Annotated in this window: 98 protein-coding genes, 1 tRNA gene and 2 pseudogenes (2 of these 101 only partly in view); 37 read left to right on the plus strand and 64 right to left on the minus strand. The window is 61.3% G+C overall.

Going from position 1 to position 115,343, the window contains the following annotated elements; translation table 11 throughout:
• Positions 1 to 53 carry the 3' end of a hypothetical protein gene (locus tag LB532_RS12800; protein ID WP_140638759.1) on the plus strand. 979 nt of this gene lie to the left of the window's left edge, so the window shows 53 of its 1,032 coding nt (coding positions 980-1,032); the start codon falls outside the window, past its left edge; it ends in the stop codon at positions 51 to 53.
• Here LB532_RS12800 and LB532_RS12805 read toward each other — a convergent pair.
• From LB532_RS12805 to LB532_RS12815, 3 genes are all read right to left on the minus strand, one after another.
• Positions 31 to 378, minus strand: coding sequence for a DUF1491 family protein (locus LB532_RS12805; RefSeq protein WP_140638758.1), 348 nt, complete (start codon positions 376 to 378; stop codon positions 31 to 33). The two genes, LB532_RS12800 and LB532_RS12805, sit on opposite strands and share 23 nt — an antisense overlap.
• Positions 379 to 446: 68 nt before the next feature.
• Positions 447 to 1,214, minus strand: a complete 768-nt coding sequence (locus tag LB532_RS12810; RefSeq protein WP_140638757.1) for a peptidoglycan-binding protein — start codon at positions 1,212 to 1,214, stop codon at positions 447 to 449.
• Positions 1,189 to 2,931, minus strand: a complete 1,743-nt coding sequence (locus LB532_RS12815; RefSeq protein WP_140638756.1) for a PAS domain-containing sensor histidine kinase — start codon at positions 2,929 to 2,931, stop codon at positions 1,189 to 1,191. Before LB532_RS12815 ends, LB532_RS12810 begins: the two co-directional genes overlap by 26 nt.
• Positions 2,932 to 3,464: 533 nt before the next feature.
• On the opposite strand from LB532_RS12815, the gene LB532_RS12820 reads away from it, so the two are divergent.
• Together LB532_RS12820 and LB532_RS12825 are read left to right on the plus strand one after the other, a co-directional pair.
• Positions 3,465 to 3,815 carry a DUF5330 domain-containing protein gene (locus LB532_RS12820; protein WP_224556860.1) on the plus strand — a complete coding sequence of 117 codons (351 nt, stop codon included), beginning with the start codon at positions 3,465 to 3,467 and terminating at the stop codon, positions 3,813 to 3,815.
• A 98-nt stretch (positions 3,816 to 3,913) separates the two neighbouring features.
• Positions 3,914 to 4,342, plus strand: a complete 429-nt coding sequence (locus LB532_RS12825; RefSeq protein ID WP_140495047.1) for a SufE family protein — start codon at positions 3,914 to 3,916, stop codon at positions 4,340 to 4,342.
• Positions 4,343 to 4,529: 187 nt separating this feature from the next.
• Here the strand turns inward: LB532_RS12825 and LB532_RS12830 are convergent, their stop codons facing one another.
• Entirely contained in the window at positions 4,530 to 4,955 is a 426-nt protein-coding gene (locus LB532_RS12830) for a MucR family transcriptional regulator (protein WP_095089970.1), read from the minus strand.
• A gap of 429 nt (positions 4,956 to 5,384) precedes the next feature.
• Positions 5,385 to 5,756 carry an SH3 domain-containing protein gene (locus tag LB532_RS12835; RefSeq protein WP_411908878.1) on the minus strand — a complete coding sequence of 124 codons (372 nt, stop codon included), beginning with the start codon at positions 5,754 to 5,756 and terminating at the stop codon, positions 5,385 to 5,387.
• A 110-nt stretch (positions 5,757 to 5,866) separates the two neighbouring features.
• On the opposite strand from LB532_RS12835, the gene LB532_RS12840 reads away from it, so the two are divergent.
• The 3 genes from LB532_RS12840 to LB532_RS12850 all read left to right on the plus strand — a co-directional run bounded on the left by LB532_RS12840 (position 5,867) and on the right by LB532_RS12850 (position 9,224).
• Positions 5,867 to 7,981 (plus strand): S9 family peptidase, encoded by a 2,115-nt coding sequence (locus LB532_RS12840; RefSeq protein ID WP_140638754.1) that lies wholly within the window; start codon positions 5,867 to 5,869, stop codon positions 7,979 to 7,981.
• A gap of 66 nt (positions 7,982 to 8,047) precedes the next feature.
• On the plus strand, positions 8,048 to 8,674 hold the full coding sequence (locus LB532_RS12845; RefSeq protein WP_140638753.1) for a LysE family translocator: 627 nt from the start codon (positions 8,048 to 8,050) through the stop codon (positions 8,672 to 8,674).
• A gap of 160 nt (positions 8,675 to 8,834) precedes the next feature.
• Positions 8,835 to 9,224, plus strand: a complete 390-nt coding sequence (locus tag LB532_RS12850) for an SET domain-containing protein (RefSeq protein ID WP_140638752.1) — start codon at positions 8,835 to 8,837, stop codon at positions 9,222 to 9,224.
• Here the strand turns inward: LB532_RS12850 and LB532_RS12855 are convergent, their stop codons facing one another.
• The 4 genes from LB532_RS12855 to LB532_RS12870 form a co-directional block, all read right to left on the minus strand.
• Positions 9,225 to 10,175 (minus strand): cytochrome c, encoded by a 951-nt coding sequence (locus tag LB532_RS12855; protein ID WP_140638751.1) that lies wholly within the window; start codon positions 10,173 to 10,175, stop codon positions 9,225 to 9,227.
• Between the two features lie 9 nt (positions 10,176 to 10,184).
• Positions 10,185 to 10,622 carry a c-type cytochrome gene (locus tag LB532_RS12860; protein ID WP_140638750.1) on the minus strand — a complete coding sequence of 146 codons (438 nt, stop codon included), beginning with the start codon at positions 10,620 to 10,622 and terminating at the stop codon, positions 10,185 to 10,187.
• Between the two features lie 154 nt (positions 10,623 to 10,776).
• Positions 10,777 to 11,379 (minus strand): superoxide dismutase, encoded by a 603-nt coding sequence (locus tag LB532_RS12865; protein ID WP_140638749.1) that lies wholly within the window; start codon positions 11,377 to 11,379, stop codon positions 10,777 to 10,779.
• 173 nt (positions 11,380 to 11,552) lie between these two features.
• Complete coding sequence (locus tag LB532_RS12870; RefSeq protein WP_140494756.1) at positions 11,553 to 12,431, minus strand: branched-chain amino acid aminotransferase; 879 nt, start codon at positions 12,429 to 12,431, stop codon at positions 11,553 to 11,555.
• A 154-nt stretch (positions 12,432 to 12,585) separates the two neighbouring features.
• On the opposite strand from LB532_RS12870, the gene LB532_RS12875 reads away from it, so the two are divergent.
• Both LB532_RS12875 and LB532_RS12880 read left to right on the plus strand, forming a co-directional pair.
• Positions 12,586 to 13,248 (plus strand): haloacid dehalogenase type II, encoded by a 663-nt coding sequence (locus LB532_RS12875; protein WP_140494758.1) that lies wholly within the window; start codon positions 12,586 to 12,588, stop codon positions 13,246 to 13,248.
• A 215-nt stretch (positions 13,249 to 13,463) separates the two neighbouring features.
• Positions 13,464 to 14,288, plus strand: a complete 825-nt coding sequence (locus LB532_RS12880) for a L,D-transpeptidase (RefSeq protein ID WP_140553967.1) — start codon at positions 13,464 to 13,466, stop codon at positions 14,286 to 14,288.
• A gap of 85 nt (positions 14,289 to 14,373) precedes the next feature.
• Here LB532_RS12880 and LB532_RS12885 read toward each other — a convergent pair whose 3' ends face one another.
• Positions 14,374 to 15,912, minus strand: a complete 1,539-nt coding sequence (locus LB532_RS12885; protein ID WP_140638748.1) for a helicase HerA-like C-terminal domain-containing protein — start codon at positions 15,910 to 15,912, stop codon at positions 14,374 to 14,376.
• 283 nt (positions 15,913 to 16,195) lie between these two features.
• On the opposite strand from LB532_RS12885, the gene LB532_RS12890 reads away from it, so the two are divergent.
• The 4 genes from LB532_RS12890 (at position 16,196) to LB532_RS12905 (ending at position 20,473) form a co-directional block, all read left to right on the plus strand.
• Positions 16,196 to 17,638 (plus strand): methylmalonyl-CoA mutase subunit beta, encoded by a 1,443-nt coding sequence (locus LB532_RS12890; RefSeq protein ID WP_140638747.1) that lies wholly within the window; start codon positions 16,196 to 16,198, stop codon positions 17,636 to 17,638.
• Positions 17,635 to 19,755 carry a methylmalonyl-CoA mutase gene (scpA, locus tag LB532_RS12895; RefSeq protein ID WP_140638746.1) on the plus strand — a complete coding sequence of 707 codons (2,121 nt, stop codon included), beginning with the start codon at positions 17,635 to 17,637 and terminating at the stop codon, positions 19,753 to 19,755. Before LB532_RS12890 ends, scpA begins: the two co-directional genes overlap by 4 nt.
• A gap of 110 nt (positions 19,756 to 19,865) precedes the next feature.
• A complete protein-coding gene (locus LB532_RS12900) occupies positions 19,866 to 20,087 on the plus strand; it encodes an AbrB/MazE/SpoVT family DNA-binding domain-containing protein (protein ID WP_140494768.1) in 222 nt (73 codons plus the stop codon).
• Positions 20,084 to 20,473 carry a type II toxin-antitoxin system death-on-curing family toxin gene (locus tag LB532_RS12905; protein WP_140638745.1) on the plus strand — a complete coding sequence of 130 codons (390 nt, stop codon included), beginning with the start codon at positions 20,084 to 20,086 and terminating at the stop codon, positions 20,471 to 20,473. The genes LB532_RS12900 and LB532_RS12905 overlap by 4 nt, the downstream gene beginning before the upstream one ends.
• Before the next feature lie 9 nt (positions 20,474 to 20,482).
• Here the strand turns inward: LB532_RS12905 and greA are convergent, their stop codons facing one another.
• A complete protein-coding gene (greA, locus tag LB532_RS12910) occupies positions 20,483 to 20,959 on the minus strand; it encodes a transcription elongation factor GreA (RefSeq protein ID WP_140638744.1) in 477 nt (158 codons plus the stop codon).
• Between the two features lie 118 nt (positions 20,960 to 21,077).
• On the opposite strand from greA, the gene LB532_RS12915 reads away from it, so the two are divergent.
• Positions 21,078 to 22,454, plus strand: a complete 1,377-nt coding sequence (locus LB532_RS12915; protein WP_140638743.1) for a TIGR03808 family TAT-translocated repetitive protein — start codon at positions 21,078 to 21,080, stop codon at positions 22,452 to 22,454.
• A gap of 11 nt (positions 22,455 to 22,465) precedes the next feature.
• Here LB532_RS12915 and LB532_RS12920 read toward each other — a convergent pair whose 3' ends face one another.
• On the minus strand, positions 22,466 to 23,470 hold the full coding sequence (locus tag LB532_RS12920; protein ID WP_140638742.1) for an asparaginase: 1,005 nt from the start codon (positions 23,468 to 23,470) through the stop codon (positions 22,466 to 22,468).
• 26 nt (positions 23,471 to 23,496) lie between these two features.
• Entirely contained in the window at positions 23,497 to 24,663 is a 1,167-nt protein-coding gene (locus LB532_RS12925) for an acetyl-CoA acetyltransferase (RefSeq protein ID WP_140638741.1), read from the minus strand.
• 187 nt (positions 24,664 to 24,850) lie between these two features.
• On the opposite strand from LB532_RS12925, the gene betI reads away from it, so the two are divergent.
• From betI to betB, 5 genes are read left to right on the plus strand one after another with little or no spacing between them, the layout of a single operon-like run.
• Positions 24,851 to 25,441 carry a choline-responsive transcriptional repressor BetI gene (gene betI / locus LB532_RS12930; protein ID WP_140638740.1) on the plus strand — a complete coding sequence of 197 codons (591 nt, stop codon included), beginning with the start codon at positions 24,851 to 24,853 and terminating at the stop codon, positions 25,439 to 25,441.
• Positions 25,438 to 26,967, plus strand: a complete 1,530-nt coding sequence (gene betC / locus LB532_RS12935) for a choline-sulfatase (RefSeq protein ID WP_140638739.1) — start codon at positions 25,438 to 25,440, stop codon at positions 26,965 to 26,967. Before betI ends, betC begins: the two co-directional genes overlap by 4 nt.
• Positions 26,964 to 27,971 carry a threonine/serine dehydratase gene (locus LB532_RS12940; RefSeq protein WP_140520747.1) on the plus strand — a complete coding sequence of 336 codons (1,008 nt, stop codon included), beginning with the start codon at positions 26,964 to 26,966 and terminating at the stop codon, positions 27,969 to 27,971. The genes betC and LB532_RS12940 overlap by 4 nt, the downstream gene beginning before the upstream one ends.
• A 3-nt stretch (positions 27,972 to 27,974) precedes the next feature.
• Positions 27,975 to 29,627: a choline dehydrogenase gene (gene betA / locus LB532_RS12945; RefSeq protein ID WP_140638738.1), complete on the plus strand. Its 1,653-nt coding sequence runs from the start codon at positions 27,975 to 27,977 to the stop codon at positions 29,625 to 29,627.
• A gap of 57 nt (positions 29,628 to 29,684) precedes the next feature.
• Entirely contained in the window at positions 29,685 to 31,148 is a 1,464-nt protein-coding gene (gene betB, locus LB532_RS12950) for a betaine-aldehyde dehydrogenase (RefSeq protein WP_140638737.1), read from the plus strand.
• Positions 31,149 to 31,228: 80 nt separating this feature from the next.
• Here the strand turns inward: betB and LB532_RS12955 are convergent.
• A pseudogene (locus LB532_RS12955) lies at positions 31,229 to 31,426 on the minus strand (AGE family epimerase/isomerase); the annotation flags it as partial.
• Positions 31,427 to 31,539: 113 nt separating this feature from the next.
• Between LB532_RS12955 and LB532_RS12960 the strand changes: the two are divergent.
• Positions 31,540 to 31,616, plus strand: a tRNA-Pro gene (locus LB532_RS12960).
• Between the two features lie 130 nt (positions 31,617 to 31,746).
• Here the strand turns inward: LB532_RS12960 and LB532_RS12965 are convergent.
• On the minus strand, positions 31,747 to 32,865 hold the full coding sequence (locus tag LB532_RS12965; RefSeq protein ID WP_140638736.1) for a glycosyltransferase family 9 protein: 1,119 nt from the start codon (positions 32,863 to 32,865) through the stop codon (positions 31,747 to 31,749).
• Between the two features lie 305 nt (positions 32,866 to 33,170).
• Between LB532_RS12965 and LB532_RS12970 the strand changes: the two genes are divergently transcribed.
• Entirely contained in the window at positions 33,171 to 33,515 is a 345-nt protein-coding gene (locus LB532_RS12970) for a hypothetical protein (RefSeq protein ID WP_140638836.1), read from the plus strand.
• Between the two features lie 26 nt (positions 33,516 to 33,541).
• Here LB532_RS12970 and LB532_RS12975 read toward each other — a convergent pair whose 3' ends face one another.
• The 4 genes from LB532_RS12975 to LB532_RS12990 all read right to left on the minus strand — a co-directional run bounded on the left by LB532_RS12975 (position 33,542) and on the right by LB532_RS12990 (position 38,961).
• Positions 33,542 to 35,161, minus strand: coding sequence for an ABC transporter ATP-binding protein (locus LB532_RS12975; protein ID WP_140638735.1), 1,620 nt, complete (start codon positions 35,159 to 35,161; stop codon positions 33,542 to 33,544).
• A 1-nt stretch (position 35,162) separates the two neighbouring features.
• Positions 35,163 to 36,281, minus strand: a complete 1,119-nt coding sequence (locus tag LB532_RS12980) for an ABC transporter permease (protein ID WP_140638734.1) — start codon at positions 36,279 to 36,281, stop codon at positions 35,163 to 35,165.
• Positions 36,274 to 37,197 (minus strand): ABC transporter permease subunit, encoded by a 924-nt coding sequence (locus LB532_RS12985; protein ID WP_140638733.1) that lies wholly within the window; start codon positions 37,195 to 37,197, stop codon positions 36,274 to 36,276. Before LB532_RS12985 ends, LB532_RS12980 begins: the two co-directional genes overlap by 8 nt.
• Positions 37,198 to 37,368: 171 nt before the next feature.
• On the minus strand, positions 37,369 to 38,961 hold the full coding sequence (locus LB532_RS12990; protein WP_140494803.1) for a peptide ABC transporter substrate-binding protein: 1,593 nt from the start codon (positions 38,959 to 38,961) through the stop codon (positions 37,369 to 37,371).
• Positions 38,962 to 39,268: 307 nt separating this feature from the next.
• Here LB532_RS12990 and LB532_RS12995 point away from each other — a divergent pair, with 307 nt between their 5' ends.
• A complete protein-coding gene (locus LB532_RS12995; RefSeq protein WP_181169320.1) occupies positions 39,269 to 39,415 on the plus strand; it encodes a hypothetical protein in 147 nt (48 codons plus the stop codon).
• Between the two features lie 21 nt (positions 39,416 to 39,436).
• Here the strand turns inward: LB532_RS12995 and LB532_RS13000 are convergent, their stop codons facing one another.
• The 10 genes from LB532_RS13000 to LB532_RS13045 form a co-directional block, all read right to left on the minus strand.
• Positions 39,437 to 41,071 (minus strand): alpha-glucosidase family protein, encoded by a 1,635-nt coding sequence (locus tag LB532_RS13000; protein ID WP_140638731.1) that lies wholly within the window; start codon positions 41,069 to 41,071, stop codon positions 39,437 to 39,439.
• Positions 41,064 to 43,067, minus strand: a complete 2,004-nt coding sequence (gene glgX / locus LB532_RS13005; RefSeq protein ID WP_140638730.1) for a glycogen debranching protein GlgX — start codon at positions 43,065 to 43,067, stop codon at positions 41,064 to 41,066. Before glgX ends, LB532_RS13000 begins: the two co-directional genes overlap by 8 nt.
• Positions 43,068 to 43,275: 208 nt before the next feature.
• Complete coding sequence (locus LB532_RS13010; protein WP_140638729.1) at positions 43,276 to 44,904, minus strand: alpha-D-glucose phosphate-specific phosphoglucomutase; 1,629 nt, start codon at positions 44,902 to 44,904, stop codon at positions 43,276 to 43,278.
• Between the two features lie 3 nt (positions 44,905 to 44,907).
• The gene (gene glgA / locus LB532_RS13015; protein ID WP_140638728.1) at positions 44,908 to 46,353 is read right to left on the minus strand and encodes a glycogen synthase GlgA; all 1,446 of its coding nucleotides are present in this window, start codon (positions 46,351 to 46,353) and stop codon (positions 44,908 to 44,910) included.
• A 135-nt stretch (positions 46,354 to 46,488) separates the two neighbouring features.
• A complete protein-coding gene (gene glgC, locus LB532_RS13020; RefSeq protein ID WP_140494816.1) occupies positions 46,489 to 47,754 on the minus strand; it encodes a glucose-1-phosphate adenylyltransferase in 1,266 nt (421 codons plus the stop codon).
• 2 nt (positions 47,755 to 47,756) lie between these two features.
• A complete protein-coding gene (gene glgB / locus LB532_RS13025) occupies positions 47,757 to 50,003 on the minus strand; it encodes a 1,4-alpha-glucan branching protein GlgB (protein WP_140638727.1) in 2,247 nt (748 codons plus the stop codon).
• A gap of 104 nt (positions 50,004 to 50,107) precedes the next feature.
• A complete protein-coding gene (locus LB532_RS13030; protein ID WP_140638726.1) occupies positions 50,108 to 52,576 on the minus strand; it encodes a glycogen/starch/alpha-glucan phosphorylase in 2,469 nt (822 codons plus the stop codon).
• Positions 52,577 to 52,708: 132 nt separating this feature from the next.
• Positions 52,709 to 53,491 carry an ATP-binding cassette domain-containing protein gene (locus LB532_RS13035; protein WP_140638835.1) on the minus strand — a complete coding sequence of 261 codons (783 nt, stop codon included), beginning with the start codon at positions 53,489 to 53,491 and terminating at the stop codon, positions 52,709 to 52,711.
• The gene (locus LB532_RS13040; RefSeq protein WP_140494823.1) at positions 53,488 to 54,549 is read right to left on the minus strand and encodes an ABC transporter permease; all 1,062 of its coding nucleotides are present in this window, start codon (positions 54,547 to 54,549) and stop codon (positions 53,488 to 53,490) included. Before LB532_RS13040 ends, LB532_RS13035 begins: the two co-directional genes overlap by 4 nt.
• A gap of 155 nt (positions 54,550 to 54,704) precedes the next feature.
• Positions 54,705 to 55,760 (minus strand): sugar ABC transporter substrate-binding protein, encoded by a 1,056-nt coding sequence (locus LB532_RS13045; protein ID WP_411908876.1) that lies wholly within the window; start codon positions 55,758 to 55,760, stop codon positions 54,705 to 54,707.
• A gap of 189 nt (positions 55,761 to 55,949) precedes the next feature.
• On the opposite strand from LB532_RS13045, the gene LB532_RS13050 reads away from it, so the two are divergent.
• The 4 genes from LB532_RS13050 (at position 55,950) to LB532_RS13065 (ending at position 60,181) form a co-directional block, all read left to right on the plus strand.
• On the plus strand, positions 55,950 to 57,176 hold the full coding sequence (locus LB532_RS13050; RefSeq protein ID WP_140638724.1) for an ROK family protein: 1,227 nt from the start codon (positions 55,950 to 55,952) through the stop codon (positions 57,174 to 57,176).
• Positions 57,177 to 57,623, plus strand: a complete 447-nt coding sequence (locus LB532_RS13055) for an RbsD/FucU family protein (RefSeq protein WP_140638723.1) — start codon at positions 57,177 to 57,179, stop codon at positions 57,621 to 57,623. It begins immediately after the preceding gene.
• Positions 57,620 to 58,543: a carbohydrate kinase family protein gene (locus LB532_RS13060; RefSeq protein ID WP_140638722.1), complete on the plus strand. Its 924-nt coding sequence runs from the start codon at positions 57,620 to 57,622 to the stop codon at positions 58,541 to 58,543. The genes LB532_RS13055 and LB532_RS13060 overlap by 4 nt, the downstream gene beginning before the upstream one ends.
• 495 nt (positions 58,544 to 59,038) lie before the next feature.
• Positions 59,039 to 60,181, plus strand: coding sequence for a DegT/DnrJ/EryC1/StrS family aminotransferase (locus LB532_RS13065; protein WP_140638721.1), 1,143 nt, complete (start codon positions 59,039 to 59,041; stop codon positions 60,179 to 60,181).
• Between the two features lie 13 nt (positions 60,182 to 60,194).
• Here LB532_RS13065 and cysQ read toward each other — a convergent pair whose 3' ends face one another.
• From cysQ to cysD, 3 genes are read right to left on the minus strand one after another with little or no spacing between them, the layout of a single operon-like run.
• On the minus strand, positions 60,195 to 60,986 hold the full coding sequence (cysQ, locus tag LB532_RS13070) for a 3'(2'),5'-bisphosphate nucleotidase CysQ (protein WP_181169314.1): 792 nt from the start codon (positions 60,984 to 60,986) through the stop codon (positions 60,195 to 60,197).
• A 10-nt stretch (positions 60,987 to 60,996) separates the two neighbouring features.
• Positions 60,997 to 62,934, minus strand: a complete 1,938-nt coding sequence (gene cysN, locus LB532_RS13075; protein WP_181169313.1) for a sulfate adenylyltransferase subunit CysN — start codon at positions 62,932 to 62,934, stop codon at positions 60,997 to 60,999.
• 2 nt (positions 62,935 to 62,936) lie between these two features.
• Positions 62,937 to 63,842, minus strand: coding sequence for a sulfate adenylyltransferase subunit CysD (gene cysD / locus LB532_RS13080; RefSeq protein ID WP_140638718.1), 906 nt, complete (start codon positions 63,840 to 63,842; stop codon positions 62,937 to 62,939).
• A gap of 581 nt (positions 63,843 to 64,423) precedes the next feature.
• Between cysD and LB532_RS13085 the strand changes: the two genes are divergently transcribed.
• Together LB532_RS13085 and LB532_RS13090 are read left to right on the plus strand one after the other, a co-directional pair.
• Entirely contained in the window at positions 64,424 to 65,602 is a 1,179-nt protein-coding gene (locus LB532_RS13085; protein WP_224556927.1) for an O-antigen ligase family protein, read from the plus strand.
• A 17-nt stretch (positions 65,603 to 65,619) separates the two neighbouring features.
• Positions 65,620 to 66,567: an NAD-dependent epimerase/dehydratase family protein gene (locus tag LB532_RS13090; RefSeq protein WP_140638716.1), complete on the plus strand. Its 948-nt coding sequence runs from the start codon at positions 65,620 to 65,622 to the stop codon at positions 66,565 to 66,567.
• Here the strand turns inward: LB532_RS13090 and LB532_RS13095 are convergent.
• The 3 genes from LB532_RS13095 to gmd form a co-directional block, all read right to left on the minus strand.
• Positions 66,555 to 67,094 carry a sugar transferase gene (locus LB532_RS13095; RefSeq protein WP_140494844.1) on the minus strand — a complete coding sequence of 180 codons (540 nt, stop codon included), beginning with the start codon at positions 67,092 to 67,094 and terminating at the stop codon, positions 66,555 to 66,557. The genes LB532_RS13090 and LB532_RS13095 overlap by 13 nt on opposite strands.
• Before the next feature lie 219 nt (positions 67,095 to 67,313).
• Positions 67,314 to 69,302 carry a nucleoside-diphosphate sugar epimerase/dehydratase gene (locus LB532_RS13100; RefSeq protein ID WP_181169312.1) on the minus strand — a complete coding sequence of 663 codons (1,989 nt, stop codon included), beginning with the start codon at positions 69,300 to 69,302 and terminating at the stop codon, positions 67,314 to 67,316.
• Between the two features lie 519 nt (positions 69,303 to 69,821).
• Positions 69,822 to 70,799, minus strand: a complete 978-nt coding sequence (gene gmd / locus LB532_RS13105; RefSeq protein ID WP_140638714.1) for a GDP-mannose 4,6-dehydratase — start codon at positions 70,797 to 70,799, stop codon at positions 69,822 to 69,824.
• A gap of 250 nt (positions 70,800 to 71,049) precedes the next feature.
• Here gmd and LB532_RS13110 point away from each other — a divergent pair, with 250 nt between their 5' ends.
• From LB532_RS13110 to LB532_RS13125, 4 genes are all read left to right on the plus strand, one after another.
• Positions 71,050 to 72,177, plus strand: coding sequence for a glycosyltransferase family 4 protein (locus tag LB532_RS13110; protein WP_140638713.1), 1,128 nt, complete (start codon positions 71,050 to 71,052; stop codon positions 72,175 to 72,177).
• A complete protein-coding gene (locus LB532_RS13115; protein WP_210239871.1) occupies positions 72,177 to 73,274 on the plus strand; it encodes a glycosyltransferase in 1,098 nt (365 codons plus the stop codon). Before LB532_RS13110 ends, LB532_RS13115 begins: the two co-directional genes overlap by 1 nt.
• Positions 73,275 to 73,552: 278 nt before the next feature.
• Entirely contained in the window at positions 73,553 to 74,995 is a 1,443-nt protein-coding gene (locus LB532_RS13120; RefSeq protein ID WP_140638711.1) for a phosphomannomutase, read from the plus strand.
• Positions 74,996 to 75,102: 107 nt separating this feature from the next.
• The gene (locus LB532_RS13125) at positions 75,103 to 76,527 is read left to right on the plus strand and encodes a mannose-1-phosphate guanylyltransferase/mannose-6-phosphate isomerase (protein ID WP_140638710.1); all 1,425 of its coding nucleotides are present in this window, start codon (positions 75,103 to 75,105) and stop codon (positions 76,525 to 76,527) included.
• 121 nt (positions 76,528 to 76,648) lie between these two features.
• Here the strand turns inward: LB532_RS13125 and LB532_RS13130 are convergent, their stop codons facing one another.
• Positions 76,649 to 77,689: an NAD-dependent epimerase/dehydratase family protein gene (locus LB532_RS13130; protein WP_140638709.1), complete on the minus strand. Its 1,041-nt coding sequence runs from the start codon at positions 77,687 to 77,689 to the stop codon at positions 76,649 to 76,651.
• Positions 77,690 to 77,840: 151 nt separating this feature from the next.
• On the opposite strand from LB532_RS13130, the gene LB532_RS13135 reads away from it, so the two are divergent.
• Entirely contained in the window at positions 77,841 to 79,406 is a 1,566-nt protein-coding gene (locus tag LB532_RS13135; RefSeq protein WP_140638708.1) for a hypothetical protein, read from the plus strand.
• 18 nt (positions 79,407 to 79,424) lie between these two features.
• Here the strand turns inward: LB532_RS13135 and LB532_RS13140 are convergent, their stop codons facing one another.
• From LB532_RS13140 to LB532_RS13150, 3 genes are all read right to left on the minus strand, one after another.
• Complete coding sequence (locus tag LB532_RS13140) at positions 79,425 to 82,466, minus strand: glycosyltransferase (RefSeq protein WP_140638707.1); 3,042 nt, start codon at positions 82,464 to 82,466, stop codon at positions 79,425 to 79,427.
• A gap of 304 nt (positions 82,467 to 82,770) precedes the next feature.
• Complete coding sequence (locus LB532_RS13145) at positions 82,771 to 83,868, minus strand: acyltransferase family protein (protein ID WP_140638706.1); 1,098 nt, start codon at positions 83,866 to 83,868, stop codon at positions 82,771 to 82,773.
• A 404-nt stretch (positions 83,869 to 84,272) separates the two neighbouring features.
• Positions 84,273 to 84,464 carry a hypothetical protein gene (locus LB532_RS13150; protein ID WP_140638705.1) on the minus strand — a complete coding sequence of 64 codons (192 nt, stop codon included), beginning with the start codon at positions 84,462 to 84,464 and terminating at the stop codon, positions 84,273 to 84,275.
• A 137-nt stretch (positions 84,465 to 84,601) separates the two neighbouring features.
• Here LB532_RS13150 and LB532_RS13155 point away from each other — a divergent pair, with 137 nt between their 5' ends.
• Both LB532_RS13155 and LB532_RS13160 read left to right on the plus strand, forming a co-directional pair.
• Positions 84,602 to 85,417: an ABC transporter permease gene (locus tag LB532_RS13155; protein ID WP_140638704.1), complete on the plus strand. Its 816-nt coding sequence runs from the start codon at positions 84,602 to 84,604 to the stop codon at positions 85,415 to 85,417.
• 36 nt (positions 85,418 to 85,453) lie between these two features.
• The gene (locus tag LB532_RS13160; RefSeq protein ID WP_224556866.1) at positions 85,454 to 86,221 is read left to right on the plus strand and encodes an ABC transporter ATP-binding protein; all 768 of its coding nucleotides are present in this window, start codon (positions 85,454 to 85,456) and stop codon (positions 86,219 to 86,221) included.
• Between the two features lie 80 nt (positions 86,222 to 86,301).
• Here the strand turns inward: LB532_RS13160 and rfbD are convergent, their stop codons facing one another.
• The 22 genes and pseudogenes from rfbD to LB532_RS13270 all read right to left on the minus strand — a co-directional run bounded on the left by rfbD (position 86,302) and on the right by LB532_RS13270 (position 109,887).
• A complete protein-coding gene (gene rfbD / locus LB532_RS13165) occupies positions 86,302 to 87,177 on the minus strand; it encodes a dTDP-4-dehydrorhamnose reductase (protein WP_140638702.1) in 876 nt (291 codons plus the stop codon).
• Positions 87,174 to 88,244, minus strand: coding sequence for a dTDP-glucose 4,6-dehydratase (rfbB, locus tag LB532_RS13170; RefSeq protein WP_140638701.1), 1,071 nt, complete (start codon positions 88,242 to 88,244; stop codon positions 87,174 to 87,176). Before rfbB ends, rfbD begins: the two co-directional genes overlap by 4 nt.
• A 31-nt stretch (positions 88,245 to 88,275) precedes the next feature.
• Positions 88,276 to 88,830 carry a dTDP-4-dehydrorhamnose 3,5-epimerase gene (gene rfbC, locus LB532_RS13175; protein ID WP_140550994.1) on the minus strand — a complete coding sequence of 185 codons (555 nt, stop codon included), beginning with the start codon at positions 88,828 to 88,830 and terminating at the stop codon, positions 88,276 to 88,278.
• On the minus strand, positions 88,831 to 89,712 hold the full coding sequence (rfbA, locus tag LB532_RS13180; protein ID WP_140638700.1) for a glucose-1-phosphate thymidylyltransferase RfbA: 882 nt from the start codon (positions 89,710 to 89,712) through the stop codon (positions 88,831 to 88,833).
• 19 nt (positions 89,713 to 89,731) lie between these two features.
• Positions 89,732 to 91,186, minus strand: coding sequence for an O-antigen ligase family protein (locus LB532_RS13185; protein ID WP_140638699.1), 1,455 nt, complete (start codon positions 91,184 to 91,186; stop codon positions 89,732 to 89,734).
• Complete coding sequence (locus LB532_RS13190) at positions 91,183 to 92,313, minus strand: tetratricopeptide repeat protein (RefSeq protein WP_224556870.1); 1,131 nt, start codon at positions 92,311 to 92,313, stop codon at positions 91,183 to 91,185. The genes LB532_RS13185 and LB532_RS13190 overlap by 4 nt, the downstream gene beginning before the upstream one ends.
• Before the next feature lie 16 nt (positions 92,314 to 92,329).
• The gene (locus tag LB532_RS13195; protein WP_140638698.1) at positions 92,330 to 94,708 is read right to left on the minus strand and encodes a GumC family protein; all 2,379 of its coding nucleotides are present in this window, start codon (positions 94,706 to 94,708) and stop codon (positions 92,330 to 92,332) included.
• A 48-nt stretch (positions 94,709 to 94,756) separates the two neighbouring features.
• The gene (locus LB532_RS13200; RefSeq protein WP_224556872.1) at positions 94,757 to 95,653 is read right to left on the minus strand and encodes a polysaccharide biosynthesis/export family protein; all 897 of its coding nucleotides are present in this window, start codon (positions 95,651 to 95,653) and stop codon (positions 94,757 to 94,759) included.
• A gap of 21 nt (positions 95,654 to 95,674) precedes the next feature.
• Positions 95,675 to 96,187: a hypothetical protein gene (locus LB532_RS13205; protein WP_140638697.1), complete on the minus strand. Its 513-nt coding sequence runs from the start codon at positions 96,185 to 96,187 to the stop codon at positions 95,675 to 95,677.
• 105 nt (positions 96,188 to 96,292) lie between these two features.
• Positions 96,293 to 96,847, minus strand: a complete 555-nt coding sequence (locus LB532_RS13210) for a hypothetical protein (protein WP_224556874.1) — start codon at positions 96,845 to 96,847, stop codon at positions 96,293 to 96,295.
• A 245-nt stretch (positions 96,848 to 97,092) separates the two neighbouring features.
• Entirely contained in the window at positions 97,093 to 98,262 is a 1,170-nt protein-coding gene (locus LB532_RS13215; RefSeq protein WP_224556876.1) for a glycosyltransferase family 4 protein, read from the minus strand.
• A 24-nt stretch (positions 98,263 to 98,286) separates the two neighbouring features.
• Complete coding sequence (locus tag LB532_RS13220; RefSeq protein WP_318011221.1) at positions 98,287 to 99,267, minus strand: glycosyltransferase family 4 protein; 981 nt, start codon at positions 99,265 to 99,267, stop codon at positions 98,287 to 98,289.
• A gap of 148 nt (positions 99,268 to 99,415) precedes the next feature.
• Positions 99,416 to 100,753, minus strand: a complete 1,338-nt coding sequence (locus tag LB532_RS13225; RefSeq protein WP_140638694.1) for a lipopolysaccharide biosynthesis protein — start codon at positions 100,751 to 100,753, stop codon at positions 99,416 to 99,418.
• Positions 100,746 to 101,990, minus strand: a complete 1,245-nt coding sequence (locus tag LB532_RS13230; RefSeq protein WP_140638693.1) for an O-antigen polymerase — start codon at positions 101,988 to 101,990, stop codon at positions 100,746 to 100,748. The genes LB532_RS13225 and LB532_RS13230 overlap by 8 nt, the downstream gene beginning before the upstream one ends.
• Before the next feature lie 43 nt (positions 101,991 to 102,033).
• Positions 102,034 to 102,651, minus strand: a complete 618-nt coding sequence (locus LB532_RS13235; RefSeq protein WP_224556933.1) for a glycosyltransferase — start codon at positions 102,649 to 102,651, stop codon at positions 102,034 to 102,036.
• Positions 102,652 to 102,663: 12 nt separating this feature from the next.
• A pseudogene (locus LB532_RS30325) lies at positions 102,664 to 103,248 on the minus strand (glycosyltransferase); the annotation flags it as partial.
• Positions 103,166 to 104,347: a glycosyltransferase gene (locus LB532_RS13245; RefSeq protein ID WP_318011218.1), complete on the minus strand. Its 1,182-nt coding sequence runs from the start codon at positions 104,345 to 104,347 to the stop codon at positions 103,166 to 103,168. The gene LB532_RS13245 and the pseudogene LB532_RS30325, both read right to left, overlap by 83 nt.
• 132 nt (positions 104,348 to 104,479) lie before the next feature.
• A complete protein-coding gene (locus LB532_RS13250) occupies positions 104,480 to 105,232 on the minus strand; it encodes a class I SAM-dependent methyltransferase (protein ID WP_181169308.1) in 753 nt (250 codons plus the stop codon).
• Between the two features lie 46 nt (positions 105,233 to 105,278).
• On the minus strand, positions 105,279 to 106,304 hold the full coding sequence (locus LB532_RS13255) for an NAD-dependent epimerase (RefSeq protein WP_140638689.1): 1,026 nt from the start codon (positions 106,302 to 106,304) through the stop codon (positions 105,279 to 105,281).
• Positions 106,304 to 107,578: a nucleotide sugar dehydrogenase gene (locus tag LB532_RS13260; protein WP_140551007.1), complete on the minus strand. Its 1,275-nt coding sequence runs from the start codon at positions 107,576 to 107,578 to the stop codon at positions 106,304 to 106,306. Before LB532_RS13260 ends, LB532_RS13255 begins: the two co-directional genes overlap by 1 nt.
• 41 nt (positions 107,579 to 107,619) lie before the next feature.
• A complete protein-coding gene (locus LB532_RS13265; protein WP_140638688.1) occupies positions 107,620 to 108,942 on the minus strand; it encodes a sugar transferase in 1,323 nt (440 codons plus the stop codon).
• Between the two features lie 354 nt (positions 108,943 to 109,296).
• Positions 109,297 to 109,887, minus strand: a complete 591-nt coding sequence (locus LB532_RS13270; RefSeq protein WP_140638687.1) for a biotin transporter BioY — start codon at positions 109,885 to 109,887, stop codon at positions 109,297 to 109,299.
• Positions 109,888 to 110,004: 117 nt separating this feature from the next.
• Here LB532_RS13270 and LB532_RS13275 point away from each other — a divergent pair, with 117 nt between their 5' ends.
• Positions 110,005 to 110,913, plus strand: coding sequence for an MBL fold metallo-hydrolase (locus tag LB532_RS13275; protein WP_140638686.1), 909 nt, complete (start codon positions 110,005 to 110,007; stop codon positions 110,911 to 110,913).
• Positions 110,914 to 110,928: 15 nt separating this feature from the next.
• On the opposite strand, the gene LB532_RS13280 is transcribed toward LB532_RS13275, so the two are convergent.
• Together LB532_RS13280 and LB532_RS13285 are read right to left on the minus strand one after the other, a co-directional pair.
• Complete coding sequence (locus LB532_RS13280; protein ID WP_140638685.1) at positions 110,929 to 111,714, minus strand: DUF1499 domain-containing protein; 786 nt, start codon at positions 111,712 to 111,714, stop codon at positions 110,929 to 110,931.
• A 178-nt stretch (positions 111,715 to 111,892) separates the two neighbouring features.
• Positions 111,893 to 113,521 carry a fatty-acid--CoA ligase gene (locus LB532_RS13285; protein WP_140638684.1) on the minus strand — a complete coding sequence of 543 codons (1,629 nt, stop codon included), beginning with the start codon at positions 113,519 to 113,521 and terminating at the stop codon, positions 111,893 to 111,895.
• 304 nt (positions 113,522 to 113,825) lie between these two features.
• Here LB532_RS13285 and LB532_RS13290 point away from each other — a divergent pair, with 304 nt between their 5' ends.
• Both LB532_RS13290 and LB532_RS13295 read left to right on the plus strand, forming a co-directional pair.
• Entirely contained in the window at positions 113,826 to 114,182 is a 357-nt protein-coding gene (locus tag LB532_RS13290; protein WP_140551013.1) for a hypothetical protein, read from the plus strand.
• Between the two features lie 140 nt (positions 114,183 to 114,322).
• Positions 114,323 to 114,712: a DUF427 domain-containing protein gene (locus LB532_RS13295; RefSeq protein WP_140551014.1), complete on the plus strand. Its 390-nt coding sequence runs from the start codon at positions 114,323 to 114,325 to the stop codon at positions 114,710 to 114,712.
• 34 nt (positions 114,713 to 114,746) lie between these two features.
• Here LB532_RS13295 and LB532_RS13300 read toward each other — a convergent pair whose 3' ends face one another.
• Positions 114,747 to 115,343 carry the 3' portion of a polysaccharide deacetylase family protein gene (locus LB532_RS13300; RefSeq protein WP_140638683.1) on the minus strand. The gene runs 144 nt beyond the window's last position, so 597 of the gene's 741 nt are visible here — the last part of the coding sequence; its start codon lies off the right edge, out of view; it ends in the stop codon at positions 114,747 to 114,749.

The following is a 115,343-nucleotide window of genomic DNA, read 5'->3' on the forward strand; positions in this document are numbered from 1 at the left end:
ACAGTGACGATGCAGCGGCCTTCCCTGGCCTCACGGCATCTTCACGGAAATAAGCTCCTCGAGAGGAACAGCGCCGGCCTCGATCTCAACCACCCAGATGTCGGGATCGAATTTCTTCTCGCGTTCCAGCCTGGCGTCCAGCGCCGAAGCATCGGGGGCGGTGGCGAGAAGGCTGAAGAAACGGTCATCGGGCTTGGCCGAATCGTAGCTCGTCTGTGGCGCCGGCCCATAGAGAGCGATTTCACCAAGCCGGCTCCGCGTCAGGACGAACACGGCGCCGGCTTCGGTCGCGCCGCGCTTGACCACGGCGGCAAATCCGCCCGCGCCGAAAACCCGACGCAACAGGGCCGATACCCACAGATCCGTGGTCACGCGCATGGGGAAATTCCGGACAGCATGCGGGCTATCTATCGGTATTTAAACCGCTGGGCGAGCCGTTTTCAGCGTCAATTGGTGAGGCCGATCTCGCGCATCTTGACGTAGACCACTTCGTCGGGCTCGCCGGTCTGCGGCAGGCCGAACAGCGACTGGAACTCCTTGATCGCGGCCTTGGTGCGCGCGCCGACGACGCCGTCGAGCTGCATGTCGTCATTGCCGAAGGCCTTGAGCCCGGCCTGTATCTTGACAATGCGAGGATCCGGCGCTTGGGAAGCCGTATCGGTCTGCAGCGACACTGGAACCGCCTGCGACACTTCGGGACGCGGTTGCGGTTTCGGCACGGCGGCGGTTTTCGGGGTCGCGCCCAACTGATCGAGCAGCAGCGCGTCGATCTCGCCGGACGTGCTGAGTCCGACCTTCTGCTGGTAGGCTTGGATCGCCTTGCGCGTGTTGGGTCCGGAAATGCCATCGACCGTGCCGGCGTAAAAATCGAGATCCTTCAAAATGCCCTGCACCTGCTCGACCACCGGATCGCCCTTGACCGGCGCCGGCGCGGTACCTGGCCGCACGATGTTGAAGGTGGTCTCCGGCTCATCAGCAGCCGCATGCGGAACGCCCTGCATGCTGCGGGTCGCGAAGAAGGCGCCGGCATGCGGAAAAGGCTGGTACCATAGCGCATTCGCCGAAACGTAGAATAGCGTCACCAGGAATGCCGTCGACCCTCCCACCAGGACGGGGTTGCGCGAAATCATACCGCCGATGGCGACGGCGCCGTCCTGGAAGGCGTTGCTGCGGCGCTTGGCCGCCACCTTAGGCTGTTTTGCGGAGCGCGCCATTTCCGTCCCCTTTCGCCCTGGCCAGCGGCATCGTCAGCACTCCGGCCTTGTCCGCCGGGCGCCCTTTCGGGCCGTTCACCGGCAGGCTGATGGTGACCGTGGTGCCCTCGCCCGGCATGCTTTCGATCGACATGGTGCCTTCGTGCAGCGCCACCAGTCCCTTGACCAGCGAAAGGCCAAGGCCGGTCCCCTCGAAACGGCGGGTATAGTCGTTCTGGATCTGCATGAACGGCTTGCCGAGATTGGCGAAATCTTCCTCGGCGATGCCGATGCCGGTGTCCCGCACCCAGAAATGCAGGCGCGAGCCGATCCGCTTGGCGCCGACGACGACATCGCCGCCGTCGGGCGTGAACTTGATCGCATTGGAGACGAGATTGATGAGGATCTGCTGCACCGCGCGTCGGTCGGCATTGATTTCGCCGGCGTCCGGCGCGATCTGCGCCTTGAGATCGATGTTCTTGGCCTGCGCCTGCAGCCGCATCATCGATTGGCACATGTCGACGGCTTCCATGAAGCGGAATGGCTCCGGTTCGGTCGCATAGACACCGGATTCGATCCGCGACACGTCGAGGATGGAGGTTACGACGGCAAGCAGATGCTGGCCGGAATCGCGCACCAGACCGACATATTCCTTCTGCCGCGGGTCCTTGAAGGCGCCGAACATCTCGTGCAGCAGCATGTCCGAGAATCCGATGATGGCATTGAGCGGCGTGCGCAGTTCGTGGCTCACCACCGCCAGGAAGCGCCCTTTCGCCACTTCGGCGGCTGCCGCGGCGTCATTGGCGGCGCCGAGGTCTTCGCGCAAGCGGGCGACCTCTTCGTTCTCGCGCAGCACAAGCGTGAAAACGTCGCCCTGCTCCTGCGCGCGCATCAGTTCGAGCGAAAACGGCCGATAGTTGTCCGCTGGGCCACCATTCTGTCCATTGCCGTCCTGCGGCAGCCTGACGCGCAACTCCAGCCTGCGCGACAGCGCCCCGTCGCGCATGTCCGCCAAGGCACTGAGATAGGAGACGCGATCCGACAGATGCACGCGATCGAAAAGCCCGGTTCCGCAAAGCAGTTCCGGGGGCAGCTTCAACAGCGTACGTGCCTTTGCCGAGGCATCGAGAACCTCGCCATGGCGGGCGACGCGCAGGACCACCGCGTCGATCATGTCTTCGAGACGATCGCCGGTGTCCCTTACGTCGGCCGCAGCCGCCGCGTTGCGAACCGCCGATATACGCGGCACCAGCGTCAGCGCCCAGGCCAATGGCAGCAGCCAGTGCCACGCGGCGATCGGCACCCCGGCGTGGGGGAGGACGGTTGCCGCCACAGGCTGCAACAAAATGGCGACGACGGCGCAGACGGCTCCCCACAGCGCCGCGCGGCGCGAGGCGCCGATCCACCAGGCTTCGAACGGCAGCGCCACGACAAGCATCGCGACCGGCGAGCTCAGCCCGCCGGCAGCGGCAACAAGACCGGCGAGCGCAAGTCCCGCGATCGCCAGCGCGGCCCGGCCGGCCACATCCATCCTGCCGGTCGCGGCCACCAGCAAGGCGATGAACCAGCAAAGACCAAAGGCCGCGAAGATGGCGGCCACGGTGACGGCCGCGCCCATGCCTGACGTGACGAGCGTGACCGCGGCACCGGCGGCAAAGAACGGAGCGGCCAGCATGGCGCCGATAAAGCGCCGCTGACGCTCGCGGTCGTCCAGCCCAAGAATGGAGGGATGGACCATACGTTCGCAACCGGCCGCCATTGCGCCAGGCAATTCAACGTATCTGGCCTTGATCGGCATCAACTCAACGCACCCGCACTCGTCGTGAACAGCTCTGCTTTTGCAGATCGTTTTGATTGACTCTGAAACTCGCACCCAGCCTTTAAAGAATGGATAAGGCAGGGCCGACCCAAGGCCCGGCCCACGGCGAATATCGGGATGGGAGCGCCCGAAAACCCGGGCAAATGCCACCATAGTAAACGGAGGGTTATCCGCAGGGACCGCCCGTGGCGTGGCCGGCCGCAGCGCACCGACCGCCTGATTTTGCGGAAAATGCAATAGAAACAAGGGAGTATATGGCTAATGGATGATAAAAAAAATGATCCCAGTCTGAGACAAATCGACAGCAAAACGCTTCGTTTCGAATTTGCCTCAAATTTGAAGAAAATTCTCGGCTAACCCGCAAGCCGTCCTTTGCGCCTGTGTGCCAATATCCCGCCCACAAAAGAGGTCATGCTCATGGATGCATGATCCGGTCACGACGAGAGGCGAGCATGTTCTTCCTGATGAGAATGGCTTTCTGGTTTTCGCTGGTGCTGCTGGCACTGCCGCTGGGCGTCGGTCCCAGCGAGCCGGGCCAGGAAAGCGTAGGACCGATCCAGGCCCTGTTCGTGGCCCGCGACGCGGTCGGCGACATCGCCGGCATTTGCGAACGCAAGCCCGATGTCTGTGAGACCGGCAAGTCGGCAATGCACACCATCACCGCAAGGGCCAAGGAGACAGCCAAGATCGCGGCCGCCATGCTGGACGACAAGTCTGCCGGCCCCGACATCTCCACAATGACCGGCAGCGTTCCGCAAGAAGTCGTCTTGCCCGAGACAGTCAACCTGCCGGTAAAGAATTAAGCCGTTTCGACGGCGCACCGCGGGCAGTCTGCCTCTCGACGCCCGCGGTGTCCTTGTTTTTCCGTGACGCGGCGGCGGTGGATGACTATATCCCTGTCATGACGACCACGATCCAGACGATCCGCGACGACTTCTCATTCCTTGACGAATGGGAGGACCGCTATCGTTATGTCATCGAACTCGGCGAGGCACTGCCGCCATTCCCGGATGAGGAACGCACCGCCGCCAACAAGGTGCCGGGCTGCGTCAGCCAGGTCTGGCTGACCACCGAACGGGGACCGGGTGGCGATCCGGTCATCACCTTCAGGGGCGATTCGGACGCCCATATCGTACGCGGGCTGGTGGCGATCATGCTGGCGCTGTTCTCCGGCAAGACCGCCAGCGAAATCCAGAAAATCGATGCGGAAGCGACGCTGAAGGCGCTCGGCCTGGACGAGCACCTGTCGCCGCAGCGCGCCAACGGCCTTCGCTCGATGGTCAAGCGCATCAGGCGCGACGCAGAGGCCGCGCTCGAGCAGACGGCCTGATACCGCCTCCGCGATCAGCCGATCGCATCGTACCGCGCACTGTTACCAGCGCTGTCCCGGCCCGGCCGGCAAAGTAAAACGGCGCCCGAAGGCGCCGATGTCGATCCGGTTGAACTGTCCGTCCGGCTCTATCTATCGTTTGAGCCGCATTCTGCGATACCAAGTGTACTCACCTGGCGACAAATGCCTAGCGGGCCTTGCGCTTGCGGCCGAGGCCCATCTTCTTGGCGAGCTGGGAGCGGGCGGCCGCATAGTTCGGGGCAACCATCGGGTAGCTCGGGTCGAGGTTCCACTTTTCGCGATACTGATCCGGCGTCAGATCATAGTGGGTCATCAGGTGACGCTTGAGCGACTTGAACTTTTTGCCGTCTTCAAGGCACACGATGTAGTCGTCATGAACCGAGCGCTTCGGGTTCACTGCCGGCTTCTGCTTGTCGGCGGGCGGCTGTTCGGCGGTTCCGCCCACACGCCCGAGAGCAGCATGGACATCGGAGATGAGGTTCGGCAGTTCGCCGACCGGCACGGGATTGTTGCTGACATAGGCGGCCACCACGTCGGCGGTCAGCTCGATCAGCGCGTCGCTGTTTCTGGAAGGTGTTTCGACAATATCCATGGTCTTCAGGCCCCAACGAGAGTTAGTTTAGTGCGCCCTTTTTTACAGGCAAGGCATTGCACGAATTTTGTGCAGACAGAGCTTCTGCGATTCGTGTCGCGGGGGCATCAATGAACCTACCTAGCAAGTAAGTCAATTCGATCCTTGCACTATATTGAACAATGTTGATCAGATATTTCCGGATCAGCTTCAATCTTTCGTGCACGATGTAATTTTTCGATATTTCGCAGGCGAAACCAGCTGCCGGTGACGCAGCGTTAGCTAACCGTTACATTCTCGCTAACTCACAAAGCATCTCCGAGTGCTTTGCTTTGCTTGGCGATCGCGCCGGCAATCTTGGTTGCTCACCCCCTTTCGCAAAACCAGAGGTTGCCCCACCTCGGCCATTGCCGGCCCTCACGCGTCGTGCAGTCGACCAGATCGGATCACTCAATACGGGGCGATGTATTTGCCATAGGCCCACCCGGTGACGAAACCGCCGTTCTTGGCCGGATCATGCCAGACTTCGCACCAGCGATAGCGAACCGCCTGCTGCTGCTTCCATGCCGGCTGATTGGCGATATCGAGCAGGTTCGTCCCGCCGGTGCATCGTCCGGTCATCTGCAAAACGGTGCCGTTCGGATATGCGGCCTGTTTCTGGGACGTGCCCGAGGGATATTTGCGCACGTTGAGCGTGTCGCCGAACGGCACGTTGGCCACTTGCCAAGCGGCGAATACGGTCGCATGAGATTGGCCGGCGATGGCCATAGTTGCGGAAACGACGGCGAGAGCCGCGACGGTGCGAGCATAGATATTCATCATTTCTCCTCCCGGCCCACTTTCTGGAGCCCGGTGCAGCAATAAGGCCCGGCTCTTGAACCCGCGCTGATCGGCGTGTTCATTGGCCATCGACATTTCCAAAGCGAGACGCAATGACCAAAACTTCTGCATTCCCGGATGTCACCCCGCCAACGCCCGAGAAGCGGCCGGTTTTCGACACGCATCACGGTATCACGCGAACGGACGACTATGCCTGGCTGCGGGCCGACAACTGGCAGGAGATGTTCAGGGATCCCGCATTGCTCGATGCGGGCATCCGCGCCCATCTCGAAGCCGAAAACGCCTACCAGTCGAAGCTGATGGCCGACACGGCCGATTTGCGGAAGCGGCTGTTCAAGGAGATGAAGGGTCGCATCAAGGAAGACGATTCTTCCGTGCCGATGAAGGACGGACCCTACGCGTATGGCTCCTCCTTCAAACTCGGCGGCGAGCAGCCGCGCTATTTCCGCATGCCGCGGGACGGCGGCGCGCAGCATATCCTGCTCGACGGCGATGCCGAGGCCGAAGGCAAGGCCTATTTCCGGCTTGGCGGCGTCGATCATTCGGCCGACCATGGCAAGCTTTTATGGGCGTTCGACGACAAGGGCTCCGAATTCTATACGCTTCGGGTGCGCGACCTCTCCGACGGCAAGGAACTCGCGGACACGGTTCCAGACACAGGCGGTTCGGGGGTGTGGAACGCCGCCAATGACGGGTTTTTCTACACCCGGCTCGACCCCAACCACCGTCCCTCCAAGGTGCTGTTCCATGCGCTTGGGCAGGATCCGGCAATCGACCGGCTGATCTATGAGGAAAATGATCCCGGCTTCTTCATGAATGTCGGCGGCACGCGCTCCAATGACTGGATCATGATTGCCATCAACGACCACGAGACCTCGGAATACCGGCTGCTGAGCGCCGGCGAGCCGTTTGGCGAGCCGAAGCTGGTGGCGGCGCGCGAGACCGGTCTTCAATACGAGATGGAGGAAGGCGGCGACGTTTTCTTCATCCTGACCAACGCCGATGGGGCCAAGGACTTCAAGATCATGACGGCGCCGGCGAGCGATCCGATCCGCGCCAACTGGCAGGAACTGGTCCCGCACGAGGCCGGCCGGCTGATCCTGTCGGTGATCGGCTTCAAGAACCATATGGTCAGGCTGGAGCGCAAGGAGGGCCTGCCGCGCATCGTCGTGCGCGACCGGGCAACCGGCGACGAACACCTGATCTCCTTCGACGAGGAGGCGTTTTCGCTCGGCCTGTCGGGATCCCTGGAATACGACACCGAGATCATGCGCTTCACCTATTCATCGATGACGACGCCGGCGCAGGTCTTCGACTACAACATGCGCACCCGCGAGCGCGTGTTGCTCAAGACCCAGGAGGTGCCGTCAGGCCACGACCCCGAGCACTATGTCACGCGTCGGCTGATGGCGCCCGCGGCCGATGGCGAATTGGTGCCGGTCTCGCTCTTGTACCACCGCGATACCCCGCTGGACGGCTCCGCGCCTTGCCTGCTTTACGGCTACGGTTCCTATGGCATCACCGTGCCGGCGGCCTTCAACACCAACTGGTTCTCGCTGGTCGACCGCGGCTTTGTCTTTGCAATCGCCCACGTCCGCGGCGGCAAGGACAAGGGCTATGGCTGGTACGATGACGGCAAGCGGGCGCACAAGATGAACACTTTCACCGATTTCATCGCATGTGCACGCCATCTGGTCGCCGAACGCTACACTGTGCATGACCGCATCGTCGCGCAAGGTGGATCCGCCGGCGGCATGCTGATGGGCGCGGTCGCCAACATGGCCCCGGACTGTTTCGGCGGCATCGTTGCCGAGGTGCCTTTCGTCGACGTGCTCACCACCATGCTCGACGCCAGCCTGCCGCTGACCCCGCCAGAGTGGCCTGAATGGGGCAATCCGATCGCGTCGGCGGACGACTACCGGACGATCGCCGCCTATTCGCCCTATGACAATGTCGCCGCGCTCGGCTATTCACCGATCCTGGCGCTAGCCGGTCTCACCGATCCGCGCGTCACCTATTGGGAACCGGCCAAATGGGTGGCGCGGCTGCGCGAGCGCAAGACGGGCGACAATCCGGTCCTGTTCAAGATCAACATGGAATCGGGCCATGCCGGCGCCTCCGGCCGGTTTTCCCGGCTGGAGGAGATCGCCTACACATATTCATTCGCCTTGAAAGTGACAGGCAAGGCAACAGGGCCGCAGGGCTGAAGCGGTCATTACCTTCGGCCCCTGGCGTGACTTGATCGGCGACGAACGCCGAGGAGGATGCGAGCAATGATCGACCTGGCCACATTGACCACCTATGTCGCGGTGGTCCTCGGTTTTGTGTTTATTCCCGGCCCCGCCACGCTGCTGACGGTCGCGCGGGCAACGAGTTCGGGAACCAAAGCCGGCATCGCAACCGGCGCAGGGATCGCGGCCGGCGACGTGTTTCACACCTTCACGGCCATGGTCGGCATCTCGGCGGTCATCGCCGCATCGGCGGTGTTGTTCAGCGCCGTAAAATATCTCGGTGCGGCATATCTCGTTTATCTCGGCATTCGCGCGATCATGGAAAAGACGCCGGCCGATTTCGCCGCCGGCAGGCTCCCAATCTCAGCGGGCAAGGCGTTTCGGCAAGCCATACTGACTGAGATGCTCAACCCCAAGACGGCGCTTTTCTTCCTCGCGTTCCTGCCACAGTTCGTGCGGCCCGAAAACGGATCGGTCATGCTCCAGCTGGCGGTATTGGGGATCATCTTTGTTCTGCTGGGCCTCTTCAGCACAGTGGTTTTCGCGGTGAGCGCAGGCGGGCTTGGCACTTTCCTGCGTCGAAATCCCACGGTGCTGAAATGGCAGGGCAAGATTGTCGGCGGCATCTACTGCGGCCTGGGCGTGCGGCTGGCGCTTCAGCAGCGCTGATGCGAAACGGTGACCGGCGCGACCTTCTCGGCGAACCGGGCAATCATTGGTTTTTGAATTCCATGTTGCTGGTTTTCGCTCGCAATTGCGATGCCCGCGCGCTACCCAGGGCGGGTTTTGTCCCGGGCCATCACAGCCCACAATCGCACAAGGGCCTGCCATGCTGCTCGTCGACGTCTATCTCGACAAATCCCCCATCCAAGGCATTGGTGTCTTTGCCAAAAATCCCATTTCCCGCGGCACGATGATCTGGAAGCTGGATCCGAGATTCGACCGGCTCATCGAGGTCGGGACCTATGAGAGCCAGACAGGACCGGTGAAGAGTTATCTCGACCGCTATGCCTATCCGGACAGGCGAGATCCGAACTACATCGTCTTCGAGGCCGACGATGCACGCTACATGAACCACGCCGACGAGCCGAATTGCGACGTATCCTCGCCCGAGGAAAGCTTTGCGTTACGCGACATCGCGGCCGGCGAGGAACTGACCTGCAACTACAATCATTTCTTCGAGGCGGGCTTCGACTTCCTGGGCGATCGCCACCCGTAGTCAGCTCGCCGGTTTTTTGCGCGCCGGATAGCCATTCGGATGCGGCGGAATCGCCTTGAGATAGGCCGCGATCGCCGCGCGGTCCTCGGGCGCCAGTTCGGCCATGTTCCTCTGCACGTCGACCATGGCCCCGCCAACGGAATCGAAATCGGGCGTGAAGCCGGTTTCGAGATAGTTGGCGATGTCGGCCTGCGACCAGTCGCCGATGCCGCCCTCCCCGGAGGTGATGTTGGGGATGATGCCGCTGCCTTCGGCGGCAGTGGCTCCAGCCAGCCACTCGCTCTTCTTTGTCCCCCCTGCAAGATCACGCGGTGTGTGACATTCGCCGCAATGACCCGGTCCCTCGACCAGGTAGCGACCGGCAATCACAGGACCAGGCGCGCCTTCGGGCAGGGACACAACAGGCTGCTCGCTGAGATAGAGCCGTTTCCACAAGCCGATGCCGCGACGGATGTTGAACGGGAAACTCAATGAATTGGCCGGCGCTCGGCCAGCAACCGCCGGCAGCGTCTTCAGGAAGGCATAGAGATCGGCAATGTCGGCAGGCTTCATCCGCGCGTAGGACGCATAGGGAAATGCCGGATAGAAATGCTCGCCCGACGGCGAGACGCCCTTCAGCATGGCATTGGCGAGATCCTCGGCCGACCACGCGCCGATGCCGTCCTTCGGGTCTTGCGAAATGTTGGGCGGCACAAACGTGCCAAACGGGGTCTTGAGTTCAAGGCCGCCGACAAGTTCGAGCCGCTCGTCGCCTTTCGAACCGGGTTTTGCATGGCAGGAGGTGCAGCCGCCGGCATAAAAAATGCGCTTGCCTCTGACCGCGTCACCAGGCGCGAGCTTGGCCAGGGTTTCCGCATCGAGCTTCACCGGCGCCGAAAGCGTCCACGCAGCAACCGCGCCGGCGCCGCCGAGCACGAGTGCGGCGCCGACAAACTTCCTCAGCCATGCCATGGCCGGCGATCAGCCTTTCTTGACCCTGTAGCCCTTGTGGCAGGTGCCGCAGTCGGAGCCGATGACGCCGATTTGCGTCTTCAGGGACTCCACGTCGGCCGGGGCCGCGGCGACCGCGGCCTTGACGTCGGCAAGATACTTGTCTTCCGTCGCCTTGAAGCCGGCCATGTCTTGCCAGATCTTCGGCGCCGCCGTGGTGTCGCCCGTGTCGCTGCCCGCCGGGAACAGGACGTCGGCGTCGAATTTTTCCGCGTTCGCCTGGAGCGCCTGCAGCGCAGTCAGTACGGCGGAGGCATCAAAGGGCTCCTCACCCTTGACCACTTTCGACAGGCCGCCGACGATCTTCCCGCGTTCCTTCATCAGGGCTTGGCGGTCGAGGATCGGGTCGGCAAAGGCCGCCGAACCGGCGAACGCGAGCATAGAGATGGCGACGACAAGCTTTCTCATTCAATTGGCTCCATGATGAAGGCATTTCGGGACAGGACGTTAACGGACGTGGCGGGAGGAATATTCCCTTCCCTCGACGATTTTGCAGACCTTGCTGTGGGATCTCGGCACAGAAAAAGAAAAGCCCCGGGTGCCGGGGCTTTCTGAATCTCGATCAGGCTTTCGCTTTTTCGTAGAGTTCGAGAACATGATCCCAGTTGATCAGGCTGTCGACGAAGGCCTCGAGATATTTCGGCCGGGCGTTGCGATAGTCGATGTAATAGGAGTGCTCCCAGACATCGACGCCGAGGATCGGCGCCGCGCCATGGACGAGGGGATTCTCGCCGTTCGGCGTCTTCGAGATCGCCAGCTTGCCATCCTTGACCGAAACCCAGGCCCAGCCGGAACCGAACTGGGTCGTGCCGGCGGCGATGAAGTCGGCCTTGAACTTGTCGTAGCCACCCAGATCGCTGTCGAAAGCCTTCTGCAACGCACCCGGCAGCTTGTTGCCGCCGCCGCCCTTTTTCATCCACTTCCAGAAATGGATGTGATTGTAGTGCTGGGCGGCATTGTTGAAGAGGCCGGCATTCTTGCCGAACGACTGCTTGACCACCTCTTCTACCGACAGATCGCCAAGGCCGGCTTCCGCGGCAAGCTTGTTGCCGTTGTCGACATAGGCCTTGTGGTGCTTGTCGTGGTGATATTCCAGCGTCTCTTTCGACATGTAGGGCTGCAAGGCCTCATAGTCGTAAGGCAGAGCGGGCAATTCAAAAGCCATGGAAGGTACTCCCTCAAGGAAAATCCGGTGTCGATACCGGACTAAGATAGGTCTGGATTGGGTTCGGACAACTCCGAAAAGTGAAGCGCCGGGTGCTCTTTCTAAGCGGGTTCCGGAGAACTGTCACACAGTTTCCCGAAACCGGGCGCATTGCGACGAAAAGCCTGGACGGATCAGCCCGCCGACGTCGAATGCGCCCAATCCCAATAGAGCTCCCGTGCCTTCTTGGCCACCGGCCCGGGCTGCAGGCTGCGGTCCTCGATGCGCGTGATCGGAATGACCTTGGAATGGTTGCCGGTCGAAAAAATTTCATCCGCTTCGAGGAATTCACGCACCGAAAGCGCCTTTTCGGTGGTCTTGAACCCGTACTCGCCAAGCAACGTCATCGTGCGCGAGCGGGTGATGCCGGACAGGAAGGTGCCGTTGGGCGCCGGCGTCAGGACGTGGCCGTCCTTGACCAGGAAGATGTTCGAGGTTCCGGTCTCGGCGACGTTGCCCAGCATGTCGAGCACCAGGGCGTTGTCGAAGCCGCGCATCTTGGCTTCGAGGATGGCACGGCCATTGTTGGGATAGAGGCAGCCGGCCTTGGCGTTGGTCGGCATGGTTTCGATAGTCGGGCGCCGGAACGGCGAAACCGTCACGGAAAAGCCGGTCGGCGAGATCATGGGCGATTCGTAGAGGCACAGGCAGAAACGGGTCGAGGCGGGATCGGCCGGCACGCCCATATAGCCGCCGTGCTCGGCCCAATACATCGGCCTGATATAGACAGCCGTCTTGCCATCGAATTTCTTCAATCCGTCCCAGGTCAGCCCGACGATCTTCTCGGCCGTCATCGAAGGCTTGAGACCGAGCGCGATCGCCGAGGCATTCACGCGCGCGGCATGAAGGTCGAGATCGGGAGCGACACCCTCGAACCAGCGGGCGCCATCGAACACGCTGGTGCCGAGCCACATTGCGTGGCTGCGCGGGCCCAGAACGGCGACATTGCCCTCGTACCAGTCGCCGTCGACGAAAGTCCATGTCGCGGAAAGTGCTGCAGCCGCCAGTGTCATTGCTTTGTCCCGTTCCGATCAATCTCGTGTTGCAGCATTGGATGACGCTTTGGCCGGCGTCGTCAACCAGCATCGGGGAGTTTTGTTGAGGCCACGAACGGCGCGCTGCAATCAAGACTTGCACCTTGCCCCGCCTCGCCTCAAAACTGTTGCCATGCAATACGCCGCCTATGTTTTCGACGCCTACGGCACACTGTTCGATGTTCATGCCGCCGTGCGCCGCCACGCCGACGCCATCGGACCGGACGGCCAGTTGCTGTCCGAGATCTGGCGCGCCAAGCAACTCGAATATTCCTGGGTGCGCACGCTGATGGGCGCCTATGCCGATTTTTGGCAACTCACCGAGCAGGCACTTGATTTCGCGTTGCACAAGGTGCCCTCTGCCGATCCCGGCCTCAAGGCGGCATTGCTGGATGCCTATTGGCGGCTGGACTGCTATGCGGAAGTGCCCGCCGTACTGAAGGCGCTGAAGGCGTCCGGCGCCAAGCTGGCAATCCTGTCCAACGGTTCGCCGGAAATGCTGGAGGCAGCCGTTAAATCCGCGGCGCTCGATCAGGTGCTGGACGATATCTATTCCGTCGATGCGGTACGGCGCTTCAAGACCGATCCGTCGGTCTACGACATGGTCACCACGGGCTGGCGCCTTTATCCGGGTGCAGTCTCCTTCCAGTCGTCCAACCGCTGGGACATTGCCGGCGCGACCAAGTTCGGCTTCCGCACCGTGTGGATCAACCGCTCCAACCAGCCGGAGGAGTATCGGGATTTTCCACCGGCCCTGATCCTGCCGTCGCTCGATGCCCTTGTCACAGGTGGCTAACGCATGCGGCCCAAAAGTAATCCTTGTTTTCGCTCTAGCCGCACACCCCTGTGACCGTAGCGCCACAGTGGCGACGCGGTCACAGCTTCGCCTTTGTTTGTCCACCTTGAGGCCAGATTCGGAACCGCCTATCACGCCCAAGTGTTGATCAGGCACCCTCGCAACGGTCGGTATATTCATGCTTTGTTGCGATTTCAGACTTAAAGAAGGCAACCATGTTCCCAGCCGAAATCGAATCCTATCGCCTGAGCCGTCGCGGCTTTCTCAACGCCGCAGCCTTGGGCGCCGCCTCGATCGCGGTTTCCGCATGCGCCACCACCGGATCCGGGCCAGTCGAGCCACCACCACCGGCCTATGTCGAGCCGCCGCTCGCCGACTACGTGACGATGTACGCCGCCGTCAGCGATGGCGGTTTCGAAGTGCCGGCCATTCCCGTCGACAGGATCGATCCGCAATTCCTGCGCCAGATCGTGCCCGACCCGACCGGCCAGAAGCCGGGAACCATCGTCGTCGATACGACCGGCCACTTCCTCTATCTGGTTCGTCCGGGCGGTCAGGCGATCCGTTACGGCGTCGGCCTCGGCCGCGCCGGCTTCGAATGGTCTGGCGATGCCGTCGTCCAGTGGAAGCAGAAGTGGCCGAAATGGACGCCGCCGGACGAGATGATCGCCCGGCAGCCGGAACTGAGGCAATACAGCGCTGACAATGGCGGCATGCCGGGCGGGCTGAAAAACCCGCTCGGTGCACGTGCGCTCTATCTCTTCCAGGGCAACGTCGACACGCTCTACCGGCTGCACGGCTCGCCGGAATGGCGTTCGATCGGCAAGTCGGTGTCGTCGGGCTGCGTGCGCCTGATGAACCAGGACATTATAGACCTCTATGACCGCGTGCCTTCGAAGACCCCGGTCATCGTGACCAGCGACGCCAGCCAGCCCATGGTGGCGACCGCGAACCACAAAGCCATCCCGATCGATGCCGGCGTGCCGGACGGATCGGTGCTGCTTGGCCCGGTGAAAGCGGTGACCGACGCGATTTTCTGATCGGAGCGAGGGTGAATGCGGCGACTCACCGCCTTCACCCTCCACATCAACCTGTCCCTGCGTGACCGTTGCGCGATCGCGCTCCCTATCTGCCTCTCGACAGACTTCCGAGTATCCCGCGCACGATGGCGCGGCCGACCGACGAGCCGACGGAGCGCACTACCGACTTGATCGCGGCTTCCGCCACCGTCTGGCGGTTGGATGGGCGCGGTTGAGGCGAGCGTCTGCCGCCGGGCTGCTGCGGCGGGGCATCATTGCCGAAGCCCGGAATGGTCCAGCGTGAACGGCCTGCGTCGGCCTGTTGTGCCTCGGCATCCGCCGCGTCCTTGGCCTTCTTCTGCAGCATCTCGAAAGCCGATTCGCGATCGACACGCTCATCGTACTGGCCGATCACCGGGCTTTCCTGGATCAGCTTCTGCCGCTCGGCTGGGGTTATGGGCCCGAGTCGTGACGATGGCGGACGGATCAGCGTGCGCTGGACCATGGACGGGATGCCCTTGGCTTCCAGCATTGAAACCAGCGCTTCGCCGGTGCCCAGTTGCGTGATCACGGTCGCGCAATCGAAATCCGGATTTGGCCGGAACGTCTCGGCCGCGGTCCTTACCGCCTGCTGCTCGCGCGGCGTGTAGGCACGCAGCGCATGCTGGACGCGGTTGCCGAGCTGGGCCAGGACCTTCTCAGGAATATCCAAAGGGTTCTGCGTGACGAAATAGACGCCCACACCCTTCGAGCGGATCAGGCGCACCACCTGCTCGACGCGGTCGATCAGCACCTTCGGCGCGTCGTCGAAAAGCAGATGTGCCTCGTCGAAGAAGAAGACCAGCTTCGGCTGGTCGGGGTCGCCCACTTCGGGCAGTTCCTCGAACAGTTCCGACATCAGCCAAAGCAGGAACGTCGCGTAGAGTCGCGGATTCATCATCAGCTTGTCGGCGGCCAGCACGCTGATGGCGCCGCGGCCGTCGCGGGTGGTGCGCATGATGTCGGCGATGCGCAATGCCGGCTCGCCGAAGAAATTCGCCGCCCCCTGCTGTTCCAGCACCAGCAGCGTGCGCTGGATGGCGCCGACCGAGGGTTTCGTCACATTGCCGTAGCGGGCGCTGATCTCTTCGGCGCGCCCGGCGATATTGGCGAGCAGCGCCTGCAGGTCCTTGAGGTCGAGCAGCAGCAGGCCTTCCTCATCGGCGATGCGGAAGGCGATGTTCATGATGCCTTCCTGGGCTTCGGACAGATTCATTAACCGCGACAAGAGCAGCGGGCCCATCTCGGAGATGGCGGCGCGGATGGGGTGGCCCTGTTCGCCGAACAGATCCCAGAAGATGACGGGGAATTCCTGGAAGTCATAGGGGTCGAGCTTGACCTGCTCGGCGCGCTTGACCAGGAAATCCTGCGCCGTGCCCATCATGGCTATACCGGAGAGATCGCCCTTGATGTCGGCGCAGAACACCGGCACACCGGCATTGGAGAATCCCTCGGCCAATATTTGCAAGGTGACCGTCTTGCCGGTGCCGGTGGCACCGGTCACCAGGCCGTGACGGTTGCCATATTGCAAAAGCAGGTTTTCGGGACGCTGATAGCTGTCGTCGGGCTTGCGGCTGGCGCCGATGAAAATGGTGTCGTCAGCCATATGTCCGGTCTCCGCAAACTGCCGTGTATAAAACCAGCCCCTTGCCCGAAGGTATAGTGGGGCCCTTGCACAGCGACAATGGCGATCAGCGAAAATGGCCTTTTTTGGAGCTTGCGGATTTTGCCCATGTTTGGCAATCGTTCATGCTTCGTGCTCGAAGGCTGGTGTACGCTCGAGGGATCGAATTCGAGTCTTGGAAGCGCATTGCATTGCGGTATCGCACCGGGACCCGTAGACTGAAGTGCTCCAGGCTGATGCGGCCGCATAGTGACGAGGACAGTGGATGAGCGCCGGAGCCTTGACCAGGGATAACGAAGTTCCGAATGCCGACCGGCAGCGATGGCTGGCCTTGGCTGAAAGGGCGCTCGCCGGCGCATCTTTCGAGGAAAAACTGGTCTCGCACACTGATGACGGCATCCGCGTGGAACCGCTTTATGAGCGCGCGGCGGCGGCCGAGCCGATCGTGCGCGCCAACCCGGGATCGCCGTGGATCGTCAGCCAGCGCATCGACGATCCCGACATAGGTCGCGCCAAAGCCCAGGCGCTGGAGGACGTCGCGCAGGGTGCGACGGGATTGTCGCTCGTCTTCGAAGGCGCCCCGAACGCGTTCGGCTACGGCCTGCCGAGAACGGCGCAGGCGCTGGAGACGGTTCTGGACGGCATACCGTTAAACCGCGTCCAGATCCGCATCGACGCCCATCCGTGGAGCCGCCCCATGGCCGACTGGCTGGTGGCGTTCCTTGGCAAGCGCCGCTCCGACCCGGCAAAGCTCAACCTCTCCTTCGGCATCGATCCTGCGGCTATCCTGGCCGGAACCGGCCGGTTGCGCATGTCGATCGAGGCGCTGCAGGAATCCATGCCGCAATCGCTGGCGCATTTCTTTTCGATGGGCGTACCCGGCGTGCTGCTCGAGGCGGACGGGCGGGTGTTCCACAATGCCGGCGCCACGGAGGCGCAGGAGCTTGGCATCATGCTCGCTTCGGCCGTCTCGTATCTCAGGATGTTCGAGAAAGCGCGGCAACCGCTCGTCTACGCAGCGCCCCATATCGGGTTTGCGCTGAGCGCCGACCAGGATCAGTTCCTGTCGATTGCCAAGGTCAGGGCCTTGCGCAAGCTGTGGGCTCGCGTCCAAGAGGCCTGCTCGATCCCGACTTCGACGGCCAATATTCACGCCGAGACGTCGTTTCGGATGATGACGGCATTGGATCCGGAGACCAACATCCTGCGCACGACAATCGCCTGCTTCGCCGCGGCGGCGGGCGGAGCCGATTCGATCGCCATCCTGCCGCACACCGTCGCGCATGGCCTGCCGGCGCCTTTCGCACGCCGCGTGGCCCGTAACGCGCAGTTGATCATGGCCAATGAAAGCCACATCGATCAGGTCGCCGATCCTGCCTGCGGCTCCGGTGGCGTCGAAGCGCTCACCGCTGGCCTCTGCGAAGCGGCCTGGGCCGAGTTGCAGGCGATCGAGGCCGAGGGCGGCGTGCTGTCCAGCCTTCAGGACGGACGCATACAGGAACGCGTTCGCACCGCCGCCGCCCAGCGTGCTGCCGCCTTCCGATCCCGCGAGCGCGCCATCGTCGGCGCCACGCTCTATCCGCAGAAAACCGAGCGCGCTGTCGAGACGCTGGCCGCGGAGCGGCGACCTGCCTTCACGGAAGGCATCGTCATGTGCGAGCCGCTGTTTCCGGTCCGCATCGATCAAGCGATCGGAGCCGCTTCTTGATTCCGGATTTCAGCCAGGTCGGCTGGGCGCCGCCGCGGCGGGCGCGTGTCGAGATCAAGGGCCAGCGGATGACGCCGGAAGGCCTTGCCGTCAAACATCTGTACAATCAGGGCGACCTCAAGGGGCTGCCCCATCTCGACACCTATCCGGGCATGCCGCCCTTCGTGCGCGGACCCTATCCGACCATGTATGTCCAGCAGCCGTGGACGATCCGGCAGTATGCCGGTTTCTCGACCGCGGAAGAATCCAACGCCTTCTACAGGCGCAATCTTGCCGCCGGCCAGAAAGGCCTGTCGGTCGCCTTCGATCTCGCCACGCACCGCGGCTATGACAGCGATCATCCGCGGGTGGCCGGCGATGTCGGAATGGCGGGCGTGGCCATCGATTCCATCCTCGACATGCGCCAGCTCTTCGACGGCATTCCGCTCGGCGAGATGACGGTGTCGATGACCATGAACGGCGCGGTGCTGCCGGTCATGGCGCTCTACATTGTGGCGGCCGAGGAACAGGGCGTTGCGCAGAAGGACCTCACTGGCACCATTCAGAACGACATTCTGAAGGAGTTCATGGTCCGCAACACCTATATCTATCCGCCGAAGCCCTCGATGCGGATCGTGTCGGACATCTTCTCCTACACATCCAGGCATATGCCGAAATTCAACTCGATCTCGATCTCCGGCTACCATATGCAGGAGGCCGGCGCGACGGCGGACCTGGAGCTCGCCTATACGATTGCCGACGGAATCGAATATGCCCGCGCCGGCGTCGCCGCCGGGCTCGACATCGACCGCTTCGCCCCGCGCCTGTCCTTCTTCTGGGCTGTTGGCATGAACTTCTTCATGGAAGTCGCCAAGCTCAGGGCGGCGCGGCTTCTGTGGTCGAGCCTGATGATGAAGAATTTTGCGCCGAAGGACGAGCGTTCGCTGTCCTTGCGCACCCACTGCCAGACCTCTGGCTGGTCGCTGACGGCGCAGGATCCCTACAACAACATCATTCGTACGATGATCGAGGCGATGGCCGCCACACAGGGCCATACACAATCGCTGCACACCAATTCCTTCGACGAGGCCATGGCGCTGCCGACCGATCATTCGGCGCGTATCGCCCGCAACACGCAGCTGATCCTGCAAAAGGAATCCGGCACCACGCGCATCATCGATCCGTGGGGCGGTTCGGCTTATCTCGAGAGGCTGACGCATGATCTGGCGGCGCGTGCGCTTGCCCATATCGAGGAGGTCGAGGCGCTCGGCGGCATGGCCGCGGCGACCGAGAAGGGCATTCCCAAGCTGCGCATCGAAGAGGCCGCCGCCCGCACCCAGGCGCGCATCGATTCAGGCGAGCAGATGCTGGTCGGCGTCAACGCGCACCAGCCTGGTACGGATATCGAAGTCGACGTCTTGAAGATCGACAATGCCGAGGTAAGAGCCCGGCAGCTATCGAAGCTGCAGCGGCTGAAGGGCACGCGCGACGTCGCAGTGCTCGAGAATGCGCTCGCAGCGCTCTCCCGCGCGGCCGAGAGCGGCGACAACCTGCTCGAATTCGCCATCCATGCCGCGCGCGCCAACGCGACGGTCGGGGAGATTTCGCTGGCGCTGGAAAAGGTCTTTGGCCGCCACGTCGCTTCGGTGCAGACGATTTCCGGCGTCTATCGCCAGGCGCTCGGCGACAATCCGGCCGTCGACCGGCTGCAGCAGAAGATCGGCGCGTTCGAAAAGAAGACCGGCGGCAAGCCCCGCATCCTGGTCGCCAAAATGGGACAGGACGGACATGACCGCGGCCAGAAGGTGATTGCCACAGCCTTTGCCGACCTGGGCTTCGATGTCACCGTCGGCGCCATGTTCCAGACACCGGAGGAGATCGCGAAGCTCGCCCACGAGCAGGATGTGCACATTGTCGGCGCGTCATCGCTGGCGGCGGGACATCTCACGCTCATCCCCGAACTCAGCGATGCGCTGAAGAGGCTCGGCCACAGCGACATGCTGATCGTTGCCGGCGGCGTGATCCCTCCGCAGGACTATGATGCCGTGCTGCAAGCGGGTGCAGTGGAAATCTTCCCGCCCGGTACCGTGATCCCGGAAGCAGCGGAGCGGCTGATCGACAGGCTGCTGGTATCGTGAATTATCGGCAATGAGCGTGTCCGGGCCGACTCCCATTCGTAAGTTATAATATCTGTTGCAACGGCGCGGCGGTCGAGTTATAATTGACGTTGCAACAGGAGCAATCCAGCATGAACACCACCATTCGCAAGATCGGTAATTCCGAAGGGGTGATCCTGCCCAAGGAGCTACTCGACCGCCTGAATCTCAAAGCCGGTGATCAGCTTCAGGTTCTCGAAACGGACAAGGACATCGTCCTCAAACCGGTCGACGATAGTTTCGAGCGGCAGATGGAAGCTGCTCGCAAGGTCATGGACAAGTACAAGGTCGCGCTTCAGAAGCTCGCCGAATGAACTGGGAGTTCCTGTCGCGCCGCGCGGTCGAAGCGATGCATGCCGGGCAATTGCGCCGGCATGGCGGCGCACAAGGTTTGCGGAATGAAAATGCACTCGAATCGGCGCTGGCCCAGGCCCAGAACAAGGCTAATTACGGCACTCCGTCGATTGAAGATCTTGCAGCAGCCTATGTCTTTGGCATTGCCAGAAATCATGCCTTTGTCGACGGCAACAAACGCACGGCGATTGTCGCCGCCGGCGCCTTCCTGATCATCAACGGTCACGTCCTGACGGCGGACAACGGCACGCTTTATGAATTCGTGATGGCTATCGCCGCCGGCGAGATCGATGAAGCGGGTGCCGCCGCATTCTTTCGCGACCATATCGTGAAGACTGAGGACTGACGTTGGGGTTCAGCCGCCCGCGTTCAGCTTGACGATTTCCCATTCCTTGCCGTTGACGGTGGCGACATCGCCGACCTTCTTGCCAAACAAAGCAATCGCCATTGGCGACACATGGGAAATGCTGCCTTTCGACGGGTCGGCCTCGTCCTCGCCGACGATCTTCCAGTGCACCTTCTTGCCGTCCTCCGCTTCGAGCGTGGCGCCCATGCCGAAGCGAATGACGTCGCTCCCGGGCTCGGGCACCGAAAGCTCGGCACTTTCGCGCCGCGCGGTCCAGTAGCGCAGGTCGCGAGATACCAGCGCGATACGCTCGCGGTCTCCCCGACGCTCGGCTTTGGCCAATATGTCGCGCAAATCGGCCAGATTCTCGTCGATCATTGCCAGGCCACGCTCCGTCACCAGGTTGCGGTGGTGGCTGATCGGCCGTTCGCCGACGCCTGCGATGGCGTTTTCGCTGTCTTCCTCGCGGGTAAAGGCTCTGCTCATTCCTTGAACTTATGCCTGCCCTCACGACTTCACAAGTCATTGCCCCTAGCCGGGGACGCAGGTGCCCGGCTGGCACGAATCCTGCCACGGGATGGGCAAAATGCCAGGACCTGTGCCGATGTTGAACAGACGCAAGCTGCTTGTCCGGACAGCCGGTTTTGCCGTGTTCGGGCTTTCGCTGGGCAAGGCAGCGGCCGCGAGCTTGCCCGGCATCGAGAAAGCCTCAATGCGCGGATCGATCAACGCCACCGAGCTTGGCGTGCGACCCGGCACCTTTGACGATCAGAGCAAGGCTTTCGCCAAGCTGCTGCGCGAGGCCGGCGATCGCGACATGCCGGTGTTCCTGCAGCCCGGCACCTATGTCGTGTCCAACCTGACGCTGCCCGGCCGGGTGCGCCTTACCGGGGTGCCTGGCGCAACACGCATCGTCTATGGTGGCGACGGCCACCTGTTCATGGCCGAACAAGCCGATCACATCGAGCTCAGCGGCATAGCCCTCGACGGCTCAAACCGCTCGATGGGCGACTACGCGCAAGGACTGCTCGATCTGCGCCGCGTGGCGCATCTCATCGTCGACAATTGCCAGATAACCGGCAGCGGCAAGAACGGACTGGCGCTCGAGCACGCGGCGGGCCGGGTCGAGCGCACGGAAATATCCGGAGCGGCGGACGCCGGCATCTATTCGGTCGAGGCCGCAGGGCTGGCGATCACAGGCAACACCGTCTCCGACTGCGCCAATGGTGGCATCCTCGTGCACCGCTGGCAGGCGGCGGAGGACGGCACCATCGTCACCGGCAACCGGGTCGAACGCATCGCGGCGCGCGGCGGCGGCACAGGCCAGAACGGCAACGGCATCAATGCCTTCCGCGCCGCCAACGTGATCATCTCCGGCAATATCGTTTCGGACTGCGCATTCTCGGCCATTCGCGCCAACAGCGCCAGCAATCTGCAAGTATCGGGCAACACCTGCATGCGCTCTGGCGAAACGGCGGTCTATTCCGAATTCTCGTTCGAAGGCGCCGTCATCAGCAACAACATCGTCGATGGTGCCGCCAACGGCATCTCGATCGTCAATTTCAACGAAGGCGGACGCATGGGCGTTTGCTCCGGCAATATCGTGCGCAACCTGTCGACATCTGGCCCCTACCCCGCCGATCCGCCCGGTTTCGGCGTCGGCATCGGCGTCGAGGCCGACACCACCATGTCCAACAATGTCGTCGAGAACGCGCCGCTCTACGGCATGCAGATCGGCTGGGGACCGTATCTGCGCAATGTCGTGGCCACCGGCAACATCATCCGCAAGGCGGGCACCGGCATCGTGGTCAGCGTGGTCGACGGTGCCGGAACCGCCATCATCTCCGACAATGTCATCGACGGGGCACGCAATGGCGCGATTGTCGGGCAGCGCTGGGCCGATCCGGCCACGGGCGATCTCGCCGCGTCAGCCGATAGCGGCTTTCCGCATCTGACCGTCGAGCGCAATCACGTCAGTTGAGAGCGTCCGGATCAGGCCAGTGCCGCCGTTGGCCTGAGCGCTCCGACCTTGGCGCCGATCCGGCTTTCGATGGGTGCGTTTGCCATTTCGAGCAGCTTCGCCGCCAAAACCTCGTCAGCGCGCAGCAGCCTGGCGAGAACCGCGGCAACCATGGATTCGGCAGCCCGGCCGGCACCATCGTCGCATTTGAGCGCGATGCCGAGGCCAAGCTCGGGAAGTGCCGCACAATGAACGCCTTCAGCGCCGCCTTTCGCAAAAATCCGCCCGGGGGCGGCTTCCATCAACGCGACGTCTTCGCGGTCCGTTCCGGCAACAAAGAACGGCTCTGCCATGCAGGCGGCCAGCAGACGGTTTGCAGCTTTGGCTCGCACCGGTGCAAAACCCGTCCCGGTCGCCATCCGGGCAAAGCCCAGCGCGAAACTCCTGAGCGGCACCGCGTAGGTCGGGATCGAACAGCCGTCGGTCGCGCGCTCGTCGGCGCCGTGGCGGGCTCCCGTTACCGCTTGCATGGCGTCGCGCACCATTTCCTGCAAGGCGTGATCCGCCCTGACATAGCCGCGATGCGCGATGCCCGCGTGGACGCAGGTGCAGAGGAAGCCCGAATGCTTGCCGGAGCAGTTGTTGTGCAGCGCGTTGGGCGAGCCGCCGGCACGCGCAAGTGCTATCTCCGCATCATGGTTTGAGGGCCAGTGCGTGCCGCATTCAAGCGCCGACCCGTCCAGCCCGGCCCTGGCGAGCATCGACCTGGCCAGTTCGACATGGGCCGGTTCGCCCGAATGGGAGGCACAGGCCAGCGCCAGTTCGCGGTTGCCGAAGCCATAGGCATCGGCAGCCCCCGTCTCGACCAGCGGAAGCGCCTGGATCGCCTTGACCGCGGAGCGCGGAAACACCGGCCGCGATGTGTCGCCGATCTCCAGAACCGGCTTGCCATCGGCGCCGAAAACCGCGACCGCGCCTCGGTGGGCGCTCTCGACGATGGCGCCACGCAGAACTTCGATCAGAACCGGATTTGTCATGTTGCCCCCGCGGATGCGGGTCGCTTTTACCGAATCCGGTCGAGAATGGAAACGTAATTGGCGACCGCCGCACCGCCCATATTGAAGATGCCGCCGAGTTTGGCGCCCGGCACCTGGATGCCGCCGGCCTCGCCGACAAGCTGCATGGCGCTCAGCACATGCATCGACACCCCGGTGGCGCCGATCGGATGACCCTTCGCCTTCAGGCCGCCGGACGGGTTGACCGGCAGCCGTCCGTCCTTTGCGGTCGTGCCGTCCAGCGCCAGTTTGGCGCCCTCGCCGGGCTTCGCCAGGCCCATCGCCTCATATTCGATCAGTTCAGCGATGGTGAAGCAGTCATGCGTCTCGACGAAGGAGAGGTCGTCAAGCGTCACGCCGGCCTTCTTCAGCGCGCGGCTCCAGGCCTGCTCGCAGCCTTCGAAAGTCAGGATGTCGCGCTTCGACATCGGCAGGAAATCCTGCACGTGCTCATTGGCGCGGAAGGTGACGGCGCGGCGCATCTTCAGTGCCGTCGCTGTGTCGGTGAGGACGAGAGCGGCGGCACCGTCGGAAACCAGCGAGCAGTCGGTGCGCTTCAAGGGACCGGCTACGAAAGGGTTCTTCTCGCTCTCCTGGCGGCAGAACTCGTAACCGAAATCCTTGCGCATCTGTGCATAGGGGTTGTCGACGCCGTTCTTGTGGTTCTTGGCGGCGATCATGGCAAGCGCGTCGGACTGGTCGCCATAGCGCTGGAAATAGGCCTGCGCGATCTTCCCGAAGACGCCGGCAAAGCCTGCCGGCGTCTCGCCGTCTTCGGGGAGATACGAGGCCTTGAGCAGGTTCTTGCCGATCTCGGGACCGGGCGTCGTCGTCATCTGCTCGGCGCCGACCACCAGCACGATGCGGGCGGCATTGGCATCGATGGCGCGGATGCCTTGCCTGACCGCGGCCGAACCGGTGGCACAGGCGTTCTCGACGCGCGTCGCCGGCTTGAAGCGCAGCCGGTCGTCGGCCTGAAGGACAAGGCTGGCGGTGAAATCCTGCGCGGAAAAGCCGGCGTTGAAATGCCCGAGCACGATCTCGTCGACATCGTCCGGACCAATGCCGGCATGGTCAAGCGCCTCCGTTGCCACTTTGACGATCAGGCTCTCTAGCGTTTCGCCTTCGAGCTTGCCGAAGCGCGAATGCGCCCAGCCGACGATGCATGCGGTCATGACAACCTCCGTTTGCCGCGGAGCCTAACACGTCGTGTCGCGGCATGAGCACTCAATATTGTTCAATGGTGAACCGTTTTCCAGTCCCGGGTATGAGCCAGAGCGGACAATCGATTGTTGTTCAGGTTGGATTTTTGTTGATTGATCCGTCAATAAAAAATAATCTTCGGCAAACATCGGGAACGGCATGCCGAAAGTCGGAATGGAGCCACTGCGCCGCAAGGCGCTCATCGACGCAACGATCTCGGCGATCGGCGAGCGCGGCTCGCTTGACGTGACGATGTCGGAGATCGCCGGGCGCGCCGGCGTGTCATCGGCGCTTGCCCATCACTATTTTGGCGCCAAGGATGAACTGCTGTTCGCGACGATGCGCCACATCCTGGCCGAACTGAACACGGACATGCGGCGCGCGCTCCAATCCGCTGGTTCCCCCCGCGAACGGGTCTCGGCTGTGGTGGCCGTCAATTTCTCCGACATCCAGTTCCGGGCCGAAACGATCGCCGCCTGGCTCGCCTTCTATGTCGAGGCACAAAAATCGGCGGCGCTGCGCCGGCTGCTCAGGATTTATGCGCGGCGGCTGCATTCGAACCTGATGAGCGGGCTGGCCGGCATCCTGTCCCGATCCGAGGCCGATCGCGTCGCCGAAGCGACGGCGGCAATGATCGACGGGCTCTACATCAGGCGGGCGCTCAAGGACGGCGTGCCCGATGCCGCGACCGCGATCGCATTGGTCGAAGACTATCTCGAAACGAAACTCAGCGGACGGCAGACGCAGTGACACGCAAGCAACCAAATTTCCTGGTCGTCATGGTCGATCAGCTCAACGGAACTTTCTTTCCCGACGGGCCGGCTGACTTCCTGCACGCGCCGCATCTGAAGGCATTGGCCGCCCGCTCGGCGCGCTTCCGCAACAATTACACCGGCTCGCCGCTCTGTGCGCCCGCCCGTGCCTCGTTCATGAGCGGCCAGTTGCCATCGCGCACCGGAGTCTATGACAACGCCGCCGAGTTCGCCTCGTCGATCCCGACCTTCGCTCATCATCTGCGCGCCGCCGGCTACCATACTTGCCTGTCGGGCAAGATGCATTTCGTCGGGCCGGACCAATTGCACGGCTTCGAGGAACGGCTGACCACGGACATCTACCCGGCCGATTTCGGTTGGACGCCGGACTACCGCAAGCCCGGCGAGCGCATCGACTGGTGGTATCACAATCTGGGTTCGGTGACCGGGGCCGGCATCGCGGAAACCACCAACCAGATGGAATATGACGACGAGGTCGTGTTCCTCGCCACGCAGAAGCTCTACCAGCTTTCACGCGAACAGGACGATGAGGAGCGCCGGCCATGGTGCCTGACCGTTTCGCTGTCGCATCCGCACGACCCCTACGTCGCGCGCAAGCAGTACTGGGATCTCTACGAAAATTGCCAGGCGCTCGACCCGGAAACCGGCTTTATCGCGTATGACGCACAGGACAGGCATTCGCAGCGGCTGTATGTCGCCAGCGATTATCCGTCGTTCCAGATCACCCCTGAGCAGGTGCGCCGTTCGCGGCGCGGCTATTTCGCCAATATTTCCTATGTCGACGACAAGCTCGGCGAGCTCCTGGACGTGCTCAAGCGGACGCGCATGCTCGACGACACCACCATCCTGTTCTGCTCCGACCATGGCGACATGCTCGGCGAGCGCGGCCTATGGTTCAAGATGAGCTTCTTCGAGGGCTCGGCGCGGGTGCCGCTGATGGTTGCCGGCAGGGGCGTTGCGGCCGGGCTGATCGAAGCGCCGGTTTCCAATCTCGACGTGACTCCGACGCTTTGCGACCTCGCCGGCATCGACATCGATGCCGTCGCGCCATGGACCGATGGCCAGTCGCTGCTGCCTCTGATCGACGGTGAGCGGCGCAGCGCGCCTGTGCTGATGGAATATGCGGCTGAGGGTTCATACGCGCCTCTGGTGGCTATCCGCGAGGGCCGATACAAGTTCGTCCATTGCGAGCTCGATGCGCCGCAACTGTTCGATCTCCAATCCGATCCGCTGGAGCGGGAAAACCTCGCTGCCGATCCGGCCAACGAACCGCTGGTCGCGGCGTTCATGGACAAGGTGCGGGCGCGCTGGGACATGGCCGCTTTCGACGCTGCGGTGCGCGAAAGCCAGGCGCGCCGCTGGGTCGTCTATCGGGCATTGCGCAACGGCGCCTACTACCCCTGGGATTTCCAACCGCTGCAGAAAGCGTCCGAGCGCTACATGCGCAACCACATGAACCTCGACAATCTCGAGGAGAGCAAACGGTATCCGCGAGGCGAATGATGACTACGCTTGTTCCCTCACTCGACCACCTGAAGCAAGCCTATGCGGTCACCGCCAAGGCGACGCAGATCACGCCGCTGCTGGAATCGGCGGCGCTCGCCAGGGAAACCGGCGCCGCTCGCGTCTTCGTCAAGGCGGAATCGCTGCAATGGGCGGGATCGTTCAAGGTGCGTGGCGCCTATTGGCGGCTGAAGCGGCTGTCGCCCGACGAAGCCAAGAAGGGCGTCGTCGCTTATTCTTCCGGCAATTTCGCGCAAGGACTGGCGGCTGCGGGCCAGGCGCTCGGCATTCCCGTCACCATCGTCATGCCGATCGACGCGCCGGCCGCCAAGCGCGACGCCACAGCAGGCTACGGCGCGCGCGTGGTGCTTACCGATCACGGCGAGCGCGCGCGTGAGGAAGTCGCCGCCGCCAAGGCGCGCGAGATCGCCGAGACCGAAGGGCTGACATTGCTGCATCCCTTCGACGATCCGGAAATCGTGGCCGGCCAGGCAGGTGCCGGGCTGGAGGCGCTGGAGCAGCTTTCTGCCAAGGGCGCGAAGGCGGACGTGCTGTTCTGCTCGGTCGGCGGCGGCGGCCTGATCGGCGGCGTTTCGCTCGCTTTCCACTACCTGTCGCCCGCCACAGAAATCATCGGCGTCGAGCCCGAAGGTTTCAACGGCATGGGCGCCTCGTTGGCGCATGGCAGCATCGAGACCATGCCGCTCGCCCCGAACTCGATCTGTGACGGGCTGATGTCGCGGCGGCCCGGCGACGCGCCGTTCGCGGCGGTCAGAACCGCCGGCGTTCGCGGCATCACCGTCGACGACGCCTTGGTGCGGCGGGCAATGAAAATCGCCTTCGAGCGGATGAAGCTGGTGCTTGAGCCGTCCGGAGCTGCCTCGCTGGCGGCACTGCTCGGCGGCAAGGTGGATGTGGCCGGCAAGACCGTCCTTGTGGTGGCTACCGGCGGCAATGTCTCGCTCGCCGATTTCATCACACATATGAACGATGGGCGCATATGAACAATGCTTGAAGCGGATTTCGTCATCATCGGCTCCGGCTCCGCCGGCTCGGCCATGGCCTATCGCCTGTCGGAGGATGGCAAGCACTCGGTCATCGTTATCGAATTCGGCGGCTCCGATGTCGGGCCGCTGATCCAGATGCCATCGGCGCTGTCGATCCCGCTCAATATGAGCCTCTACGACTGGGGCTTCGCCAGCGAACCGGAGCCGCATCTCGGCGGCCGCGTGCTGGCGACGCCGCGCGGCAAGGTGATTGGAGGCTCGTCCTCGATCAACGGCATGGTCTATGTGCGCGGCCACGCCCGCGACTTCGACCACTGGGCCGAACAGGGAGCCGCCGGCTGGGGTTTTGCCGACGTGCTTCCCTATTTCAAGCGCATGGAAGATGCGGACGGCGGCGAGGACGGCTGGCGGGGCCATGGCGGGCCGCTGCACGTGCGGCGCGGCACGCGGAAAAATCCGCTCTATGGCGCCTTCGTCGAAGCGGGCCGCCAAGCCGGCTTCGAACTGACCGACGACTATAACGGCTCCAGGCAAGAGGGGTTCGGCCCGATGGAGCAGACCATTTTCGGCGGCCGCCGCTGGTCGGCGGCATCAGCCTATCTGAGGCCGGCGCTCAGGCGCAAAAACGTAAGCCTGGTCAAGGGCTTTGCGCGGCGGGTGATCATCGAGAATCAACGCGCCATCGGGGTCGAAATCGAAGCTCGCAAACAGATTCAAGTCGTTAAGGCGCGACGTGAGGTGATCGTCGCGGCATCGTCGATCAATTCGCCGAAAATCCTGATGCTGTCGGGCATCGGGCCTGCAGAGCATCTCAGGGAAAACGGCATCGCGGTGGTGGCCGATAGACCCGGCGTAGGCCGCAACCTGCAGGACCATCTGGAACTTTATATCCAGCAGGAATCGACAAAGCCGATCACGTTGAATTCGGTGCTCAACCCGTTCTCGAAGGCGATGATCGGGGCGCAGTGGCTGTTCTTCAAGACCGGCCTTGGCGCCACCAATCATTTCGAGGCGGCGGCTTTCGTGCGCTCGCGCGCCGGCGTCGACTATCCTGATATCCAGTACCACTTCATCCCGGCGGCTGTGCGCTATGACGGCAAGGCGGCGGCGAAGTCGCATGGTTTTCAGGCGCATGTCGGGCCGATGCGATCGAAGTCGCGCGGCTCGGTGACGCTGCGCTCGCCGGATCCGAATTCGAAACCGGTGATCCACTTCAACTACATGTCGCATCCCGACGACTGGAGCGAGTTTCGCCACTGCATCAGGCTGACGCGCGAGATTTTCGGCCAGAAGGCCTTCGACGGCTTCCGTGGCCAGGAAATTTCCCCCGGCAGCCACGTGCAGTCGGACGACGATCTCGACATCTTCATCAGGGATCACGCCGAAAGCGCCTATCATCCCTGCGGCACCTGCCGGATGGGCCGCACCGACGACGTCACGAGCGTCGTCGATCCGGAATGCCGCGTGATCGGCGTCGAGGGCCTACGCGTGGCCGATTCCTCGATCTTCCCGCGCGTCACCAACGGCAATCTCAACGCGCCGTCGATCATGACTGGCGAGAAGGCGTCCGACCATATCCTTGGCCGCACGCCGCTGGCGCCTTCCAACCAGGAACCATGGATCAACCCCCGCTGGCAGGCGTCCGACAGATAGAGCATGATCGTGCAACCGCAGGATCGGCATGCCGCGAAAGACGATTTGGAGAAGCCCATGCGCGCCCAGCCAACGGCATCGCACTATGTCAACGGACGCTACATAGAGGACGAGCAAGGCGCGCCACTGCCGGTCGTCTATCCGGCAACCGGCGAGACCATCGCCCTTTTACGCTCGGCGACGCCGAACGTGCTGGAACTCGCCATCGAGGCCGCGCGTGCCGCACAACCGGCTTGGGCGCGGCTGAAGCCGGTGGAGCGCGGCCGCGTCCTGCGCCGCGCCGCCGACATCTTGCGCGCCCGCAATGCCGATCTTGCCCGCCTCGAGACGCTCGACACCGGCAAGGCGATCCAGGAGACGCTGGTGGCGGATGCCCCATCGGCCGCGGATTGCCTGGAATATTTCGGAGGCGCGGTTGCCGCCTACAATGGCGAGGCTGTCGATCTGGGCGGACCTTTTGCCTACACGCGGCGTGAGGCGCTCGGCGTTTGCGTCGGCATAGGCGCCTGGAACTACCCGATCCAGATCGCCGGCTGGAAATCCGCGCCGGCGCTCGCCATGGGCAACGCGATGGTGTTCAAACCATCGGAAACCACGCCATTGTCTGCATTGGCACTGGCCGAGATCTACAGCGAGGCAGGCCTGCCCGACGGGCTGTTCAACGTCGTGCAAGGCTATGGCGATGTCGGCGCCAGCCTGGTCGGCCACGACGTCGTAGCCAAGGTGTCGGTGACCGGTTCGGTGCCGACCGGCCGCAAGGTGCTGTCGCTCGCCGGCTCGAAGATGAAGCACGCGACGATGGAACTCGGCGGCAAGTCGCCGCTGATCGTCTTCGACGACGCCGATCTCGAGAATGCCATCGGCGGCGCCATGCTCGGCAATTTCTATTCGACAGGGCAGATCTGCTCCAACGGCACGCGCGTCTTCGTCCAGAAGGGCATCCATGACCGCTTCGTCGACCGGCTCGTCGAGCGAACCAAGAAGATCCGCATCGGCGATCCGCTCGATGGCGAAACCCAGATGGGGCCGCTGGTCAGCAAGACACAGCAGGAGAAGGTCGTCTCCTACATAGCGGCGGGCAAGCAAGAAGGCGCCACGCTCGCCTGCGGCGGCAACGTGCCCTCGCTCCAAGGTTTCGAAGGCGGCTTCTTCGTCGAGCCGACGGTGTTCACCGGCGTGACCGACGGCATGCGCATCGCGCGCGAGGAAATCTTCGGGCCTGTCATGAGCGTGCTGAAATTCGACGGCGAGGACGAGGTAGTCGAGCGCGCCAACGACACCGAGTTCGGCCTCGCGGCCGGCGTGTTCACGCGCGACCTGCCGCGCGCGCACCGTGTCATCGCCGAGTTGCAGGCCGGCACGTGCTGGATCAACGCCTACAACCTGACGCCGGTCGAAATCCCCTTCGGCGGCTTCAAGCAGTCAGGCATCGGGCGAGAGAATTCGCTGGCCGCGCTGGCGCTCTATTCGCAGCTGAAGGCGGTTTATGTCGAGACCGGAGATGTGGCGGCGCCTTATTGAATTGGCGAAAGCCGACGTGACTGCCAAGCTCTCTTGCTAGTGCGGGAGATTGGCAGCGCCGGCATCACCGTTAGCTCGCCTCAGCCGCTCTTCTCCACGGTTCCATCCAGATACTGTGTCAGCGCGCAGACGAGATGATAAAAAATGCTGGCCGGCACGTCCGATGCCAGCGAGCGGCCGCGCTCGTCGATGCGGTCGATCCAGAGACCCAGCGGTGCCGGATCGATGTGCCAGCGGAACAGCCGGCCGACGCGCGCCTCGATCTCGGGCTTGAGGTTTATTCGAGGCGCTGAAACAGGCTCGCGAAGAAAGCTGGCGAAATGCGACAGAAGTGCTGCCATTGACGCTTGCAGGAACCAGATGCGGCGGCTATAAGCCCGCGGTCTGGTCACGGAGTGTAGCGCAGCCTGGTAGCGCACCTCGTTCGGGACGAGGGGGTCGCAGGTTCAAATCCTGCCACTCCGACCAGAAAAACAAAGCGCCAGGCGTGTTTGTTGTTCCCGCTGCAGCGGCTCGATGTTTGATCGTCGCCTGCTCCAATTCATCGCTTTACGCAATTCCGAACGGAAAACCGCTGCGCAGTTTTCCTGGAATTGCTTTAGCTGACGCGTTCTATGAGTTCGATTGCCGCTTTTGTGACGTCGGCGGCATCAAGCCGTTGAACGCAATAAACGCCCCCTGCATTGCCCACCTTGCAGAGGCCCGGCGCTATGCACTTGCATGGCATCGGAGGCTGCAGCGTACGGTTAGGAACGCCGAGAGGCCCCCAGATGTCAGGTTGGGTCAGACCGAACAGGCCAACGACGGGCGTTTTCATCGCCGCGGCCAGGTGCATGGGTCCGCTCTCGTTGCCAAGGAAGATCAGGGCCTCGCCCAGCAGGGGCAAAAGGGTTGTCAGGGGTGCCTGGCCAACGAGATTCACGATCGGCGATGTTGCCGCATCCAACACCTTGCCTGCGATACCTGCCTCGTCGGGGCCGCCAACGATGACCGCCCGCAGACCCTTTCGCCGGTAAATCTCTCCCAGGACCGAAGCGAAACGGTCCGGCTGCCAGCAACGGCCTGGGAAACTGGCGCCGGCATGGACGGCGACAAACGACTTCCTTTCCAGTTCGTGTCGGGCAAGCAGCTGTTTTGCCTGACGCGAACCGGATTCGGTTGGCTTCAGGGACGGGATAGGATCGATCACAGGAATGCCAAGGGCAAACAGCGGCGACAGGTACCGATGCAGATAATGCTCACCGCCATGGCCGTATGTGGCGGCAAAGATGTTGGCGCTTTGACGCTCCCAGAATTTCAGGGGCTGCTCCGATGGAACATAGCCTACGCGAAAAGGCGCCTTGACGAAGCGCATGACAAGCCGTGATGTCTTGGAGTCGGACAGATCGATGATAAGATCATAATCCGACTTCCTCAGATCGTGCAGGAGCCTGGACATTCCGGACATGCGCTCGAAAGGGGAGCCGCGCATTTTGCCGCGATCGAGCGAAACCACGCTGTCGGCGATGCCTTGCTCCAGAACGAATTTCGCCAGCGCCGCCTGGCATAGCATGGTGATCGTCGCGTTCGGAAACTCTGCCCGCAGATGCCTGACCAGAACCGAAGTTAGAACAACATCCCCGATAAACTTCGTCTGATTTATGAGTATTGATTGTACGTTGTCAGCCTTCGGCAGCGCCTTTGCCGGCTCTTTTGAATTCTTGATCCAACTTTTCATGGAATGACTATTCCATTTCAGCCAAAAAGAATCCAAAATTTTCGACAAACGATCGATCTAGGCAATAGCCGCGCAATGACAAGCTCGTTCTGTCCGCTGATATAGGATATCCGCCTCAGCCATCAACCAGCCAGGAATATTTGTCAACGCAGATGGGGCTCGCAGGCTCTCTTTCAAGGGTTCCGCCGACGCCGAACTCGTGACCGTCGTGAATGTGAATGACCCCGGTTCGTTTCGGCGTACGTACGGATGCGGGCATATCGGAGGGTGGCCATGGTCGCTTACGCTGGAGTAAGGTCGTGGACATGAAATTGCAGTCGACCCCCAGCAGGCCGTTCCTCCCCGTGCTCCTTCTCGCCCTTGTCGGAGGCTGCGCTTCGACCAGCGGATCGATCGACCCGGCGAATTACGACAAGATGACATGCGCCGAACTGAACAGCGCCATAGGCGAAACCGCCAAAGGCATCTCGCAGACAGCCATCACGCGCGGCAAGGTCGCCAGCACCAGTGTTCCCAGATGGCTGCTGGGCGGCTCAAGCGTCAAGGCCGCGGTCGCCAATCGCGAAACAGCCAGGATCGACCGGCTAAAGCAGCAGCAAGCGGCCATGGCCGCCGCCAGGGCGCGCAAATGCCCAGGGCTGGCGAATTGAGCTAAGGCGCCGCTGCCGGGCTCGCCTCACGCACTCAAACGAAACCGCGTGACATCGATTGCGGCGCTCATCAGCGTCTGCGTGTAGCTGGCCTGCGGATTGCTGAAAATGTCTTCCGTCGGCCCTTCCTCGACGATCTTGCCCTGCTTCATGACGATGATGTAGTCGGCCATGGCGCGCACCACGGCGAGATCGTGACTGATGAAGAGGTAAGACAGCTCATGGTCGGCCTGCAGCTTGCGCAGCAACTCCACGATCTGCTTCTGCACCGAACGGTCGAGCGCCGAGGTCGGCTCGTCCAGCACCACCAGCTTGGGCTTGAGGATCATGGCGCGGGCGATTGCGATGCGCTGGCGCTGGCCGCCTGAGAATTCGTGCGGATAGCGATTGCGCGAGGTGGGATCGAGGCCGACTTCGCGCAGCGCCTCGACGGCGCGCTGGTCGCGCTGCTTGCCCGAGAGGTTCGGTTCATGCACCAGCAACCCTTCGGTGATGACCTGGCCGATGGTCATGCGCGGCGACAGCGAACCGAACGGATCCTGGAAGACCAGCTGCAACTGACGCCGCAGCGGCCGCATCGCCTGGCGGTCGGCGGTCGAGATATCGCGGTCGCCGAAGCGGATGATGCCGTCGCTCGGCAGCAGCCGCAGCAAAGCGCGGCCAAGCGTCGACTTTCCCGAGCCTGATTCACCAACGATGCCGATCGTTTGATTGCGCCTCAGCCTGATCGAGATGCGGTCGACGGCGCGCAGCATCAGCGGCTCGCCGGCCAGAAAGCCGCCGCCGATACGGAAGGTGACCTCGACGTTTCTGCCTTCGAGCAGGACCGGCGCGTTGGCCGGCGGCGGCGCCTTCGTTCCGGTCGGCTCGGCCGCCAGCAGCATCTTGGTGTAGGCATGCTGGGGACTGGCGAAGATCGCTTGCGCGTCCCCCTCCTCCACCACCTCGCCGGATCGCATGACGTAGACCCGGTCGGCAAAGCGCCGCACGATGCCGAGATCGTGGGTGATGAAGACGATCGCCATGCCGAGCTTGCGCTGCAGCTCAGCCAGAAGCATGAGGATCTGCGCCTGGATGGTGACGTCGAGCGCCGTCGTCGGTTCGTCGGCAATCAGGATGTCGGGATCGTTTGCCAACGCCATGGCGATCATGACGCGCTGGCGCTGGCCCCCCGACATTTCGTGCGGATAGGATTTCATGCGCCGTTCGGGATCCGGAATATGCACCAACCTGAGCAGCTTGAGCGCCTCCTCGCGCGCTTGCGCCGCATTCAAGCCCCGGTGCTGGCGAATCGGTTCGATCAGCTGGTTGCCGATCGAATAGAGCGGATCGAGCGAGGTCATCGGCTCCTGGAAGATCATGCTGATCTTGCGGCCACGGACCCTGTTCAGCTCGGATTTGCTTAGCGTCAGAAGATTGCGGCCGCGATAATCGACGCTGCCAGTGGCTTCTCCATTGGAGGCCAGCAGGCTCATCGCCGCCATCATTGTCTGGCTTTTGCCGGAGCCGGATTCGCCGACCACGGCGACGGTTTCGCCCGCCTTGACGTGGATGTTGATGCCTTTCACCGCCTCGACCGCGCCGTCGAGGGTGCGGAAGCGCACCCGAAGATCTTTTACGCTGAGAATGGTCTCTGCTGTGTCCATCTTAGCGGTCCTTGGGGTCGAGCGCATCGCGCAGGCCGTCGCCGACGAAGTTCAGGGCGAACAAGGTGGAGACCAGGAAGAAGGCAGGGAACAGAAGCAGCCAGTTGGCGGTGCCGATGTTCTTGGCGCCGACCGAGATCAGCACGCCCCAGCTGGTCATCGGCTCCTGGATGCCGAGCCCGAGGAACGACAGAAAACTCTCCAGGATAATGACCTGCGGCACCAGCAGCGTCATGTAGATCACCACCGGCCCGAGCAGGTTGGGAATGACGTGGCGCAAAAGGATGCCGCGCTGGCCGACGCCCATGGCCTCGGCCGCCTGGACATATTCCTGGCGGCGGATGGACAGCGCCTGGCCACGCACGATGCGGGCCATGTCGAGCCACAGCACGGCGCCGACCGCCAGGAACATCAGCACGAAGTTGCGACCGAAGAACACCACCAGCATGATGACGAAGAAGATGAAGGGCAGCGAATAAAGCACGTCGACGATGCGCATCATCACCTCGTCTACCCTGCCTCCGGCAAAGCCGGCAGTGGCGCCGTAGAGCACGCCGATGGCCACGGCCACGACGCCGGCGAGCAGACCGATGGCCAGCGAAACGCGCCCGGCCATCAGCGTCCGCGACAACAGATCGCGGCCGGTGTTGTCGGTGCCGAAAAGAAAATACTGCTGCTTGACCGAGGCGCTCATCGTCGCTTCGAGGCCATCGGGCGACTTGCTTTCGATCCTGGTGTCGTCGAAGGCGTCGGACCGGTCGAGATAGCGGATGTTGCGGTCATCGATCGCCTTGCTGGAGGTGACGGTCACGAAGACGCGATTGCCGTCCTGGCGCCAGTCCTTAATGTCGACACGCATGCGCCTGATCGCCTCATCGAGCGCGGTCTCGATCATGTCCGCCTTCGGATAAGCCGACAGGCTCGGCGGCGTACGCACATAATCACCATAGATGGTGGTGTATTGGTGCGGCACGAACCAGGGTCCGAACACGCTGATCACAGCGATCAGGATCAGGTAATAGAGGCTGAACATGGCGGCGCGGTTGGCCTTGAGGCGCGCCCAGGCGTCGCCCCACAGCGAACGGCCGACGACCGGTGCGGCGATCGCGATATCAGTCATAGCGCACCCTCGGATCGACCACGGCATACATGACGTCGACGATCAGGTTGAAGACGATGGTGAAGATGGCGATGACCACCACTGTCCCCATCACCAGCGTGTAGTCGCGGTTGAGCGCGGCATCGACGAAGTAGCGCCCGACGCCGGGAATGGAGAAGATCGTCTCGACGATGATCGAGCCGGTGAGCAGTGCGGCGGCAGCCGGACCGGTGAAGGAGACGATCGGCAGGACGGCGCCACGCAGCGCGTGCTTGACCACCACCGACCAGTCGGACAGGCCGAGCGCGCGCGCCGTGCGGATGTGATGCGAGCGCAGCGATTCGATCATCGAGCCGCGCATCAGGCGGGCGATGATGGCGATCTGCGGCAGGGCAAGCGTCAGCACGGGACCGATCTTGTTGATGAGCGCGCCATCGCCCCAGCCGCCGATCGGCAACAGCTTCCAGGTCAATCCGAACACGAGCTGAATAATCGGCGCGATGACGAAGGTCGGGATAGTGCTGCCCGCGGTTGCCAGCGCAATCACCGTGTAGTCGCCAAGTTTGTTCTGGTTGAGCGCCGCAATGGTGCCGAGCACGCTGCCGAGCAGCAGCGCCAGGATCAGCGCGGAGGCGCCGAGCTGAATGGAGATAGGCAGGCCCTTGGCGAAAAGCTCGGTGACGGTAAAGTCCGGCATATTGTAGCTCGGGCCGAAATTGCCGCGCAGGAGATTGCCGAGATAGTGGACAAATTGCAGCCAGAGCGGGTCGGCGAGCCCGAACTGGGCTTCAAGATTGGCCCTGATCTCGGGACTCAGGCCCCGCTCCTGGTTGAACGGGCCGCCCGGTGCGACGCGCATCAGGAAGAACGCCAGGGTCACGATGACGAATAGCGTTGGAATGGCGGTCAGAAGCCGCCTGAAAATGTAGCGTAGCATCGGCGGTGCCCTGCTTCGGCCAGGGTGACGGGCATCCAACCGGACGCCCGCAGCGCTCTGGCACCTCTCATCTTCGCACCGCGGCCTGCGAAAATCGATTTCGACTTTCGGACCCCATGCGACGACAGATCGAACCGCCGTCCTGAACGGGCGGCGGTTCGATCAAGGTTTTCAGTCCTTGGAGATGAAGCGGGACGGGTGCACGTCCATGACGTTGTCGACGAAGCCATGCAGCTTCGGGGAAACGATATCGTGGTAGCTATAGTAGAGAAGCGGAATCTGGCCGACGTCGTCGACGAGGATACGTTCGGCGGCGGCGAGTTCCTTCATGCGCTCTTCCGGCTTGCCGCCGGCGGCGGCCGCCTTGTCCATGGCCGCCTCGTATTGCGGGCTGTCATAGACCGAATAGTTGTTGCCGCTGGCCTTGCGCGAGATGCCCAGGAAGGTTTCCGGATCCTTGTAGTCGGCAATCCAGGCGGCGCGCGCCACGTCATAGTCGCCCCTCTGCTCGAGGAAGGAGTAGTGGGTCTTGGTGTCGGTGTTGAGCAGCGTGACGTCGACGCCGAGCGGCTTCAGCTGTTCCTGGATGGCGACCGCGGTATTCTTGTGGTTCTCCGACGTGTTGTAGCGGATCTCCATCTTCAGCGGATGCTCCGGCGTGTAGCCGAGCTTCTCGAGGATTTTCTTGGCTGCGTCCTCACGGTCGATCTGCGACATGTCGGCATATTTGGCCATTGCCGGCGTGTAGCCCTCGATGCCCGGAGGGACCATCGAATAGCCCGGCAGCATTGAGTTCTGCCAGACCTTCTCGGCGATGAAATCACGGTCGATGGCCATCGAGATGGCATTGCGCAGCTCGACATTGTCCCAAGGCTTCTTGTCGGTCTTGATCGCGTAGTAATAGGTGCCGAGATACGGCCCCACCTTGATCTGGTCACCGAACTTGGCCTTGAGGTCGGCTAGCTGCTCGGTCGGGAGATCGTCGTAGCTGTCGAGTTCACCGGCCTCGAAGCGCTTCATCGCCGAGGAGCGATCCTCTGTCGGGATGTAGTTGACGACGTCGATCTTGACGCTTCCGGCATCCCAGAATTTCGGATTCTTGACCAGTTTCATGTGATCGTTGGGAACCCACTCGGCCAGCGTATAGGGGCCGTTGGAAACGAGATTGCCCGGCTTGATCCAGTCGGCGCCGAGCTTGTCCATGGACGCCTTGTTGACCGGATAGGTCGCCTGGTGGGTCAGCATTTCGAGGAAATAGGGCGTCGGCGCCTTCAGCGTCACTTCAAGGGTGGTCGCGTCGATCGCCTTGACGCCCATGTCCTCGGGCTTGCCCTTCTTGGTGTTGACTTCCTCGGCGTTCTTGACGGGATAGAGCATCGAGGCATATTCGGCGGCCGTGGCCGGGTCTTCGAGGCGACGGAAAGCGAAGACGAAGTCTTCGGCCGTCACCGGGCTGCCGTCGGACCACTGGCCGTCCTTCCTGAGTTTGAAGGTGTAGACGGTGCCGTCATCCGACACCGTCCAGCTCTCGGCGGCGCCGGGGATGACGTTGGCCTTCTCGTCCTGCATCACCAGCCCTTGGAACAGGTCGCGCAAGACGTTGGCTTCATAGACCGTCGAGGTCTTGTGCGGATCAACCGACTCGGATTCGGCAGCAGTGCCCCTGTTGTAGACGACCTCGGCAAAGGCCGGCGTGTAGAATGTTCCGGCGGCCAGCGCCATGGTCGTGGCGAATGCCGTCGCCTTCAGCATGTTTTTCAGCATGAAGTTTCTCCCTGTCGGCGCTGCCAACGGCGCGCCTTTGCGTGTTGACGCCCCGGGACCGATGTCTGGCCCCTTTGAGCGCGCCGCCGGTTCCCTCCGTCGGCTGGTGGCAGGAGACTAGACAGGCGGCAAGCTCTTTTCAACCGAGTACTGATTGACCCTAAGTCAATAGCCAGGAATCAAAGAAGCCGCGGCTAAATTAGCGCAGCTTTTCAATCATACGCACTTCCAGGTGCGCCTAGAGTTTTCGCTTTTTGCATGCGAACTTTGGCATGCTCGGCGGCATGGTTCAGAACCTCTGACGGGCGTGACCTATTCGGACGTTCTGGCCTCGAAGGCTACAGTCGGCCAGATCGCCACCGCCATGGCCAATGTCCCCGGGCTCGGCAACCTCGGTGAAGCCGACGTCCGGGTCACCGGCGCAACGTGCGGACGTGCCGTGCTTGTCCAGTAAGGTGGCCGGCACCGTGCTGAATCAGGCAAGCTGTCCAAGAAAGCATCCGAGTGCCGGCAGCAAAAGCACAGCTTCTCTGGCGAGCGAGGCATCGCCGCCAAGTTTCGCAACCACTGCTAAGTCTTGCGGCAGCGGCCAATTGGCCGGTTCCCCGGCGAAATTGAAGGCACAAAGCAGCCTCTCATCGCCACGCTCGCGGACAAAGGCCAGCACGTCGCCTTCGGCGTCGAGAAAGCGGATCGAACCGCCGACCAGCGCTGGATGCCGCTTGCGCAAGGCGAACGCCGAACGGTAGGCGGAAAGTACCGATTGCTCATCGCCGCTCTGTACATCGACCGCGCGAGCGCGATGGCTTTCCGGCACCGGCAGCCAGGGTTTACCGGTGGAGAAGCCCGCATTGTCGGCGCCGGACTCCCAGACCATGGGTGTGCGGCAACCATCCCTTCCCTTCACACCGGGCCAGAAGCGGATGCCGACAGGATCGCGCAGGTCCTCATAGGCAAGTTCCGCCTCCTGCAAACCGAGCTCCTCGCCTTGGTAGAGTGAGATCGAGCCACGCAGGCACGAGAGCAACATGATCGAGAATTTGGCCACCACGTCGGGATCGCCGCCCGTCCGCGTCCAGCGGCTGACATGGCGCACGACGTCATGGTTGGAAAACGCCCAGCAGACCCAGCCCTCGGCGACAGCATTTTCGAAAGCCTCGACACAGCCACGCACATGCGCCGCCGAAAATTGCGGGCCGAGCAGATCGAAGGTGTAGCACATCTGCAGCTTGTCGCCGCCGGAGGTGTAGGTGGCCAGCGTCTGCAGGGAGCGCCCCTCATCGCCGATTTCGCCGACGGCGGCGCGATCCCCGTACTCGTCGAGCAGCGCCCGAAAGCGCCGCAGGAACGCCAGGTTTTCGGGCTGCGTCTTGTCGAACAGGTGCTCCTGGTAGAGGTAGGTGTTGGTCTCGGTATTGGTGCCCGCAACGCTTGACGCCAAGGGCGGATTGCTGCGCAGCCAGCGGTCGTGGACGTAGTAGTTGACGGTGTCCAGCCGGAAGCCGTCGACGCCGCGCTCCAACCAGAACCGCACCGTATCCAGGAGCGCGTCCTGGACCTCGGGATTGTGGAAATTGAGATCCGGCTGCGAAGCGAGGAAATTGTGCAGGTAGTACTGCCGGCGGGTCGCATCCCACTCCCATGAGGGGCCGCCGAAGACCGACAGCCAGTTGTTGGGCGCGCCGCCATCGGGCCTGGCGTCGGCCCACACATACCAGTCGGCCTTTGGATTGTCGCGGCTGGCGCGGCTTTCGACGAACCATTCGTGCCTGTCGGAGGAATGAGACAGCACCTGGTCGATGACGATCTTCAGGCCGAGCCGGTGTGCTCCGGCAACCAGAATGTCGAAATCCTCCAACGTCCCGAACATCGGATCGACGTCGCGATAGTCCGACACGTCGTAGCCCATATCGGCCATCGGCGACTTGAAGAAGGGCGAAAGCCAGACAGCATCCGCACCGAGCGAGGCGATGTGGGCGAGCCTTGATGTGATGCCGGGGAGATCGCCGCTGCCGTCGCCGGTCGTGTCCTGGAAGGAACGCGGATAGACCTGGTAAATGACGCAGCCGCGCCACCAGTCGGCCGGCCGCTCGGCATTATCGTCAGCCATCACGATCCTTTCCCTGTGTCGGCCATTCTGCCCTGCGCTCGATCATGAAATTCACGCTGCGGCCCGGCAGCGCGCGAGAAAGATCAACTGCTTGTGCTTCGATGGCGGGATGCCATTGAAATCCGTCTCGCGCGGGCAAAGTGAAGATGCATTGGCGGCGATCGCCATTGATCATGACGGCAAGCCGGCCATCCACGCCGCCGAGCAGCATGACGAGGCGATGCCGGGCGGGATCGTTCCACTCCGCCTCGCCGAGCGGCGCCCCCGTCTCCGTGAGCCAGGCGACGTCGGGCGTGTCCAAACCCGCCAGCGGCTGTCCGGTGAGGAAATGCGTATTGGAGAGCGCCGGCACAGTGCGGCGCAACGCGGCCAGCGCACATGCGTAGCCTTCCAGCGCCTGGTCGCGGCCTGCCCAGTCGAGCCAGGTGATGGCGTTGTCCTGCGCATAAGCGTTGTTGTTGCCTTGCTGGCTGCGGCCGAATTCGTCGCCTGATGTCAGCATGATGGTGCCGCGCGAGGCGAACAGCGTGGCGAGCAGCGCACACTGGTCGCTGAAGCGCGCCTTCCTGATTGCTGCGTCGTCCGTCTCGCCCTCGGCGCCGTTGTTCCAGGACAGGTTCTCGTTGTGGCCATCGCGGTTCTGCTCGCCATTGGCCTCGTTGTGCTTCTCCTCATAGGCGACGATGTCGGCCAGCGTCATGCCGTCATGCGCAGCGATGAAATTGACGCTTCGGCTGGTCGGCTGCCCAGCCCTGCCGAAAATATCGGACGAGCCGGCAAGCCGTGTGGCGAGCACGCCGACACCGTCGGCATCGCCGCGCCAGAAGTGCCTGACATCGTCGCGATAGCGGTCGTTCCATTCGAGGAAAGGCGGCGGAAAATTGCCAAGCTGATAGCCGTCGGGGCCGATGTCCCAGGGTTCGGCGATCAACACACGGCCGGCCAACAGCGCATCCTCCCGCACCATCTTCAGCAACGGCGCTTGCGCTTCGAATGCGCCGTTGACGCGCCCCAGCACTGGCGCCAGGTCGAAACGAAAGCCGTCGACGCCGGCGCGGCGGACGAAATGGCGAAGCGTGTCGAGCACCATTTCCCGCACCACCGGGTGGTCACACGCGACCGTGTTGCCCGTGCCGGTGTCATTGACCAGCCTGCCATCCGGCTGGTGCAGGTAATAGGCCTGATTGTCGAGGCCGCGCAGCGACAATGTCGGACCGAGCCTGTCGCTTTCGCCCGTATGGTTGAAGACGAGGTCGAGAATGGTGCCGATGCCGGCTGCACGCAGCGCGGCAACGGTGTCGCGCAATTCGGCCAGGCCGCCAGGCGCCAGGCGCGGGTCGAGCGCCATGAAGGTGACAGGATTGTAGCCCCAGGCGTTGCTCAACCCGAGCGGCGGCAGATGCCGCTCGTCGATCGACGCGGTCACCGGCATCAGTTCGACGGCGGAGACGCCGAGCCTTTGCAGGTGCTCGATGACAGCCGGATGAGCAAGTGCGGCGATCGTGCCGCGCTGGCTTTCCGGCACATCCGGATGCAGCTTGGTGAAGGCGCGCACCGGCACTTCGTAAATCAGGCCGCCGGGACGGAACAGCGGCGGCAGCACAGGCACAGCCGTGTGCAGGGCTTTCGCCACGGCCTTCGGCATCAGCGGCGCGGTGTCGGCACCCTCGTTGCGGCGCGCAGCGAGGCGCCAGTGACAGGCATAGGGTCGGTCGATTTCGATGGCGTAGGGATCAGTCAGCAGCTTGTCGGGGTCGAACCAAAATCCGCGCTCGGGCGCGTAGTCGCCATCGGCACGGAAACCGTAGCGGGTGCCCTCGGCAAGGCCGGAGACGAAGAGTGCATGCACCCCCTCTCCTTCCGGTTTCAGCTCCAGCCGGTCAAGTTCGCGGTTTCGCTGTTCGTCGAAGATCGAGACCCAAAGGCGACGGGCCGACGACGACCAGGCGGCAAAGCGGATGCCGTCCTGGGCGACGGTGGCGCCGAGTGAAGTCATGCAGGTTTCCCCTTCTCCCCTTGTGGGAGAAGGTGTCGCCGAAGAGGACGGATGAGGGGGGTTCCAGCTTGGCACCGGCGGCGATCTGTCACGCACCCCTCAACCATCTCGGCGCTACGCGCCGATCCACCGCCCTGGGGCGAGCCACGGGTCTCGCCCCGTCCTTCGGACCCCATAAGGGGAGAAGGAAGGGAGCACTCCGCCACGCTCAAGTAATCACGCTCGGCTTGTTGCGGCCGGTGTGGCTCCTGATTCCCGCGATGTCATCCGCTGCCGCGATCAGGTCGGCGAGCGCCTTCTGCGTATCGAGATCGTGCCTCGCCTTGTCCGGCTCGTAGCGCTCGATGTAGACGCGCAAGGTGGCCCCTGAGGTGCCCGTGCCGGAGAGCCGGAAGACGACGCGCGAACCGCCTTCGAACAGCACCCTTATGCCTTGATGCTCGCTCACCGAACCGTCGACCGGATCGTGATAGGCGAAGTCGTCCGCCTTGGCGATCTTCAGGCCGCGCACGCTGGTGCCCGGCAATGAGCCGAGCTTGGCGCGCAGTTCGTCGATCAGCGCATTGGCGCGCGTGCTCTCGACTTCCTCGTAGTCATGGCGCGAATAGTAGTTTCGGCCGTAGGTCGCCCAGTGCTCGGTGGCGATCTGCTTACAGCTCTCGCCGCGCGCGGCGAGGATGTTGAGCCACAGGAGCACGGCCCACAGGCCGTCCTTCTCGCGCACATGGTTGGAGCCGGTGCCGGCACTTTCCTCGCCGCAGATCGTCGCCATGCCGGCATCGAGCAGATTGCCGAAGAATTTCCAGCCGGTCGGCGTCTCATACATGCCGATGCCGAGTTTTTCGGCGACGCGGTCGGCGGCCCCGCTGGTCGGCATCGAACGGGCGATGCCTTTCAAGCCTTTCTTGTAGCCCGGCGCCAGGCGGGCGTTGGCGGCAAGCATGGCGAGAGAATCCGACGGGGTGACGAAAATACCCTTCCCGATGATCAAATTGCGGTCGCCGTCACCGTCGGAGGCGGCACCGAAATCCGGCGCGTCCGGTCCCATCATCTCGTCATAGAGATGTTTGGCATGGACCAGGTTCGGATCCGGATGATGGCCGCCGAAATCCGGCAGCGGCTTGAAGTTGCGGCAGGTGCCGGCGGGCGCGCCTAGCCGGTGTTCGAGGATCTCCTTGGCGTAGGGACCGGTCACCGCGTGCATGGCGTCGAAGCGCATGCGAAAGCCCGACTTGAACAGTTTGCGCAGCGCGTCGAAATCGAACAGGCTTTCCATCAGCTCGGCATAGTCGGCGACCGGGTCGATGATCTCGACGGTCATGCCGGCGGCCTTGACGGTGCCGATCGTGTCGATGTCGATCGGATCGATGTCGGCGGTCTTGAAGCTGGAAATCGCCTTGCTCCTGGCGAAAATCGCATCGGTCAGCTTTTCCGGCGCCGGACCGCCATTGCCGGCATTGTATTTGATGCCGAAATCCTCGTGCGGGCCACCCGGATTGTGGCTGGCCGACAGGATGATGCCGCCGAACGTTTTGTATTTGCGGATGACATGCGAAGCGGCCGGCGTCGACAGGATGCCGCCCTGCCCGACCATCACCTTGCCGAACCCGTTGGCGGCGGCCATGGCGATGGCCTTCTGGATGACCTCGCGATTGTAGAAGCGGCCGTCGCCGCCGATCACCAGGGTCTTGCCCTTGAACCCGTCCAGCGCGTCGAAGATCGACTGGATGAAGTTCTCGGCATAGTGCTCCTGCTGGAACACAGGCACCTTCTTGCGCAGCCCCGACGTGCCGGGCTTCTGGTCGGAATAGGGTTTAGTGGGAACGGTGCGTATCATGCTTCAAGCAACCCTTTTCGAAAGCAGCAGGCGATAGAGTTCAACGTACTTGTCAGCGCTTCGGTCCCAGGACAGGTCGGTCTTCATGCCCTGGCGCTGGATGGCCTCGAAGATCGCGGGGCTGGCATGGGCCTCGGCCAGGCGGCGGATGGCGTGAAGCAGCGCGCCGCCATCGTTGGGAGCGAACTGGAACCCGGTCGCCACGCCGGCGGCAATCGCCGCCTCGTTGGCGTCGATGATGGTGTCCGCGAGCCCGCCAGTGCGGGCGACCACCGGCACGCAGCCGTAACGCAGCCCGTAAAGCTGCGTCAGTCCGCAAGGCTCGAAGCGCGACGGGATGACGATGGCGTCGCAGCCGCCCTGCATGACGTGCGACAGGCCTTCGTCATAGCCGACGACGACGCCAATGCGGCCGCGATGCCGCGCCGCCGCGGCGAGCAGCGCGCCTTCGAGACCGGCATCGCCCGAGCCGAGAATGGCCAGCCGCGCGCCCGTCGCAACGATGCCGTCGACCGCCGTCGCCAATATATCCATGCCCTTCTGCCAGGTCAGGCGGCTGACGACGCAGACGATCGGGCTACCGTCGCGATCGAGCCCGAAACGGTCCTCGACAGCGGCCCTGTTAGGCGCGCGCGCCTTGAGCGAGGCGGCTGTATAGTTTGACACCAGATGCTTGTCGGTCTCCGGGTTCCAGATGGCGGTGTCGATGCCGTTGACGATGCCATAGAGATCGCTGGAGCGCATGTTGATCAGGCCGTCGAGACCCATGCCGAATTCCGGCGAGCGGATTTCCTGCGCATAGGTCGGGCTGACGGTGGTGATTGCCCAGGCAGCCTGCAGGCCGGCCTTGAGGAAGCCGACGCCACCATAATATTCCACACCGTCAAGCGCCATCGCCGCCGCCGGCAGGCCGAGTTCGCCGAAGATGCCGGCGCCGAACTGCCCCTGGAAGGCGAGATTGTGGACAGTCATCATCGACGGCGTGCCCACCGCCTTGCCATAGCGCATATAGGCCAGCGTCATCGCCGACTGCCAGTCATGGGCATGCACGATATCGGGCATGTAACCGGAGATGGCACCGCCGGCGATATCGGCGCCGGCCTGGCTGAGCGCTGCGAAACGGCGCCAATTGTCCGGCCAATCGGCACCCGCGGCATTTCCGTAGGGACCACCGGGACGATCGAACAGATGCGGCGCGTCGAGCACGAAAAGATCGAGCCCGGCAAGCTGGACAGAATGGACCGAAGCCTTGCCGCCCTGCAGCAGCGGATACTTGTAGACAGCCTTTTTTTTCTTGGAGGCGTCCATCACCGTGGGAAAGCCGGGAATAAGCGTGCGCATGGTCACGCCTTTGGCGGCCAGCGCGACGGGCAGCGCGCCGGTCACATCGGCAAGCCCACCGGTCTTGATCAGCGGAAAGATCTCGGGCGTGACCGACAGAACCTGCATGCGCTTACCGAACCGCTCCTGGTGCATGTAGCCCAAACCGTGCAGCGGTTCTTGGGCAAGGACATGCACAAACCACCCTAAAGTGACAGCTTGTTGATCAACCTGATCAGGTTGACAACCTGTTGATCAACCCGATCAGGTTGACAACTTGTTGATCATGTCCTGCGTGATCAGGCAGATGCCCTTTTCCGAAACGCGGAAGCGCTTGGCGTCGAGCACGGGATCCTCACCGACCACCAGCCCTTCCGGTATCCTTACACCGTGGTCGATGACGACGCGCTTCAACGTTGCGTTCCGGCCGACATGGACGTCGGGCAGCATGACGACCTCTTCCAGCGTCGAATAGGAATTGATGCGCGCGCCGGTGAAGATCAGGCTTTTGCGGAGCGTCGCGCCCGAGACGATGCAGTCGCCCGACACCAGCGAGGACACGGCCGAACCGCGCCGTCCATCCTCGTCATGGACGAACTTCGCCGGCGGCTTCAACTCGGCATAGGTCCAGATCGGCCAGTCGCGGTCGTAGAGGTCGAGTTCGGGCGTCACGTCGGTCAGGTCGATATTGGCTTCCCAATAGGCATCGACGGTGCCGACATCGCGCCAGTAGGCCTCATTTTCCGCGGTCGAGCGCACGCAGGACTTGGCGAAGCGGTGGGCGATCGCCTTACCGTGCTCGACGATATAGGGGATGATGTCCTTGCCGAAGTCGCGGCTCGAACCGGGCTCGGCCGCGTCGCGGCGCAGCTGCTCCATCAGGAACTTGGTCTTGAACACGTAGATGCCCATCGAGGCCAGGGCAAACTCGGGTTTGTCTGGAATGCCGGGAGGATCGGCCGGCTTTTCGACGAAGGCGATGATGTTGTCCTTGGCATCGACATGCATGACGCCGAAGCCCGTGGCCTCCATGCGCGGCACTTCGAGGCAGCCGACGGTGACATCGGCGCCGGCGTCGACATGCTGGCGCAGCATCAGCTCGTAGTCCATCTTGTAGATGTGATCGCCGGCGAGGATGACCATGTATTCGGGGCCATAGGCCTCGATGATGTCGATGTTCTGGTAGACCGCGTCGGCCGTGCCTTCATACCACTGGGTTTCCGACACGCGCTGGCTGGCCGGCAGGATGTCGAAGCTTTCGTTTCGTTCGGGCCGCAGGAAGTTCCAGCCGCGCTGCAAATGGCGGATCAGCGAATGCGCCTTGTATTGGGTTGCAACCCCAAGGCGGCGGATGCCGGAGTTGAGGGCGTTGGAGAGCGCGAAATCGATGATGCGCGTCTTGCCGCCGAAATAGACCGCCGGCTTGGCGCGCCGGTCGGTCAGTTCCTTGAGTCGGCTGCCGCGCCCGCCGGCCAGCACATAGGCCATGGCGTCGCGGGCCAGCGGCTGGGTTCGTTTCGAGTTTGCCATTTCTACCCTCCCAAATTACCCGGTCTCGACATGGCTTGTTCCGCGACCAGTTCAAGCATGATCGTCGACAGCGGCGGCAAGAGCATCGTTGCGGAGATGCCCCCTTCCTCCGCCCGCGCTTCGACGGCGCCGCCATTGCCCTTGCCGGAGCCGCCATATTCGGACGCGTCCGTGTTGATGATCTCGCGCCATGTGCCGGCTTTCGGCAGCGGCACGCGGTAGTTGTCGCGCGGCACCGGCGTGAAATTGGAGATGACCGCGACCGGATTGCCTCCCGGCGCGCTGCGCAGCCATGCAAAGACGGAATTCTGGCTGTCGTCGACGATCAGCCAGGAAAAGCCTTCCGGCTCGCAATCGCGGCCGTGCAGGGCCGGACGCGAGCGGTAGAGATAGTTGAGGTCGCGCACCACCTGCCAGACACCGCGATGCGAGCGGAAATCGAGAAGATTCCAGTCGAGCGCACGCGCCTCGCTCCATTCGCGGCGCTGCGCGAACTCCTGGCCCATGAACAGCAGCTTCTTGCCGGGGTAGCCCCACATGAAAGCGTAGTAGGCGCGCAAGGTCGCGAATTTCTGCCAGTCGTCGCCGGCCATCTTGCCAAGCAGCGTGCCTTTGCCGTGCACGACCTCGTCATGCGAGAGCGGCAGCACGAAATTCTCCGAGAAAGCGTAGACCAGGCCGAAGGTGAGGTCGTTGTGGTGGTGTTTGCGGAAGATCGGCTCCTTGGAAAAATACTCCAGCGTGTCGTGCATGAAGCCCATGTTCCACTTGAAGCCGAAGCCCAGCCCGCCTTCATGGACCGGCGCCGAGACCTTCGGCCACGAGGTCGATTCCTCGGCGATGGTCATGACGCCCGGATGGTGGCCGTAGAGCTCCTTGTTCATCTTCTGCAGGAAGCTGACCGCCTCGAGGTTCTCGCGGCCGCCCTTCTCGTTGGGGATCCATTCGCCTGCCTTGCGCGAATAATCGAGGTAGAGCATCGAGGCGACCGCGTCGACGCGCAGGCCGTCGACATGGTATTTTTCGGCCCAGAACAATGCGTTGTTGACCAGGAACGACACCACCTCGCGGCGGCCGAAATTGTAGATCGCGGTGTTCCAGTCGGGGTGAAAGCCTTTGCGCGGATCGGCATGCTCATAGAGCGCTGTGCCGTCGAATTGAGCCAGGCCGTGTTCGTCGACCGGAAAATGCGCAGGCACCCAATCCAGGATGACGCCGACGCCGGCACGGTGGGCGCCGTCGACAAAGCGGGCAAAGCCGGCCGGGTCGCCAAAACGGGCCGACGGTGCGTAGAGGCCGGTCGTCTGGTAGCCCCAGGAGGGATCATAGGGATGTTCGGAGATCGGCATGAACTCAATGTGGGTGAAGCCGGTCTCGACGACATAGGGGATCAGCCGGTCGGCCAGTTCATCCCATGACAGAAACGTGCCGTCATCGCGAAGCTGCCAGGAACCGGCATGGACCTCGTAGATGGAGATGGCCTCGCGCCGGGGATCGGCATTGCGCCAGAAAGTCCGGTGCGCCTCATCGCCCCATTGATGGGCGGGCGACGAAGCGGTCACCGAAGCGGTCGCCGGGCGCAGTTCGGACTTGAAGGCAAACGGATCGGCCTTGAGCGGGAGCCTCACGCCATCGGGGCCGATGATCTCGTATTTATAGGGCCTGCCGGCGCCGATATCGGGGATGAACACCTCCCAGATGCCGGTGTCGCGGCGGTCGCGCATCGAATGACGGCGACCGTCCCAATCGTTGAAATCGCCGACCACCGAGACGCGCCGGGCGTTTGGAGCCCAGACGGCGAAATGCACGCCGGTGGCCCCTTCGTGCTCGATGACATGTGCGCCGAGCTTGTCGAACAGCCTCAGATGCGAGCCCTCGGCAATGTAGTAATCGTCCATCGGACCGAGCACCGGGCCGAAACTATAGGGATCGGTCAACCACCAGTCGCCGCCGGCATTCCTGGCGTGATAGCGCAACGGCTGGCGCTTCCTGATCGACAGCTTGCCTTCGAAAAAGCCGCCATCGTCACGCCTGGAGAGTTCACCAGCAATCATGCCGGTCAGCGTATAGGCGGTGACGAACTCCGCATGCGGAACGAAGCAGCGGGCAAACAGGGTCTTGCCCACCTCATGGACGCCGAGGACCGCAAACGGATCGCCGTGCGTGCCGGCGACAATCGCCGCGACATCGCTGGCCGGCGCCGATCCGTCCGGCCCGCTTGTCGCAGCGGTCGCGCGCGGTTTCCTCATCGGGCAGTGTCCCTCCCCGGGCACTAAATGTTTGTTTTAAGGTATAAATTCGGCGTTCGAACTCACACCCAGGACCACATCGTTCGTCGCTTCATGCAATCACATCAGGCAGGCACGTTCCAGATGTCTTTCGCGTATTGGCGGATCGTGCGATCGGAAGAGAACCAGCCGACGCGCGCGACGTTATGGATTGCCCTGGCGTACCAGTCCGGACTGTTGCGCCAGACGGCGTCAACGTCTCGCTGGCAAGCGGCATAGGCGTCGAAATCCGCCGCGACCATGAACCAGTCGCTGTCGTAGAGACCATTGATGAGATCGCGGTAGCGGTTGGGATCATCGGGCGAAAAGACGCCCGATGAAACGGCCGCGAGCGCCTGCGACAGTTCGGGCGATGCCTCGATGACGCCACGCGGATCGTAGCCATTGTTGCGGCGCTCCGTGACCTCCGCCGTGGTCAGGCCGAAGATGAAGATGTTGTCGTCGCCGACGCACTCCTTGATTTCGACATTGGCGCCGTCGAGCGTGCCAATGGTCAGCGCGCCGTTCAGCGCGAACTTCATGTTGCCGGTGCCCGAAGCCTCCATGCCGGCGGTCGAGATCTGCTCGGAAAGGTCGGCGGCCGGCATCATGATCTCGGCGAGGCTGACATTGTAGTTCGGCACGAACACCACCTTGAGCAAGCCGCGAACGGCCGGATCGCGGTTGATGACCCTGGCGACATCGTTGGCCAGTTTGATGATCAGCTTGGCATTGTGGTAGCTGGGCGCCGCCTTGCCGCCGAAGAATTTCACGCGCGGCATCCAGTCGCGCTCCGGATGCGAGCGGATCTGGTCGTAGAGCGCGACCGCCTCGAGGATGTTCAGGAGTTGGCGCTTGTATTCGTGGATGCGCTTGACCTGGATGTCGAACAGCGCCGAGGGATCAAGCCTGATACCGAGCCGGTCGGCGACGAGATTGGCCAACTTCACCTTGTTCTGCCGCTTCACGCCGGCGAATTTTTCGCGGAAAGCGGTATCGTCGGCAAAGGCATCAAGCCCCTTGACGGCCTCGATGTCATCCAGGAAGCGGTCGCCGATCGCCTCGCGGGCGAGTGCGGTCAGACCTGGGTTGCACTGGATCAGCCAGCGCCGCGGCGTGATGCCGTTGGTCTTGTTGTTGATGCGGTCGGGATAAAGCGTGTGCAGGTCGGCGAACACCGTTTCCTTCATCAGCTCGGTATGCAGCGCCGAGACGCCGTTGATCGAATGCGAGCCGACGAAGGCGAGATTGCCCATGCGCACGCGGCGGTCGCCATTTTCCTGGATCAGCGAGATGCGGCTGATCTGCTCGCCGGAGAACTGATTGGTGGCGCGCGCCTCGAGCAGCACCTGCGCATTGATGGCGTAGACGATCTGCATATGGCGCGGCAAAAGCCGCTCGAACAGCGGCACCGGCCAGCTTTCCAGCGCCTCCGGCAGCAGCGTGTGGTTGGTATAGCCGAAGGTGCGTTTGGTGGTGTCCCAGGCCTGGTCGAAATCCATGCCGTGGACGTCCATCAGGAGGCGCATCAGCTCCGGCACGGCGATCGCCGGATGGGTGTCGTTGAGGTGGATTGCCGCCTTGTCGGGCAGCGACTTCAGGTCGCCATATTGGCTGAGATGCCGCTGCACGATGTCCTGCAGCGAAGCGGTGGAGAAAAAATATTCCTGCCGAAGCCTGAGTTCCTGCCCTGCCATATGGGAATCGGCGGGATAGAGCACGCGCGACAGCGCGTCGGCCTTGTTGCTTTCGGCGAGTGCGCCGATGTGGTCGCCGGCGTTGAACTTGTCGAGCAGGATCGGATCGACCGGCATGCCCGACCACAGCCGCAGGGTGTTGACGCGGTTCCCCCGCCAGCCGACGACGGGGGTGTCGTAGGCGACGGCCAGCACATGCTCGGTCGGCTTCCAGACATGGCGTTCCAGCCGGCCATCCCTGGTGGTGACCGATTCCACCGAGCCGCCGAACCCGACCTCGAACGACCGTTCGCGCCGTTCGAACTCCCAGGGATTGCCGTGATCGAGCCAGGTCTCGGGCAATTCTACCTGCCAGCCGTCATGTATCTCCTGGCGGAACATGCCGTTGGCGTAGCGGATACCGTAGCCATGCGCGGGAATATCGACGGTGGCCATGCTTTCCATGAAGCAGGCGGCGAGCCGGCCGAGGCCGCCGTTGCCAAGCGCTGCATCCGGCTCGAGCGTGGCGATGAGGTCGAGTTCCACACCCAGCGACGACAACGCCTCGCGCATGTTCTCCATCAGGCCGAGATTGGAGAAGGCGTCACGCATCAGGCGGCCGATGAGGAACTCCAGCGAGAGGTAATAGACGCGCTTTTCCTGCTGGGCGTAGGCCTCTTTCGTTGCCTGCATCCAGCGATCGACGATGCGGTCGCGCACGACCTTGATCGAGGCGGTCAGCCAATCGTACTGGGTGGCGACGGTGGTGTCCTTGCCGACCCTGTATTTGAGGGCCATCAAGACTTCCCTTGCGAGCGTCTTGGGGTCGGGATTTTCAAGCAGTGGCGGGAGGGGGTCGGATGTCATCGTGCGCGTCATGCTGCCTCTCGTGCGATTGCCACGATCATACCGGCTTTCATCATTGATCCCAGCCCATGCTACCGCATTGCAGCAAACGTTCAATCGATTTAAGTGAGCCGGAGGCGACTTACCCAGCGGCAATTTGGCAGTTCAGGCGGCCAGCGCTGCCTCCGGCGGCGTCTTTGCCCCGGTCATGAAGGCGACGGCATCGGACATTGTATGTTGTTTGGGATCGATGACGCACAGCCGACGACCCAGCCGATGGATGTGGATCCGGTCTGCCACTTCGAAGACATGCGGCATGTTGTGCGAGATCAGCACGATCGGCAGGCCCCGCTTCTTCACGTCGAGGATGAGTTCCAGCACGCGGCGGCTTTCCTTGACGCCAAGTGCTGCCGTCGGCTCGTCCATGATGACCATCTTAGAGCCGAAAGCGGCGGCGCGCGCCACTGCCACGCCCTGACGCTGGCCGCCCGATAGCGTCTCCACCGCCTGGCTGATGTTCTGGATGGTCATCAGGCCCAGTTCAGTCAGCTTGTCGCGGGCGCGCTTTTCCATCGCCGGACGGTCGAGCATGCGAAGCCATTGGCCGACAAAGCCGGGCTTGCGGATCTCGCGGCCGAGAAACATGTTGTCGGCGATCGACAGCGCCGGCGACAGCGCCAGGTTCTGGTAGACGGTCTCGATGCCGGCTTCGCGGGCCTCCATGGGCGACTTGAAGGCGACCGATTTGCCCTCAAGCCGGATTTCGCCTTCATCGGGCACGACAGCGCCTGAAATCGCCTTGATGAGCGACGACTTGCCGGCGCCGTTGTCGCCGATAACAGCGAGGATTTCGCCGGGGTAGAGGTCGAAATCGGCATTGTCCAAGGCGGTGACGCGGCCGTAGCGCTTGACCAGTCCACGAGCGGTGAGAATAGGGTCCTGGGTCATGCCGAAACCTTTCTGATCCATTGATCGACCGCCACGGCGCCGATGATCAGCACGCCGGTGAGCAGCACCTTCCATTGCGGATCGGCGCCCAGCATGTTGAGGCCCATGGAGACGACACCGACGATCATCGCGCCGAACAGCGTGCCGAGGATCGAGCCGCGGCCGCCGAAAAGAGAAATACCGCCGATCACCGTGGCGGTGATCGCCTGCAGATTGTAGTCGGTCACGGCGGCCGACGGCGAGATCGACCCATTGCGGCCGATGGAGACCCAGGCGGCGAAAGCGGCGATCAGCCCGGCCAGGGTATAGACCGTCATGAGCACCTTCTTGGTCTGGATACCCGACAGTTTCGCCGCCTCCTGGTCGTCGCCGACAGCGTAGACATGGCGGCCCCATGCCGTGTGATTGAGCACGTACCAGAGGAGCAGCACGAGCGCGACCATCGCAATCACGCCGGCCGTCAGCACAGCGGTGCCGACCTTGAAGCTGAGCGCGAACAGATGCAGCAGCGGCGCCTGAACGTCGACATCGGTGTCGCGGATCGTCTCATTGGCCGAATAGATGAAGTTCGTCGCCATGACGATGTTCCAGGTGCCGAGCGTCACGATGAATGGCGGCAGTTTCATGTAGGCGACAAGCACCCCGTTGAGCAGCCCGCAGGCAGCACCCGCGGCAAGTCCGATCGCCACGGCAAGGACGCTCGGCAGGCCGTAGCTGACGGCGCAATTGCCCATGATCACGGCCGAAATCACCATGATGACGCCAATCGAAAGGTCGATGCCGGCCGTGAGGATGACCAGGGTCTGGGCGGCACCCAGAATGCCGACGATGGCGATCTGCTGCAGGATCAGCGTCAGCGTGTAGGACGAGAAGAAACGCCCGCCAATGGTGAGGCCGAACACGATGATCGCCAGAACCAGAACGATCAGCGGCACCGCGGCCGGCGTCGAATGCAGAAAATGCTGGATGCGTCTGACCGCCGATTTATGCTCGTCAAACGCGGCAACGCTCGTGTCGCTGCCCGAGAGAACCTTCTCGAATTCCTGAGCTTGAGACATGTTTCCTCCCCGTAGGGTATCAGCCACGCGGCGACACCCGTCCACGCCTTTCCGGTCTCCTGCCGGGATTGTTCGCGGTCACGCGACCATCGTCCACCCGAAGCGGCCGGGGATCAAGTCCGGCCGCTCCGTTTTTCGTGCCAGTCAGACCGGCATCAGCCCCAGCACTTGGCGAGGCCATCCTTGGTGTCGATGGACTTAACGCCATTGGCCGGCTTGTCGGTCACCAGATTGACGCCGGTGTCGAAGAAGTTCTTGCCTTCGGTCGGCTTCGGCTTGGTGCCGTCCTTGGCGAAGTTGGCGATGGCCTCAATGCCGAGCGCCGCCATCTGCAGCGGATATTGCTGCGATGTCGCGCCGATGACGCCTTCGGCCACCGACTTCACGCCGGGGCAGCCGCCATCGACGGAGACGATCAGCACCTGGCTTTCCAGGCCGACGGCCTTGAGTGCCTGATAGGCGCCGACCGCGGCCGGCTCGTTGATGGTGTGGATGACGTTGATGGTGTTGTCCTTCTGCAGAAGGTTCTCCATCGCCTTGCGGCCGCCCTCCTCATTGCCGTTGGTGACGTCATGGCCGACGATGCGCGCGTCATCCTCGTCGCCGATCTTGTTGGGATCCTTCACGTCGATGCCGTAGCCCATCATGAAGCCCTGGTCGCGCAGCACGTCCACGGTCGGCTGCGAGGGTGTCAGGTCGAGGAAGCCGATCTTGGCGTCCTTGGCCTTGTCCCCCAGCGTCGCGGCGGCCCAGGCGCCGATCAGCTTGCCGGCTTCCAGATTGTCGGTGGCGAAGGTCGCGTCGGCGGCGTCGATTGGATCGAGCGGCGTGTCGAGCGCGATCACCAGCAGGCCGGCATCACGCGCCTTCTTCACCGTCGGCACGATGCCCTTGGTGTCGGACGCGGTGATGAGGATGCCCTTGGCGCCGTCGGCGATGCAGCTCTCGATCGCCGCGACCTGGCTTTCGCTGTCGCCGTCGATCTTGCCGGCATAAGTCTTGAGGTCGACACCAAGCTCCTTGGCCTTGGCGGTCGCACCCTCCTTCATCTTGACGAAGAAGGGATTGGTGTCGGTCTTGGTGATCAGGCAGGCGCCGACACCGGCCGCGGATGCGGACGAGGCGAATGCCATCAGGCCCAGAGCAGCCGCCGCAAAAACGGTGGACTTCAGCAGTTTTGTATTGGTCACGATTTCCTCCCAGTGGAACATTTCAGATGCCGGCCAACCGGCACCCCTCCGGCATCCAAGCAACCTCTCCCGGTACGGATGCCTGCCTCAAATGACACCAGACCAATCTCTCTGTCAATAATTAAATCACTCTTATTTATTATTGACAGCCTTGCGCCGTTCGCACATTCTGCCCCAAAAGCATCGAGGGGAAATAACGGGAGGAACAGGGTGGAGACGGCCATTGCCAGGCATGGTTCGCCCGAGGCGAATGAGAGCCTTATTCACCGCGGCACCAACCAGAGCGGCATGCGGGACCACAATGAGCGGCTGGTGCTGTCGCTGGTGCGCCAGCATGGCAGCCTGGCGAAGTCCGACATCGCCCGCATGACCGGACTGTCGGCGCAAACCGTTTCCGTCATCATGCGCGAGCTCGAGGAGGAAAGCCTGCTGCTGCGGCAGGCGCCGCTGCGCGGCAAGATCGGCCAGCCCTCCATCCCCATGGCGCTCAATCCCGAGGGCGCGTTCTTCATCGGCCTGAAGATCGGCCGCCGCAGCGCCGAACTCGTGCTGATCGATTTCCTCGGCAATGTACGTTCGATGCTGCAGCATTCCTACCGCTACCCTGCCCCGCGCGAGACGGTGGAATTCGTCACATCAGGCATGAAGAAGATGCGTGGCGAGCTTTCGCCCGCGCAGGACAAGCGCATAGCGGGGCTCGGCATCGCCATGCCGTTCGAGCTCTGGAACTGGGCCGATACCGCCGGCGCGCCGCGCGACGTCATGGACGAATGGCGCCATCGCGATATCCGCGCGGAGATCCAGGCGCAATGCGATTTTCCGGTCTATCTGCAGAACGACGCCACTTCGGCCTGCGGCGCGGAGCTGGTCTTCGGCCAGGCAGGCGCCCCGCGTGATTTCGTCTATTTCTATATCGGCGCCTTTGCCGGCGGCGGCATCGTCCTCAACGGGCGGCTCTTTGGCGGTCCGACCGGCAACGCCGGCGCGCTGGGCTCCATGCCGGTGCCCGGACCGGAGGGAAGGCCGACCCAATTGATCGACGTGGCCTCGATCGCCATGCTCGAAAAAGCGCTCAATGCGCGGGGCGTCGAGGCGTCGCATCTGTGGACCTCGCCCGAGGACTGGGGCGAGATCGGCGCCGAGCTCGACGACTGGATCACAAACGCCTCGCGGGCGCTCGCTTATGCCATAGTGGCGGCGTCGTCCGTCATCGACTTCGAGGCGGCGGTGATCGACGGCTGGATGCCGACGCAGGTGCGCCGCAGGCTGGTCGACGCGGTCATCGCAACCATCGACACGATCGATGCCGAGGGATTGAAACTGCCAAACGTCCGCGAAGGCACCGTCGGTATTCACGCGCGCGCTCTCGGGGGCGCCAGCCTGCCACTATCCGAGCGCTTCCTGATCGGTTCGACCACGATTTCCAGGAGCATATGAATGCTGATCGGAATTCCGGCGCTGCTCGGTCCGGAGCTTCTGGCGATCCTGCGCGCGATGGGGCATGGCGACGAAATCGCCCTGGTCGATGGAAACTACCCGGCCGAAGAGCAGGCAAGGCGGCTGGTGCGGGCCGACGGCCACCATCTCATGCCGGTGCTGGACGCCATATTGAGCGTGCTGCCCGTCGATGACGTCGTGCCAGAGGCGCTGTTTCGCGCCTCGGCCAAAGGCGACCCTTCGCTCGCCGATCCCGTGCATCATGAAATTGAAGTGCTGTGTGCAAAACGCGCGCCGGGGCGCAAGGTGGTTGCGCTGGCCGGTGCCGACTTCTATGCACGCGTCAGGGCCGCGCACGCCATCGTCGCGACCAGCGAACCCAGGCTCTACGCCAACATCATCATCCGCAAGGGCGTGATCCATCCGCCGGAGACGACAAGACAATGATCCTTTGCTGCGGCGAGGCCCTGATCGATATGCTGCCGCGCACGACGACGGAGGGAGAACGGGCCTTCGCACCCTATGTCGGCGGCGCGGTGTTCAATACCGCCATTGCGCTCGGCCGGCTGGGCGCTCCTGCCAGCTTCTTCTCGGGCCTGTCGTCGGACCTGTTCGGCGGCCAGCTCCGCGAAGCGCTCGGGGCGAGTAAGGTCAGTTCCACCTATGCGCACACTTCGCCCCGGCCGACGACGCTCGCCTTCGTGCGGCTGAACGATGGCCAGGCAACCTACACTTTTTACGACGAGAACACCGCCGGGCGCATGCTGACCGTCGAGGATCTGCCGCAACTCGGTCCGGAGATCGAGGCCATGCTGTTCGGCGCCATCAGCCTTATTTCGGACCCGGCGGGGGCCGCCTACGAGGAATTGATGAAGCGCGAGCATGGTCGTCGCGTCATGATGCTCGACCCCAACATCCGGCCGAACTTCATCCCGGACAAGGCAAAGCATCTGAAGCGTATTCGCGAGATGATGGCGATGGCCGATATCGTGAAACTCTCGGATGAAGATCTTCACTGGTTCGACGAAGCCGGCTCGCACGAGGATGTCGTGCGCAACTGGCTCGACCGCGGCCCCAAGCTGATCGTCGTGACCCATGGCGCCGAAGGCGCCGTTGGTTACACCAGGGATCACATGGTCAGCGTGACGCCGCAAAAAGTCGAGGTGGTCGATACGGTCGGCGCCGGTGATACGTTCAACGCCGGCATCCTCGCCTCCCTGCACGAACAAGGCCTGCTGACGAAGACGGCAACCTCCGGGCTATCGCAGGACGCTATCCGCAAGGCGCTGGTGCTTGGTGCCAAGGCAGCCGCGGTAACCGTGGCGCGGGCCGGCGCCAATCCGCCCTGGCGGCATGAGATCGCCTGAGTAGCGCTCCAGGGCAACGAATCCGAATTAACGGGTTCCTTCGAACCTTCCCCGGCGCGCTGTTGATGAAGCATTAAAGGAAAACCCGCCTGTGCCGCGGGTCCTGGAGCAACTCAGCACCATAGGCAAATATGTAGCATAGCTGCCCTCACCCCGTCAAGAAAAAATTCCTATCCTCCGATAGCTGCCGCACTACGGACTGGCTGTCCCCAGCCCCTGGCTGACCCCGGTTCGGGCCTCGGTAAAGGCCCAACATGGATTGAGCCGTCGATCACTTTATGTTTCGCAGGGTCGACTCTGGGGTTCTAAGGCCGTAATTGCGCCCGACGAAGCGCGGATTTTCGGCGTCTGGCTGACCGACACCGAGAAAATGCGGTAACAGGCTGTCACGATCAGGCAATTTGCCGCTCCGCGCGCCCGGCTTTCTCGGCAGGCGCAATTCTGATACCAGCGGGCCGAGGCTAGACCGCTTGGTTAAAATCGTTTGAGGACGACATGCAGTTCATCGATCTTGGCGCACAGCGCGAACGAATCCGCGACCGGCTGAAGGCAGCGATCGACCATGTCGTTGAGGACGGCCGCTATATCCTCGGTCCCCAGGTAGCCGAATTCGAGAAAAAGCTCGCCGCCTATGTCGGCGTCAAGCATGTCGTGGCCTGCGCCAACGGCACCGACGCACTGCTTTTGCCGCTGTTCGCTGCCGGGATCGGCCCGGGCGATGCCGTGTTCGTGCCGAGCTTCACCTTTGCCGCCACAGCGGAAGTGGTAGCGCTGGCCAAGGCCGAGCCGGTGTTCGTCGACGTCGATCCCAACACCTACAATATCGATATCGCCAGCCTCGAGGCGGCGATCGCGATGATCAAGAACGAAGGCCGGCTGAAGCCCAGGGCGATCATTCCGGTCGACCTCTTCGGCCTTGCCGCCGACTACGACGCCATCATGGCGATCGCCGACCGGGAAGGCCTGATGGTGATCGAGGATGCCGCCCAGTCGATGGGCGGTTCGGCGGACGGCAAGATGTGCGGGTCGTTCGGCACGGTCGGCTCGACCAGTTTCTACCCAGCGAAGCCGCTCGGCTGCTACGGCGACGGTGGAGCGATGTTCACCAACGACGATGCCTTGGCCGACAAGCTGCGCTCCTTCGCCTTCCACGGCAAGGGCGAGACCCAATATGACAACATCCGGGTCGGCATCAATTCACGGCTCGACACGCTGCAGGCCGCGATCCTGATCGAAAAGCTCGCCATTCTCGAGGACGAGATGGTTGCCCGGCAAATGGTGGCGAACCGTTATGCCGAAGGGCTTGGCGATGTCGTGACGGCAGCCCGCAACCTGGACGGCAGCCGCTCGGCCTGGGCGCAATACGCCATCGAGACGCCCAAGCGCGACGGGCTGAAGGCTCATCTCGGCGAAAAAGGCATTCCGTCGGTCATCTACTATGTGAAGCCGCTGCACGAGCAGATCGCCTATCGCGACTATCCGAGAACGCCGACCGGCCTTGCCGTATCGGAGCAATTGCCCAAGCGCATCCTGTGCCTACCGATGCACCCCTATCTCAGCGAAGCCGATCAGGACCGGATCATCGAGACAATCCGCAACTATGTCGGATCGAACTCGGCGCAGGCTGCGGCCGAGTAGTCAGCAACCAATATCAGGCGGGGCCCGCCCCTGCCCGGCCGCTGGCGATGAAATGCGGATTGGCGAAATCCGCATCGCCGCCCTGGTTTCGCTTGCCATACATCAAGGGCTGTCCGTCCAGCGTGCGCGTGATGCCGCCGGCGGCGCGCAGCACGGCATCGCCGGCTGCGGTATCCCACTCCATGGTGCGACCGAAGCGCGGATAAATGTCCGCCTCGCCATTGGCGACCAGACAGAATTTCAGCGACGAGCCGACAGAGACGATCTCAGCGACGCCTAGGTCGCGAATATAGGCTTCGGTTTCGGGCGTGTTGTGGGAGCGGCTCGCAACCACAGCCAGCGGCGTCGCAGCCGCTCTCACCGAAATCGGCCGGCGAGAAGCGATGCGGTAGTCGCCATCCGTTTCGAGGGATTCCGCCCTCCCCGGCAGCCCGGAAAAGAAGCGCCCCGTGCAGGGCGCGAAGACGACGCCGACTTCGGGCACGCCATGACGGACAAACGCGATGTTGACGGTGAAATCGGTGCGGCGATTGACGAATTCTTTGGTGCCGTCCAGCGGATCGATCAGAAAGAAAGCCTCGTCCAGGTCCGGGGGCACGATGCCGGCGGATGCTTCCTCCTCGGCCACGCAGGGAATGTCGGGAAAGGCGGCGCGCAATCCGGCCAGAATGATCTTCTCGCTCTCGCGGTCCGCCTCGGTCACCGGCGAGGAATCTGATTTCTGGTCGACCGCGCAGCCGGCGTGGAACACACGCATGACCTCGCGGCCGGCCGCCAAAGCGAGCCCCTCGAAAATTTCGAGCATCGACCTGTCGTCAGATGCCGCCGCCATTGTCGTATTGGTCTTCGGCAATGTCACGCTCGTTCAGCCAGTGTTCCAGGGCATCTACCATCTCCTCGGCCGATTTGCCGAGTGTCTTCAGATGGATTTCCGGTTTTTCCGGCGCTTCGTAAGGCGAGTCGACACCGGTGAAGTTCTTGATCTCGCCATTGAGCGCGCGGGCGTAGAGTCCTTTCGGGTCACGCCTGGCGCATTCCTCGAACGGCGTGTCGACGAACACCTCGACGAACTCGCCTTCAGCCATCAATTCGCGGGCCATGCGCCGCTCGGCGCTGAAGGGCGAAATGAAGGAAACGATGACGATCAGCCCTGCATCGGCCATGAGGCGGGCCACTTCGGCGACGCGGCGGATGTTTTCGACGCGGTCGGCGTCGGTAAAGCCGAGATCGCGGTTGAGGCCGTGGCGGACATTGTCGCCGTCGAGAATGTAGGTATGGCGCCCGGAGGCGAACAGCTTCTTCTCGAACAGGTTGGCGATGGTCGATTTGCCCGAGCCCGACAGCCCGGTGAACCAGAACACGGCGGGCCGCTGGTTCTTGATGTCCGCACGTACCCGCTTGCCGACATCGAGCGATTGCCAATGGATGTTCTCGGCACGGCGCAGCGAATGCAGGATCATGCCGGCGCCGACCGTGGCGTTGCTGATGCGGTCGATCAGGATAAAGGCGCCGGTTGTACGGTTCTCGGCGAAGGTGTCGAAAGCGATCGGCGTGCGCGTCGAGATGTTGCAGATGCCCACTTCGTTCATCTCGAGCGACTTGGCAGCTTCACGGGCAAAGTCGTTGACATTGACCCGGTATTTCAGATCGGTGACGGTGACGCTGGTCTGGTCGGTCTCGGTGCGCAGGATATAGGAGCGGCCCGGCAGCAGCGCATGTTCGTCGAACCAGACGATGTTGGCGGCGAACTGGTCGGCAACCTGCGGGCGTGCGGCAGGCGCCACCAGCATGTTGCCCCGGGAAATCTCGACCTCGTCATCGAGGACAAGCGTGATGGCCTGGCCGGCGACCGCCTGGGCAAGATCGCCGCCCTGCGCGACGATGCGCCTGACGCGGGAGGATTTGCCCGACTTGGCGACGACGACCTCGTCGCCTTGCGAGATCGCGCCCGAGGCGATCGTTCCGGCGAAGCCGCGAAAATCGAGATTGGGACGGTTGACGTACTGCACCGGAAAACGGAACGGCAACTCGGCCGCGGCCTCGTCGACCGAGACGGTTTCGAGATGTTCGATCAGCGTCGGGCCGGAATACCATTCCATCCTGTCGGAGCGGCCGGTGACGTTGTCGCCGTAGCGCGCCGACATCGGGATCGGCACGATGGTCTCAAAGCCGAGATCGCGCGAAAATTGCAGATAGTCCTGCGTGATCCGGTCGAAGACCGCCTGGTCGAAATCGACGAGATCGATCTTGTTGACGGCCAGCACGATATGGCGGATGCCGAGCAGCGAGGCGATGATCGAGTGGCGCCTGGTCTGGCGCAGCACGCCTTGCCGCGCATCGATCAGCACGATCGCCAAGTCGGCGGTGGAGGCGCCGGTGGCCATGTTACGCGTGTACTGCTCGTGGCCGGGCGTGTCGGCGACAATGAATTTGCGCTTTGGCGTGGCGAAGAAGCGATAGGCGACGTCGATGGTGATGCCCTGCTCGCGCTCGGCTTCGAGACCGTCGACCAGCAGTGCGAAATCGATGTCGTCGCCGGTCGTTCCGTGCTTGCGCGAATCGCGTTCGAGCGCGGCGAGCTGGTCCTCGAAAATCTGCTTGGTGTCGGAGAGCAGACGGCCAATCAGCGTCGACTTGCCATCGTCGACGGAGCCGCAGGTGAGAAAGCGCAGCAGCGATTTCTTCTCCTGCGCCGCCAGATAGTCGCGGACGCCGTCGGTAGGTGCGAGGCTCTTTGCCATGATGTGGCGCATGGTCAGAAATACCCCTCGCGCTTCTTCTTTTCCATCGAGCCGGCTTCGTCCCGGTCGATCAGGCGGCCTTGCCGTTCGGAGGTGCGCGCGGTCAGCATCTCGCCGACGATAGCTTCCAGCGTGTCGGCTTCCGATTCGATGGCGCCGGTCAGCGGGTAGCAGCCGAGCGTGCGGAAGCGCACCAGCCGATTCTCGATCGTCTCACCGGGGCGCAATTTCATGCGATCGTCGTCCTTGAGGATGAGCATGCCGTCGCGTTCGACGACCGGCCGCTGCTTGGCGAAATAGAGCGGCACGATCGGGATGTTCTCCTGCAGGATGTACTGCCAGATGTCGAGCTCGGTCCAGTTGGACAGCGGAAAGACGCGGATCGATTCACCCGTGGCGATGCGGGTGTTGAAGATCTTCCACATTTCGGGCCGCTGGTTCTTCGGATCCCAGACATGCTGGGCGTTGCGGAAGGAAAAGATGCGCTCCTTGGCGCGCGACTTTTCCTCGTCGCGGCGGGCGCCGCCAAAGGCGGCATCGAAACCGTATTTGTCGAGCGCCTGGCGCAGCGCCACGGTCTTCATCACATGGGTGTGCGTGTTCGAGCCATGATCGAACGGATTGATGTTGTCGCGCACGCCATCCTGGTTGACGTGAACCAGGAGATCGAAGCCGAGTTTTTGCGCCATCTGATCGCGAAAGGCGATCATCTCGCGAAATTTCCACGTCGTGTCGACATGAAGGAACGGAAAAGGCGGCTTGGCGGGATAGAACGCCTTCATCGCCAGGTGCATCAGCACGGACGAATCCTTGCCCACGGAATAGAGCATGACCGGCTTGGCGAAGGCGGCCGCGACTTCACGGAATATGTGGATTGACTCGGCCTCAAGCCGCTGCAGGTGCGTAAGCGCTGTTGTCATGGCCTGTCTAGCGTTCTCTCGTGCCTTCCGACAGAAGACCTGGCATCAAATCATCGGGCTTCACGCCCGGTTCAAGCTTGCTTCTGGACAATGTTATTCTTGCGGGCGTTCTAGCAGATCGCCGCTGCCCAGAACAATGCAAGACGCGCCTGGCAAGGAGCGGTTCGGGAATGAATTTTCCATCCATGCACCAAAATCCGGAAATTCCTGCTTATCACGCCGGCGGCTGAGAAAATGCGGGGGAAAAAATTGCTTGATGAAAAGTACGCAGTCTTCGCCGCGCCCAATCCGATCGTCTGCCAGCGGCTGCCGATTTTCGGTGGCAATCGGCCTTGACGCACTTTCAGAAAAAGACCCAAGCCGCTATACCGGCCCCTGAAAGCGGGCAGATGCACGATGCGACACGGGCAATTTCGGCAGGGCTATGTTCGCCGCCGTCAGACAATCCGCCGTGTGAAGCGTCCGAGAATGGTGAGCCGCCCTTGAGCCAGCTTTCATCGATAAGACGGCAGTTCTCGCCCGCGCGGATCAATATCTATTTTTCCGTCGCTTGCTTCTTTTTTCCACCGGTCCTGGGGTCGGTGGTGAGCTTCGTGTTCAACGGCGGCGGCCTATGGTCCGTTCTTTTGATCGCCTCGAAAAAGAGGCGCTTCAACATCGACCGGGCGATGATGGCGCTCACGGTCGCGATCTATGCCTATTGCGCGGCAAATCTCCTGGCTTCGCTCGCCAACAACACAGTTGTCAGGGATGCGCCGCATCTGATCCCGCTCGTCACCTTCCTGTTTTTCCCCCTCTCCTATTCAACCTGGAGCATTACGCAGAAAACAACCCTTGTCCGGATCATAATCCTCAGCAGCATGGCCGCCTGTTTCGTGGCGCTGCTGTTGGCGATCATCCAGCAATATTGGATCGGGATGAGGGCGGAGGGCGGAGCGGGAAATGCGATCGTGTTCGCCACGGTCATCTGCCTTGCAGTGATGGCCTGCGTGGCCGGTGCCCTGTCGGGCATCGAAAAACACAAGAGTGCGCTGATCTGCGCAGCGCTCGGCGGAACGATCGCCATCATCTATTCCGGCACGCGCATCATCTGGCTGGCGCTGCTGATTTCCGGCATCGCCGTTCTGTTGATCAACCAGCATAGGCTGAAAGGGAAGAATGCAGTCCGTCTGCTGCTTCTGCTGGCAGTGATCGGCATCGCGGTCGCCGCTATCGGCTTCCATACGATATCCGACAGATTCGATTTTCTGCGCTCTGATTGGGACGCGCTTGGGGCGCACGGCAATTCCGACACCTCGCTTGGAATACGTGTTGCCCTCTGGGACATCGGCCTGAAGGCATTCCGCGACATGCCCTTGTTCGGACATGGAGTGGGTGCCAGTCGGCCTTTGATCAACCAAGGTTTTCAAGATCTGTTCGCGAAGTCGCAGGGCTACAACCATTTCCACAACGGTTTTCTGACCGCATTGGTGCAGGCGGGCATTCTGGGCGCCGTGACTTTGGCGGCGATCTTTGCCATCGCCGCCAGAAACGCCGCCCTGGTCCTGCGCAACAGCGCCGACCCGATCGAGCGCTTTGGCGCCACCATGGTCGTCGTCCTGGTGATCACCTATCTGACGGCCGGAATGACGGGCATCCTGATCGGCCAAGACATCCTGGACTCGGTGTTCATGGTCTTCCTGGTATCCGGGACCTATCTTGCGTCGGGCCGCCAGGCCCCGCTGCCGGAAGAGATGCCACATCCGCCAGTCACGCAATAACGGCTCCGGGCAAGGCAATGAAGGTCTTGGTCACAGGCGCATCGGGCTTCATCGGGCGTCTCGTCGTGCAAAGGCTTCGCGAGGCAGGCGTGGAGGTTCGCCTCGCCTCGCGCTATCCCGAAAGGCTCGGTTCGGGCAGCGACATCGTCGCCTTGCCGCGTTTCGATGCGCCGGCCAAGGCCTTCCTTGCCGTCACCCGCGATGTCACGGACGTCGTTCATTGCGCCGGCCTGAACAATGATCAAGGCGGTGCCACCGAAGCCGACTACCGAGCCGCCAACGCGGAACTGAGCGCGCGGCTGGCGCATGCGGCTGCCATGCAGGCAAGCGGACGTTTCATCCAACTGTCATCGGTCCGGGCCGTGATCGGCGCCCGTGTCAGCGCCACGATCGACGAGCATACGATCCCCGATCCGCAATGCGCCTACGGGCGCTCGAAACGCGAAGGCGAGATCAGGGTTCTGGACGCCTATGCATCGCGCGGCCGCGCCGACGCCGCCGTGCTGCGCCTGCCTGCCGCCTACGCAAGCGGCATGAAAGGCAATCTGGCAATGCTGATGCGCCTGGCCGATACGAGCCTGCCGCTGCCGACGGGTGTCCTGACAGGAACCCGCTCGCTGGTGTCGGCCGACGCAGCGGCGCAAGCCGTGCGGCATTTGTTGGCTCATCCGGGGCCGCTTAGCCCTGCCTATATAGCCAGCGACGTGCCTCCGGTGTCGATGGCAGCCGTCGTAAGCGCCTTCCGAAAGGGATTCGGGCGGCCGGTACGTTTGGCTGCCGTACCGGCCAGCCTGATGCGGATGGCCGCGGTGGCGCTAGGCAAGCGGGCGTTTTGGGAGAGCATGACGGCGACACAGATATGCGACCCTTCCCTGCTCATCTCGCAGGGCTGGCTGCCGGAAACAGCGACGCTTGATCGTCTAAGCGAAATCGCGGCGCGCAGCAGGCAAGCTCAACCTGGATAAATCGTCGCGAGCAGGATGCGAAGATCAAGACCGATCGACGCGACCTTGAGATAGTCGGCATCGGTTTCGGCCAATAGGGCCGGGTCCGACATGTCGATGCCCTTGACCTGAGCCAGACCGGTGATGCCGGGAAGCGCCGATGAAACGCCCAGCCGTCGGCGGCACTCGATCAGCTCGGTTTGCGTCGGCAGACAGGGACGCGGTCCGACCAAGCTCATCTCGCCCTTCAGAACATTCCAGAACTGCGGCAGCTCATCGAGCTTGAACTTCCGCAAGGTCTTTCCAGCCGGCGTCACGGCATTCGCCGGCGCCTCGTGCGAAGGCAGGGATGGCGTGCCGACATACATCGTGCGCAATTTGTGACAGCGAAAGAGCACGCCATCGCGGCCAACCCGCGTTTGAGAAAAGATGGCCGGACCGGGCGACGATATACGAACAGCCAGGACAGCGAGCGCCAGGACGGGTGACGTGACCAGGAGCAGCAGCGCCGCGCCGGCAAGATCGAAGATTTGCTTGGCTGTCTTCATGAACCGCCGATAGTGCTCGTTGCCAAAACCAAAGACGAAAATACGAATCCGCTCGACGTAGCATGAGGCTATCGCTCGACCAAGCTCGACCCCTCGCCTGCTCAGATGCGCCCGCAGAGGAATGCCAACCGGCGCCCCGGGGCCCCGGAGGTCCGCCGATAAATGCCGCTCTTGCGCAGACTGCTCAAGCGCCAAAGAAGGCCGGGGTCTTTTGAAGCATCAGTTTGCCTGCCCGGCGGCTTTCGGGATCACGGCCTCAGGCACGTCCCCTCTTGCCTTCTTGGTATGGTCAAGACCCGCAAGCACAGCTAGCGAGGATGCCTTGTCCTGGCTCTTCACGGATTGCTGCAGGGCCGCAAGCGCCGCCTGGACATCGGACCATTCCGCGACATCGGTGCTCAGGCCAAAAATCTTGGAAATGCCGAGTTCGACCAGTTCCTCATCCTCACCATGCAACGTTTCATGGAGTTTTTCACCCGGCCGGATCCCAGTGAAGCGAATGGGGATGTCCGTGTATGGGCTTTTTCCGGACATGCGGATCATCGTCTCGGCAACTTCGAGGATCGGCACCGGTTTGCCCATGTCGAGCATGTAGACGGCGTAGTCGTCGCCGGCTTGCCGCGAAGCGGCATCGGCCGCCGACATGATGACGAGGTCGACGGCTTCGGCCACGGTCATGAAATAGCGCGTCATGCGCCGGTCGGTTATGGTGACCGGGCCTCCGGCCTCGATCTGCGCCTGGAATATGGTTGCGACCGAGCCATTGCTGCCAAAGACGTTGCCGAACCGAACGGCTATGAACTTGGTGGCGGGGCGCCGTGCACCGGGCTCGCCGGCGGGCGTTTCATGCAAGGCGCTGACGATCTGTTCGGCCGCCCGCTTCGTCAGGCCCAGCACGGATGTCGGGTCCACGGCCTTGTCGCTCGAAACAAGCACGAATTGCTTGACGCCGCATTTGGCGGCAACCTCGGCACAGACAAGCGTTCCGAAGACATTGGTCTGGATGGCCGAATCCCAGTTTTCCTCGAGCAAAGGCACATGCTTCAGTGCTGCGGCGTGGAAAACGATGTCCGGCTTGAACTCGGTGACGACACGCGTCATCTGGCGTCGGTCGGCGACATCGACAATGCGGACCTTGAGGCGGTCGTGGTCCTTCTCTTCGACATATTGGCTCAACTGGAAAATGCCGAACTCGGAATTGTCGGCAACCAGCACCGCCTCCGCGCCCAGTTCCAGCGACCTCTTGACCAGGGTGCGGCCGATGGAACCGGCGCCGCCGGTGACCAGGACGCGCTTGCCGCCGACGAAGGCCCCGATGCGTTCGATGTCGGACGGAACCGTGGGGCGGCGCAGGATCGTTTCCATCTCGACCTCGTCGAGAACAAGCTTTCCTTCCTGGCCAAGCTGCGAAAGCCCCGAGAACTGCACCACCGCTATGTCGCCTTGCCGGGCAACACGGACGAGCTCCGAATACTCCTCGATCTCATGTTCGGCGCCGCTGCCGAAAATCAGCAGGTCCAGGCTTGTCGTACCCTTGGCGTATTCTTCCAGAACCTCGATCAGGCGCGGCCGGGTGGCCACGACGGGAACGCCCTGGATCCGGGTGCCCTGCGGAACACCGTGCTCAATCGCCATGACACCGGCGATGGAATAATCCGCAGGTTGCGCCGTGCGCGTGAAGCGAATGATCAAGTCGGCCTCGCCGAGCCGGCCAACGAACAAAGCTTGCTTGACTTGCGTCTTGTCGGTCTTGCGGCTCAGGATACCCCAACTCGCACCGTCGCGCAGGAAACGGTAGAACAGCCGCGGCGCCGAGATGATGGTGAAAGAGACGAGGAAGAAGACGATAAACTGGCGCTCGTTGAGGCCTGCGACGGGCTGGAAAGCACGAACCACCAGCGAAGCGCCATAAAGAACTAGCGTCAAAATCGAGCAGCTCTTGAGGATGTTGAAAAAATCCGGCGTCGAGGCGAAGCGCCAGACCGTGGTGTAGAGCCCGGAATATCTGAACAGAAGGTGGCTTATGAGGACGATACTCGCCCAGGTAGCAAGACCCTCGCGGGAGAATGCATCAAACGAGAGATCCGAGCGCGACAAAACCAGGCTGAGCGCCACCGCGACCAAGACCATAACTACGTCCTGGGCCATGATGAACGCGCGCCGCATTCCCGGCCTGAGTCCGAAGACAGCTTCGAGGTAAGAATTCATAGAACGGCACTAGACTCCAGGCTCTCGGCTATGGGCACCGGCAAAGTGCGGACACCAAGATCATTCGCCGCCCCTTCAACGCACCATCTCCGGCCCCGCCGTCCTGTGTATCGCATACTGCGGGGCTGAGATCATAGCCAGATGTTTTTTTCAAACGACGCTTGGTTAAGCTGACGCTTATGTTTATTTCAATTCGGAGAACAACGCTAGGTCGTAAGGACAGGCCGATAGCTCCCTTCCAAGGGGCACGGCCTCGGATACAGCGCGGCATTCAACCTTCTTGCGAATGCGTTGCCATGACCATCACAATGGTTGTGAATGGGTCTTTTTGCGATTCATCGGAGTCATCCGGGAATCCTGTGAGCCAAGCCCCGGTCCCAACCGGGCAATCGAAATGCCTGAAAGCAGCGCGAGTTGCAGTTGGCTTAGATGACGGAACATCAAGGCAAGGCGCCGGATGCACTTCGAATTCGTTTCAAGCTGATCCCAACGAGCACATACCGGCCGAATGGGAAGACCTTACGCGTTTCGTTTCAAACGGGCGATATCGGCGTCCACCATTTCGGCTATCATCTCTTCGAGCGTGATGTTGGTGCTCCAGCCAAGCTTGGCCTTGGCTTTGGCGGGATTGCCGAGCAAAACTTCGACCTCGGCCGGACGGAACAGCACCGGGTCGATCTTGACATAGGCATCAGGATCGAGGCCGACATGGTTGAAGGCGATACGGATCATGTCGCGCACAGTCGTGGTGCGTCCGGTGGCCACGACGAAGTCATCAGGCTCGTCCTGCTGCAGCATCAGCCACATCGCTTTCACGTAATCTCGAGCATGCCCCCAATCCCGCTTGGCGTCGATGTTGCCCATCTTGAGCTCGTCTTGCTGGCCAAGACTGATGCGGGCGACGGCATGCGTAACCTTGCGGGTAACGAACTCTTTGCCGCGGAGCGGCGATTCGTGATTGAACAAAATACCTGACGAAGCGTGCAGATTGAAGCTTTCACGATAATTGATCGTTATCCAGTGTCCATAGAGCTTGGCGACCGCATAGGGCGAGCGTGGGTAGAACGGTGTCGTTTCGCTCTGCATCTCTTCCTGGATAAGGCCGAACATCTCCGAAGACGAAGCCTGATAGAAACGCGCTTCCGGACATTCGAGCCTAACACATTCGAGCACATTGGTGACGCCAAGAGCGGTTGTCTGGGCAGTGAGAAGCGGTTGTTGCCACGACGAATGGACGAACGACTGCGCGGCAAGATTATAGACCTCATCGGGCCTTACCAGCTTGAAAGTGCGCATGAGGCCGGCAAGATCGCTAAGGTCGCCGTCGACGAAATGGACGTCGTTCTCGATGCCAAGCCAGCGCAACCGATGATCGGTAACTTCCGCATGGCTGGACCGGCGAACAAGTCCATGGACTTCATAGCCCTTGCCCAGTAGTAACTGCGCGAGATAAGCTCCGTCCTGGCCGGTAATGCCCGTAATCAATGCCTTTTTCAACGACTACTCCCAGAATATCGACTGCCATTCATGCCCCTCCCATAGGGCATCAATACAGGGTTGTCCACTTCCGAACACCCAGCAATTCATGGTGTTTGGCAGTGTGCACAAGACACGACGTTAGGGGTTTCCACCGTCTCGCCGAAGCCCGACCGGGATTTGCCGAAAGCATTTTCGAATCGCGCCGAACGCTATGCGGACGTCATGCGAGTCATCGTTCGAACGCAACGCCGTCAACGTGCGTGTTACAATGAAAATCGGCATCGACGCCCGCAACCTGACCGCATCGTTCAGCGGCATCGGGCGCTATCTTACAGAGATGGCCCGGCATTTGTCGTTGGCCGGCCACCAGCTCATTCTCTATATGCCCTCGCCACCAGCTCAGCCGCTGCCCTCCGATTTCATCGTTACGTCGCGAGTCGACGCGCCAGTACGTACCAGCGCGATCCGACGGCATATTTGGGGACAGATCACCCTTCCCCGGCAGATAGCCGAGGACAAGCTGGACGTGTTCTGGGGGCCGGCTCATCGCCTGCCGTTGTCAATGCTGAAAACGGTTGCCAGGGTAGTCACCATCCACGATCTGGTCTGGTACTATCATGGACAGACCATGCGCCGCTCGGGATGGGTGGCAGATCGCCTGTTGATGCCGCGCGCCATAGCGACAGCGGACATCGTTGTCGCCGATTCGAATGCGACGGTCGACGCGCTTCACGACGTGCTGGCGGTGCCCCACGCCAAAATGCGGATCGTCTATCCCGGCACCACCGCCGACGTGGCAGCAAATACAGTAACGCCCTCGTTGCCCCAGGGTCTGGACAGACCTTTTGTGCTTTTTGTCGGCACACTCGAGCCTCGCAAAAATCTTGAACGCCTGCTGATGGCCTACGCTGCGCTTGCTCCGGAGCTTCGTCGTGCATGCCCGCTGGCAATCGCCGGCGCGCCCGGCTGGCGGCAGCGCAATGTCGCCGACTTGGTTGCTGAACTCGACCTTATAGGATCCGTGAAAGTGCTAGGCTTCGTTTCCGAGGCGATGCTGGACAGCCTGTACCGGCATTGCCGGTTTGTTGCCTTCCCCTCGCTCTATGAAGGATTCGGCTTTCCGATTATTGAGGCAAACCGGGTCGGCAAACCGGTTTTGACTTCGGCCAATTCGTCGATGATCGAGGTCGTTGGGGACGCCGGAGTGTTGGTCGATCCTTTCGACATCAACTCGATCGCCGATGGCCTTTTTCGTCTTCTGACCGACGAGCCGCTCTACGAGACGCTGTCGGCGCGAACTCAGCCCAATGCGGCGCGGTTTGACTGGGCCGACAGTGCCCAAAAGCTGATCGACTGTTTCCAGCAGGCGATGGCACAACGCGCGGACCGTACATGATACGGGTCCTGCATTTCTTCAAAACCTATGTTCCTGACAGCTTCGGAGGCGTCGAGCGCGTTATCTGGACCATAGCAGAAGGTGCTGCCCGCCATGATGTTCAAAGCGACGTTCTCTCGCTCAGCAGATCGTCCGAAACCGCAGCAATGGTGGTCGGTTCACATTTCGCGCACAAGGCCAAGCTCGATTTCTATGTCGCCTCCACCGGCTTTTCGATCAGCGCGTTCGGCCGTTTCAAGAAACTTGCCGAAAACGCCGACATCATACATTACCACTTCCCGTGGCCGTTCATGGACCTCGTGCATCTGGTCAGCCGGGTCAGTAAACCCAGCGTCGTCACCTACCATTCCGATATCGTCAAGCAGCGCCTTCTGATGCCAATCTACACGCCGCTCATGCTCGCCTTCCTCAACCGCGTGGATGCGATCGTAGCGACCTCGCCCGACTACTTGGCGAGCAGCCCTGTCCTGCAGCGTTACGCGACCAAAACCACGGTCATTCCAATCGGGCTGGACGATCCCGCGATACTGGCTCCCGACCCCGCACTGGTCGAGCAATGGCGCGCGCGGGTGGGATCAGGCTTTTTTCTCTTTTGCGGTTCCTTGCGCTATTATAAGGGCCTGCAGTTCCTGATCGAAGCCGCGCGGCAAAACCGGTTGCCGGTCGTCATCGCCGGCAATGGCGATATGGCGTGGGCCTTGCGCGATGCCAATCTTTCCAACGTCGTCCACGTGCCCGAATTTTCCGATGCAGACAAAGCCGCCTTGCTGCACCTGTCGTTGGCCTTCGTGTTTCCGTCCCATGTCCGCAGCGAGGCGTTTGGCCTGGCGCTGGTCGAAGCGGCGATGGCCGGGCGGCCGATGATCAGCTGTAAACTCGGCACCGGAACAAGTTTCGTCAACCGTGACGGCGAAACCGGGATCGTCATTCCACCAGCCGACGTGTCAGCGCTTGATCGGGCCATGCGCGCGCTTTGGACCGACCGGGATGCTGCCCGCCGCATGGGCGACGCGGCGCGGGTACACTATCAGGCGCACCTGCGGGCAGGCGCCATGATCGACAGCTACGTTACGCTCTATCGAAATCTGCTCGGATAATCGTAAATTGACGATCCCGGGCATCAAGGCCGGATAGCGATTGCAGACGGCTTTGCCGCACGCTATAGCACCCACCGGCGGGCGGTCTCAGCTAGCAGACGGCTGAAACAGAAGAGTGGCTGTTGCTACCGCGTGCGCCCGAGCTGACAAGGATGCCTTCGACGGATGCCGGCTCCATTTTCAGCCGACGCGGTTGACGGATGTCGTCGTGCCATAGTAGCTCAGTTCGCTGCTATAGATGCACCATTTCCCGTTCCTTCCAGCTGCCATGGACCCACATGAGCGACCTCAAATTTGGTACAAGTGGCCTGCGGGGATTGGTCACCGATCTGACCGATGCGGCCTGCGAACGATACACAAGCGCGTTCATTACCCACCTGCGCAGCATGGGAGCGACTGGGCAAGATGGTCCGATTCTGGTTGGACAGGATTTGCGGGCCAGCAGCGCCCGGATCGCCGCTGCTTGCCTCGGAGCCATTGCCGAACAGGGCTTTACGCCGCTGGATTGCGGGCATTTGCCGACATCCGCGCTGGCGCTTGAGGCTGCCCGAATAAGGCGGCCGGCGATCATGGTGACCGGCAGCCACATACCCGATGATCGCAACGGCCTGAAATTCTATCGGGCAGAGGGCGAAATAGATAAAGCGGATGAAGCCGGCATAGTTGACCAGCTTGACGATGGATCGGCGGACCGGGGCGCCGACAGTCTATCGCCCCCGCGCAGCGGGGAATCCTCGTTCAGCCCGGAAGCTTTGAACCGCTATAGGCAACGCTATGCCAACCTTGCAAGCCATATCGATTTGTCCGGTCTGCGGGTAGCGGTCTATCAGCACTCGTCGGTCGCGCGCGATCTTCTTGTCGAGGTGCTTTCCAGTCTCGGCGCCTCCTGCATTCCATTTGGCAGGGCGGAAGCCTTCATTCCAGTCGACACGGAGGCTGTTCGACCGGAAGATGCGGCGTTGGTGCGTGAGACCTGCGCTTCGATGCACGTCGATGCCGTCGTGAGCACCGATGGGGATGCCGATCGCCCCATGGTTGCCGACGCAAGTGGTGCATTTGTACGCGGCGACGTCATCGGCATTCTGACTGCTCGCTGGCTGGGCGCCGATGCAGTCGTCACGCCCGTCACGTCCACCTCCGCAATCGAAGCGTCCGGCCTCTTTGCATCGGTAAAACGCACGCGGGTTGGCTCGCCTTATGTGATCGAAGGCATGATGCGCGCTTCAAAAGAAGGTTCGCGCCTTGTCGTTGGCTTTGAGGCCAATGGCGGCGTATTGCTTGGCTCCGATATCGACTGTGACGGGGTCGTGCTGAGCGCGCTGCCCACCCGTGACGCTTTTTTGCCGATCATTGCCGTCTTGGCGCTGGCGCAGCAGAACAAGCAAAGCGTGGCTGCACTGGCAGCCGATCTGCCGCCCCGGTTCACAGTCAGCGACAGGCTCAAGAACATCCCATCGCAGAAGAGCGCTCCCCTCCTCGCCCGGCTGGCTGAAAGCCGGTCATACGCCGCCGACTTTCTTGCCGATTTCGGCGACTTGGCTGGCACGGACACGATGGACGGCGTTCGGATGACACTTGAGAATGGCGATACAGTCCACTTTCGCGCATCCGGAAACGCTCCGGAATTGCGTTGCTATGTAGAGACCGGCGATGCCGAACGCTCCAAGATGATCCTGCAATCCGGCCTGGAGAGAGCGGCGGCGGCAGTCGCACAATCGTAATCCAACGGGATTGCGAAAATAACAGGTCAGTGGGGAGAAGCGAAATTGCGCTTGCCTTGCGCATTTTGCTGTCTAAAACGCCCCATTGTCTTCGATGAGGAATATGCATGTCCGGGTTGATCGTTCCAATTATTCTTGCTGGCGGCCAAGGCACACGCCTCTGGCCGATGTCGCGCTCGGCGCGGCCAAAGCAGTTTTTGCCACTGTTGGGGCCGCACAGCCTGTTTCAGGAATCGCTGAAGCGGGTCGCTGACGCGCGCTATGCCGATCCGATCGTCATCACCAACAATGAATATCGGTTTCTCGTCGCCGAGCAGGCAGCCGAAGTCGGGTGTGAACTCTCAGGCGTCTTGCTGGAACCTGTCGCCCGCAATACCAGCGCCGCGATCGCCGCGGCGTCGCATTTCGCGGTTCAAAAGTTCGGCGAGAACGCGGTGGTCCAGATCATTCCGTCCGACCACTCCATTGTTGTCGACGAAAGCTACTGGACCGCCGTAGATACGGCCGCGGCTGAAGCCCGCAGCGCCAGGCTGGTGACATTTGGAATTACCCCGACGCGGGCAGAGACAGGTTTCGGCTATATAGAGACCGGCAAGGAGCGATCCGCTGGCGTCCACGAAGTGGCGCGGTTTACGGAAAAGCCAGGCGTTGAAGAAGCTCAGAGAATGCTCGCCTCAGGCAAGTACCTCTGGAATTCCGGCATGTTCATGTTTGGGATAGAAACCTTCCTTTCCGAGCTGGAAAAATTCTCACCCGAAATTTCGGCAGCTACGCGGGAAGCGGTCGATAAATCAGTTGTCGACTTGGATTTCGTGCGCCTGGACAGAAAGTCGTTCGAGGCCTCTCCCGGCATTTCGATCGACTACGCTGTTTTTGAGAAATCTTCGGTTGTATCGATTGTTCCCGTTGATTTTTCCTGGTCCGACATGGGCAGTTGGGACGCCGTCTGGACAGCAAGTGAAAAGAGCAGTGACGACAATGTCATTGTTGGCCGCGTCGGCCTTTCGTCCACGCAGCGATCGTTGGTCATTTCGGAGAAGGCTTATGTCGCGGTGCACGGGCTTGACGATGTCGTCGTCATTGCCAGCGAAGACGCGATTTTCGTCGGGAAACTGTCGGATGCGCAAAGTGTTGGCCGTATTGTCAGCGGGCTAAGAGCGCTGCCAGAGACCTCGCACCTTACAGAAATCCACCGTACTGCGTACCGCCCTTGGGGCGGCTATTCTTCCGTTCTGAACGGTGATCGTTTCCAGGTGAAGCGGCTTTTCGTCAAGCCTGGTAAGAAGCTTTCCCTGCAGAAGCATTTTCACCGGGCCGAGCACTGGATCGTTGTTTCAGGTACAGCCGAAGTGACGATCGACGGTACGATTTCGATGCTGACCGAAAATCAGTCCATCTATCTTCCGCTTGGATGCACGCACAGGCTAGCGAACCCCGGCAAGATCTTGCTCGAGCTGATCGAGGTGCAGACCGGATCCTATCTGGGCGAAGACGACATCGTTCGCATCGAGGACGAGTTTGGTCGGGTTTGACGGTTTGCAGTAGAACCAGATCGGCGTCCGTTCATGGGAACCTGACGCCGATCTATCTCCTAACTTGAGCATCAGAATTATCCAAAAAAGGTTCGCACTTTTCAGTCCGATGCTCTGGATTTCAAGTCAGCATTTGCGCGAGGACATCGCGAACGGGCAAAGGCGGAAGACGGTTTGGCAGCAAGCGGTTGAGTTTTTCGACAGAGCCGACAAGATGCCATACCTCATTCTTGCGCGTGAATTCCGGCGCGGCTTCTATCTCGATTTTGTGGCCTGTCAGCCCGGTCAGATCTTCCAGGAGTTCGCGCAGCTTCGTTCCGCGTCCCGAACACAGATTGACGACTTCGCCGAAAGTGGCTGGCGCCCCGATCGCCTCGATCAGGATCGAGCATGCCGCATCGAGGTTGATATAGTCGCGGATGACATCGACATTGCCGAGACGCACGACAGGCGCACGCCGGATGAAGTGGTCGACCAGCTTGGGAACGATGAAGTCCGCCCGCTGCCCTTTGCCGATGACGTTGAATGGCCGCACGATGGTGATGTCGTGCCTTTCGGCGGCCAGAAAGGTCAGCCGTTCGGCAACGAATTTGCTCAGTCCGTAGTGATGGACCGGCAAAGGCGGCATATCCTCGCTGAGCACATTGGAAGGCTGGTTGCCGTAAACGCCGGCGGTGCTGACGAAGATAAGGCGTGTGCGCCGCCCGAGACGGTCGACGGCCTTGATCAGGCGCTCGGTGCCCAACGCGTTGATCTCGTAGTAGGCGCTTGCTTCGTTGCCCGTGACTGTGGCCAGCGCCGCCAGGTGAATGACAACGTCCGGATCGGCATGGGCAACCGCGGCCCACACGGCTTGCGAGTCCTCAAGCGAGAAATTCGCACCTTGTGGAAAGGGCACCGCGCCGGAACTCGCGCCATACACCGTATGCCCCTGCTCTCGAAGCAACATGCACAGGCGGGTGCCGATGAAACCCGAAGCCCCGGTAACGAGTATTTTGCTCACGAAGTGACTGCCTTCATTGTTATCACACAATCCATTTGACCGCACGCCGGCACAAACTGGCCCGAACGCTGAGCTCCTGTCTGGCACGAACCGACGCGCAAATTCAATGCGTGTCGGAGACATATCGAGACCTTTGGCAGCGCATTCGCGCGGTGGCACGAATCAAATTCGAACGGGCAGTGATTCAGGACGGGAACCGCGCCACCTCGCGCGGCGAGATGGCATACTTGCAACGCTAGACACCATGGATTGCGCAATAAGGGTGATAGGCTTATGAACGGGCTCAAGGCGGGGTGTCTGGTAGCCGATAATGAATAAAACGACCGACAAAGCCCTATCGCCGATCTTCATCCATTCTTCCTGGCGTTCGAGCAGCACCTACGTCTATTCGCTGTTCCGGAAGCAGACCGAGCTCTACTATGCATTCCAGGAGTCGCTCAACGAAGTGGCTTTGCTCGGGCAGCGCGAACCGCAAACCCTGCTTCAGTCCAACCAGATGCTCGCTTTGCAATTGCGTCACCCAGATCTCGGAAAACCCTATTTCCAGGAACTGCACGATACCTATGAGGCCTGGGTGAACGTCTTGCAAAAGCCGATGCTCTACGACGATTTTTTTGGCACAGCCGATGACGTGGATACGGCGGCGTTTTTCGATGCACTCATCAAGGCTTCTCCGCGGCGGCCGGTATTTCAGGAATGTCGGACAGGGATGCGAATCGCAAAACTTCGCGAACGGCTCGGTGGGGTGCACCTGGTACTGATCCGCAATCCACGCGATACATGGTGGTCTTACAAGGTCAACGAATATTTCGAGCGCGCGCGAGCTCTGTGCGTCAATGCGGCGAACCCGCCAGCCAGTATTTTGGCGCTGCGCGAAGCTATCGGCTTTGTGCCGTTCTCCGCTTCCGACATTATGGAGGAATTTGGTCATTTTTCGCGCGTGCATCGTTCGCCTGCCGACAGCTATTTCGAACATTGCGTTCTGTGGGGGTTGGCGCTTCGGCACGCCCTCGACCATGCCGACCTGATACTCGACATCGATCGCATGACGAAGAATCCCGGATTGCGCCAAAATGCGAGGAGCCGGCTGGAGGCGCTTGGGGTCCCTGGTGTCGATCTTGAAGGTGTCCATGCGCCGCAACGCTGGTATCAGCCGAGCGAACTGGATTTCTATCGGGCACAGGAAGCGCGTGCGATTGAGCTTTTGGAACAATCCGGCGTATCCACCGAGGCGCTGATTGCGTTTTGTGGTGACGATTATTGGTCAGCCGCGCCACATGCCGATGCGTCGGCGGCGGCCGAATATCGCGCGATCGTGCGGCGGCTGGAGGAACATGCCCAGGAGTACGACCGGGTTGCGGAGACTGAAAAGACCAACTTGCTCAACACCGTGCATGAAGTGTCGGCACATTACGCTGCCCTGGAAAAAGTACACGCAGCCGCGACTGCCGAGAATGACGAGTTGGCAAGGAAGCTCGAGACTGCACAGGCCACCGTCGAAGCACTCAGCGCCGAGAAGGGCGAACTGCTCGACCGACTGAAGGAGGCATCCGGGCACTACGTGAACCTGGATCGGGCCTTTGCGGCAGCCAAAGACGAAACCGAGACCCTGAGGGAGCAATTGGCAACCGCACAAAGCGAGGCGAGCGAGTTGCACGCCAGAATCCACGCACTCGGCGCGGCCAACGAAACGCTGGGCGCCGAGGTCGAGGACTGGCATGACAAACATGCGCGGGCAAGGCAGCGATCAGCCGACTTGCAATCTGAACTGGCGATGGCGGAGGCTGCCTTGGCTATCGCGCGCCAGCGCATCCTGGCGATCGAATCCAGCCGCACGTGGCGCTGGACGCGATCCTTGCGGCGGGACGGAAGCTGAGCAGGCCGCCCTGTCAGCTCATCGCTGCGAGCGCCTGGCTGCGCCTGCACGGGAGTTCACAGGCTGAGATATTTCGGTGGATGTGCCGGCAAGCTTGGCGAAGTGGGCGTCGGCATTGCTTTGCAATGCCGCGTATACGTCCCTCGCGCAATCCGCCCAGCTGTAGGTTTTCCAGTTACGCTTGATGGCACGTTCACGCTTCTTCAATTGTGCCGGATGATCGAGATAGTAACGGATCTTGTCCGCCCACCCCATCACATCCCAGGGCAACACATAATCGACGAGATCCCCGCCCGCCTCACGCAGCGGCTCTACGTCGGAAACCAGGCAGAACTTTCCGTATTCGAGGCTTTCCGGCAGAGTCAGGCTCCACCCCTCGTAAAGGCTGGCCAGAAGCGTGAACTCGCAATGGCGATAGAGAGCATCGAGCTGCGCATCATTGGCACGTGTAATGATGATTTTATGCTTTACCCGGTCATCACGAGTCATCCGGTTCATGAAATCGCCGGTATGCCAGCCTTGCCCACCCACAAATATCATCTGCGGCACGTCCCCGCCGCGCTCCAGCAAGGTGAGGTAGGCTTTGTAGAGCGTATCGTGGTTCTTGCGGTTTTCGATCGTACCGACGGCCAGCAGAAACTTTCCGGTCACGCCCAGCGATTGCAAAAGCTCCCGGTCCCGCTCCTCCGTACTATCCATCTTAACAATATCGCCACCAAAGTGAATGGCGACGCTATCAGGCGATTCGAAGCCATTTTCTTTCTGGATGAGGGCCGCGTCGCGTTGCGCTGTTTTCCCACCGTAGATGATAAAGTCAAATGTGTTGGAAACCAGCTCCAGGAATTTCAGATAGATCGGCGGATTTTGGCTGACATGCAGATGCGGCGTGATCGTCGGTGTCATGTCGTAGAGAACATGGGCCAGAAACAATCGCTGGCGATCCGGCATATCGCGCAACACCTTGAGCGATATCAGCGTCCAATCAATGCCGGCAAAAAATACAATGGCGCCATCGGGGATGACACTCATATCCCCTCGGTGTGAAATCGAGGCGTTCGCCGATGTGTTGTCGTCAAGCGTTTCCGCCTGACGACGGCTCGCCGCCTTTTGATATAGCCAAGATTGCCATTTTGTGGGCAGCGCGCTGGCGATCAGTAGCGAACCCTCGCGGAAATCCCAAGGGTTGCGCATCTTTGGCCCTTCCTGTAACCGCGAGAGCCTGGTCTTAACCGTTGTATGGTCACCTAAATCCGAGACTATAAAGGGACTGCGATAGGTTCCCTCAAGCGCCAGCTCATCCATCATCTGGTTGAACCGAATAAAGTCCATTGTGAGATTTTCGCCGCAGAAAAGCCATTCGAGGTTTCCCTTCGGTATCTCGAACGCCCTACCCCGGTCACAAGCGAAAAAGCGTACGCCGGGATCTATCTTGCGCAACTCACGCGCGAACAGAAGTTCGGCGCGAATAATGCCTGATATTCCCCTCTGTGGAACCAGGTAACTTAGCGAAAGATCCATCCACAAAGGCCGAGTTTCGACCACGGGAGTAATAGCAGAGGCTGCTGAGTTATGGAGCAAAGTGATGGCCTTGTTGAGTGCGATAGCACAGTCGTTCCAGGTCGTGTTCTTCCACTTTGCCACGATATCGGCGTTGCGTTTCGCCAGGACCTCCGGGTTGGTTGCGTAGAACTCTATCCGGTCGCGCCAACTAACGACATCCCAAGGCGGGATATAGTCAACCAGATCGCTCCCGACCTCGCGAAGCGGTTCGACATCCGAACATAGGCAAAGCTTGCCATATCCAAGGCTTTCCGGAAGCGTCAGGCTCCAGCCTTCGTAGAGTGTTGGCAACATGGTGAACTCGCAATTTCGGTACAAGGTGTCGAGTTCGACGTCAGACGGCTGCATCACCAACAGCTTGCCTTGGATGCGCGGATCCCGCTTCAGTGTGTCCATCAGGTCCGACGAAGAATACGACTCTGGCCGCCCTGCAAACACGAGCTGTGGTGCGGCCGATCCCATTTTATCAAGGAGCATCACATAGGCGCGATACAACGTCTCGTGGTTTTTGCGACCCTCGATGCTGCCCACCGTCATGATGAACTTGGTCGAAAGCCCCAATCTTCTCAGTACTATAGCATCGTCCTCGCCGGCCTTTGAGCCATTGCCGAGATTGCTGCCAAACTGAATGGCGGCTGCGGCTGGCATGGGTAGGTTGCGCTCCGTCTGTATGCGTTGCGAATCATTGAGCGCCGTCTGGCCACCATAGATCAAGAAATCACAATTGCGAGAGGCCCACTCAAAATACTTCTGAAAAAGATCTATCCCATAATCTAAATAAAGATGCTTCGTAGTACGTCCAATCAGAATGGTGTCATAAATCAAATATCCCAAATATACCTTCGTTCCAAACTCCTTAACGCGCCCTATTATCCTTTCTTTGTCGTTCAGCATAAACCCCGCACTGAAGACGATATCCCCATCCTTGAACGGATGAGAAACCCCGACAGGAGCTGCAAGACCTGATCCCGCGCGCGGTGTTGAGCCGCGCGGTATGTTTGCGCGGATGGCACGACCGAAGGTCCCTGCTTTGGAGAAAGCGGCTCCTGCCGCCACGAGCGGCGCCGTCGCCACGCGCACAACACCTCGCCAGCCGGGCTCCATTGCGTTTATCAACAGGCCGCGGCCCGCCCGAAAACGATTGAAGCGACTGACGTCGAGTTGGCTGACCCGTTGAATTTCGGTACGAATGTGGGATGGCATCGCATCGACGCCATTCTCCCGTGAAGGCTTCCCGGAGGGCCCCGAATTCTTCAGGCGCGCCACAAACGCATCCGCCACATTTTCCGAAGACAAGAGCCAATCGAGGTCAGAAGCCGGCACTTCCACAAGCGTCTCGCCTCGCAGGCAAAAGAACCGGACATTTGCCCGATTGCGATAAAGACCGACCGCCAGCTCCATCTCCGCGCGGATAATGCCGACAACTCCGCCAGTGGCGTGCAGTGTGGCGGTCAAATCCATCCACAGGACGGGTTCCAACTCGTCGGCAGTTCCAGCCATCGCATCTTTCTCCGGAAATTTACACTATATCTGTAGAGACCCGGCGTCCGATACTAAAAAGATACTAGCTCATACCAATATCCCGATCGCCGATCTCGCCTTCGGGCGAAGCACTAGGTGATGCCCTGGCTTATTGCAACACTCACGTGAAGTGCTGCCGCCAGCCGCAAGCCCCGCAATGCCGCGGGATTGCTGGCTTGGCAGCAATGCGCACGCAGGATTCTCGTCTGGCCTCCCAGGCTGGAGTTTCTCCTGCGAGATCGTGACTGTCTCGGGCGCGCCCGCTCGGGAATAGCTACCCGTCTTAGGTGACGGCAGGGTCGACGCCCGAGACCACCTTCCGCTTTGTCCACCACCGCCGAAGCCATGTGTTGACCGGTTTTTCAAACCAGACATGAAGGGCAACTGACAGTGCGATTGCTACCAACAGGAGGATCACAGTTACCTTCGCCATGTCTTCCAGGCGCAGAATGGTTTCAGGGTGCATAACCCATGGTGAAAGGGTGATAACGATCTGATGCACCATGTAAAGGGCAAACGATGAATCGCCGAGTAGCACCAACAGCCGATTATTTAGCATGCTTGAGACAAAACCGCGTTGATGGGCAAATACGAAGATCATGAGGGCCATCGACGGCACGTAGTAGACATCCCAGCGCCACTGGAGCGGAACTGCCCACTCCATTGCGACAATCACCGAAAGTGCAACAAGGGCTATCGACACGAACTCGGCAACGGTCGCCGCCCGGTGTGACATTTGCAGCGGTCTTGCGACAAACAGCCTGTAAAGCAAGACGCCAGTCAGGAAGTCGATGAACCGGAATACCGGGTTGATGTAAAGAAGCCAGCTTGAGAAACCATTATCAAGATGGACGGCTAGTATGTTGATGACAATAACCAACATCAGAGCCGACCAGGAGAAAATTATCGCACGGCTACTCAGTGGGACGAAGAGGCAAAACGCTGCGTAGAAAAACATTTCGGTAGAGATACTCCAGGAAACTCCGTTGAAACCAAAATAGAACAATACATCAGGAACGAAGCTCTGCAAAAGGGCAGCATTCGTAAAGAAACGCAGCCACACGTCAAAACTAGGTGAATTCAAGGCGCCGTAGAAATACGTTGCTGCTAGCAATGTCAGCCAGTGAATCGGGTAAATGCGGGCGGCTCGGAAAAATAAGAAATCGCCAAAGCTCAGCGACTCCCCTCTTGAGGCGAAACTGTAGGCGATTACAAACCCGGACAGGATGTAAAAGAACTGAACGCCGGCAAAGCCTTCGAAGAACCAGCCATATACCATCTGGACATCTGGCGACGGGCTTTTCTGTAAGAACTCCATGTGGTGGATCAGCACGGCAGCGGCGGCGAAGAACCGCAGGGAAGTCAGACTGTCAATTCGCATTGGTGGACTCTATTGTGGTTGAATTCGAACTATGGCAGTGGCTTTCTGGGGCGCTGGGCAGTCCGGGCTCGGGGATCGTAGAATCGGAAAACAACGGTTCGTTATCGGTTTGTGCTGGCTTAGGAGAAAAGCGGCACAGGTGAATTTGGCCTTCAGGCCGGAGCCACGATAGACAGCGCGGATCGCGCTAAGCAATGTTCACCTGGCCCCGAAGCCGTTACATTAGCGCAGTCTGAATGAAAGCAGCCTTCATGCCGCGGGTATTTGCCACCCGTGAGGCCATTTGTCTATCAACCAATCTGCGCGACCCCAATTTCATCACCTATCGGCCGAGCAGAAAGTCCAGGCAGCGTGGCTACCGTGCCTTGACCTCGCGCTCCCGGTCGCGGTGCGTAACCCAGCGCCTATGGTCGAAGTCCAGGCGTATGCTCGAAGCGCCCGCTGGCCTTCACAAGGATGCGGCCGGGCAGCAGCACCTGTTCACAGTCGTCGGTGACGGTGGCTGCCAGAAGCCCCTTCGGCACCGGCTGATGGCGCGCAACGTGGCAGCCAGCGCCAGCCATCAAGGTGATGCCTTGGCTTATTGCAACACTCATGTTAAGCGCTGCCCTCAACCGCCAACCGCGAGCCACGCAATTCCGCGGGGATCGCCGGCCTGCCTCAATTCGCGGGCAAGGCCTCTTCGCCTAGCCCCTCAGGCCGGAGTCCCCGCCGAATTGCCACTGGTGATATCATGACTGTCTCGGGTGCTCCCACAACGACCCGGCCGCGATCAGGAACAAGTGATATTCTGGCTGCCGTCGCTGCCTTCGAATCCTGGCTCAGCCTCGGCTCCTTCGATATACGGCAGCGTTACCGGCGCTCGGCTATCGGGCCATTCTGGATCGTGATCAGCACGGCGGCTGTTGCCGGCGGCATTGGATTCATGATGTCGTCCATCCAGGGACGCCCGATCACCAACCTTATCGCATACATAATTATCGGGATAATGATCTGGCAATTTCTGTCGACGGCTCTGGCGGAATCCTGTCAGGCGCTGATCGGACGCGCGGCCTATATCAAGAGCCTCCCCCAGCCCGTCTGCGCAAACATATTGCGAACCCTATGGGTGCAGGTGCTGATATTTCTCCACACGATGATCCTATATCCATTCGTCGTGCTGTTTACCGGAATCCCGATAAGCGGCAACCTGCTCATGGCGATCCCGGGCCTGGCTCTCCTGATTCTCAATCTCGGCTGGATGTCGGTGATCCTTGCAACCGTTTCGGCCCGGTTCCGAGACATTCCACTTGTGGTCGGGAATTTCCTCAGCTTTCTAATGTTCCTGACGCCGGTTTTCTGGACGGCCAGTTCGAGCAATTCCAACTATCTCGCTGCCATAGATTACAACCCGCTCTACTGGCTTATCCAGCTGGTTCGGGAGCCGATGCTGGGCAATATGCCTGTCACGCTGCAGTGGGTCGGCAGCATTGTCATGGCGGTAGTCGGCTGGACGGTGGCCGCTCTGATCTATAATCGAGCCTACAAGCGCCTGGCGCTCTGGCTATAGCGGAGCTGGCGGATGACACGTGTCTCTCTCAAATCGGTGACCCTTGATCTCCCGATCTATTCGGCGCGGTCACGCTCGTTCAAAAATGCCATCCTGTCGGCTGGAACAGGAGGCAGGATCAACTCCGCCGATGAAAACACGGTGGTGGTACGGGCGCTCAGCGGCGTAAGCCTTGAGCTCGCCGCGGGTGACAGGCTTGGCCTCATTGGAACCAATGGTGCAGGCAAGTCCACATTGATGCGCGTTATTTCGGGTATTTATCACCCTACCACCGGATCGATCGACGTCTCAGGCAGCGTTGGATCGCTGTTCGATATGGGTCTCGGCATAGATGCCGAAGCCACGGGCTATGAGAACATTCGAATACGCGGCTTGCTGCTCGGGCTGCGCCGGAGCAAAATCGAAGAGCTCATCCCCGAAATCGAGAGCTTCACCGAACTCGGCAGCTATCTCGATATGCCGATCCGCACCTACTCCACCGGCATGCAGGCGCGACTGGCCTTCGCCATTTCGACCGCCATTCAGCCTGACATACTGGTGTTGGACGAAGGCATCGGCGCGGGCGATACCCATTTCATGCACAAAGCCCGCGAACGCCTCGAAAGCTTCATGCGCAGTGTTGGAGTCCTGGTGCTGGCATCGCATTCCGACAGCCTCATCCGTGATTTCTGTAACAAGTGCATTGTCATGCACCGTGGCAGGGCCACGGGCATCATGGGGGTTGAAGAGGCGATGAAAGCCTATTCCGGGCTTGTCGCGTTGCGCGATGCGGGGCAGGAGCCGGACGAATCGTTGTTCAATTAGGGCTAAGCGGCCGTGTGCTGCGGACTAGTCAGCTTCCTGCTTGGCAGATGGTTCGCCCGTCCGTGACCCGGAACGGGCTCTCAGACGGAGGTACGCCGCACCACCGCTTCCGTCGATAGCCGCCAGTCCGGCGCACTCCATCCAAACACGGAGGCGAACTTCGCGCTCGACAGCCGTGAATTGGCGGGGCGGCGCGCCTTGGTCGGATAGTCCGTCGCAGCAATATCGCGCACCCGCGCGGAGGGGCCACCGAGCCCACCGCTTGTGTCCAGGATATAGCGGGCGAAGCCGCTCCAGTTGGTCCCGCCCGTGCCGGCCAGATGATAGATGCCCCACGCGGCGAAATCCTCGTTGCGGTGCAGCCGTGCTGCCGCATGCAGAATCGCGTCGGCGATATCAAGGGCGGAGGTGGGATTTCCCCATTGGTCGGCCACCACCGAAATCTCGTCGCGATCGCCGGCCAGCCTCAGCATGGTTTTGGCGAAATTCTTGCCAAACGGGCTGTAGACCCAGGCCGTTCGCAGGATCAGGTGGCGCGGATTGGCTGATGCCACGGCCTGTTCGCCGGCAAGCTTGGAGGCGCCGTAGACGCCAATCGGCGCGGTCGCGTCGGTTTCCAGATAGGGACCGTCCTTGGTGCCGTCGAAGACATAGTCGGTCGACAGATGGATGACGGGCACGCCGAGCCGAGCCGCCGCCTGCGCCACCTCGCCGGCGCCGGCGGCGTTCACCGCAAAGGCCAGCTCAGGCTCGTCCTCGGCCTGGTCCACCGCCGTATAGGCGGCGGCCGACACGACGATATCGGGCTTGGCGGCGGCGAGGGCGTCGATCACGGTCTCGGGCCGCGCGAGGTCGAGTTGCGGCCGGCCGATGGCGACGACCTCGACGTCTTCGCGCCCGGCCTCCAGAAGGCTTGCCGCGACCTGGCCCTCGCGTCCGGTGACAACGAGCCTCACACGGCCTCCTTGCGGACCTCGCCCAGCCGCTCGCCAGCATAGCGCTGTTCGCGGATCGGTCCCCACCACCATTTGTTGTCCAGGTACCAGTCGACCGTCCTTGCCAGGCCGCTGTCGAAATTCTCCTTCGGCGCCCAGCCGAGCTCGCGGCCGATCTTGGAGGCGTCGATGGCGTAGCGGCGATCATGGCCGGGGCGGTCGGTTACGAAAGAGATCAGGTCGCGATAGCTTTTACCGCCGGCGCGGGGGCGCCTGGCGTCGAGCAGATCGCAGATCGTCTCGACGACACCCAGATTGGTGCGTTCCGAATTGCCGCCGACATTGTAGCTCTCACCCGGCTGCCCCTTGGTGGCGATCAGTTCCAGCGCGCGCGCATGGTCCTCGACGAACAGCCAGTCGCGCACATTGGCGCCGACGCCGTAGACCGGCAGCGGCTTCTCGTCGAGCGCGTTGAGGATGACGAGCGGGATCAGCTTTTCGGGAAAATGGTAGGGTCCGTAATTGTTCGAACAATTGGACAGCACCACCGGCAGGCCATAGGTCTCGTGCCAGGCGCGCACCAGATGGTCGGAGGCCGCCTTGGAGGCGGAATAGGGCGAAGAAGGCGCGTAAGGCGTCTCTTCCACGAACATGCCGCCATCGAAGGGCAGGTCACCGAACACCTCGTCGGTCGAGACGTGATGGAAGCGGAAACGGCCCTTCCTGTCGTCGGACAGGCCGCGCCAGTATTCCAGCGCTGCATTGAGGATCCGGTAGGTGCCGACGATGTTGGTCTCGATGAAGGCGCCCGGCCCATCGATCGAGCGGTCGACATGGCTCTCGGCGGCGAGGTTCATGACGATGTCGATATCGTCGCGGCGCAATATGTCGAGCACCGCCCTCTCGTCGCAGATGTCGGCATGAGCGAAGCTGTAATTGTGTGCATTTTCGATCGGCCGCAGCGAGGCCAGGTTGCCGGCATAGGTCAGCTTGTCGAGATTGGTCACCCGGTAGGCCGGGTTGGCGCACAGATGCCGGCACACCGCCGAACCGATGAATCCGGCCCCGCCCGTCACCAGAAAGTTCATGCCGCTAGCCCCCTGCATCTGGCAATGTTCATCAGGCAAACACCTCCGCGGCGGCGAGCAGCGGCGCCTTGAGGTCCTTGTCAGAAAGCTGGAAGCCGCCAGCCGGCGGCGGCCATTCGATGCCGATGGCCGGATCGTCGAAACGGATCGAGCGGTCGTGTTCGGGCGAATAGGTGTCGGTCACCTTGTACAGTACCTCGGTATCGGGCACGAGCGTCATGAAGCCGTGGGCGAAGCCCTTGGGCACCAGGATCTGGTTGCCCTTCTCGGCCGAGACCTCGAGGGCAACCCATTTTCCGAATGTCGGCGAGGAGCGGCGGATATCGACCGCGACATCAAGGACACTGCCTCTGACAACGCGCAGCAGCTTGTCCTGGGCACGTGGCGGCAACTGATAGTGCAGCCCTCTGACGACACCGGCCGCGGCGGAATAGGAGTGATTGTCCTGGACGAAGGCGAGTTCGAGGCCGGCCTCGGCGAAGCGTGCGGCGTTCCAGGTTTCGGTGAAGTAGCCACGGGCATCGCCGTGCCGCTTCGGAATGATTTCGAGCAGACCTTCGATGCCAAGGGGTCTCACCTCCAGCATCTAGTCCTCCGACAACTCGACCACCCGGCGGCGCAGATAGGCGGCATATTCATTTTTTCCCAAGCGGGTTGCGCGCTGCAACACCTCCTCAGCCCGCAGCCAGCCCTGTTCGAAGGCGATTTCCTCCGGACAGGCGACCTTGATGCCTTGGCGACGTTCGATTGTACGCACGAACGAAGAAGCATCGTCCAGGCTGTCATGAGTGCCGGTATCGAGCCAGGCGTAGCCACGCCCCAACCTATGCACCTGCAACTGGCCACGCTCGAGATAGGCATTGTTGACCGCCGTGATTTCGAGCTCGCCTCGAGCCGAGGGCCGAATCCTTGAGGCGATGTCGACAACCTCGTTGTCGTAGAAATAAAGGCCGGTGACGGCCCAGTTGGATTTCGGCTTCTGTGGTTTTTCCTCAATCGTGAGCGCGGTTCCAGTGGTCTTGTCGAAGGACACCACGCCATAGCGCTCCGGATCCTCGACATGGTAGGCGAACACCGAAGCGCCGCTTTCGCGCGATGCCGCGGTGCGGCAAAGCTTGGACAATCCGTCGCCAAAATAAATGTTGTCGCCCAGTATCATCGACACGCTGTCCGCGCCGATGAAGTCACGGCCGATAATGAAGGCTTCCGCAAGCCCGTTGGGCTGCGGCTGCTCGGCGTAGGACAACTCAAGCCCGAATTCCGATCCATCGCCCAACAGCTCGCGGAAAACCGGCAGGTCCCGCGGCGTGGAAATGACCAGAATCTCTCGAATCCCCGCAAGCATCAAAACGCTCAGCGGGTAATAGATCATCGGCTTGTCGTATACCGGGAGTATTTGCTTGGAGACCGCTAACGTTAGCGGATAAAGGCGCGTTCCACTGCCTCCAGCAAGGATAATTCCTTTCAAGAAACTCTCCTTGACATGCCTAAGTCCCCTCCCCTGACACAAGCCGCCCGTGCTTAGGTTTCATGCCGCGGCTTGTCAATCTGGTGCCCGACGAAGGCGCCGAGCGAGTGTCCCCGGCCCCGGCCAACCCCCCTTGCCTTGCCGGGCCCGAGGTCCTGGCCGGGACAAGCAGATTGTCTTCATCGTGATGGCCTATCTCGCCCATCTCGCGCCTTTGGTTCAGCCGCTCGGCAAAACCCTTGTGAAAGACCATCGCATTCAAATAGGCAAACGTCATCGCGAGTGCTGCGGTTCGCAAGGGATAGTCGACAAGAGAGTGAGCGAGCAAAAACGACACCGAAAGAAATGCAGCCTTCTGTAACGGCTCCCGGCGAATCCGGACCGACGAGGCGAAAAGCAATATGGCATACACAATCATTAACAAAACGACCGGTATGCCGCCCTCAAGGGCCAATTCGAGGTAGTCGTTGTGGGCATGATTTACATAAGTTCTGAAAATCATCTCTCCCTTTTCGTAAATTTGATAGACTTTCGGAAAACTGCCGAAACCAACGCCGGTCACCCAGTTCTCTTTAATCCCTTCGATCGTGGTGCGGGCAAACTCCGCTCTCCCGAAAGCCGGGTCGACCGCTTTCGCGTCGATCTTCGCCCATGCGCCGATCGTGTAGACGGAAAGACCGATGAAAACCGCAAGAATGCCATATCCGCCCGCCCTTGAGCGAGCGGACAGGAAGACAACGGATATCGCGGTGATCGCCAGTCCGATCAGAATGCCGGCGCGCGAGCCGGCTGCCAGAAGAAGCAGCAAGAGCATCGTCAGCCCAAGCGATCCGGACAGAAGATGTCCACGGAACAAGCCATAATAGACCACGAATGGAATGGAGACGAAGAGCAAGGCCGAAAAGTGATTTTGATTGGCAAACAGGCCCGCATTGATCGTAAACGGCAGCAATCCTTCTATGGCGACCGTATCGGAGAGCGAATACTGGATTGCCGCGGCCAGGCCGTTGCAGATGACGCCCATGAAAAAGAAGGGAACAAGGCCGTAGACCTGCTCGGTGCGCAGGCGGGTGACGCCGAGGAAAAATGCCGCGGCGGCGGCGAAATACAACATGCACTCGATCGTGCGCCCGACGCCGACGCTGACGAAGCGCGATTGCGTTTCACCATCCATCCAGGTTTTGGCAAGCAGCACCTCAGGCCGCAACCCATCGAGCAAGGCCGCGGGCAGCGGAACGATCTGGAAGCAGAACACGGCGAGGCCGAGAGCAATCAGCCACAAGATCGCCAGGGGAATTGTTTGTCCGCTGGGCCGCGACAGGATGGCCGCGGCCGAGAGAATCGCCGCGATCTCGATCAGCGTTTCGGTGTAGAGACCGCTCGCGGTGCCGCCGCCAATCAGCAGGGACAGGAAAAGAACCGACCCAAGCAGGTATTTGTCCCACTGCCCGGGCTGCCGTGACCGTGCTCTCACGACGGCACCCTTTCGATGCTCAATCTGTGCATGACCAGCGTGCCGACGTATCGAAACCGCCAGCTCTCGGCAATTGCGGCTGTTTCCAGCCTCAGCAACTGTATCGGACACGCAGCCGGTCCGACGGTGAAATCCAGGCTCAGGCTTCGCCGGTTGAATGTGCCTTCCGGTATGTTGAAGCGCGCTATCTCGCTTGACGGGTCCGCGCATCTGACGGACCAGAACAGCTGCTTTGGCAGTTTGAGATTTGTCGCGGACGCGGTCATGGACATCCGGTAAGAACCGGGGGGCAATTCGACATATTGCTGAAGCGCGGCGTTCTTGACCGGCGTGTTTAGAAATCGAACCGTCGCCCCGCTGTCGCTTTCACTTTCATCCGCGCCTTGCGATCCGGCAAAGGTGATCTCCAGCCCAGATCGGTCGTGTATCACCCAGTCGAACGGCTTGCCGCTGTAGAGCGGCTCGAAGCCGCCATTGAAGATATAGCCGCCCAGCTTACGCTCCTGATCGGACAGGCTGAAAAGAAACAGCCGATAGGCCGGGCCATAGTCCTTCTGCTTGATGTAACCGGTGATAACGGCGGACAATTCGCTGGAGGTCGGCGGCGCACCCGTGCGCCCGAGATCGAGCAGGAGCTGGTTTGCAGGTCCCAGGCTTTGCGGGTTCTGGCCAAGGGCGAGAAAAAGCTTACCACGCCACGGCGCCTCTGCCTCCAGGGCTGCCAGCACGGCCTGATAGCCGTCGGAATTGGAAAGGATGGCAGGCCAGCCTGGGGCGATGGCCGAAAACTGGTCTGGCCACCGGCGCAGCAAGGTGTCGATCTCGCCCACGGCCCTCGCCAGATCGCCTGCCGCGATCGAGCGATCGATGGACCTTTGCAGCGCATGGATTTCAGTCTTGGACAGTTTTCGCGCCTGGTCGAAAAGTTCGAAAGCCTGGGCCTGTTCGCCTTGCCGATATCTGATCTCGCCGATCAGGCTGTAGAGACGGGCGTCCGCGACATTGAAGCGAAGTGCGTTCTTGGCCTTGGCGGCCAGGGCGCCGAGATCGGCGCTCGTTTTGTTCAGCTCGCCGGCAATTTCGTCTATCAAGGCATCTGCGTTCAGCGGGTCCAGTGCCAGAGACACGCTCGGCGTTCCCTCCTCAAGGAGCCGACTTAGCCCGATCGACGAAGCCATCAACACCAGAACGGAGGCGACGAACCAAACGCTTGAACGCAGGAGATTTTGCATGAGCGGGCTGGCCTGCTCCGTCATCGACTTTGCCCTCAATCTTCGGCGTGCCCGCGCCATGTTCGTAATATTGGTAGTTCATGTATTTATAGGCGTAGTTGTAGTCGAACCTGTTCACCGCGAATTTCGACATTGCCGCCCCGATCACGTTCGCTCCGGCTGCGCGCAGGCGTTTCAGCGCCGTCTTGGCCGCCTTGCGCGTCACCTGGTTGGTGGAAATGACCACCAGCGTGCCCTCGGCGAGCCGGCTGAGAATGGGCGCATCGGACAGGCCGACGATCGGCGGAGCGTCGACGATGACGAGATCGAAGCGCTTGCCGAGATTGGTGACGATCAGCGCCATCTTTGGCGATGAAAGCAGATCCGCAGGGTTGGGCGGGATCGTTCCGGACGTCAGCACGGTCACGTTGGGATATTTGGTCGTCCTGAATATGCCCGCCACATCTTCCTTGCGCACGGTATTCGTCAGGAGATTGCTCAACCCGATCGCGTTGTCGAGACCGAACAGCCGATGAAGATTCGGTTTGCGCAGATCGCCGTCGATAAGCAAGACCTTCGCACCGAGGGCGGCGAAATCCTGACCGAGCTTGAACGAGGTCGTCGACTTGCCTTCGGAAGGCTCGGAGCTGGTCACCAGCAGCGAACGCGGCGCGCCCTCCGCGCCGGAGAATTGCAGTGACGTTCGCAGCGAACGATAAGCTTCCGATAGCCCGGACTTCTGGTCGGCGATGCTGGCCATCAGTTCGCGGTCATCGACGAGCGGCAGGATGCCGAGCATGGCCAGCCCCAGCTCCCTTTCGACCTGCTCGGGATTGGTGAAGGTGTTGTTCAGCAACTCGATGATGTAGATGATCGATGCAGTGAGGGCCATGAACAGCGCTAGCGCGATCGCCAGATTGATGATCAGGCGCGGAGAATAGGGACTTACGGGCAGGGTCGCGAAATCGACAATGGCTGCGCTTTGCGTCTTGAGCTCGGAGCTGACGCCTACTTCATTCAGCTTGGTGATGAGGCTGTCATATTGCGACCGGTTGGAATCGACCTCGCGCTTGAGGATGGTGTATTTTATATTCTTGTCATTAAAGACAACCTGCTGCTTTTCCATCTCGGCGAGCTTGGATTTGAGGTCGGCTTCCTTGTTCTGCGCTTCCTGGTACTTCAGGCGCAGCGAATCGGTTATCGCCAGGACGCCGTTGTTATAGAGCCGCGTCAGCTCCTTGATCTGCGACTGGAGTTGCTGCATCTCCGGAAAGCCAGGCTTCAGAATGCTCAGTTTCTGCTGATATTGGCTCTTGAGGTCCGCGAGTTTTTCGCTGAGTTTTTGTAAGCCATCACTCTCCAGAACCGGCGACAGGCTGGAGCCCCGGCCCTTGTCTATCTGGTCCACGACGCGACCGGCATCAAGACGATCCTGGATAGCGGTCGCGAGCGCTGTGTTCAGCGCCTCGATATTCGATCCGATCAGCGATTTGTCGTCGCCAGTGACGGTGATGCCGGCATCCTTCGCATAGGTGACCAGCTCCTCCTCGGACTTCTGCAGCTTCTGCTTGACCTGCAGGACCTGTTCCTGGATGAACTGTCTCGCCAGATCGGACGTCTCGCTGGTCTGGTCGAGACGTTGATCGATAAAACTCTGCGCCACCTGGTTGGCGACGTCACTTGCGTATCTTGGCTTCTGGTCGACGAAGGTGATCGACAGCAAGCTGGTGTTGGTCACAAGGTTGACCGTCAGATCCTTCAGAACGCGCTTGATCGCCATTGCCTCTCGCTCTTCGGGGGTCTTTTCCTGGATCGAAGGCGATTTGGAAATTCCAAATGCACGGTAGAAGATGTTGCTGAGCGAGAAGCTCGAGGTTGGGAACAGGAAATCCGGTTTTTCGGAGAGCCCCAGCTGAAACACGACGCGCTGGGCCAGCGCCCGGCTCTTCAGTTTCTCGCGAGCGGTCAGAAACGCGCGTAAGTCGCTGTTTTCGGAAACCACTTCGATGTCCTGAAAAACCTTTGCCGAAGGGACCAGGACTTCCAGCTGCGTCGTTGCCTGATATTTCGGCGTCTGCATCATTGTCACTATGATACCGGCAACTAGGCCAGCCACCGCCATCATGACGATCAACCAGCGGTATTGCACAACATAGAAAAGCAGCTTGAGCGGATTGAACCTCTCGTCGTGAGCGGCATAGTCTCGACCGTAAGGACTATAATTCTGCGCCCCGTCATAATAGAGGTCCGCGGACAAAGCCTGGCCATGTCGAGGACCGGCGATTTGGGACTGCCTGTTGCGATCGAGCATGCGCGAGGTGATCCTGGTTGTCCTTATCCTGGCCGGCCAGGCCCTCCCCTACGGAATGACCGCAATTCGGGCCGCGCTCGATGCGAGGCCCAGGGCATCCTTCAAATTGTTCATTGCGATTTTCGACTTCGAAGCGAAAACCACGACCACGTCGCCGCCATAGATGCGCGGGTTGCGATTCTTGCCGGCGCGGATTTCCTCGACATTGTAGTTTGCGACCAGCTTGTTTTGACCGACATTGCGGTAGACGAAGACCTTGCCGGCATCGCCGACGGCGTTGAAGCCTCCGGCAAGGGCGATCGCATCCAACAAGGAGGCGCTGCTGGACACCGGATAGATGCCGGCCCTGTTGACCTCGCCGTCGACCGTGATGCGCTGGCCTATCGATTCCTTGACGAAAATCGTCACATCCGGCGACTGCAGATATTTTGCGCCATAGGCGGTCTCGATATCCTTTTCGAGCTGGCGGACCGTCTTGCCGGCCGCTGTCATCGTCCCGATAAGCGGAAGGGAAATCTGGCCGCCGGCATCCACCTGAACCGTCCTGTTCAGGTTGTCGACCTGGAATACGCTGACTTCGAGTACATCGTTGGCAGATAGCGGCTGCTCGCTGCCGTTTTGCGTATTCTGCGGTGCCGGCAGATCCTTCACCATCCGTAGCGCGCCGCCCCCGGCAAGCGCCGTTGAGGACGATGTCGGCTGCAGCGCATCGACAGAGCTCGTGGACGATGATGAACTGCTCGCGCAAGCAGAGAGGGCGAGCAATACAAGCAGTGCCGGCATCCCCGCGCCACTTCCCTCGAGAATGCCCATCACAGAGCCCCACTTTTGAACAGCTTGGGCAGCCCATCGAAATGGCCCGCACAGCTGGCTCCCGGCTTCTTCGCTCGTTTTTCCGATGGCGTGAGCAACTGGTTCTGCACTATCGCGCCCGAGCTTGCGCAAACCGGCGAGACCAGACCTTGGCTAGCGGCTGACTGCGTCGTCGTCATCCTGTAGTCCAATAGCCAGTGCGGCGGCGCCACCAACCGCGCCGGCGCCCAACAGCACCGGCAAAATGCCAGGTCCGGAATTGGCAGGTCCGGAATTGGCAGGTCCGGTAGCAGGCTGCTGCGCGTCAAGCGCGACGCACATACCGCCTTGCACCGGATCGATGCTGACGGTCGCGTTGGCCGGAACATCAAGCGCGCAATTGGCGCCGATGGCCAAAGAAGCCGATGCTTGCGGCCCGGTCATGATGCGCGCGCCTGGATAGATCGGCGCTCCCGCGCCCACCCCGGCGTAACCGCCGGCCTGCGCCATCTGCACATCACCCTGGACTTGGGTGAACTGGCCGACAATGCCAGACACGGGCGCAGCGGCCAGGCACGAACATGTCTGTGCCGACTGGGCAACAGCATCGGACGCTGCAAACAAGGCACCTCCCCCGGCGAGCGTGACAAAAGCTAAAACAACCCCAACCCGATGACGCCCGGTCATTTCTACCCCCTTCGAACCAACGACCCGCCCCCGGAACGAATCGCTTACGCACCCCTTCGATCAACAACACTCAAAGAACTCACCAACATTCAGGTGATCCGCCCCTCAGCGACTGACCGCTTTGTCGTCATCCTGCGTCGCCGCCAACACACCGCTGGTGACAAGCGCACCGACGAAAATCCCTTCGGGCAGGCCAAACCCACTTGTGCCGCCGGACCGCTGGATGGCCGCCGTCCGCTCCGAATCCACGAGTTTCAGACAGATGTTGCCGCCCACGCGTGAAACATCCAGACTGGAATTCGCCGGTACATTCATGTTGCAGCCCCCAACAAGCACGGATGCCGAACCCTTGGCTCCGACTACCACCCGACTGCCGAGACCGAGAGTGTTCCCCGCCTTTGCAGGACCATAGCCGACCGACTGCGACACCATCACGTCGCCATCGGCGGAACGAATGGATCCAATCGCACTCGCCGGGCCGCCATAGGCGGCAGCGCAGCTGCAGGATACATCCTGGGCGAAAGATGAAACCGAAGTGAAACCACTCGAGGCAACCAACGCGCTCACGGCGGTTCTAATGATGACATTCATCTGTTTCGCCTTTCCTTCAAATCGTCCCGGATATGCCAGATCAAAAGGTGTGACATCAGCGCCTAACATTTTTTTGCCACAATTCCAACCCGTGTCGCACGATGCGGAGAAGTTTGACCTGAACAACACGTCATTTTAGCAATTACGCATAAATAATCCCGAGCTGTCGGCGATGGATGTCTGGCCCTCCAAAGAGAAGTTACGATTCCCTTTTCATCCTGATTACACCGAGCCAACTTGATCAAAGCCGAGCACCCTCGAAAGCCGAGTCCCGATCTGCAATGCAGCAAGACAAGCTTAGCGCCGCTCGAACTTCAACCGCGTTCAACTACACGCCGGCCCGGTTCATCGCATGGCGAGGCATCGAGCTTCCCTATCTGCGCCATGTAGCTCTCTATGACGATCCTTTCCGAAAACTGCCGCTCCACTTTGTTTCGGCTCTCCATGCCCATCCTGTCCCTGGATGTGGGGTCCATCGTCGCGAATTCGAGCATCTTGCTCGCCAGGTCGCCTGCGTCTTTCACCTTGCACAGCAAGCCGTTGACGCCGTGGTCCACCACCTCCCTGCAGCCGGGCACATCTGACGCGATCAGCGGCTTGCCCATCGCGGCTGCTTCCAGCAGCGAGCGCGGCGTTCCTTCCCTGTAGGAGGGCAAGACGACGCAATCGGCGGCACCCAGGAAGGGACGGACGTCGTCGGTGGTTCCGAGATACTCGACCAAGCCCTCGCCTGCCCATCGCTCGACCTGCGCACGGCTGACCGCTGTGCGGTTCTCGACATCGAGGAATCCAAGAAGCTGGAAGCGCGCGCCGGGCATGTTGCGGCGCATCTGACGAGCGGCCTGGACGAACTCGCCCACGCCCTTGTCCCAGAGAAGCCTGGCCACCAGCAGAAAGACGATCGCACCGGACGATTGGCTCCGGCGGGGCGCCGGAGAGAAGCGAACAAGATCGACTCCGGAGCCCGGCAGCAGCGCGGTCTGCTCCTTGCGGACCAGGCGCTCGCCGACGAACAGCATCCTGTCGTCGTCATTCTGAAAGAAGACCATTTTCGAACGGGCCAGCGCCAGCCGGTATAGAACCTTGGCAATTTTCTGGAGAAGGCCGCCACGGACGAAAGCCGTGCCGAGCCCTGAAACATTGTTTATGACCGGGATGCCATTGAGGTTTGCCGCCAGCGATCCGAACACGTTGGGCTTGATGGTGAAGCCGACAAACGCCAGCGGCCTCTCGCGGCGAAGCAGACGCCAGTAACGCCACAGAAGCACCATGTCGCGAAACGGCGAGGTGCCGGAATTATCCATCTCGATTTCGACATACCGGCAACGCATCCGCGGGATCAGGCGTGAATACTCATCCCTGGGCGCTGCAATCGCTATCTCATAGCCCTGACCTTGCAGCGCCTCGATGAGGCCTTTGCGGAAATTGACGACATTCCAGGACGTGTTGATCGAGATGACTATCTTTCTTCCGGTTTCAAGCATCGTCCCCCCGCCTTTCGGATCCGCTCACCGTCGCGTATGCAATCGTGCCCTGCCCGGCCCAAAGGTCTCGAACAGCCGCAAGATTTCGTCCTCGTTGGCGAGCGATGATATGCGCGCGAAGCAGGCGTCCCTGGCAAGCCTCAAATCCCCGGGCCGGGCGATCACCCCCGCGATCGCGCGTGCGATGTCTTGCGGATCGTCGGGGTTGAAATCGAAATCGGCCCCCTGGGGCATGTATTGCCTCGTGCCGCTGTCTCGCGACATCAGCACGGCACATCCCGCCCAGGCCGCCTCGATGGGAGACACCGCCGCGGGTTCAGCCCGCGATGGCAATATCAAGAGATCATGACCGGAAAAAACCGAGATCATGTCGTCATGGGCAATGTTGTTCTGAAACCGAAGCCGGTCGGCCACGCCAAGCGCCTGAGCCTCGCGCCGCAACGCCTGACAAAAAGCCGTGTCGGCATTCGTTGCTTCCTCGCCGCAGAATGTCAGGGAAAAGGGCATGGATGAAATCGCGGACAACGCCCTCAGAAGCAAACTATGCCCCTTGCGCTCCCGGTATTTTGCCACCACCAAAATTCGAGGCGGCCACTGCAATGGCCTGCTTTCCAGGCCTTCAGTCCGGGCCGGCTCGAAAGGGCTCCCGAATGGCAGGGATATGGCATCGCCGATCCTGAGCGGGCCAGGGTTCGGTGAGAGCCGCGAGGTGAAATGCGGAATGCCCAGCCCCTGAAAGACGGCTCTTCGAACCCAAGTGCCGCTCCATGCCCGAGGCGTGGCGTCCTCCTGGTCGTAGATGACCAGTCTGCGCCCTTGCAGGATTGAACAGAGTGCCGCGACCCTGGAAAACCTTCGCGTCACACCGCGAACAATCACAATGTCGGGGTCTTCGGCCTGCAAGCGCTTCCAGTAGGAAAAGACGCCGGGAGAGGAAAAAGGCGAATTCGGAATGTTGCTCGAGCGCCGACGCATGATCATACGGGACAGCGCGGATGGAGCCATCACGTTGGGAGAAACAAGAGCGTGATTCTCCGTGACGCTCGTTTCGACCACGTCGACCGCAACATGGTGCCCCGCCGAAGTCAGAATGCGAACCCAGGGTACCGCATTGGTATGGTATCTTGGCAGGCAGAACAGGTATCTCAAAACATCAGCCTTCAGATATCTTTCCCAGGCGGATCCGCTTTTTCAACAATAGATGCGAAACCACTATCATCGCCGCATAGACCGCCGCCGCTACGAGCAAGCCGGCCCAGGCCATGCCTGAAATTCCGATCCATCCGGACAAAGCCAGGCAAAGCGGAACATAGACGGCCATCGCCAGCGCCGTGATTTTCAAAAGCGGCTTCGTGCCGGCCAGGACCTGGATCAACGGATTGAGATGCATTCCAGCGAGGCCGAAGCATTCGGCCGCGAACAAAATGGCAAAGAGCAGCGAAGCTTCGGCGTAGGCCGAACCGCCAGAGAGAAGGACGATGGGGTTTTGCAGCAGCACCCCCCCGACCGCCATGCCGGCGGCGGCGCATCCCGAAACCACGATGATGCGGGCGTTCAAGCGGTATAGACGAGAAGGCGGCTCCTGCCTGGACAGTTTCGCGATTTCGGGAAAGATCACCTGGTTCAGGGGACCGGTCAGCCGGGAAACCATCGTCGCCAGGCGCGATGCGAGCGAATAAGAGCCCGCGGCGACCTCTCCCAGCAGGCCCGCGACAAGGAACAATGCGAGATGCCGCCTGGCACTCACAAGCGTCGAGAGCAGACTGGTCCCCGTGGCCGTGGCAAGAAACGCCCAGAAGAAACGGCGTTTGGACCGGGAGCGAAGCGGGTTGAACAGTTCGATGTCCCCCTGCCTGGCATAGAGCAGCATGCGAACGAACAGCGTCAGGTTGTAGAATGCGCCGACCGCTGCCAGCACGATTACATAAGCCGGCAATGAGGCATCGAGGATCCAAAGGACGAGAGAGGCAACCACCACGGCAACCCCTTGCATGAGTTGATTGCCGGCAATGACGTCGTACCGGCCGTTCAGCCGAAGCACACCTTTCGGCGTGCCCGAAAGACTCGCCAACAAGGTGAGGCTGTAGATAATCGCCAGAAGGCGATTATCCCGCGACACGCCAACAGCTTCTCCAAACAGCAAGGTCCCGCCTATCGCCAGGACCGTGGCGAGAAGGGCGGCTGAAACATCGAGGGCGATTCCGCAAGATGCCGCCGGCCCCAGACGCAAAGGCGACCTCGCGCACAGCCTGATCACTGGCTGCCAGCTCTCAAACGTGCAGAGGCCGGAAACAAACGCCACATAGGCCTGAATTACGGCGAGTGTACCAAAATTCCCTGGTCCCAGCGACCGTGCGTTGAGCGCCAGTGCAAGGATGGAGCACAACGCGGCCACTCCGCTTGCGGACGTCGTAAACGTGACGTCGCGTGCGACCCGCCGCGCGCGCATCCATCCGGAAGGCTTGGCGACCGCCGTCACGTCCTCAGCCATTGTCTCGGCGCAAGGCTCGTGCCGCCTGCGGCATCACCTCGGCAGGGGCCGGCGGAAAACACTTCCGATGCACATAAACCAAGCCAAAAATGAAAAGCGAAACGAGAACGGCTCGCTTGGCGGAGATAAAGGCACCAAGCAGCTCCTTGCGCTGGATGTAGAATGTGAGATGGACGATAGCCACGATCAGCCCGGCCTTGAGGGCCGCGCTGCGCACGTTGCGGATTATCGCCTCGACGGCAACACAGACGAGCGACAGAATGACGACGAGCAGCGGAAATCCGGCATACCCGAAATTGGCATAGAACTCCGCCCAGATGTTTGCAGCGACGCCACCACTGTAACCCGGAAAAAGGAACGGCTGAACCTGCTCGTTGTAGGTGCATCCGTCCTTGCCAAAGACCGTATCCGAGAACGGAAACAGGGAAAGAGGCACCAGCCAAAGATTCGAGCACGGCAAGGTGTAGTCATATTTCACGACCAGATCCAGGTGAGCCAATGTCACGAACTGCTCCAGCCCCACGAGAGCGGAATCGGACAATTGGTCGAACTGTATTTTCTGACCTACAAGTTCAAAATTTCCTGCTTTTATTGCTGCATATACTGCTTTGTACACTGCAAGAAAAAAGAATGCGCCAATTCCTCCAATTATGTACCTTTTCCTGATCAAAAGCAGGGAAATGTTCCTGTATCTTATGTACAAACAAGCTAAAATCGCGATGGCAACCGAAGAGCGATGCCCGATATAAAGCGTAAGCACCAGCCCCAGGCAGCTCAAGATGATGACCAGCCTGGATTTCTTCCACCCCGACAGGGCTCCGAACACCACGCCGATGATGCAGCTGTTGTAAAATACATACTGGATCCGCCCGGTAGATGACAAAACATCGGCCTTTGAGGCCGAAAAAAGTGCCGGATTTACCATCGAAATCCCTCCGAACACCACCAGCATCGCAATTATTACGATCGACTCTCCCCGAACGTCGCATTCAACTTCGAAATCTTGTCGCCTTGGCATGAAGACCAGCATCGCAGCAGCAATGCAAGAAAGAGAAAGCGCAATGGCATATCCAGTGCCCGCGTTATATATGAAATCATACTTCCTTCTTCCGACATCAACATACTGAAATCCCCCGGTGACGAATGGCACAAAGTAGACCAAGCTCGACAAAAGCAACAACATTTGCGGCGTGAGCGCAAATGGCGAAACAAAATAATCTCGTTTGAGGTGCTTCACTTTCGTTCCATCGCCATCTGAATATTCGTATTGTTTTCACCCCTTAGCGACCCAGGGACGATTTCTCCCACAGCAAGCCATACGAGTGCGCCATCCGCTCAAGCGAGAAATCCGCAGCGATGCGGTCGCGACATGCTTGCCGCCTGCTCGCCCAAGACCGGGCATCCTGGATTTCCGAAGCCATGATCTCGATGGAACGCGAGAGCGCGTCAGGGTTCCGCGGCGGAACGATCAATCCCGTGTTGCCCACAAGCATCGCGATGTCCCCGACATCCGTTGCCACGCATGGCGTGCCGCATGCCATGGCCTCGGCAACCACGTTCGGAAACGCTTCGCTGCTGGAGGCCAGCACATGAATGTCGAATGCATTCATCAAACCGGCAATGTCGTCGCTCGGCCCGAGAAGCTTCACCTTGTGGCGAACATCATAGCGCTCCAACAGCACGGCAAGTTCAGTGTTTTCAACCGTCATACCCGGGCCGGCAAGAACACATTTGAAGGGAAAGCTCTTGTGCATCGACAGCCTGGACAAGGCAGCGAAGAGATTCTGGTGGTCCTTGTCGGGATGCCAGCGAGCGACATTTCCGATAACGAACTGGCCATCACCTATCGACCAATCCTGACGGAGCCGTGCGCGCGCCCGGTCGTCCGGCTCGAACACGGCCAGATCGTAGCCATTCGGTATGATCGTCCAGTTCGAGCTCGAATATCCTGCATGGATGTGGCGCCGCGATGCATTTTGCGAGCAACTGACAATCCGAGCCGGGATGATACCGGATATGAGAGCGCATATCCTGTCCACCGCCCTGGTCGTAAAGGAGGCCGCCCGCGGATCCAGTCCGCAATTGTGCATCCCCCAAAGAACCGGCCTGATGCCGCCAAGCCGCGCCAGGACGCCTCCGACGAGGTTGGCGTGATACATCCAGCACTGAACCACGTCCGGCCGATAGGTCGAGAACACGCGCCTGAGCGAGGCGAGCCCCTTGAGACTCAACCTTCCCTTTGGCATCGCCAGGCAGGCGAGCGGTATTTTGGCCGCGCGAAGCAACGGGCCATATTTTCCGTCACCCGAAAGCGAGACGACGAAATGGGAATGCCTGCGCTCGGCCGTGCACAGGCGGTACAGCGCTGCCTCGGCGCCGCCGTTCTCAAGTCCGGTGATGACGTGCAGGATCTTAATACGACCGCTCCTTCCCCACGGCGTTCGTGGGATCGACACCCATCGCGAGCAGGTAGGCGTCGGCCACCTTTTCGACACTGAAATCCCGCGCCCGACGCCTGACGTCCGGAGGATCAGCTTCATCAAGGGCGGCCATCACTTCTGCCGCAAAACCCTGGGCATCTCCGACCGCGGCCAGACGCCCCCACTTGCCGTCCTCCAGAATCTCGGCCGGACCGCTTTCGCAGTTGGTGCTCACCACGTTGGTCCCGCAAGCCATTGCTTCGATGAGCGTGTTTGGAAATCCCTCCCTGCGGGAGGATTGAAGAAACAACGCTGCCCGCCGCATCCACGGATACGGATTCTTCGAAAAGCCGACCAGAGCGACCGAAGAATTCAGCTCGAGTTCGTCGATCAGTGTTTGAAGCGATCCCCGCAGCGGTCCTTCCCCGACAATGGCCAATTTGACGGGCCTCTTCGTCGCAATCCGCACGAAGCTGCTTATGAGCGTGGCATGGTCTTTTGCGAAATCAAGCCGCCCAACGGCCACCAGCAAGACCCTGCCATCCTCGACCGCGAAGGGGTGATCGAGCGGTTCATCCGCCTGCTCTTCAACATGTTTGATGTCCAGCGGATTGTAGATCGTTTTGACGGAATTCCGGTCGAGCCCGATGCTCTGGATCAGGTCTTCCGCGACGCCATACGATACAGTGATGATTGTGTCGGCACGACCATAGGTCAGCCGCATGAGGAATGGCAGGAACTTCTCACGAACCAGCTTCGTATCGGCGACGGTCCTGGAAAGATTGCTCCTTTCGGATATCACGATCGGTATCCGGCGCAGCGACAGCATGGACGAGATGATGCCAACGATATTGGCATGGGGTAACGCCGTCAGCATCACCCGCGGCTGCTCCCGTCTCAAATACCGGATCAAGCCCAATACGGAAAACAGCAACCGCGAGGCTCGGAGGTCCTGTATCCTTATCGTCTTCGGAACCAAAGCGAGATACTCGCCCGTAGCACGTCCAAGCACCAGATCGATCGGCAAACCGCGCCGGCCAAATTCGCTGGCCAGGGTGAGCATTGCCCGCTCGGTGCCGCCAGCACGAAGAGAGGGAATGAAGACAGCAATCCGAGCGTCTGGGCTGCCTGACGATCTCTTGTCTTGGCGCGTGCACGTCACTCGGTTCGCCACCTTTCCTGGCCGGTCACGGCGAAGCTCCCTTGCTTGCGCCTGACATTGAGCGATGCGCGGTGCTCCACCCGGATACCGGGGAGACAGCCCGTCGCGTTCGGGTCCACCAAAGCGGAGAATATCCTCGGGTGATCAATGTCTTCGCCGAAAGACATAGGCGTAGGTTTCGGCCGCATCCTTCCCGATGAGAAGGGCCGAGAGACCTAGCCAGAGGCGCCAGACCAGGAAGGCCGGCACGAAAGCGTAGAAGTATGAACTCCTCCAGAACAGATGACGCTGGACAAGCTCCAGGCCATTTTGCGCTGCGATCCTTTCCACCTCGCTCGGCAGGCATCTGTCATAGAAGGCCGGGAAGCCGTCGTGCCCCCTACCCTTGTCGGGATAGACCGCAAACAGCAGGCGCCGCTTGATCGCCTCGGGCAAGACCCGATTGAGCCTGGCGAAAACGGCGTTGCGTGAAGGCGAGAAAATGGCGACCGTGCCGCCCGGTCTTACGCAGCTGGCAATGCCGCGAAATGCACCTTCGCCGTCGCGGACGTGCTCCAGGGTGGCCTGGCATATGACCAGATCGGCATCTCCCTTTCCCCTGAACGAGGTAAGATCCGCCTCGATCCGCTCGTCATAGATGTCGCCCGGAGCCTTCGACAGTTCCTTGGCATCGCGGTCCACCCCAACGACAACCAGCCCCAGACGACGCTTCTCGGCCAGACTTACAAGCGGCCTTGCTCCTCCGCCCAGATCATAGACCAGTGCGTTAGGTGTAAAGAGCACCGGTGCGATTTCCGCAGCAAAGGCGTGGTTGCCATCCACGCGCAGCCGTAGCGGCAAGGCTCGGTCCAGACACTCTGAGACCGCCACATTCGTGCGAACAAAGCCCTGCAGCAACGACGCTATCCCGTCATCGATTTCGTGGACAAGACGTGACCTCCCCCTACCTCCGCTCAAAATACGCCTGGTACCATTCGACGAACCGCCCGACGCCCTCCGTCACGGACGTGCCGGGACGATAGCCGACTGCCGCCTGCAGCGCCGAAGTATCGGCAAAAGTGTCAGGCACGTCGCCGGCCTGCAGCGGCAAGAGTTCCACGATGGCCTTGCGGCCAAGCGCGTTCTCAAGCGCCTCGACATAGGCGGTCAGCTTCACCGGGTTGTTGTTGCCGATGTTGAAAATGCGCCACGGCGCGCTGCTCGTCGCAGGATCCGGATGATCGGAATCCCAGGCGGGGTTAGCCGCGGCGGGGCTGTCGCTGGCGCGGATCACGCCTTCGGCGATGTCTTCGACATAGGTGAAGTCGCGTGTGTGATTGCCGTTGTTGAACAGCTTGATCGGCTCGCCGGCCAAGATATTCCTGGTGAACAGGAACAGCGCCATGTCGGGACGTCCCCAAGGGCCGTACACGGTGAAGAAACGCAAGCCCGTGGTCGGCAGCCCGAACAGATGGCTGTAGCTGTGCGCCATCAGCTCGTTGGCGCGCTTGGTTGCGGCATAGAACTGCAGCGGATGGTCGGCCGGGCGATGCTCGGAAAACGGCATGTCGGTATTGGCGCCATAGACGCTCGACGTGCTGGCATAGGTCAGGTGGCCGACACGGCTGTTGCGGCAGGCCTCCAGCATGTTGGCGTAGGCGATAATGTTGCTCTCGACATAGGCGTGCGGGTTTTCAAGGCTGTAGCGGACGCCGGCCTGGGCGGCGAGATGGATCACCCTGTCGAAGGCGTGATCGGCAAAGCAGCCGTCCACCACGTTTCGCTCTGCGAGATTGCCGTGGATGAAATGGTAGCCCGCATTGGTGTTGCGGCTTGCTTCGGCCAAAAGCCGCAGCCGCGCCTGCTTGATCTGCGGATCATAGTAGTCGTTGATGCTGTCTATGCCGACGACCTCGTCGCCGCGTTCGAGCAGCCGCCTGGCGACGTGGTAACCTATGAAGCCGGCAGCGCCGGTGACCAGAACCTTCATCAGAACCGCCCGTCCGTAACATCCCTGGGGAACAGACCCTTGATGTCGTAGACGACACTCGGGTCCTTGCAAAGTGCTCGCAGGCCGGCAACGCCCAGGGTGCGAAACTGCCCGTGCCCGACGGCGACGACAACGCCATCATAACGCGCGGCGGGCATCTCTTTAACGCTCGTTACGCCAAAGGCGCGCGCGCATTCCTGCGCATCGACCCAAGGATCCCAGATATCGATGCCGGCATTGTACTGCCTCAGCTGCGCGACAATGTCGGCGACCTTGGAATTTCGCAGGTCCGGACAGTTTTCCTTGAAGGCTGCGCCCATGACCAGAATCCGGCTGCCAACGACAGGTATGCCCTTACGCATCATAAGACGGGCCGTCTGGTCCGCCGCATGCCGGCCCATGCCGTCGTTGATGCGGCGACCGGCAAGAATCACCTCGGGATGATAGCCGAGTTCCTGAGCCTTGTGGGTGAGATAATAGGGATCGACGCCTATGCAGTGGCCGCCGACGAGACCAGGGCTGAAGCGCAGGAAATTCCATTTGGTGCCGGCCGCTTCCAGCACCTCCGACGTGTCGATGCCCAGTTTGCCGAAGATCAGCGACAATTCGTTCATCAAGGCGATGTTGAGGTCGCGTTGCGTGTTCTCGATGACCTTGGCTGCCTCGGCGACCGCGATGCTCGATGCACGGTGCGTGCCGGCGGGAATGATCGAGGCATAGAGGGCGTCGATGGCGTCCGCCACCTCCGGCGTGGAGCCGCTGGTGACCTTGACGATCGTCTGAAGCCGGTGCTCGCGGTCACCGGGGTTGATGCGCTCAGGACTGTAGCCCAGGAAGAAGTCTTCGTTGTAGCGCAGACCCGAATGTTTCTCGATCAGCGGCGCACACACCTCTTGCGTACAGCCGGGATAGACGGTCGACTCGAAGATCACCACCGCACCTTGGGAGATCACCTCGCCGACCGTGGCGGAGGCCATGACAAGGGGCTTCAGATCCGGCCGGTTGGCCCTGTCGATCGGAGTGGGGACAGTGACGATGAAAATTCCGCAATCCCGCAGATCGGCCTTGTCGCTGGTGAACCGCAGCCGTGTGGCGGCGTCGATTTCATCTCTGCTGGCCTCGAGCGTGTGATCCTCGCCACGCCTCAGCGCATCCACACGCGATTGGCTGATGTCGAAGCCAACGACGTCCCTGATCGCTCCGAGGGCCACCGCCAGCGGCAAACCCACATAGCCAAGCCCGATGACAGCTATTTTCCTGGAGCCGAGGTCCATTTGCTTCCTGTCCGGCAAGCCTTAATCAGCCACGGCCTCCGCTATCGCGCGCCATGGCCGGTAATCATCGTCTTTATGGTTCTGAGGGTGATGAGAACATCAAGCCAAGGCGAGAAGTTCTTTATGTAGTAAAAATCGTAGTGTAATTTCTCCATCACATCGTCGACCGCCGCGACATGACCCTGATTTACTTGCGCCCACCCGCTCACACCCGGCCTGACGATGTGCCGGTAGCGATAGAACGGCAATTCCGCCTCATACCAGTGCGACAGGACGACGGCCTCGGGCCGTGGTCCAATCCAGCTCATTTCGCCGCGCAGGATGTTGATGGCCTGCGGCAGCTCGTCGATCCTGAACTTGCGTAAAAAATGCCCTATCCGGGTGATGCGATCGTCGTCGAGTTTCGTGATCGCCTTGTCCTTGTCGCTGCCAATGCCGGCTTGCTGCCTCATCGAGCGAAATTTGTAGACCGTGTAGATCCGGCCCCTGTAGCCAATGCGGGGCTGGCGAAACAGCACCGGACCCTCCGAGTCCAGCCGGATCAGCAGCGCGATCAGCACCACGAAAGGCGAAAGGGCCACGACCACAACAAGCGCGGAGATCCAGTCGATTGCCTGCTTGATCTTGAGATAGGCCTGGTTCGGATTGAGCGAGCCGAGCGTGTTCTCCGACAGGTGTTCGATCGCGACGCGGCCGGTCAGCGATTCGCTGACCTGCTTGACGTGGTAGACCGGCGTGCCCGAAAGGGCCCGGTCCGCGATGTATCTTTCCCATTCGGCGTCAAGGTCGGCCCGTAGATCGACGACCACGCCATTGGCCCGTTCGATGACGGTGCCGGGCGAGGTGATCCAGAACCAGTGCACTCCCGGCAGTGTCCTTAGGCGCTCTACATCCCCGCCGGGAATGACGACCAGCCGGTACGGGTCGAGATGCCGCGTTATGAGGCTCAGGCCAAAATACCAGAGCGTGGATTGGGTGAAGCTAGCCGCCGCCTGAAACCGGCTGTACTCGAAGCGAAAAAAGAAAATGGTCAGGAAAACAAGCCCGTAGGACAGCACAAATGTCGGCAGTATGTAGCTGGCAGCGGCCACACCGGGGAAATTCCCAATGCGGCGATAGGCAAGGAAGCCTGCTAAATGTGCAATGACCGCGGCGGCGACGGTCACCTGAAGATTGGCGACGTAGACCGCATCGGGTTTGAAGGCAATCCGGATGAGGGCCGGCGCGACGATCGCGAATGTCAGTCCGCCAATAAGTTGAAAGCGAATTCTGAACAGGAAGTGCCGGCTTCCGACAAGAGTTGATGTTGCGACATTCAACTTCTTCCCCCCTCGAAGCTGCCATGTCGGCGATTGCCATTGCAATAATGCGCTTGGCTTGGCCGTTCATTCGCAAAGCGGAATCGGGCCTCTCGCTACTGGCTGTTCGACTCAGTCGAAGATCAAGAGCTACGACACTGTAACGATACCAGCAAGTATCTATTTACACTGTAGCAATCGGCAGGATTTTTTATCAATCGTGCCGCTGAATGCGGTTCAAAAGCTATCGCTAATAGATTGGCTTACTGCCCGTCATCGAGAATGTCTGGACGCATGAAGGTAAATGGATGTTCGTATCTCTGGTGACTGGCTGGCTGCTTGGCCACGACCTGCCAGTCACATCCGTCCGAGCTGGATGAACCAGGTTCTTCCCCGGAATGCCTCGGTGGATCGCTAAATTCAGTTGCGCTTCAGCAGCGACCAGACGGCGGGCACCAGGCTTGCGGCCAGAGCAACCTTGATCAGATCACCGACGATGAACGGCGCGACGCCGAACTGCCAGGATTTTTCCGGACCGATGAGCATCGCCAGCCAGGCAAAACCCATGGCCATCATGACGAACTCGGCAACCAGCATCGCGTTGAAAAGCTTGATGGGATGGCGATCCCAGCCGCGATCGGCGGCCCAGCCGACAATCGCCGCCATGACCACGAAGCCGGCGAGATAGCCGCCGGTCGAGCCGAGCATGTAGGCAATGCCGATTCCCTTTTCCGGCGTGCCCTGGAAGACCGGGAAGCCCATCGCACCCTCGGCCATATAGAGCAGCAAGGTGGCGACGCCGAGACGCAGGCCGAAAGCGGCCCCGATCAGCAGGACGGCAAGCGTCTGCATCGAAATATCGACGGGCCCCAGAACCACCTTGGTCTTGGCCGACAGCGTCAGCAACAGTGTTCCGGCTATAGCCAGGAAAAGCTGCGTTGCCAGCCGCCCCGCGCCATCTTGCGGCAGAGCCAGAGAAACAAGCGGGCGCATTGTCGTTGCAGTTGCCATGGTCTTCCCCATCCGATTGCCGCCATCCGATGATCGCGGTCTTGCGTTTTCCTATATTGGCTTGCGTGCTATGCGGCAATCGGTTTTGCCATTCCCGCAACAGGCATCGACACCGTCATGGCCCTCGAATTCGATACCAGCTTCGATCCCTGCTACGGCCGAGGCGTCAGCGTCGCCCCCGACGTGCAGCGCGTCACGGCCCGAAATCCCAGTCCCTTCACCTTCCACGGCACCAACAGCTACGTCGTCGGACGCGATACGCTGGCAGTGATCGATCCGGGGCCGGATGACGAAGCTCACCTCCGCACCTTGCTCGACGTCATCGCCGGCAGGCCGGTCAGCCACATCTTCGTCAGCCACACCCATCGCGACCATTCCCCTTTGGCGGCACGGCTGAAGCAGGAAACCGGAGCCCAGGTGCTGGCGGAAGGGCCGCACCGGCCGGCAAGGCCATTGCATATTGGCGAGATCAACGCGCTCGATGCCAGCGCCGATACCGCGTTCGTCCCCGATGTCGCGCTGCCGGACGGCGCGCTGGTCGCCGGCGACGGCTGGGCGATCCGTACGGTCCTGACCCCCGGCCATACCGCCAACCACGCAGCATTCGCGCTGGAGGGCACCGGCATCCTGTTTTCGGCCGACCATGTCATGGCGTGGGCGACCTCCATCGTCGCGCCGCCGGACGGGGCGATGGCAGACTACATGGCCTCGCTGGACCGGGTGATCGAACGCGGCGACCGCTTGCTGTTGCCCGGCCACGGCGGGCCGGTGACGGCACCGCGCGGCTTCATGCGCGGATTGAAGACGCATCGCAAAATGCGCGAGCGGGCCATATTGGAGCGGGTCAGAGCCGGCGACAGAACGATACCCGCCATGGTCAAGGCGATCTACAGGGACACCGACCCGCGGCTGCATGGCGCCGCCGGATTGTCGGTGCTTGCCCATCTGGAGGATCTGGTGGCCCGCGGCCTGATAGCGACAGACGCCGCGCCGGCCATAGATGGCGTTTTTACGCCCCCCGCATAGGTTCCAGCAGCTAGGCTATTCGGCCGGAGCCGCGCCGACCTGGCCGGCGACTTCCTGGTCCAACTCCGCCAGGAAGTCGGTGATGCGCGCAGCGTTGTCGCCGAGGTCGTGGCGGCCGTAGCGCGAAGCCGACCGCATGTCGACTATGACCGTATCCCCGTCGTCAGTAATGCGGATCGCCACGTCGGCGGGAAGACCCAGCACGAAGCTCCTGGCGACGGCGGTAATCGTCACTTCGCTCTGCCCGGCGAGCTCGGGATAGGGTCCGGTAAGATCCCAATCGCGGCGGTCGAGCACAGTTTCAACGGCAGTGACGACGGTCTCGAACGGGAGGTCGTAGCTGTGCGCGGTGACAAGCGGGTAGCTGTCGGTCTGCAACCGCTGCTCGCCGGGCGTCGGCGGCGAGAGCACGTTCATGTCCTTCGTGCGACCGGTGACGTCGAGTGCCGGCGGTTCGTCAAAATCGGTCGAAATATCTCTGAGCGGCGGAAAGATTGTCGCCCAATAGGCGGCGATGCCATAGGGGGTCAGGACCAGCACTGCCAGCAAGACGCCGACCGTGATGTCGCGGCCGCCGTAGTCACCAAAATTCCACACCCTCGAGAAGGCAAATCCGGCGAACAGCAGCGCCAGTGCCGCCAACAGCGCGACAATAGCCAGCACCCACAGGAACACCGGCGTTTCAACGAGGTTGAAATAATGGCCGACGAACACGGTCAGCAAAAGCACCGCCGAAAAAGCGGCCGTGCGCCGCGACCATCCGGCAGCCTTCGACGTTCGCCGTTCGGAAATGCTGACCATGTTTCTCTGCGTTATCCCAAGCCGAACGAAGACTTAGCGCATGGCCAACAAAATCGGAATCCATTTTCGAAAGAGATCATGCGCCGCCCGTTGCAATGCTGTCGTGCCCCGCCTGAAAGGTGTGCGGCGCAGCGCTGTCCTCTCACGACGGCATCAGGCCGAGACACGCATTATGGTATCAATCCGTCGGCAAGCGATAGTCGCTGAATTGCTGGCGCAGGGTGATCTTCTGGATTTTGCCGGTGGCGGTGTGCGGAATTTCGCCGACGAAAGCGACATCGTCGGGCATCCACCATTTGGCGACCTTGCCGTCGAGGAAAGCAAGGATATCGGTTTTGGTTGGTTCCTTGCCCGGCTTGCGGACCACAACCAGCAACGGCCGCTCGCCCCATTTCGAATGAGGGACGCCAATGGCGGCTGCCTCGGCGACATCGGGATGACCGACGGCCAGATTCTCCAGGTCGATGGTCGAAATCCATTCGCCGCCGGATTTGATGACGTCCTTGGCGCGATCGGTGATCTGCATATAGCCGCCAGCGTCGATGTGGGCGACATCCCCGGTATCGAACCAGCCGTCTTCATCGAACTGCTCCGAGCCGGCGCCGCCGTAATAGGCGCTGGCCACCGCCGGGCCGCGCACCTTCAGCCGCCCGAATGTCTTGCCGTCCCAAGGCAGCGCGTTGCCGTCGTCGTCCGTCACCTTCATCTCGACGCCGAAGGGCGGGTAACCCTGCTTGCCCTGGACATCGAGTCGGGCGTCGCCCTGAAGGCTTGCATAGTCCGGCTTCAGCGTACACAGCGTGCCGAGCGGCGACATTTCGGTCATGCCCCAGGCGTGGACGACCTGAACATCGTAATTGTCCTGGAATTTCTTGGTGATGATCCGCGGGCATGACGAGCCGCCGATGACGACCTTGTTCAGGTAGGGCAGCTTCCTGCCGGTCTCCTCCAGATATTGCAGCAGCATCATCCAGACGGTCGGCACGGCGGCACTGAAGGTCACTTTCTCGGTGTCGAGCAATTCATAGATCGAGGCGCCGTCCATCTTGCAGCCTGGCATGACCAGCTTGGCGCCGATCATCGGCGCGCTCTGGCCGAGGCCCCAGGCATTGGCGTGGAACATCGGAACCACCGGCAGGATCGTGTCGCGCGAAGACAGGCCCATCGCGTCGGGCATGGCGGCGATCATGGCGTGCAGCACGTTCGAGCGGTGACTGTAGACGACGCCCTTCGGATCGCCCGTGGTTCCCGACGTATAGCACATGCCGGCGGCGGTGCCTTCGTCGAAGCTCTTCCAGGCGAAATCGCCATCGGCCTCGTCGAGCCATTCTTCGTAGGCAACGGCGTTGGGCAGCGTGGTCTGCGGCAGATGCGCCCTGTCGGTCAGCACGATCACCTGTTTTAGGGACTTGACCGCGCCGGCGATCTTCTCGAGCAAAGGGAGGAAAGTCAGGTCGACAAAGACCGCCTTGTCTTCGGCATGGTTCATGATCCAGACGATCTGCTCGGGAAACAGCCGCGGATTGAGCGTGTGATAGATCGCGCCGATGCCCATGATGCCGTACCAGGCCTCGATATGGCGCGCCGTGTTCCAGGCCAGCGTCGCAATGCGGTCGCCCAGCCGATAGCCGTCACGCTCCAGCCGCTGCGAGACCTTCAGGGCACGACGATGAATGCTGGCGTAGGTTGTGCGCACGATCGGACCTTCGATCGAGCGCGATACGATCTCTCGCCCGCCATGCTGCCGCTCTGCGTTGTCGATAAGCTTATGGCAAAGAAGCGGCCATTCCTGCATCATCCCCAGCATTCGTTCCTCCCTTGCGCTTCTCGCTTTTGTTCCCATTGTGAAGCGAACCGGTGGATTGTCCAGCCACCGCCGGGTGGCGAACGAAGTCCGGATGCCGGTCGCGCAGGCAAGCGATCGAATCGCGTCTTTCTTGGAGTCCGAATGCCTGGCGCTCATGCCATCGGACCGGCGGCCTTGAAATCCATTATATCAGAGAAGGCTAAATTACTCGACCAAGAGGGGAATCCGCCACAATCCGGCCATCGTCGGCATTAAGTTTCGTTAATGGGCAAAGGGGTGCGATTGGCGACTGAAAGAGGTTCGCATGGACACGCAGCTCGACGATAAGGCACTGGAAAGTACGCTTGCCGAAAGCCTGGGCGATCTGGTGCCGGACACAAAGACTGTTTCCGAAGACGAATTTGTTGAAGTTGTCGGCGGTGCGCTCGAAGCGGTGGGCGGCACGCTGCTGTTCAAGATGTGCGTTCAGAGCGAAGGAGAAGGTGAGCACGTCGCCGCGGCATCCGTGGGCGATGGGGGCAATCGTCAATTCCTGCTGCTCACCCTGCCGACCGGCGGCGGCCACTTGAAAGTCGAGACCGCGTCAAGGAGCAGCAATCCGGTGGCCGGTATTGCGGCCGCCTATGCCGGCCTGATGGACGCGTTCAGAACCGCGGCCTGAGCCTCGCCGGACAAGGTCATCGCTAAAAATGCCGTCGGCAGCCCCCACGGCTGGAGATCGATTGCGGAATTGCTGGCGACAGTCGCCCTTGCGCAAACCACCTCGTCGACACACTTAAAGTTGAGACGAGGAGAAACAGCATGGACAAGATCGCCAATCCGGCACCCGGCTTCCGGCGCAATCCCGATAAGGTCATCACCGTCGAACCGTATAAGGGCACCGTCACCGTTCGTGCGGGCGACACGGTTATCGCCTCATCGACGAACGCCAAGGTGCTGACGGAAGCGCCCTATCCGGCCGCCTTTTACATCCCGTTCGCAGACATCGATTTCAGCAAGCTGAGCGGCACGCAATCCTCCACCCATTGTCCCTACAAGGGCGACGCGAGCTACTGGAGCGTGCTGCCTGCCGGCGAGGCAGGCAAGGATGCGATGTGGGCCTATGAGCAGCCCTTCGACGAAATGGCTGAAATCCGCAATCACGGCGCATTCTACGCAAGCAAGGTCAGCATCGAAGCCAAGCCAGGCTGAACGGACCAACGAGGAAGGCCAGACGTCCTGCCGATCAGTCGGTGGTGCCGTTATTGCCGAAGCCGTCGGCATCGTCGAGCCGCACGAAGGTCAGTCCCTTCTGCTTGAGCGCCAGCAGGCCCTGCACGACGCCCTCCCCCGCGGCATGGGTCGGCTGGTTGATATGGGCGATGATGACGTCGCCGTCCTTGGCCGCTTCTATGCGCCTTGTGGTTTCCCTGGCGCCGAGCAGCGAACCGCCGTCGCCATTGATCGAAAAGCCGGCGATCTTGAAGCCCATCTTGCGGATCATGGCGATCGCCGACGGACTATACTCAGCGGTCGCGCCACGAAACCATTTCGGCGCCGGCTCGCCAGTCCCGGCCAAGGCGGCGGCGCCCGACTCGACCTCGGCCAGAACCGCTTGCGGACTGCCGGCGCTGCGTATCCCATAGATCTTCTGCGGCGTGTCGACGGCCGGGATGTGATGGCCGCCATGGTTTTCCAGTTCGAACAGGTCGGGATGCGCCCGCATGATCTCGACGGCGGCGGGGTTCCGCTTCAGCCAGATGCCGGTGACGAAGATGGTCGCAGGTATCCTGTTTTCCACCAGCGCCGAGAGGATGCGGTTGTCGGTCCGTCCGCCGCAGGC

The sequence above is a fragment of the Mesorhizobium sp. ESP-6-2 genome, from assembly GCF_020164675.1.
GTDB lineage: Bacteria > Pseudomonadota > Alphaproteobacteria > Rhizobiales > Rhizobiaceae > Mesorhizobium.

Coding starts and splice junctions, on each gene's coding strand:
- cysD (WP_140638718.1), bottom strand. CDS start 63,842: ATGACAACAGCGCTTACGCACCTGCAGCGGCTTGAGGCCGAGTCAATC.
- LB532_RS13280 (WP_140638685.1), bottom strand. CDS start 111,714: ATGGTCAGCATTTCCGAACGGCGAACGTCGAAGGCTGCCGGATGGTCG.
- LB532_RS13060 (WP_140638722.1), top strand. CDS start 57,620: ATGATCCTTTGCTGCGGCGAGGCCCTGATCGATATGCTGCCGCGCACG.
- LB532_RS12900 (WP_140494768.1), top strand. CDS start 19,866: ATGAACACCACCATTCGCAAGATCGGTAATTCCGAAGGGGTGATCCTG.
- LB532_RS13255 (WP_140638689.1), bottom strand. CDS start 106,304: ATGAAGGTTCTGGTCACCGGCGCTGCCGGCTTCATAGGTTACCACGTC.
- LB532_RS12835 (WP_411908878.1), bottom strand. CDS start 5,756: ATGATGAATATCTATGCTCGCACCGTCGCGGCTCTCGCCGTCGTTTCC.
- glgB (WP_140638727.1), bottom strand. CDS start 50,003: ATGAGGAAACCGCGCGCGACCGCTGCGACAAGCGGGCCGGACGGATCG.
- LB532_RS13195 (WP_140638698.1), bottom strand. CDS start 94,708: ATGCTCGATCGCAACAGGCAGTCCCAAATCGCCGGTCCTCGACATGGC.
- LB532_RS13205 (WP_140638697.1), bottom strand. CDS start 96,187: ATGACCGGGCGTCATCGGGTTGGGGTTGTTTTAGCTTTTGTCACGCTC.
- betA (WP_140638738.1), top strand. CDS start 27,975: ATGCTTGAAGCGGATTTCGTCATCATCGGCTCCGGCTCCGCCGGCTCG.
- LB532_RS12870 (WP_140494756.1), bottom strand. CDS start 12,431: ATGACACTGGCGGCTGCAGCACTTTCCGCGACATGGACTTTCGTCGAC.
- rfbC (WP_140550994.1), bottom strand. CDS start 88,830: ATGCTGGAGGTGAGACCCCTTGGCATCGAAGGTCTGCTCGAAATCATT.
- LB532_RS12825 (WP_140495047.1), top strand. CDS start 3,914: ATGACGACCACGATCCAGACGATCCGCGACGACTTCTCATTCCTTGAC.
- LB532_RS13135 (WP_140638708.1), top strand. CDS start 77,841: ATGAATAAAACGACCGACAAAGCCCTATCGCCGATCTTCATCCATTCT.
- LB532_RS13030 (WP_140638726.1), bottom strand. CDS start 52,576: ATGACGCGCACGATGACATCCGACCCCCTCCCGCCACTGCTTGAAAAT.
- glgC (WP_140494816.1), bottom strand. CDS start 47,754: ATGGCAAACTCGAAACGAACCCAGCCGCTGGCCCGCGACGCCATGGCC.
- LB532_RS12885 (WP_140638748.1), bottom strand. CDS start 15,912: ATGGCTGACGACACCATTTTCATCGGCGCCAGCCGCAAGCCCGACGAC.
- rfbB (WP_140638701.1), bottom strand. CDS start 88,244: ATGAACTTTCTGGTGACGGGCGGGGCCGGATTCATCGGTTCGGCGGTG.
- LB532_RS12925 (WP_140638741.1), bottom strand. CDS start 24,663: ATGACCGCATGCATCGTCGGCTGGGCGCATTCGCGCTTCGGCAAGCTC.
- LB532_RS13120 (WP_140638711.1), top strand. CDS start 73,553: ATGAGCGACCTCAAATTTGGTACAAGTGGCCTGCGGGGATTGGTCACC.
- LB532_RS12850 (WP_140638752.1), top strand. CDS start 8,835: ATGCTGCTCGTCGACGTCTATCTCGACAAATCCCCCATCCAAGGCATT.
- LB532_RS13040 (WP_140494823.1), bottom strand. CDS start 54,549: ATGTCTCAAGCTCAGGAATTCGAGAAGGTTCTCTCGGGCAGCGACACG.
- betB (WP_140638737.1), top strand. CDS start 29,685: ATGCGCGCCCAGCCAACGGCATCGCACTATGTCAACGGACGCTACATA.
- LB532_RS13150 (WP_140638705.1), bottom strand. CDS start 84,464: ATGAGTGTTGCAATAAGCCAAGGCATCACCTTGATGGCTGGCGCTGGC.
- LB532_RS12940 (WP_140520747.1), top strand. CDS start 26,964: ATGATGACTACGCTTGTTCCCTCACTCGACCACCTGAAGCAAGCCTAT.
- LB532_RS12890 (WP_140638747.1), top strand. CDS start 16,196: ATGAGCGCCGGAGCCTTGACCAGGGATAACGAAGTTCCGAATGCCGAC.
- LB532_RS13275 (WP_140638686.1), top strand. CDS start 110,005: ATGGCCCTCGAATTCGATACCAGCTTCGATCCCTGCTACGGCCGAGGC.
- greA (WP_140638744.1), bottom strand. CDS start 20,959: ATGAGCAGAGCCTTTACCCGCGAGGAAGACAGCGAAAACGCCATCGCA.
- LB532_RS13225 (WP_140638694.1), bottom strand. CDS start 100,753: ATGGCTGAGGACGTGACGGCGGTCGCCAAGCCTTCCGGATGGATGCGC.
- LB532_RS13220 (WP_318011221.1), bottom strand. CDS start 99,267: ATGGCTCCATCCGCGCTGTCCCGTATGATCATGCGTCGGCGCTCGAGC.
- LB532_RS13110 (WP_140638713.1), top strand. CDS start 71,050: ATGAAAATCGGCATCGACGCCCGCAACCTGACCGCATCGTTCAGCGGC.
- LB532_RS13140 (WP_140638707.1), bottom strand. CDS start 82,466: ATGGCTGGAACTGCCGACGAGTTGGAACCCGTCCTGTGGATGGATTTG.
- LB532_RS12975 (WP_140638735.1), bottom strand. CDS start 35,161: ATGGACACAGCAGAGACCATTCTCAGCGTAAAAGATCTTCGGGTGCGC.
- LB532_RS13155 (WP_140638704.1), top strand. CDS start 84,602: ATGACTGTCTCGGGTGCTCCCACAACGACCCGGCCGCGATCAGGAACA.
- LB532_RS12810 (WP_140638757.1), bottom strand. CDS start 1,214: ATGGCGCGCTCCGCAAAACAGCCTAAGGTGGCGGCCAAGCGCCGCAGC.
- LB532_RS12905 (WP_140638745.1), top strand. CDS start 20,084: ATGAACTGGGAGTTCCTGTCGCGCCGCGCGGTCGAAGCGATGCATGCC.
- LB532_RS13270 (WP_140638687.1), bottom strand. CDS start 109,887: ATGGCAACTGCAACGACAATGCGCCCGCTTGTTTCTCTGGCTCTGCCG.
- betI (WP_140638740.1), top strand. CDS start 24,851: ATGCCGAAAGTCGGAATGGAGCCACTGCGCCGCAAGGCGCTCATCGAC.
- LB532_RS13000 (WP_140638731.1), bottom strand. CDS start 41,071: ATGGCTGACGATAATGCCGAGCGGCCGGCCGACTGGTGGCGCGGCTGC.
- LB532_RS12840 (WP_140638754.1), top strand. CDS start 5,867: ATGACCAAAACTTCTGCATTCCCGGATGTCACCCCGCCAACGCCCGAG.
- LB532_RS12855 (WP_140638751.1), bottom strand. CDS start 10,175: ATGGCATGGCTGAGGAAGTTTGTCGGCGCCGCACTCGTGCTCGGCGGC.
- cysQ (WP_181169314.1), bottom strand. CDS start 60,986: ATGCTCGAAATTTTCGAGGGGCTCGCTTTGGCGGCCGGCCGCGAGGTC.
- LB532_RS13055 (WP_140638723.1), top strand. CDS start 57,177: ATGCTGATCGGAATTCCGGCGCTGCTCGGTCCGGAGCTTCTGGCGATC.
- LB532_RS12880 (WP_140553967.1), top strand. CDS start 13,464: ATGTTCCCAGCCGAAATCGAATCCTATCGCCTGAGCCGTCGCGGCTTT.
- LB532_RS13100 (WP_181169312.1), bottom strand. CDS start 69,302: ATGAATTCTTACCTCGAAGCTGTCTTCGGACTCAGGCCGGGAATGCGG.
- LB532_RS12920 (WP_140638742.1), bottom strand. CDS start 23,470: ATGACAAATCCGGTTCTGATCGAAGTTCTGCGTGGCGCCATCGTCGAG.
- LB532_RS12875 (WP_140494758.1), top strand. CDS start 12,586: ATGCAATACGCCGCCTATGTTTTCGACGCCTACGGCACACTGTTCGAT.
- LB532_RS12820 (WP_224556860.1), top strand. CDS start 3,465: ATGTTCTTCCTGATGAGAATGGCTTTCTGGTTTTCGCTGGTGCTGCTG.
- LB532_RS13290 (WP_140551013.1), top strand. CDS start 113,826: ATGGACACGCAGCTCGACGATAAGGCACTGGAAAGTACGCTTGCCGAA.
- glgA (WP_140638728.1), bottom strand. CDS start 46,353: ATGCAGGTTCTGTCGGTCACGCCCGAGATCTTTCCGCTGATCAAGACC.
- LB532_RS13215 (WP_224556876.1), bottom strand. CDS start 98,262: ATGCTTGAAACCGGAAGAAAGATAGTCATCTCGATCAACACGTCCTGG.
- LB532_RS12915 (WP_140638743.1), top strand. CDS start 21,078: ATGTTGAACAGACGCAAGCTGCTTGTCCGGACAGCCGGTTTTGCCGTG.
- LB532_RS12830 (WP_095089970.1), bottom strand. CDS start 4,955: ATGGATATTGTCGAAACACCTTCCAGAAACAGCGACGCGCTGATCGAG.
- LB532_RS13125 (WP_140638710.1), top strand. CDS start 75,103: ATGTCCGGGTTGATCGTTCCAATTATTCTTGCTGGCGGCCAAGGCACA.
- cysN (WP_181169313.1), bottom strand. CDS start 62,934: ATGCGCCACATCATGGCAAAGAGCCTCGCACCTACCGACGGCGTCCGC.
- LB532_RS13145 (WP_140638706.1), bottom strand. CDS start 83,868: ATGCGAATTGACAGTCTGACTTCCCTGCGGTTCTTCGCCGCCGCTGCC.
- LB532_RS13295 (WP_140551014.1), top strand. CDS start 114,323: ATGGACAAGATCGCCAATCCGGCACCCGGCTTCCGGCGCAATCCCGAT.
- LB532_RS13285 (WP_140638684.1), bottom strand. CDS start 113,521: ATGCTGGGGATGATGCAGGAATGGCCGCTTCTTTGCCATAAGCTTATC.
- LB532_RS13095 (WP_140494844.1), bottom strand. CDS start 67,094: ATGAAGACAGCCAAGCAAATCTTCGATCTTGCCGGCGCGGCGCTGCTG.
- LB532_RS12965 (WP_140638736.1), bottom strand. CDS start 32,865: ATGAAAAGTTGGATCAAGAATTCAAAAGAGCCGGCAAAGGCGCTGCCG.
- glgX (WP_140638730.1), bottom strand. CDS start 43,067: ATGACTTCACTCGGCGCCACCGTCGCCCAGGACGGCATCCGCTTTGCC.
- LB532_RS12985 (WP_140638733.1), bottom strand. CDS start 37,197: ATGCTACGCTACATTTTCAGGCGGCTTCTGACCGCCATTCCAACGCTA.
- LB532_RS13065 (WP_140638721.1), top strand. CDS start 59,039: ATGCAGTTCATCGATCTTGGCGCACAGCGCGAACGAATCCGCGACCGG.
- LB532_RS13210 (WP_224556874.1), bottom strand. CDS start 96,847: ATGTTAGGCGCTGATGTCACACCTTTTGATCTGGCATATCCGGGACGA.
- LB532_RS13090 (WP_140638716.1), top strand. CDS start 65,620: ATGAAGGTCTTGGTCACAGGCGCATCGGGCTTCATCGGGCGTCTCGTC.
- LB532_RS12970 (WP_140638836.1), top strand. CDS start 33,171: ATGAAATTGCAGTCGACCCCCAGCAGGCCGTTCCTCCCCGTGCTCCTT.
- LB532_RS13045 (WP_411908876.1), bottom strand. CDS start 55,760: ATGTTCCACTGGGAGGAAATCGTGACCAATACAAAACTGCTGAAGTCC.
- LB532_RS12865 (WP_140638749.1), bottom strand. CDS start 11,379: ATGGCTTTTGAATTGCCCGCTCTGCCTTACGACTATGAGGCCTTGCAG.
- LB532_RS12845 (WP_140638753.1), top strand. CDS start 8,048: ATGATCGACCTGGCCACATTGACCACCTATGTCGCGGTGGTCCTCGGT.
- LB532_RS12980 (WP_140638734.1), bottom strand. CDS start 36,281: ATGACTGATATCGCGATCGCCGCACCGGTCGTCGGCCGTTCGCTGTGG.
- LB532_RS13010 (WP_140638729.1), bottom strand. CDS start 44,904: ATGATACGCACCGTTCCCACTAAACCCTATTCCGACCAGAAGCCCGGC.
- LB532_RS12815 (WP_140638756.1), bottom strand. CDS start 2,931: ATGGTCCATCCCTCCATTCTTGGGCTGGACGACCGCGAGCGTCAGCGG.
- LB532_RS13260 (WP_140551007.1), bottom strand. CDS start 107,578: ATGGACCTCGGCTCCAGGAAAATAGCTGTCATCGGGCTTGGCTATGTG.
- LB532_RS12805 (WP_140638758.1), bottom strand. CDS start 378: ATGCGCGTGACCACGGATCTGTGGGTATCGGCCCTGTTGCGTCGGGTT.
- LB532_RS12860 (WP_140638750.1), bottom strand. CDS start 10,622: ATGAGAAAGCTTGTCGTCGCCATCTCTATGCTCGCGTTCGCCGGTTCG.
- LB532_RS12990 (WP_140494803.1), bottom strand. CDS start 38,961: ATGCTGAAAAACATGCTGAAGGCGACGGCATTCGCCACGACCATGGCG.
- LB532_RS13035 (WP_140638835.1), bottom strand. CDS start 53,491: ATGACCCAGGACCCTATTCTCACCGCTCGTGGACTGGTCAAGCGCTAC.